The 115343-nt window shown below is 60.2% G+C and carries 105 protein-coding genes and 2 pseudogenes (2 of these 107 cut by a window edge); 59 read left to right on the top strand and 48 right to left on the bottom strand.

Annotated features, from left to right (window positions below; genetic code table 11):
• Both BLL42_RS16295 and BLL42_RS16290 read left to right on the top strand, forming a co-directional pair.
• A protein-coding gene (locus tag BLL42_RS16295; protein WP_071553026.1) for a hypothetical protein crosses the window boundary here: on the top strand, window positions 1–62 show its 3' end. It extends 325 nt beyond the left edge of the window; 62 of the gene's 387 nt are visible here — the last part of the coding sequence; the start codon falls outside the window, past its left edge; it ends in the stop codon at window positions 60–62.
• 863 nt (window positions 63–925) lie between these two features.
• Complete coding sequence (locus tag BLL42_RS16290) at window positions 926–1228, top strand: hypothetical protein (RefSeq protein WP_071553025.1); 303 nt, start codon at window positions 926–928, stop codon at window positions 1226–1228.
• Between the two features lie 54 nt (window positions 1229–1282).
• Here the strand turns inward: BLL42_RS16290 and gbcB are convergent, their stop codons facing one another.
• Window positions 1283–2383: a glycine betaine monooxygenase reductase subunit gene (gene gbcB, locus BLL42_RS16285; protein WP_071553024.1), complete on the bottom strand. Its 1101-nt coding sequence runs from the start codon at window positions 2381–2383 to the stop codon at window positions 1283–1285.
• Between the two features lie 282 nt (window positions 2384–2665).
• Here gbcB and gbca point away from each other — a divergent pair, with 282 nt between their 5' ends.
• Entirely contained in the window at window positions 2666–3961 is a 1296-nt protein-coding gene (gene gbca, locus BLL42_RS16280) for a glycine betaine monooxygenase oxygenase subunit (RefSeq protein ID WP_071553023.1), read from the top strand.
• A gap of 777 nt (window positions 3962–4738) precedes the next feature.
• Here gbca and BLL42_RS16275 read toward each other — a convergent pair.
• The 7 genes from BLL42_RS16275 to BLL42_RS16245 all read right to left on the bottom strand — a co-directional run bounded on the left by BLL42_RS16275 (window position 4739) and on the right by BLL42_RS16245 (window position 13232).
• Window positions 4739–5305: a GNAT family N-acetyltransferase gene (locus tag BLL42_RS16275; protein WP_071553022.1), complete on the bottom strand. Its 567-nt coding sequence runs from the start codon at window positions 5303–5305 to the stop codon at window positions 4739–4741.
• A gap of 83 nt (window positions 5306–5388) precedes the next feature.
• On the bottom strand, window positions 5389–6159 hold the full coding sequence (gene etfB, locus BLL42_RS16270) for an electron transfer flavoprotein subunit beta (protein WP_071553021.1): 771 nt from the start codon (window positions 6157–6159) through the stop codon (window positions 5389–5391).
• Window positions 6160–6174: 15 nt separating this feature from the next.
• Complete coding sequence (gene etfA, locus BLL42_RS16265) at window positions 6175–7395, bottom strand: electron transfer flavoprotein subunit alpha (RefSeq protein WP_071553020.1); 1221 nt, start codon at window positions 7393–7395, stop codon at window positions 6175–6177.
• The gene (dgcB, locus tag BLL42_RS16260) at window positions 7395–9344 is read right to left on the bottom strand and encodes a dimethylglycine demethylation protein DgcB (protein ID WP_071553019.1); all 1950 of its coding nucleotides are present in this window, start codon (window positions 9342–9344) and stop codon (window positions 7395–7397) included. The genes etfA and dgcB overlap by 1 nt, the downstream gene beginning before the upstream one ends.
• A gap of 140 nt (window positions 9345–9484) precedes the next feature.
• The gene (gene dgcA / locus BLL42_RS16255; protein WP_071553018.1) at window positions 9485–11545 is read right to left on the bottom strand and encodes a dimethylglycine demethylation protein DgcA; all 2061 of its coding nucleotides are present in this window, start codon (window positions 11543–11545) and stop codon (window positions 9485–9487) included.
• Between the two features lie 15 nt (window positions 11546–11560).
• Window positions 11561–12091 (bottom strand): DUF5943 domain-containing protein, encoded by a 531-nt coding sequence (locus BLL42_RS16250; RefSeq protein WP_027606002.1) that lies wholly within the window; start codon window positions 12089–12091, stop codon window positions 11561–11563.
• Between the two features lie 163 nt (window positions 12092–12254).
• Window positions 12255–13232: a dipeptidase gene (locus BLL42_RS16245; protein ID WP_071553017.1), complete on the bottom strand. Its 978-nt coding sequence runs from the start codon at window positions 13230–13232 to the stop codon at window positions 12255–12257.
• 237 nt (window positions 13233–13469) lie between these two features.
• Here BLL42_RS16245 and BLL42_RS16235 point away from each other — a divergent pair, with 237 nt between their 5' ends.
• The gene (locus BLL42_RS16235) at window positions 13470–13871 is read left to right on the top strand and encodes a lysozyme inhibitor LprI family protein (RefSeq protein ID WP_071553015.1); all 402 of its coding nucleotides are present in this window, start codon (window positions 13470–13472) and stop codon (window positions 13869–13871) included.
• 4 nt (window positions 13872–13875) lie between these two features.
• On the opposite strand, the gene BLL42_RS16230 is transcribed toward BLL42_RS16235, so the two are convergent.
• Both BLL42_RS16230 and BLL42_RS16225 read right to left on the bottom strand, forming a co-directional pair.
• Window positions 13876–15114, bottom strand: coding sequence for a type II toxin-antitoxin system HipA family toxin (locus BLL42_RS16230; protein WP_071553014.1), 1239 nt, complete (start codon window positions 15112–15114; stop codon window positions 13876–13878).
• Complete coding sequence (locus BLL42_RS16225; RefSeq protein ID WP_071553013.1) at window positions 15111–15407, bottom strand: helix-turn-helix domain-containing protein; 297 nt, start codon at window positions 15405–15407, stop codon at window positions 15111–15113. The genes BLL42_RS16230 and BLL42_RS16225 overlap by 4 nt, the downstream gene beginning before the upstream one ends.
• A gap of 268 nt (window positions 15408–15675) precedes the next feature.
• Between BLL42_RS16225 and BLL42_RS16220 the strand changes: the two genes are divergently transcribed.
• On the top strand, window positions 15676–16095 hold the full coding sequence (locus BLL42_RS16220) for a DUF3010 family protein (protein WP_071553012.1): 420 nt from the start codon (window positions 15676–15678) through the stop codon (window positions 16093–16095).
• A 13-nt stretch (window positions 16096–16108) separates the two neighbouring features.
• Here BLL42_RS16220 and BLL42_RS16215 read toward each other — a convergent pair whose 3' ends face one another.
• Together BLL42_RS16215 and BLL42_RS16210 are read right to left on the bottom strand one after the other, a co-directional pair.
• On the bottom strand, window positions 16109–17290 hold the full coding sequence (locus BLL42_RS16215) for an AAA family ATPase (RefSeq protein WP_071553011.1): 1182 nt from the start codon (window positions 17288–17290) through the stop codon (window positions 16109–16111).
• A gap of 68 nt (window positions 17291–17358) precedes the next feature.
• Entirely contained in the window at window positions 17359–18318 is a 960-nt protein-coding gene (locus tag BLL42_RS16210; protein WP_071555774.1) for a GlxA family transcriptional regulator, read from the bottom strand.
• Window positions 18319–18512: 194 nt separating this feature from the next.
• On the opposite strand from BLL42_RS16210, the gene choX reads away from it, so the two are divergent.
• The 6 genes from choX (at window position 18513) to BLL42_RS16175 (ending at window position 24004) form a co-directional block, all read left to right on the top strand.
• Window positions 18513–19457 carry a choline ABC transporter substrate-binding protein gene (gene choX / locus BLL42_RS16205; protein ID WP_071553010.1) on the top strand — a complete coding sequence of 315 codons (945 nt, stop codon included), beginning with the start codon at window positions 18513–18515 and terminating at the stop codon, window positions 19455–19457.
• A gap of 118 nt (window positions 19458–19575) precedes the next feature.
• The gene (cdhC, locus tag BLL42_RS16200; RefSeq protein WP_071553009.1) at window positions 19576–20463 is read left to right on the top strand and encodes a 3-dehydrocarnitine:acetyl-CoA trimethylamine transferase CdhC; all 888 of its coding nucleotides are present in this window, start codon (window positions 19576–19578) and stop codon (window positions 20461–20463) included.
• A gap of 125 nt (window positions 20464–20588) precedes the next feature.
• Window positions 20589–21554, top strand: a complete 966-nt coding sequence (locus tag BLL42_RS16195; RefSeq protein ID WP_071553008.1) for an L-carnitine dehydrogenase — start codon at window positions 20589–20591, stop codon at window positions 21552–21554.
• A 187-nt stretch (window positions 21555–21741) separates the two neighbouring features.
• A complete protein-coding gene (locus BLL42_RS16190; RefSeq protein WP_071553007.1) occupies window positions 21742–22218 on the top strand; it encodes a thioesterase family protein in 477 nt (158 codons plus the stop codon).
• Window positions 22219–22237: 19 nt separating this feature from the next.
• On the top strand, window positions 22238–23401 hold the full coding sequence (locus BLL42_RS16185) for a gamma-butyrobetaine dioxygenase (RefSeq protein ID WP_071553006.1): 1164 nt from the start codon (window positions 22238–22240) through the stop codon (window positions 23399–23401).
• A 339-nt stretch (window positions 23402–23740) separates the two neighbouring features.
• The gene (locus BLL42_RS16175; RefSeq protein ID WP_071553004.1) at window positions 23741–24004 is read left to right on the top strand and encodes a hypothetical protein; all 264 of its coding nucleotides are present in this window, start codon (window positions 23741–23743) and stop codon (window positions 24002–24004) included.
• A 115-nt stretch (window positions 24005–24119) separates the two neighbouring features.
• Here the strand turns inward: BLL42_RS16175 and gbdR are convergent, their stop codons facing one another.
• Window positions 24120–25223: a choline metabolism transcriptional regulator GbdR gene (gbdR, locus tag BLL42_RS16170; protein WP_071553003.1), complete on the bottom strand. Its 1104-nt coding sequence runs from the start codon at window positions 25221–25223 to the stop codon at window positions 24120–24122.
• Window positions 25224–25670: 447 nt separating this feature from the next.
• Window positions 25671–27047 carry an L-serine ammonia-lyase gene (locus BLL42_RS16165; protein WP_071553002.1) on the bottom strand — a complete coding sequence of 459 codons (1377 nt, stop codon included), beginning with the start codon at window positions 27045–27047 and terminating at the stop codon, window positions 25671–25673.
• A gap of 430 nt (window positions 27048–27477) precedes the next feature.
• On the opposite strand from BLL42_RS16165, the gene BLL42_RS16160 reads away from it, so the two are divergent.
• From BLL42_RS16160 to choV, 3 genes are all read left to right on the top strand, one after another.
• Window positions 27478–28428, top strand: coding sequence for a choline ABC transporter substrate-binding protein (locus BLL42_RS16160; protein ID WP_071553001.1), 951 nt, complete (start codon window positions 27478–27480; stop codon window positions 28426–28428).
• Between the two features lie 65 nt (window positions 28429–28493).
• A complete protein-coding gene (gene choW / locus BLL42_RS16155) occupies window positions 28494–29339 on the top strand; it encodes a choline ABC transporter permease subunit (RefSeq protein ID WP_071553000.1) in 846 nt (281 codons plus the stop codon).
• The gene (gene choV / locus BLL42_RS16150) at window positions 29336–30514 is read left to right on the top strand and encodes a choline ABC transporter ATP-binding protein (RefSeq protein ID WP_071552999.1); all 1179 of its coding nucleotides are present in this window, start codon (window positions 29336–29338) and stop codon (window positions 30512–30514) included. The genes choW and choV overlap by 4 nt, the downstream gene beginning before the upstream one ends.
• 173 nt (window positions 30515–30687) lie before the next feature.
• Here the strand turns inward: choV and BLL42_RS16145 are convergent, their stop codons facing one another.
• Window positions 30688–32628, bottom strand: a complete 1941-nt coding sequence (locus tag BLL42_RS16145) for a BCCT family transporter (RefSeq protein ID WP_236721999.1) — start codon at window positions 32626–32628, stop codon at window positions 30688–30690.
• Window positions 32629–33108: 480 nt separating this feature from the next.
• Between BLL42_RS16145 and betI the strand changes: the two genes are divergently transcribed.
• The 10 genes from betI (at window position 33109) to yccS (ending at window position 47614) form a co-directional block, all read left to right on the top strand.
• Window positions 33109–33702 (top strand): transcriptional regulator BetI, encoded by a 594-nt coding sequence (gene betI, locus BLL42_RS16140; RefSeq protein ID WP_071552997.1) that lies wholly within the window; start codon window positions 33109–33111, stop codon window positions 33700–33702.
• 108 nt (window positions 33703–33810) lie between these two features.
• Entirely contained in the window at window positions 33811–35283 is a 1473-nt protein-coding gene (gene betB, locus BLL42_RS16135) for a betaine-aldehyde dehydrogenase (RefSeq protein ID WP_071552996.1), read from the top strand.
• 153 nt (window positions 35284–35436) lie between these two features.
• Window positions 35437–37140 (top strand): choline dehydrogenase, encoded by a 1704-nt coding sequence (gene betA, locus BLL42_RS16130; protein ID WP_071552995.1) that lies wholly within the window; start codon window positions 35437–35439, stop codon window positions 37138–37140.
• Window positions 37141–37419: 279 nt separating this feature from the next.
• Entirely contained in the window at window positions 37420–38115 is a 696-nt protein-coding gene (locus tag BLL42_RS16125) for an RraA family protein (protein ID WP_071552994.1), read from the top strand.
• A gap of 61 nt (window positions 38116–38176) precedes the next feature.
• The gene (locus tag BLL42_RS16120) at window positions 38177–39619 is read left to right on the top strand and encodes a TldD/PmbA family protein (protein WP_071552993.1); all 1443 of its coding nucleotides are present in this window, start codon (window positions 38177–38179) and stop codon (window positions 39617–39619) included.
• Complete coding sequence (locus tag BLL42_RS16115) at window positions 39619–40956, top strand: TldD/PmbA family protein (protein WP_071552992.1); 1338 nt, start codon at window positions 39619–39621, stop codon at window positions 40954–40956. Before BLL42_RS16120 ends, BLL42_RS16115 begins: the two co-directional genes overlap by 1 nt.
• Before the next feature lie 124 nt (window positions 40957–41080).
• The gene (mdtD, locus tag BLL42_RS16110; protein WP_071552991.1) at window positions 41081–42508 is read left to right on the top strand and encodes a multidrug transporter subunit MdtD; all 1428 of its coding nucleotides are present in this window, start codon (window positions 41081–41083) and stop codon (window positions 42506–42508) included.
• Window positions 42509–42701: 193 nt separating this feature from the next.
• Window positions 42702–44039 (top strand): ATP-dependent RNA helicase DbpA, encoded by a 1338-nt coding sequence (dbpA, locus tag BLL42_RS16105; RefSeq protein WP_236721998.1) that lies wholly within the window; start codon window positions 42702–42704, stop codon window positions 44037–44039.
• 48 nt (window positions 44040–44087) lie between these two features.
• Window positions 44088–45266: a BaiN/RdsA family NAD(P)/FAD-dependent oxidoreductase gene (locus BLL42_RS16100; protein ID WP_071552990.1), complete on the top strand. Its 1179-nt coding sequence runs from the start codon at window positions 44088–44090 to the stop codon at window positions 45264–45266.
• A 164-nt stretch (window positions 45267–45430) separates the two neighbouring features.
• Window positions 45431–47614: a YccS family putative transporter gene (gene yccS / locus BLL42_RS16095; RefSeq protein WP_071552989.1), complete on the top strand. Its 2184-nt coding sequence runs from the start codon at window positions 45431–45433 to the stop codon at window positions 47612–47614.
• A gap of 72 nt (window positions 47615–47686) precedes the next feature.
• Here the strand turns inward: yccS and BLL42_RS16090 are convergent, their stop codons facing one another.
• A complete protein-coding gene (locus tag BLL42_RS16090; RefSeq protein ID WP_071552988.1) occupies window positions 47687–48424 on the bottom strand; it encodes a substrate-binding periplasmic protein in 738 nt (245 codons plus the stop codon).
• 266 nt (window positions 48425–48690) lie between these two features.
• Here BLL42_RS16090 and BLL42_RS16085 point away from each other — a divergent pair, with 266 nt between their 5' ends.
• The gene (locus BLL42_RS16085; RefSeq protein ID WP_071552987.1) at window positions 48691–49143 is read left to right on the top strand and encodes a GNAT family N-acetyltransferase; all 453 of its coding nucleotides are present in this window, start codon (window positions 48691–48693) and stop codon (window positions 49141–49143) included.
• Between the two features lie 60 nt (window positions 49144–49203).
• Here BLL42_RS16085 and BLL42_RS16080 read toward each other — a convergent pair whose 3' ends face one another.
• From BLL42_RS16080 to pilG, 11 genes and pseudogenes are all read right to left on the bottom strand, one after another.
• Window positions 49204–49494 (bottom strand): winged helix-turn-helix domain-containing protein, encoded by a 291-nt coding sequence (locus BLL42_RS16080; RefSeq protein ID WP_071552986.1) that lies wholly within the window; start codon window positions 49492–49494, stop codon window positions 49204–49206.
• A 96-nt stretch (window positions 49495–49590) separates the two neighbouring features.
• Window positions 49591–50082, bottom strand: a complete 492-nt coding sequence (locus BLL42_RS16075) for a M48 metallopeptidase family protein (protein ID WP_071552985.1) — start codon at window positions 50080–50082, stop codon at window positions 49591–49593.
• Window positions 50083–50124: 42 nt separating this feature from the next.
• Window positions 50125–52248, bottom strand: coding sequence for a putative bifunctional diguanylate cyclase/phosphodiesterase (locus tag BLL42_RS16070; RefSeq protein ID WP_071552984.1), 2124 nt, complete (start codon window positions 52246–52248; stop codon window positions 50125–50127).
• A gap of 314 nt (window positions 52249–52562) precedes the next feature.
• The gene (trhA, locus tag BLL42_RS16065; protein WP_071552983.1) at window positions 52563–53180 is read right to left on the bottom strand and encodes a PAQR family membrane homeostasis protein TrhA; all 618 of its coding nucleotides are present in this window, start codon (window positions 53178–53180) and stop codon (window positions 52563–52565) included.
• Window positions 53181–53314: 134 nt separating this feature from the next.
• On the bottom strand, window positions 53315–53776 hold the full coding sequence (locus tag BLL42_RS16060) for a chemotaxis protein CheW (protein WP_071552982.1): 462 nt from the start codon (window positions 53774–53776) through the stop codon (window positions 53315–53317).
• Window positions 53769–59194, bottom strand: a pseudogene (locus BLL42_RS16055) (hybrid sensor histidine kinase/response regulator); the annotation flags it as partial. The pseudogene BLL42_RS16055 and the gene BLL42_RS16060, both read right to left, overlap by 8 nt.
• Window positions 59195–59452: 258 nt before the next feature.
• Window positions 59453–59614 (bottom strand): annotated as a pseudogene (locus BLL42_RS31075) (Hpt domain-containing protein); the annotation flags it as partial.
• Between the two features lie 128 nt (window positions 59615–59742).
• Window positions 59743–61803: a methyl-accepting chemotaxis protein gene (locus BLL42_RS16050; RefSeq protein WP_071552981.1), complete on the bottom strand. Its 2061-nt coding sequence runs from the start codon at window positions 61801–61803 to the stop codon at window positions 59743–59745.
• Between the two features lie 186 nt (window positions 61804–61989).
• Window positions 61990–62529, bottom strand: a complete 540-nt coding sequence (locus BLL42_RS16045) for a chemotaxis protein CheW (RefSeq protein ID WP_071552980.1) — start codon at window positions 62527–62529, stop codon at window positions 61990–61992.
• Window positions 62530–62539: 10 nt separating this feature from the next.
• On the bottom strand, window positions 62540–62905 hold the full coding sequence (gene pilH / locus BLL42_RS16040) for a twitching motility response regulator PilH (protein WP_071552979.1): 366 nt from the start codon (window positions 62903–62905) through the stop codon (window positions 62540–62542).
• A gap of 57 nt (window positions 62906–62962) precedes the next feature.
• Window positions 62963–63367 (bottom strand): twitching motility response regulator PilG, encoded by a 405-nt coding sequence (gene pilG / locus BLL42_RS16035; protein WP_071552978.1) that lies wholly within the window; start codon window positions 63365–63367, stop codon window positions 62963–62965.
• A gap of 240 nt (window positions 63368–63607) precedes the next feature.
• Here pilG and gshB point away from each other — a divergent pair, with 240 nt between their 5' ends.
• From gshB to BLL42_RS16000, 7 genes are all read left to right on the top strand, one after another.
• Window positions 63608–64561 (top strand): glutathione synthase, encoded by a 954-nt coding sequence (gene gshB, locus BLL42_RS16030; RefSeq protein ID WP_071552977.1) that lies wholly within the window; start codon window positions 63608–63610, stop codon window positions 64559–64561.
• Between the two features lie 77 nt (window positions 64562–64638).
• On the top strand, window positions 64639–65538 hold the full coding sequence (locus BLL42_RS16025; RefSeq protein ID WP_071552976.1) for an energy transducer TonB: 900 nt from the start codon (window positions 64639–64641) through the stop codon (window positions 65536–65538).
• 220 nt (window positions 65539–65758) lie between these two features.
• Entirely contained in the window at window positions 65759–66328 is a 570-nt protein-coding gene (locus BLL42_RS16020; RefSeq protein ID WP_071552975.1) for a YqgE/AlgH family protein, read from the top strand.
• A complete protein-coding gene (gene ruvX / locus BLL42_RS16015) occupies window positions 66328–66765 on the top strand; it encodes a Holliday junction resolvase RuvX (RefSeq protein ID WP_007897947.1) in 438 nt (145 codons plus the stop codon). The genes BLL42_RS16020 and ruvX overlap by 1 nt, the downstream gene beginning before the upstream one ends.
• 81 nt (window positions 66766–66846) lie before the next feature.
• Window positions 66847–67353, top strand: coding sequence for a bifunctional pyr operon transcriptional regulator/uracil phosphoribosyltransferase PyrR (gene pyrR, locus BLL42_RS16010; RefSeq protein WP_071552974.1), 507 nt, complete (start codon window positions 66847–66849; stop codon window positions 67351–67353).
• A 26-nt stretch (window positions 67354–67379) separates the two neighbouring features.
• A complete protein-coding gene (locus BLL42_RS16005) occupies window positions 67380–68384 on the top strand; it encodes an aspartate carbamoyltransferase catalytic subunit (RefSeq protein ID WP_071552973.1) in 1005 nt (334 codons plus the stop codon).
• Window positions 68381–69652: a dihydroorotase gene (locus BLL42_RS16000; RefSeq protein ID WP_071552972.1), complete on the top strand. Its 1272-nt coding sequence runs from the start codon at window positions 68381–68383 to the stop codon at window positions 69650–69652. Before BLL42_RS16005 ends, BLL42_RS16000 begins: the two co-directional genes overlap by 4 nt.
• Window positions 69653–69712: 60 nt before the next feature.
• On the opposite strand, the gene BLL42_RS15995 is transcribed toward BLL42_RS16000, so the two are convergent.
• Window positions 69713–70132, bottom strand: a complete 420-nt coding sequence (locus BLL42_RS15995) for an NINE protein (protein ID WP_071552971.1) — start codon at window positions 70130–70132, stop codon at window positions 69713–69715.
• 251 nt (window positions 70133–70383) lie between these two features.
• On the opposite strand from BLL42_RS15995, the gene BLL42_RS15990 reads away from it, so the two are divergent.
• The gene (locus tag BLL42_RS15990; RefSeq protein ID WP_071552970.1) at window positions 70384–71007 is read left to right on the top strand and encodes a C40 family peptidase; all 624 of its coding nucleotides are present in this window, start codon (window positions 70384–70386) and stop codon (window positions 71005–71007) included.
• A gap of 127 nt (window positions 71008–71134) precedes the next feature.
• Here the strand turns inward: BLL42_RS15990 and BLL42_RS15985 are convergent, their stop codons facing one another.
• The gene (locus BLL42_RS15985) at window positions 71135–72169 is read right to left on the bottom strand and encodes a type IV pilus twitching motility protein PilT (protein ID WP_071552969.1); all 1035 of its coding nucleotides are present in this window, start codon (window positions 72167–72169) and stop codon (window positions 71135–71137) included.
• Window positions 72170–72365: 196 nt separating this feature from the next.
• Here BLL42_RS15985 and BLL42_RS15980 point away from each other — a divergent pair, with 196 nt between their 5' ends.
• From BLL42_RS15980 to BLL42_RS15935, 10 genes are all read left to right on the top strand, one after another.
• Window positions 72366–73052 carry a YggS family pyridoxal phosphate-dependent enzyme gene (locus BLL42_RS15980; protein ID WP_071552968.1) on the top strand — a complete coding sequence of 229 codons (687 nt, stop codon included), beginning with the start codon at window positions 72366–72368 and terminating at the stop codon, window positions 73050–73052.
• A gap of 49 nt (window positions 73053–73101) precedes the next feature.
• Entirely contained in the window at window positions 73102–73920 is an 819-nt protein-coding gene (gene proC, locus BLL42_RS15975; RefSeq protein WP_071552967.1) for a pyrroline-5-carboxylate reductase, read from the top strand.
• A gap of 10 nt (window positions 73921–73930) precedes the next feature.
• Window positions 73931–74521: a YggT family protein gene (locus BLL42_RS15970; RefSeq protein WP_071552966.1), complete on the top strand. Its 591-nt coding sequence runs from the start codon at window positions 73931–73933 to the stop codon at window positions 74519–74521.
• 15 nt (window positions 74522–74536) lie between these two features.
• Window positions 74537–74833: a DUF167 domain-containing protein gene (locus BLL42_RS15965; RefSeq protein ID WP_071552965.1), complete on the top strand. Its 297-nt coding sequence runs from the start codon at window positions 74537–74539 to the stop codon at window positions 74831–74833.
• Between the two features lie 181 nt (window positions 74834–75014).
• Window positions 75015–76154 carry a homoserine O-succinyltransferase MetX gene (gene metX, locus BLL42_RS15960; RefSeq protein WP_071552964.1) on the top strand — a complete coding sequence of 380 codons (1140 nt, stop codon included), beginning with the start codon at window positions 75015–75017 and terminating at the stop codon, window positions 76152–76154.
• A 7-nt stretch (window positions 76155–76161) separates the two neighbouring features.
• Window positions 76162–76782 (top strand): methionine biosynthesis protein MetW, encoded by a 621-nt coding sequence (gene metW / locus BLL42_RS15955; RefSeq protein WP_071552963.1) that lies wholly within the window; start codon window positions 76162–76164, stop codon window positions 76780–76782.
• 24 nt (window positions 76783–76806) lie between these two features.
• Window positions 76807–77241, top strand: a complete 435-nt coding sequence (locus tag BLL42_RS15950) for a DUF4426 domain-containing protein (RefSeq protein ID WP_071552962.1) — start codon at window positions 76807–76809, stop codon at window positions 77239–77241.
• Entirely contained in the window at window positions 77238–77834 is a 597-nt protein-coding gene (gene rdgB / locus BLL42_RS15945) for an RdgB/HAM1 family non-canonical purine NTP pyrophosphatase (RefSeq protein ID WP_071552961.1), read from the top strand. The genes BLL42_RS15950 and rdgB overlap by 4 nt, the downstream gene beginning before the upstream one ends.
• Entirely contained in the window at window positions 77831–79033 is a 1203-nt protein-coding gene (hemW, locus tag BLL42_RS15940) for a radical SAM family heme chaperone HemW (protein WP_071552960.1), read from the top strand. The genes rdgB and hemW overlap by 4 nt, the downstream gene beginning before the upstream one ends.
• A gap of 24 nt (window positions 79034–79057) precedes the next feature.
• A complete protein-coding gene (locus BLL42_RS15935; protein WP_071552959.1) occupies window positions 79058–79381 on the top strand; it encodes a DUF3392 domain-containing protein in 324 nt (107 codons plus the stop codon).
• Window positions 79382–79513: 132 nt separating this feature from the next.
• Here the strand turns inward: BLL42_RS15935 and trmB are convergent, their stop codons facing one another.
• The 4 genes from trmB to BLL42_RS15915 form a co-directional block, all read right to left on the bottom strand.
• Window positions 79514–80239 (bottom strand): tRNA (guanosine(46)-N7)-methyltransferase TrmB, encoded by a 726-nt coding sequence (trmB, locus tag BLL42_RS15930; RefSeq protein ID WP_071552958.1) that lies wholly within the window; start codon window positions 80237–80239, stop codon window positions 79514–79516.
• A gap of 9 nt (window positions 80240–80248) precedes the next feature.
• Window positions 80249–81043: a thiazole synthase gene (locus tag BLL42_RS15925; protein ID WP_071552957.1), complete on the bottom strand. Its 795-nt coding sequence runs from the start codon at window positions 81041–81043 to the stop codon at window positions 80249–80251.
• Between the two features lie 66 nt (window positions 81044–81109).
• Window positions 81110–81310, bottom strand: a complete 201-nt coding sequence (thiS, locus tag BLL42_RS15920) for a sulfur carrier protein ThiS (RefSeq protein ID WP_167368541.1) — start codon at window positions 81308–81310, stop codon at window positions 81110–81112.
• 169 nt (window positions 81311–81479) lie between these two features.
• Window positions 81480–81851 carry a DUF423 domain-containing protein gene (locus BLL42_RS15915; protein WP_071552956.1) on the bottom strand — a complete coding sequence of 124 codons (372 nt, stop codon included), beginning with the start codon at window positions 81849–81851 and terminating at the stop codon, window positions 81480–81482.
• A 74-nt stretch (window positions 81852–81925) separates the two neighbouring features.
• Between BLL42_RS15915 and mtgA the strand changes: the two genes are divergently transcribed.
• Window positions 81926–82648, top strand: a complete 723-nt coding sequence (mtgA, locus tag BLL42_RS15910; protein ID WP_071552955.1) for a monofunctional biosynthetic peptidoglycan transglycosylase — start codon at window positions 81926–81928, stop codon at window positions 82646–82648.
• A gap of 148 nt (window positions 82649–82796) precedes the next feature.
• Here the strand turns inward: mtgA and rpoH are convergent, their stop codons facing one another.
• From rpoH to ftsY, 4 genes are all read right to left on the bottom strand, one after another.
• Window positions 82797–83651 (bottom strand): RNA polymerase sigma factor RpoH, encoded by an 855-nt coding sequence (gene rpoH, locus BLL42_RS15905; protein ID WP_019694095.1) that lies wholly within the window; start codon window positions 83649–83651, stop codon window positions 82797–82799.
• 112 nt (window positions 83652–83763) lie between these two features.
• Window positions 83764–84786: a permease-like cell division protein FtsX gene (gene ftsX, locus BLL42_RS15900; protein WP_071552954.1), complete on the bottom strand. Its 1023-nt coding sequence runs from the start codon at window positions 84784–84786 to the stop codon at window positions 83764–83766.
• Window positions 84783–85454 carry a cell division ATP-binding protein FtsE gene (gene ftsE, locus BLL42_RS15895; protein ID WP_019694097.1) on the bottom strand — a complete coding sequence of 224 codons (672 nt, stop codon included), beginning with the start codon at window positions 85452–85454 and terminating at the stop codon, window positions 84783–84785. Before ftsE ends, ftsX begins: the two co-directional genes overlap by 4 nt.
• Window positions 85451–86992, bottom strand: a complete 1542-nt coding sequence (ftsY, locus tag BLL42_RS15890; RefSeq protein ID WP_071552953.1) for a signal recognition particle-docking protein FtsY — start codon at window positions 86990–86992, stop codon at window positions 85451–85453. Before ftsY ends, ftsE begins: the two co-directional genes overlap by 4 nt.
• Window positions 86993–87336: 344 nt before the next feature.
• On the opposite strand from ftsY, the gene BLL42_RS15880 reads away from it, so the two are divergent.
• The 4 genes from BLL42_RS15880 to BLL42_RS15865 all read left to right on the top strand — a co-directional run bounded on the left by BLL42_RS15880 (window position 87337) and on the right by BLL42_RS15865 (window position 91869).
• Window positions 87337–88698, top strand: coding sequence for a M16 family metallopeptidase (locus BLL42_RS15880; protein ID WP_071552952.1), 1362 nt, complete (start codon window positions 87337–87339; stop codon window positions 88696–88698).
• Window positions 88691–90181 (top strand): M16 family metallopeptidase, encoded by a 1491-nt coding sequence (locus BLL42_RS15875; protein ID WP_071552951.1) that lies wholly within the window; start codon window positions 88691–88693, stop codon window positions 90179–90181. Before BLL42_RS15880 ends, BLL42_RS15875 begins: the two co-directional genes overlap by 8 nt.
• The gene (gene rsmD / locus BLL42_RS15870) at window positions 90181–90798 is read left to right on the top strand and encodes a 16S rRNA (guanine(966)-N(2))-methyltransferase RsmD (RefSeq protein WP_071552950.1); all 618 of its coding nucleotides are present in this window, start codon (window positions 90181–90183) and stop codon (window positions 90796–90798) included. Before BLL42_RS15875 ends, rsmD begins: the two co-directional genes overlap by 1 nt.
• A 72-nt stretch (window positions 90799–90870) precedes the next feature.
• Window positions 90871–91869 (top strand): hydrolase, encoded by a 999-nt coding sequence (locus tag BLL42_RS15865; protein WP_071552949.1) that lies wholly within the window; start codon window positions 90871–90873, stop codon window positions 91867–91869.
• 2 nt (window positions 91870–91871) lie between these two features.
• Here BLL42_RS15865 and BLL42_RS15860 read toward each other — a convergent pair whose 3' ends face one another.
• Together BLL42_RS15860 and BLL42_RS15855 are read right to left on the bottom strand one after the other, a co-directional pair.
• Window positions 91872–92726, bottom strand: coding sequence for a sulfurtransferase (locus BLL42_RS15860; protein WP_071552948.1), 855 nt, complete (start codon window positions 92724–92726; stop codon window positions 91872–91874).
• A gap of 98 nt (window positions 92727–92824) precedes the next feature.
• A complete protein-coding gene (locus tag BLL42_RS15855; protein ID WP_071552947.1) occupies window positions 92825–93496 on the bottom strand; it encodes a TetR/AcrR family transcriptional regulator in 672 nt (223 codons plus the stop codon).
• A 146-nt stretch (window positions 93497–93642) separates the two neighbouring features.
• On the opposite strand from BLL42_RS15855, the gene BLL42_RS15850 reads away from it, so the two are divergent.
• From BLL42_RS15850 to BLL42_RS15830, 5 genes are all read left to right on the top strand, one after another.
• Window positions 93643–95073 carry a coniferyl aldehyde dehydrogenase gene (locus BLL42_RS15850; protein ID WP_071552946.1) on the top strand — a complete coding sequence of 477 codons (1431 nt, stop codon included), beginning with the start codon at window positions 93643–93645 and terminating at the stop codon, window positions 95071–95073.
• Window positions 95074–95099: 26 nt separating this feature from the next.
• Window positions 95100–95645, top strand: a complete 546-nt coding sequence (locus tag BLL42_RS15845) for a twin-arginine translocation pathway signal protein (protein ID WP_071552945.1) — start codon at window positions 95100–95102, stop codon at window positions 95643–95645.
• 159 nt (window positions 95646–95804) lie between these two features.
• Entirely contained in the window at window positions 95805–97400 is a 1596-nt protein-coding gene (locus BLL42_RS15840) for a GMC family oxidoreductase (RefSeq protein ID WP_071552944.1), read from the top strand.
• A gap of 115 nt (window positions 97401–97515) precedes the next feature.
• Entirely contained in the window at window positions 97516–97995 is a 480-nt protein-coding gene (gene coaD / locus BLL42_RS15835) for a pantetheine-phosphate adenylyltransferase (RefSeq protein WP_071552943.1), read from the top strand.
• A 138-nt stretch (window positions 97996–98133) separates the two neighbouring features.
• Window positions 98134–98385: a YfhL family 4Fe-4S dicluster ferredoxin gene (locus tag BLL42_RS15830; protein ID WP_008150569.1), complete on the top strand. Its 252-nt coding sequence runs from the start codon at window positions 98134–98136 to the stop codon at window positions 98383–98385.
• Window positions 98386–98477: 92 nt separating this feature from the next.
• Here BLL42_RS15830 and BLL42_RS15825 read toward each other — a convergent pair whose 3' ends face one another.
• From BLL42_RS15825 to BLL42_RS15815, 3 genes are read right to left on the bottom strand one after another with little or no spacing between them, the layout of a single operon-like run.
• A complete protein-coding gene (locus BLL42_RS15825) occupies window positions 98478–98801 on the bottom strand; it encodes a multidrug transporter (RefSeq protein ID WP_071552942.1) in 324 nt (107 codons plus the stop codon).
• Window positions 98802–98855: 54 nt separating this feature from the next.
• Window positions 98856–99668, bottom strand: coding sequence for a bifunctional DNA-formamidopyrimidine glycosylase/DNA-(apurinic or apyrimidinic site) lyase (gene mutM / locus BLL42_RS15820; protein WP_071552941.1), 813 nt, complete (start codon window positions 99666–99668; stop codon window positions 98856–98858).
• A 30-nt stretch (window positions 99669–99698) separates the two neighbouring features.
• Window positions 99699–100514: an HDOD domain-containing protein gene (locus BLL42_RS15815; protein WP_174553361.1), complete on the bottom strand. Its 816-nt coding sequence runs from the start codon at window positions 100512–100514 to the stop codon at window positions 99699–99701.
• 201 nt (window positions 100515–100715) lie between these two features.
• On the opposite strand from BLL42_RS15815, the gene BLL42_RS15810 reads away from it, so the two are divergent.
• The 4 genes from BLL42_RS15810 to BLL42_RS15795 all read left to right on the top strand — a co-directional run bounded on the left by BLL42_RS15810 (window position 100716) and on the right by BLL42_RS15795 (window position 106954).
• Window positions 100716–101912 carry a class I SAM-dependent rRNA methyltransferase gene (locus BLL42_RS15810; RefSeq protein WP_071552939.1) on the top strand — a complete coding sequence of 399 codons (1197 nt, stop codon included), beginning with the start codon at window positions 100716–100718 and terminating at the stop codon, window positions 101910–101912.
• Window positions 101913–102045: 133 nt separating this feature from the next.
• Complete coding sequence (locus tag BLL42_RS15805; protein WP_071552938.1) at window positions 102046–103239, top strand: MFS transporter; 1194 nt, start codon at window positions 102046–102048, stop codon at window positions 103237–103239.
• A gap of 258 nt (window positions 103240–103497) precedes the next feature.
• Window positions 103498–105339, top strand: coding sequence for a dihydroxy-acid dehydratase (gene ilvD / locus BLL42_RS15800; protein WP_071552937.1), 1842 nt, complete (start codon window positions 103498–103500; stop codon window positions 105337–105339).
• A gap of 223 nt (window positions 105340–105562) precedes the next feature.
• A complete protein-coding gene (locus tag BLL42_RS15795) occupies window positions 105563–106954 on the top strand; it encodes an L-cystine transporter (protein ID WP_071552936.1) in 1392 nt (463 codons plus the stop codon).
• Between the two features lie 103 nt (window positions 106955–107057).
• On the opposite strand, the gene BLL42_RS15790 is transcribed toward BLL42_RS15795, so the two are convergent.
• Window positions 107058–107570, bottom strand: a complete 513-nt coding sequence (locus BLL42_RS15790; RefSeq protein WP_071552935.1) for a dihydrofolate reductase — start codon at window positions 107568–107570, stop codon at window positions 107058–107060.
• A gap of 85 nt (window positions 107571–107655) precedes the next feature.
• Between BLL42_RS15790 and BLL42_RS15785 the strand changes: the two genes are divergently transcribed.
• Together BLL42_RS15785 and BLL42_RS15780 are read left to right on the top strand one after the other, a co-directional pair.
• Complete coding sequence (locus tag BLL42_RS15785) at window positions 107656–109026, top strand: DUF2868 domain-containing protein (RefSeq protein ID WP_071552934.1); 1371 nt, start codon at window positions 107656–107658, stop codon at window positions 109024–109026.
• Window positions 109019–110404: a GTPase/DUF3482 domain-containing protein gene (locus BLL42_RS15780; RefSeq protein WP_071552933.1), complete on the top strand. Its 1386-nt coding sequence runs from the start codon at window positions 109019–109021 to the stop codon at window positions 110402–110404. Before BLL42_RS15785 ends, BLL42_RS15780 begins: the two co-directional genes overlap by 8 nt.
• Before the next feature lie 186 nt (window positions 110405–110590).
• On the opposite strand, the gene BLL42_RS15775 is transcribed toward BLL42_RS15780, so the two are convergent.
• From BLL42_RS15775 to BLL42_RS15755, 5 genes are all read right to left on the bottom strand, one after another.
• A complete protein-coding gene (locus tag BLL42_RS15775) occupies window positions 110591–111148 on the bottom strand; it encodes a phosphonate degradation HD-domain oxygenase (RefSeq protein ID WP_071552932.1) in 558 nt (185 codons plus the stop codon).
• Entirely contained in the window at window positions 111148–112281 is a 1134-nt protein-coding gene (locus BLL42_RS15770) for a TIGR03364 family FAD-dependent oxidoreductase (protein WP_071552931.1), read from the bottom strand. Before BLL42_RS15770 ends, BLL42_RS15775 begins: the two co-directional genes overlap by 1 nt.
• Window positions 112282–112397: 116 nt before the next feature.
• Window positions 112398–113423, bottom strand: a complete 1026-nt coding sequence (locus tag BLL42_RS15765) for a putative 2-aminoethylphosphonate ABC transporter substrate-binding protein (protein ID WP_071552930.1) — start codon at window positions 113421–113423, stop codon at window positions 112398–112400.
• 55 nt (window positions 113424–113478) lie between these two features.
• The gene (locus BLL42_RS15760) at window positions 113479–115203 is read right to left on the bottom strand and encodes a putative 2-aminoethylphosphonate ABC transporter permease subunit (protein WP_071552929.1); all 1725 of its coding nucleotides are present in this window, start codon (window positions 115201–115203) and stop codon (window positions 113479–113481) included.
• On the bottom strand, window positions 115203–115343 hold the final stretch of the coding sequence (locus tag BLL42_RS15755; protein ID WP_071552928.1) for a putative 2-aminoethylphosphonate ABC transporter ATP-binding protein. It continues 936 nt past the right edge of the window; 141 of the gene's 1077 nt are visible here — the last part of the coding sequence; its start codon lies off the right edge, out of view; its stop codon occupies window positions 115203–115205. The genes BLL42_RS15760 and BLL42_RS15755 overlap by 1 nt, the downstream gene beginning before the upstream one ends.

Genomic DNA, 115343 nt, shown 5'->3' with positions numbered 1-115343 from the left:
CTTGGGGTTTCCTATTCGTAATGTTTGGGCTGGCAGCAGCAACCAAGCTAGGCCTTATCTAAACGAACACCAGGTCTCGTATAGCGTCAGATACGATTGACGGGCGTCATGGAGTAAATGGTTAAATGACGAAATCAAAAACAAAGAAACGCATCAGGTATCACACATCAAATAAAACCCAAACACCAAAAATCAAACAAGAACCCCCTTTCCGCTTAGACAAAAGCCCGACCGATATACATCTCGAGATACATTACCACTCAAACTACAAACAATATTGGTTCTGATATTCAGCACTACAGCCTTGACCTTCATCGCGATATCAGCCCATTCAATTTATCACCAACACATCGTGTTCCCCTACATTGGTCGGGGCCGAGTTGCATGGTACGAATTCAACGGAATGGCAGTAACCATCCCCGTATCGGTTCTGCTTTTGTTCTCAACAGGCTTGCTGGCAACAGCTATAGTAACTGCCAATTACAACAAGCGCTTCAACTCAAAACCCTACAAGAAAATAATAATGTATAGCCTCTGCATTGGATTCTTTATATACCTACACTCCCTTTTTTTCGGGCACAAGGTTAATTAAAAATTTCCCCATCCTCGCTGCGGCCCAACCCCACAACTTTCCAAGACCTTTCCGACAACGTACCCTGTTGCCGCGTCTCAGCGTCGCTCCTATAGTTTGAGCTCGCGGCAAATACCGCGAACGACCTTGGCCGGTCGAACAATGATCACGCTTCAGCGTCAAAAACACCGTTACAGACGCTTTTTTTATGTCTGCAACATCGTGTTATGGCAGCTGTGTGCGGGACACCTTCGGGTGTGCCGGTGTGGTCGTTGCCGGTCGGCCAACCCTCGCACAGCTGCCACCTCCCTCGTTTGGCCGCGAATGGTGGAAGCTCAACAATGAGTAAAAACCATGAACGACCAAGTCATGCCTCGCTACCTCCCCGTCGATACCTACGACGCGGCAAACCCCGTGCTTTTCATCAACACCCACAAAGAACTCAGCGACCTGGCCGCCTGCGCCGCGCACCGTTTCACCGTGGTCCGCGACCTGATGGACACCCTGACCAGTCTGTCCCTCAAGGGCATTTCCGATTGCGACCTGACCCGCGTCACCCGTGGCGTGCATTTACTCACCCGTGAAGGTTGCGCGGTGCTGGAGGTGATTCAGCTGCGGGTGGAGCAGATGGAGGCGGGGTTTAAAGCCAAGGCCTAGGGGCGGCTGGCGGCTACAGGAAGCCCGGTCCTTTGGTAACCGGGCTTCTCACACTCAAAACTCGATCCGCACATCCCCCTTCGGCACGCTGCAGCACGACAGGATGTAGCCTTCGGCTTCGTCTTCTTCGGTGATCCCGCCGTTGTGCTCCATGTCGACCTCGCCACCCAGCTTCATCACCTTGCACGTCCCGCAGATTCCCATGCCGCAGGCTTTCGGAATCAACAGGCCAAGCTTGGCGGCGGCGGCGTGGACGGTTTCGCCCGGCGCCACGCGGATGCTTTTGCCGGAGGCGGTGAATTCCACCTGATGGAGATCCGCCACGTCGATTTGCGGGGCGTCGGCCGCTTGTTCGGCATGTTCCACGGCGTCGGCGCGGGCCTCGGGCGGCGTCGCACCGAAGGACTCTTCGTGGTAGCGCGACATGTCGAAGCCAGCGCCTTCCAGCAGCCGCTTGACCGCGTTCATATACGGCGTCGGGCCGCAGCAGAACACTTCACGTTCAAGGAAATCCGGCGCCATCAGTTCAAGCATTTTGTGGTTCAGGTAACCGCGATAACCGGCCCAGGGTTCACCCATACCATGCTTCTCGCAGATCAGGTGCAGGCTGAAGTTGTCGATCCGCGACGCCATGTGCTCCAGCTCGCGGTGATAGATGATGTCTTTCGGCGAGCGGGCGCTGTGGATAAACACCATGTCGACGTTGCCGTTGGTGTCGTAGAACCAGCGAGCCATGGACATCACCGGCGTGATCCCGACGCCACCGCTGAGATAGAGCACTTTCGGCGCCGTGAAATCCATCGCGTTGAACAGCCCGACCGGCCCGTGTACCGCCAGCTCCTGACCTTCGTGCAGGGTGTCGTGCAGCCAGTTGGAGACCTTGCCGCCCGGCACGCGCTTGATGGTCACCGAAAAGCTGTAAGGCACCGACGGCGAACTGGAAATGGTGTACGAGCGCATGATTGGCACGCCGTCGATTTCCAGCTCCAGGGTGACGAACTGCCCCGGCTTGAAGAAGAACATGATCGGCTGGTCGGCCATGAAGCAGAAAGTCCGCACGTCCCAGGTTTCCTGGATGACTTTGACGCAACGGACAATGTGCCGACCATTGGCCCAGGTCTGGGTGGTTACCGGATTCAGGAAACTATTGGACATGCTGATCTCCACGGCCGACTGTCGGCCTCATGTTGCCGATTCTGCTCAAGGCGTGCAGTGGTCACTTACCTATCTACGACATTCACGTACTTATCGCGACCAGCCCCCAACCACCGGGGGTTGCGCGTCGGGAACAGAGTGGGCCATGTCGCTCGTGGATAAGGTTCTGACGGGCGCCGGCCCCACACTCGCTCCACACAAAGACAGATTTTTTACACCTTGCGTAGCAGACCTGATTAGCCACTTTCGCCGGCCACACAGATGGCCATGAGGACTTAAACGATGGACGTCACCACTACCCTGAGCTTGGGCGATCCACTGGAACCCGCACGCAAGGCCACCGCGCAGATGCTGCAAGAGCGCGAGCGTACATTCTCGCTGCCGCAGCCGTTCTACTCCGATGAGCGGTTGTTTGATATCGACATGCAGGAGATCTTCCAGAAAGAGTGGTTGATCGCCGGCATGACCTGCGAAATCCCGACCAAGGGCAACTACCTGACCCTGCAGATCGGCAAGAATCCGATCATCGTGATTCGCGGCGCCGAAGGCGTGGTTCATGCCTTCCATAACGTCTGCCGCCACCGTGGTTCGCGTCTGTGCACCAGCGATAAAGGCAAAGTCGCCAAGCTGGTCTGCCACTACCACCAGTGGACCTATGAGCTGGACGGTCGCCTGCTGTTCGCCGGCACCGAGATGGGCGACGACTTCGACATGAAGCAGTACGGTCTCAAGCCGGTGAACGTGAAGACCGCCGGTGGCTACATTTTCGTCAGCCTCGCGGAAAACCCGCCAGCCATCGATGACTTCCTGTCGACACTGAACCATTACATGGAACCGTACGACATGGAAAACACCAAGGTGGCGGTGCAAACCACCCTGGTGGAACAGGCCAACTGGAAATTGGTAATGGAAAACAACCGCGAGTGCTACCACTGCAACGCGTCGCACCCGGCACTGCTGAAAACCCTGCTGGAATGGGACGACGTTACCGACCCGCGCGCCGACCAGGCGTTCAAGGACCACGTGGCCGACTCTGCCGCCTCCTGGGAAGCCGAGAAGATTCCTTACGCTCACGCCAGCTTCGGCCTGCGCAACCGCATCGTGCGCATGCCGCTGCTCAAAGGCACTGTGTCGATGACCCTGGACGGCAAGCAAGCGTGCAAGAAACTCATGGGCCGGATCCAGAACCCGGACCTGGGCTCGATGCGCATCCTGCACCTGCCGCACTCGTGGAACCACTGCATGGGCGATCACATCATTGTGTTCACCGTGTGGCCGATCAGCGCGCAGGAAACCATGGTCACCACCAAATGGCTGGTGCACAAGGACGCTGTCGAAGGCGTGGATTACGACGTCGACCGCATGCGTGAGGTCTGGGATTCCACCAACAACGAGGACCGTCGTCTGGCCGAAGAAAACCAGCGCGGGATCAACTCCACCGCCTACCAGCCAGGCCCGTATTCCAAGACTTACGAGTTCGGCGTGGTGAACTTTGTGGATTGGTACAGCGAGCGTCTGCTGAGCAACCTCGGTGCAGAGCCTGCGCCTTACCTCAAGGGCGTGCCGGTTCACGGTTAAGATCCAAAAGATCAAAAGATCGCAGCCTGCGGCAGCTCCTACGGAATCACACGATCCCTGTAGGAGCTGCCGCAGGCTGCGATCTTTTTTTGCCCCCTAAAGAACTGTACGAAATATGATCTATTGCGTTCCAGCCTATAAGGAACGTGGCGTGCAGCCTTCAGCGAACAAGTTATCCACACCTCCACCCACAGCAAATGGGGACAAGTGTGAATTCTCGACAAGCCTTTTCCACAGAAACTGAAGAAAATCCGTGACTTATCTAGAATAAGGGTTTTCGGCAGCGATTGAGCGTTTTTTGATCACAAGCCTGTAAGCCATGGTTTGTATGGCTCGTAGCGGATCGCGAACACCTTATCCACAGAAGCGCCAACAGACTTTGGGGGCAACTCCACAACACCTACCCTGCTTTGTGGAAAACCGCGCCCAGGCTGCATATTTCACGGGTTTGAGTGACCGGAAAAGGGTAAAAACCGGTATTTGGTTATTTATTGATCAGAAGCTTGAAAGCCACGATCTGTATGGCTTACAGCGGAGAGCGAACATCTTATCCACAGAAGCGCCAACAGAGATTGGGGGCAAGTCGTGAACCAGCGATTCCCTTATCCACTGGAAAAAGCTCGAAAAAACGGGGAGTTAGGCTGGTCGTTTTTCGTACAAAGGCTTACAGGGCTTGATGTGCATGGGGTGTAGCGAGGGGTGAACATGTTATCCACAGAAGCGCTAACAGGGATTGTGGGTAACCGCAGCGTGAACGCCCCTTGAACGGTTGATGCCTTAAGGCCGATACATCAAATAGGCTTCACCCGTGACCCGGATCATCGGGTGGGGTGTGATCGGGCAGGTATCGACGACACGGAAGCCATGTCGCTCATAAAACCGACGGGCGCCGGTGTTCGCCGCATAGTCGATCAGGCTCAAGCCGTTGAGCCCCAGCTGGTTGGCACGGTCGTAAGCGTAGGCGAGGAATTGTTGGCCCAAGCCCTGATTGCGCCAGCCCTCATGCAGCGCCAGGCTCGAAATATAGAGGGTGTCGGGGATTTCCATCCTGGCATACGGCGCCAGGACCGGATCGGTGACGGGAGCTGCCAGCGGATCGTAGCGCATCACGTAGCTGTGCAGCATGCCGATGACCTTTCCCTCTGTCTGCGCGATCACGCAGTTTTGATAAGAGAAATCCACATCTTCACGGGCGTAGCGACTGGCACCGACATCCAGCAGGTCCTGGCCGGGCTGCGCCAGTTGGCTCCAGATGTAATCCGCGGCACCTTCTGATGAAATCTGAAACAAGCGAGCAATCTCCCGCGCATCCGCGCGCAGGGCCGAACGAAATTCAACTGCCATTATTTTTCCTTGCGGGAGCGAACCTGCTCGCGAAAATTTATGTAGGAGCTGCCGCAGGCTGCGGCAGCTCCTACAAAAAAGGGTTAGCGAACCACGCCTTCTTCAATCAGCAACTTGAGAATCACCTCTGCACCGGCCTCGGCACTCAGCCCTTTGAGCACCTGCCCACCGCCACCGCTGGCCTTGGCCGTGGCGGCTTTCATCCGGTCGGCGCCGCTCTTGGCCTTGATCACCTTCAGGCGTTTTGGTCGTGGCTTGGCCGGCTGCAACGTCGCAACCGCGAGCAGTTCATCGTCGATAATCTCAACGTCTTCCACCTGCAGCACTCCGCGACGGGCCGGACCGAAAGCGCTTTGCCGAGGCTTGGGCGCCGCGTTATCCACCGTGGCGAGAAACGGCAGGCGCACTTTCAAGCGTCGACGCTGGCCACGGGGCAAGGCTTGCAGCACCAGGGCCGAATGGCCGTCGATGGACTCGACCTGCGCCAGCCCGACCACCAGCGGCCAGCCGAGGCTTTCCGCCAGCAGGAACGGCAACATGCCCGAGCCTTCACCGGTTTCCGCCTGACTGCCGGTCAGCACCACCTGCGCCCCGGCATCGCGCAAATAAGCGGTCAATGCTGGCAGCGCATCGGCGCCTTGGGGTTGCTCGAGCACGTGCAGCTGTTCCAGGCCCATGCCCAGATAAGCGCGCAGCGCGGGCTCCTCGACGTCACCGGCGTGCAGCACTTGCAGGTTACCGCCTGCCAGTTGCAGACCGAGTTCAACCGCCCGCGCATCCTGTTCGGCGCGGCGTGGCCGGCCCGAGGTCGGGTGGGCGCCGATGGACACCAGGCTGATGACATTCGTACTCATAACCCTTTCCTTCTCTTAAGCCGCATCGCGCTTGGCGTCGTTGCGGTAAGCCTCTACCGCCGCGATCAAGGCCTGAAGAATCTCCGCGCTTTCACCAATCACCGACAGGTCGGCGCGCTTGATCATGTCGCAACCCGGGTCGAGGTTGATTGCCACCACCTTGTCGCAGGCACCGATGCCTTGCAGGTGCTGGATCGCCCCGGAAATCCCCACCGCCACGTAGACCCGCGCCGTAACCCAGGTGCCGCTGGCGCCGACCTGACGGTCGCGGGCCATGAAACCGTCGTCCACCGCGACCCGCGATGCACCTTCGGTAGCGCCCAAAGCCACCGCCGTCCTGTGGAAAAGATTCCAGTCCTTGACCCCGTTGCCGCCCGAGAAAATGAACTCGGCCTCGGCCATCGGAATCGCGGCCGGATCGACCGCCACCGCGCCGAGGTCCTCGATCCGCGACAGGCTGCGCACAATCGCTGTGGATAACTCCACCGGCAACGCTTCGTGACGGGTTTCACTGACCGGCTCGGCGCATTCCACCGCCGCCAGAATCAAGCGTGCGACCGGGCGCGACAGGTCTTGCAGACCGGCACCGGCGCGGCCGATGCATTCTTGATCCTTGACCTGCCAGACCCGCGTGGCCGGGCGCTCACCGAGTGCGGCGGCAAAGCGCCGACCCAGTTCACCGCCACCGCTGCGGCTGTCCGGCAGCAGCCAGTGGCGTGGATTGAACTGGTTATCCACAGCCCGCAGCCCCTGCACCCGTTGTTCCGGTGCATAACCGTTGAATGCTTCGCCATCGAGCACCAGCAAGCGGTCGACGCCCGCGGTGGCGAACGCGTTTTCCTTGTGTTCGCCAAAGACCACCGCCAGCACCGCACCCTCTCTACCCGCAAGCTGATGAGCCAGGCCCAGCAGGTCGCGGTCGTGACTGCTCAAACGACCGCCGACCATGTCCGGCACCACGCTGATGTAGAACGCTGGTTGTACCACCTGATGCAGCGGCAATTGCACTTCAACCGCCGCCGTACGCTTGGTCGCCCCACCCTGCTGCGCACCACTGCGATCAATCCGCTTGATGCCATTGGGGCCGATGAATCCGATGCCGTGGGGATTCTTGCGAATGATCCCGTTGGGACCCATCCAGCTGTGTTCCACCGGCTGCATGGCGGCGTGCAGCGGATGCAGACGGTTGCGGGCGATCCATTCAGCGCGCGGATCGCGGCGGATAATGTCGCTCATCAGTGGGCCTCCGCAGGTTGACGTTTAGTCGGTGCCGGCGACTTGTTCGGTGCCGCGTCTTCGAGCAACGCATCGGCCACCAGTTCGGCGATGTCCTTGATCAGCGGCCGTGGTTCGACCACGCCTTCGAGCATCGCGGTGCACTGTGGACAACCCACGGCCACCAGTTCGGCACCGGTTTCGCGGATGTCGTCCATGCGCATGTCGGGGATCCGTTGCTTGCCCGGAATGTCGGTGATCGGCGCACCGCCGCCACCGCCGCAGCAGCGCGAGCGGAAACCGGAACGTTGCATTTCCTTGACCTCGATCCCCAACGCACGCAGCACCTGACGCGGCGCCTCGTATTCGCCGTTGTAACGGCCGAGGTAGCACGGGTCGTGATACGTCACGCTGTTGCCTTTGTGCTGACCCAGATTGAGTGCGCCAGCGTCGATGATTTCCGCCATGTAGGTGCTGTGGTGCTGCACCCGGTAGTTGCCATCGAAGGCACCGTATTCGTTCTTCAGCACGTGAAAACTGTGCGGATCGCAGGTGACGATGCGGTTGAAGCTGTACTTGGCCAGGGTCTGGATGTTGCGTTTGGCCAACAGCTGGAAGGTCGCTTCGTCGCCCAGACGGCGGGCCACATCGCCGCTGTCACGCTCTTCAAGGCCGAGCACGGCAAAGTCGACTTTCGCGGCTTTCAGCACTTTGACGAAGGCGCGCAAGGTGCGCTGGTTGCGCATGTCGAAAGCACCGTCGCCCACCCAGAACAGCACGTCGGTGGATTTCTTCTCGCTGAGCAGCGTCAGGTTCAGGTCCGCCGCCCAGTTCATCCGCCCGCCCGGCGCGAAACCGCCCGGGTTGTCGGTGGCAATCAGGTTTTCCAGGACTTCGGCGCCCTTGTTCGGCGTCGCGCCTTTCTCCAGGGTCAGGTGACGGCGCATGTCGACGATGGCGTCAACGTGCTCGATCATCATCGGGCATTCTTCAACGCACGCGCGGCAGGTGGTGCAAGACCAGAGGGTTTCAGCGTCGACCAGACCGTTGACGATCGGCTGATGCGGATTGCCGGCGTGTTCACCGATGGCCTTACCTGGATAAGGACTGCCCGCGAACTTGGCGTCGGTGCCACCGGCCAGGCCGACGACCATGTCCTGAATCAGTTTTTTCGGGTTCAGCGGCTGACCCGCGGCGAATGCCGGGCACGCGGCTTCGCATTTACCGCACTGCACGCAGGCGTCAAAGCCCAGCAGTTGGTTCCAGGTAAAATCCTTGGGCTTTTCCACGCCCAAGGGGGCTTGCGGGTCGTTCAGGTCAAGCGGTTTAAGACCCGTAGAACGACCACCACCAAAACGTTCGGCGCGACGGTGCCAGGCCAGGTGCAAGGCACCGGCGAAGGCGTGCTTCATCGGCCCGCCCCAGGTCATGCCGAAGAACAATTCAGAGACGCCCCACAGCACGCCAACACCGAGGATCGCCGCCAACAGCCAACCGCCGAAGTTTTCCGGAAGGATGCCCGCCACCGGCAAGGTCACCAGGAAGAACGACGCCGAGAAGGCCAGCAAGCTTTTCGGCAGGCGCATCCACGGACCTTTGGATAAACGGGCCGGCGGGTTGCGCCGACGCAGGTAAACAAAGATCGCGCCGACGAACATCACTGCCGTCATCAACAACAGTGCATAACCGAGGAAGCGGTTGTGCAGGCCAAACCCGTGAACCAGAATCGCCAGCACGATGGACGCCACCGCACCACCCGCCGTGGCGACGTGGGTATTGGCGATGTATTTGTCCCGCGCCACCACGTGGTGCAGATCGACCATGTAGCGTTTGGGCATGGCCAGCAGGCCGCCGATCAGATCGACCTTGGACGCACGGCCCCGGCGCCACATAGCCACCCGCCGCAACGCGCCCAGGACAGCCAGGCCCAGGGCAGCAAACAGCAGGATGGGAAGAAGGGTGTTTAACATGGTGAAGCTCCCGCCAGTACATCTTGGAGAACGCGGTCGGCGTAGGAGCTGCCGCAGGCTGCGATCTTTTGATCTTGATCTTAAAAAGCAACGTCAAAAGATCGCAGCCTGCGGCAGCTCCTACAGGGGGTTAGCCCGGTTTAGAAATCCTTGCACAGCCGCAGTGCGTCGTAGATCGCCGCGTGCGTGTTGCGCTGGGCCACGCAGTCACCAATGCGGAACAGCAAGTAGCCGTCACCCGGCTGGCTCAACGATGGCTGAGGCTTGATCGCGAACAGGGCTTCGATGTCCATCTGGCCTTTGTTACGCGAACCTTCCTTCAGCGCGTAGTAGATTTCTTCGTCCGGCCGCACGCCGTTCTCGACCACGACCTGGTCGACCACCCGCTCCTCTTTGGCACCGGTGTATTCGTTCTCCAGAACGGCAACCAGCTTGTCGCCTTCGCGGTAGACCTTCTCCAGCATCATGTCGCCGGTCATGATCACTTCTTTCGGGTACATGCTGCGGTAGTAAGTCGGGAACGACGTACCGCCGATGGCCACACCCGGTTTGATGTCGTCGGTGACGATCTCGACCTGGCTGCCCTTGTCGGCGAGGAAGTCTGCCGTCGACATCCCGGTGAACTCGCAAATGGTGTCGTAGACCAGCACGTTCTTGCCAGGCAGCACCTTGCCGTCAAGGATGTCCCAACTGCTGACCACCAGGCCTTCCGCCGCGCCCCAGTGTTCGTTCTGCTCCAGGAACGGATGACCGCCGACAGCCAGTACCACCACATCCGGACGCAGGTCGAGAATGGTCGCCGCATCCGCCGCAACGCCCAGGCGCAGGTCGACTTTCAAACGTGCCAGTTCCAGCTGGAACCAACGGGTGATACCGGCGATCTGGTCCCGTTGCGGGGCTTTCGAGGCGGTCGTGATCTGCCCGCCAATGAATTCTTTCTTCTCGAACAGGGTCACGTCGTGGCCACGTTCGGCCGCTACACGTGCGGCTTCCATCCCGGCAGGGCCGGCACCGACCACCACGACTTTGCGTTTCACACCGGTCGATTTTTCGATGATGTGCGGCACGCCCATGTATTCACGGGAGGTCGCGGCGTTCTGGATGCACAGTACATCCAGCCCCTGGTACTGACGGTCGATGCAGTAGTTGGCACCGACGCATTGTTTGATCTGGTCGACCTGGCCCATTTTGATCTTGGCAATCAGGTGCGGGTCGGCGATGTGGGCGCGGGTCATGCCGACCATGTCGACGTAACCGCCTTCCAGAATACGCGTGGCCTGGTTCGGGTCCTTGATGTTCTGCGCGTGCAACACCGGGGCCTTGACCACTTCCTTGATACCGGCCGCCAAGTGCAGGAACGGCTCCGGTGGATAACTCATGTTGGGGATAACGTTGGCCAGGGTGTTGTGGGTATCGCACCCCGAGCCCACGACGCCGATGAAGTCGATCATGCCGGTGTCGTCGTAGTACTTGGCAATCTGCTTCATGTCCTCATGGCTCAGGCCATCAGGGTGGAATTCGTCACCGCAGATACGGATGCCGACGCAGAAGTCCGGACCGACTTCCTTGCGCACAGCCTTGATCACTTCCAGGCCGAAACGCATGCGGTTCTCGAAGCTGCCGCCCCATTCGTCGGTACGCTTGTTGACGCGCGGGCTCCAGAACTGGTCGATCATGTGCTGGTGCACGGCCGACAGCTCAACGCCGTCCAGGCCACCGGCCTTGGCACGTGCGGCTGCGCTGGCGTAGTTGCCGATCACCCGCCAGATTTCTTCCGGCTCGATGGTTTTGCAGGTCGCGCGGTGCACCGGTTCACGGATGCCCGACGGCGACAGCAGGGTCGGCCAATGCTCGCCGTCCCAACGCGAACGACGGCCCATGTGGGTAATCTGAATCATGATCTTGGCGCCATGCTTGTGCATGGCATCGGCCAGGTTCTGGAAGTGCGGAATGATCCGGTCATCGGCCAGGTTGACCGACTTCCACCAGCCTTGCGGGCTGTCGATGGCCACGCTGGAGGAGCCGCCGCAAATCGCCAGGCCGATCCCGCCCTTGGCTTTCTCTTCGTAGTACTTCACGTACCGATCGGTGGTCATCCCGCCGTCGGTGGCGTAAACCTCGGCGTGCGCGGTGCTGAGCACGCGGTTGCGGATGGTCAGTTTGCCGATTTGAATCGGCTGGAACATTGCTTCGAAAGCCATGGCAGGATCCTCGACTTACAACGGCTTGACGGTGAACAAGCCGTCGTCGTGGCCTTCTTCGGAGCCACCGTAAACCTGTTCGGCGACGGTGCGAATCTGGCTGCCGCGCGCTTGCAGAATCTGGTCCATGGCACCGGCAAACCAACCGGTGAACATGTAGTCGACCTTGCGTCCGACCTTGCCGTAGACGTAGACGAACGCCGAGTGCTCGAGCTTGACGCTGGCGGTGCCTTTGTCGAGGTCGATGTCCTGGATCTTGAACAGGCCCCAGCCGCGTTGCGACAAGCGCTTCATGTAGTGCTCGAACACCGCAACGCCTTCCAGGCCATGGCATTCAGCTTCCTTTTCACACCAGTGCCAGGCGGATTTGTAGCCGGCCTTGTAGAGAATTTCGGCGTAGGCCTCGGCGCCCAGCACTTCCTCGATGCCCATGTGGTTGTTGACGAAGAAATGACGCGGCACGTACAGCATCGGCAGGGCGTCAGAGGTCCAGACACCGGTTTCGCTGTCGACTTCGATTGGCAATTGCGGGGCGATCTTGGCCATGAATAAAACTCCAGAATTCGATGTATTGAGGCGATATGTAGCAGCTGCCGAGCCTGCGAGGCTGCGTTGGGCTGCGAAGCGGCCCCCTAGGGCGGTCCTGCGGACCGCAACGCAGCCTCGCAGGCTCGGCAGCTGCTACAACGAAAGTTGTTTGAAAGTGGCGTTACTCGCCCCAAACATCCTTGAGGACGTTGACCCAGTTTTCGCCCATGATCTTGCGCACTACGCGCTCGGAATGGCCGCGCTTGAGCAGCGTCTCGGTCAGGTTCGGGAACTCGCCCACGGTGCGGATACCCAGTGGGTTGATGATCTTGCCGAAGCTGGTCAGACGACGGGCGTAGCCCTTGTCGTGGGTCAGCATTTCGAAGAAGTCCTGGCCATGCCCCTGGGTGAAGTCGGTGCCAATACCGATCGCGTCTTCACCGACAATGTTCATGGTGTATTCGATGGCTTCGGCGTAGTCGTCGATCGTCGAATCAATGCCCTTGGCAAGGAACGGCGCGAACATGGTCACACCGACAAAACCGCCGTGGTCGGCAATGAACTTCAGTTCTTCATCGGACTTGTTGCGCGGGTGCTCTTTGAGGCCCGACGGCAGGCAGTGGGAGTAGCACACCGGCTTTTTCGATTCGAGGATGACTTCTTCGGAGGTCTTGGAGCCGACGTGGGACAGGTCGCACATGATGCCGACGCGGTTCATTTCTGCGACGATTTCACGACCAAAACCGGACAGGCCGCCATCACGTTCGTAGCAGCCGGTGCCTACCAGGTTCTGGGTGTTGTAGCACATCTGTACCACGCCAACCCCGAGCTGCTTGAAGATCTCGACATAGCCGAGCTGGTCCTCAAAAGCATGGGCGTTCTGGAAGCCGAAGATGATCCCGGTCTTGCCCTGCTCTTTGGCGAGACGGATGTCGGCAGTGGTCTTGACCGGAATCACCAGGTCGCTGTTCTCACGGATCAGCTTCTGGCTGGCGGCAATGTTGTTGATGGTTGCCTGGAACCCCTCCCACACCGAAACGGTGCAGTTGGCCGCGGTCAAACCGCCCTTGCGCATGTCTTCAAACAGCTCGCGGTTCCACTTGGCAATGATCAACCCGTCGATAACGATGCTGTCGGCGTGCAATTCGGCTGGGCTCATCAGGCAGTCCCCTATTAGCGATTCATGCGCCGAATCGTCTGCCGGCGCTTTGGGGTCAGCATATGCTTGAGGGACGGGGCAGCCGGGTGCAAAAACGACAGGGGAATTGCCGAAAGCGTCAATACGCGACAAAGGGCCTCACTGCAGGCTGTTTGCCTAGCTGTTCTTTCCCCGGCGCTTGGGCCAGAATTCGCCGCATCACTGGATGCTTCACTGGAATAAAAGGGCGGCGACGCAATGAAATCGATCTTCCTGGCTTTGGCACTGATAGCGACCGGCGCACAGGCGGCTGAAGAAGCCGACAACAACCCGTGCGATGCAGTCGAAAACGACGTCCAGACCCTGGAATGCTCGACCTATAGCAAGAACACCGCCGAACAACTGCTCAAGGACAATTTCCAGGGGTTACTGGAGCGGATGAAAACCCAATACGCGAACAACAAGGCACAGTTGGCAGACATCACCGGCAAACTCCAGACCGCCGAGCAGCTCTGGATGAAGTCGCGCGATGCCGATTGCGCGATTGCAGCGTTCCCCGCAGCGGTGGGCAGCAAGACCTACACCATGGACCTGAACGATTGTCTGGCGAGCAAGAGCGACGAACGGTCGGAGTTTTTGGAGTCGATCGGGCAGGAGTAAGGCCCTAGAACGCGCTCCATACCGACTCGAGCGCCGTCAGCAGTTTCCGGCTTTGCGCCTTGTCGACATCCAGCTCGGCGCAACTGACAGTCCAGGCGGCAAAGGCATCCAGCGTCTGCTCGATGTAATGCGCAGGTTTGAGGAAACTGAAGGCCTTGCAGACCTCAACGATTGCCTTGCGCGAGGGGTTGCCTCGACCTGCAAATGCCGTGGTGTGTTCATTGCCTCGCCCGCCCGTACTGGAAAACGTCAGATCGTAGGCCGGTGCCATTTTCCACCCGGCCAGCCCACCAAAGAACGAGAAGTTTTTAGCGTGGTCGTCACGATTGTGGGCCAGCGCGTTGAAGACCATCAATCTGGCCATTTTCTCGACCTCGACCGCATCCTTGGTCATCGCCCAGGTCGCCCGCAGCAAATCCGCGTAATCAAGGCTGGGCGCACGAAAGTCTGCGTACAGAATGGCCGACGCAGTCAGCATGTGGCGCTTGGCATCTGATTCACGGTCAAAACGTTTGGTCGCGAAAAACCGCTCGATACCCTTGGCGGTTTCGACTTCAAACAGCTCCGATTCGGATATCTCGACGCCTGCTTTGCGCGCCATCAGCGCATACACCTGTTCGATGGCACCGCTGTCCCGGTGTTCGTCTTCGTTGCGGAACTTGATCAGCCAATGCTCGTATCCCTCGGGCATTTGACCGAATGACGACACTGCACGACGCTTGTCCGCAGACAACCCGATGACCGCCTTGGGTCGTGCGCCACCAGGTGAACCGCCGGCCAGACGCAAGGACGTGATGACCTCGTCAGTGCTGCCGGACAGTATCGTCTGCGATGCTTCATAGAGGGCCGCCAGATCGAGGTCTTCTGTACTCTCTATCGTTTCGAACATCGGCACGTATTCCAGCGCTCCCATACTCCGATTACCCATATAAGCCAGACGATCCAGCGGTCCGATGGCGCTGCGCTCAACGCTCAACTCGCTTCGGAAGAAGCGATCCATCAGCAGCAATCCCCAGCCATCCGGCAACGAATCGCTAAAGGCACCATGCAAGCCGCTGAACAACAGCAGGTCGGCCGCCCTCTGGGGATTGACCGAGAAGTCCATGTGAAACGGCGCAAGGTTGAACCCACTCGCCAACCAGCCCGGGTCATAGGAGAAAAACAGGCCCTGGCGAGGAATCGCGACCAGCTCGCCGACTCTTGCCCCCTGAAGCCTGACGCTGAGTGCGGTGACAGATTTCATGGTCGACCTCGAGATCTGCCGTAGTTTTTAAGCTCCTGAAGACTCAGGGACGGCGGCGACATGAACAGACCGGTCAGGGGCTCTTCCACCCCAAGGCAAATAGCGATCAATAACAAACCGTCGAGGGAAATCTTCCCGGTGGTTTCAAAGCGTTTGATATTCGACTCAGGCACGCCTGATTTCAAGGCGAGTGCTCGACGTGAAAAATTCTTGCTCAGCCTTAGCCTCTTGGCGTTTTCGGCGATCTGCAACGCGATCTCGCCAGGCGAGTAAAGGACATGAGTAAGCGCCATGATTCGACCTCAGAGTGAATGCTGGCAAGTGTAGCAGTGGGATGGAGTGATAAAAAATAATGGACAACATATAGCCAAAAAATGCTTATCAACCTGATTAACGGACAATATATTGTCTTTTATACAGATAACCCTCTATCCCTGTGATCTCACTGGATCTCCAGCCGAAAGGGACTCATCCAACCATCATCAGCCCATCAGCTTTGACCGTTTGCGTCAGGTGCGCGACCATCGCCCGCCACTCAACGCATCCCTCCCAGGCGAATCCATGAAAATCTGCGGCATCGAAATCAAAGGCAGCGAGGCGATCATCGCCGTCGCCTCCCTCGACAATCAGACGTTGACTCACGTCGCACTGAACACCAAAAAGATCGCCCTCGACGACGATGACGAAGCCGCCAACGTCAAAGCCTTCGCCATGCAAGTCAGTGCGTTTGTTCGTGACAACGGCATCGAGCGCATCGCAATCAAGAAACGCAGCAAAAAAGGCGAGTTCGCGGGTGGCCCGACCACTTTCAAGATCGAAGGGGTTTTCCAGTTGCTGGACAACTGCGAAGTGACGCTGCTGTCACCGCAGACCATCAATGCGCAGAACAAGAAGCACGACTTTGCACTGCCAGCGACGCTGAACAAGTATCAGCATGAGGCGTACAAAGCAGCATGCTCGTGGTTGATGAAGCGGGGTTGATGAAGCAGTAGGCTTACTGAGCCTTCTGGGCACGATAGTGCTTGAGCCAGTCGGCAAACGACTTGTCCTCAAGCGCGTAAGCACCGCGATTCGATTTCCAGACCAGTTCCTTTTCACGCAGGGCATCGATGCACGCCTGAATGGTCTGGGTGCCCGGCACCACGTCACTGCCCATCGTTTCCAGCGCTTTTGCCACCGCCACCAACGTTGCGTCGGTGAAGGGTGCAAAAGGTTCGTTGCTCTGCGAGCGTTCGACCATGACTTGCAGAACTGCACGCTGTGCAACGGTCAAGGCGTTCCAGGCACTTTCAAACTCAGTCCACACACCGGCACGCAACAGCTCGGCGCTGCTTCGTAGCAATTGGCTCAGATTGCTTGCTTCGCCCAGCTCCAGGGCCACCTCACCAATGATGGTCCGGAGCATTTCAGGACGGCGCCCCACTAATTCGAAAGCCTCGTCGATGTCTTCGGCGACAAACTGGTTGGTCTGCGCCAAGTGGGCGTTCAAATGGACGGTGTAGGCTTGGGTGAACGCTTTGCTCAACAGTGGGAATGGCGTAATGCTGGAACCGTAGAAAGGCTGGTTTCGGCTCAGCACAAGGTGAGCCAGTTTGTCCCGATTGGAACCAGTGAACACCAGACGCAAACCACTGGAATCTCCCTCACGCCCTTGATTCAGCTGGTCCCGAGCCGCCTTGAGAGCGAACATGGCGTTCACCCCCGCCTCAGTGCTCAACGCATGCTGGGCTTCGTCGATCACCAGTACAACCGTCTTGCCAGCTGCGTTGTGCAGCAATTCCAGAGCTTGAGTCAGCGTCGCGCCTTCGGGCAATTGTGGCTTGCTGAAGTCCCAGGACAACGTACGCAGGAAACTGAGTTTCTCGACGCCCATCGACTTGGCCAGTTTTCGAATACCCTTCTCATACGGCACCAATGCCCCCGCAATGGCGGCGGCGATCAGGTCAGCAGGATCTTTTTCCCGGTGAGCCCAGAGATCAACGTAGACAACCAACCAACCTCGGGACTCACATTCCGGTATCAGGTCTTCGCGCAGGAAAGTACTTTTCCCGGTACGCCGTGGCGCGGCCAGGAACAGGCCAGAGGTGTAATCCTGAATTCCGCCCCCCATCAAACCATCGGCAATATTTTGAGCCAGGCTGGGGCGACGGAACACAAAACCGGTGCTTTTCGACATGGCTTTATACTCAATTATTGAAACAACTATAATTTATAGTCGCTAGTATAATTAACTATAAATACCTGTCAAACCACCTCCCGCCCATCCCCCAACCGCCGCCGATCCTCCCGTGGACATCGCGTAAATCGCGCCCGATAACTGCGAGTGAAATATGACGGCGACTCAAACCCGCAGGCGATGCTCACTTCCAGCACGCTCATGTCGGTCTGGCGCAGCAGCTGCCGGGCTTTCTCCAGCCTTAACCCCAGGTAGAAATTGCTCGGCGTGTCGCTGAGGTACAAGCGGAACAGGCGCTCAAGCTGACGTCGCGTCACCTTGATCGAATCCGCCAGCTCCAGAGTACTGAGCGGCGGTTCGCTGTGCTGTTCCATTTCACCAATCACCTGCACCAGTTTCTTGTTGCTGATGCCATAGCGCGTGGCGATCTGCATGCGTTGGTGGTCTTTGCGCGGGCGAATGCGCCCGAGCACAAACTGTTCGCTGACCTGAACCGCCAACTCGGCGCCGTGAGCCTGGGCGATCAGGTCGAGCATCAGGTCGATGGACGCTGTGCCACCCGCCGAGGTGATGCGGCGACGGTCGATTTCGAACAGCTCCTGGGTCACGCTGAGCTGTGGATAAGACTCCTTGAAAGCGTCGATGGCTTCCCAGTGCAAGGTCACGCGGTGGCCGTCAAGCAGCCCCGCTTCGGCGAGGACAAAACTACCGGTGTCGATGCCGCCGAGGGTCACGCCGTCGTGATCGAGACGGCGCAGCCAGTGCGCAAGTAGCGGGTTGACGAACTTCAGCGGTTCGAACCCCGCGACCACCAGCAAGGTCGCACCCTTTTTCAGCGGTTCCAGCGCCGCATCGGCGTTGAGCGACATGCCGTTGCTCGCCAATACCGGGCCGCCGTCGGCGCTCAGCACATGCCAGCGGTATAGCTCGCCGCGAAAGCGATTGGCCACCCGAAGCGGTTCGATCGCCGAGATGAAACCGATCGCCGAGAAACCCGGCATCAACAGAAAGTAGAAATCCTGGGACATGGAACGCACTCGGATGGCGGGCAGCGTGTGGACGTTCATACGCCACTTGCAAGCGACAGACAAGCGCACAGGTCGCTGCAGTGCAAGAGCGGGTCGCCACTGTGCGTTTCCCCCCCTGTTCAGCTGCGTAACGTGACATCACCGGCACGCTGAGATGCCGGACCCCACAATAACGACCTGCCGAGGATCCCACCATGAAACGACTGATCAGCAGCTGCGTTCTCGCACTCAGTGGTACCGCTTTCTTGAGTTCCGGCGCTATGGCTGCCGACCCCGCCGCGTGCCAGAACGTACGCATGGGTGTGGTGAACTGGACCGACGTGATCGCCACCAGCGCCATGACCCAGGTTCTGCTCGATGGCCTCGGCTACAAGACCAAACAAACCAGTGCGTCCCAGCAAATTATCTTCGCCGGCATCCGCGACCAGCGCCTGGACATGTTCCTCGGCTACTGGAACCCGTTGATGACCCAGACCATCACCCCGTTCGTCGCCGGCAAGCAAGTCACCGTCCTCGGTGAGCCGAGCCTCAAAGATGCCCGCGCCACCCTGGCTGTGCCGACTTACCTGGCCGATAAGGGCCTGAAAACCTTCGCCGACATCGCCAAGTTTGAAAAAGAACTGGGCGGCAAGATCTACGGCATCGAACCCGGCTCGGGCGCCAACACCCAGATCAAGGAAATGATCACCAAGAACCAATTCGGCCTAGGCAAATTCCAACTGGTCGAATCCAGTGAAGCCGGCATGCTCGCGGCAGTGGATCGCGCCGTACGACGCAACGAAGCCGTGGTGTTCTTCGGCTGGGCGCCGCACCCGATGAACGTCAACGTGAAAATGACCTACCTCACCGGTAGCCAGGACGCCCTGGGCCCGAACGAAGGCTCGGCCACCGTCTGGACCGTGACCGCCCCGAACTACGCCAGCCAGTGCCCGAACGTCAGTCGCTTGCTCAGTAACCTGACCTTCACCGCCGAAGACGAGAGCCGGATGATGCAACCGTTGCTCGATCACAAGGACGCCTTCGAATCGGCCAAGCAATGGCTCAAGGATCACCCGCAAGACAAGCAGCGCTGGCTTGAAGGCGTGACCACGTTCGACGGCAAACCGGCTGCCGAGAACCTGCAACTGACCGGTAAATAACACCGAAATGAACACCCTCTTCGCAGCCGGTTTCGGCTGCGAGCGGGATCGCTACGCCCCAAAACCGCGCCCAGAAAATACTACGCCCAGAAAATCAGGCCTGAAGGAAAACCCCACCATGAATCACGACGTCATCATCACCTGCGCACTCACCGGTGCTGGCGACACGACCGCCAAGAGCCCACACGTGCCGGTCACCCCAAAACAGATCGCCGCCGCCGCAGTGGAAGCCGCCAAAGCCGGGGCCACCGTGGTCCACTGCCACGTACGCAACCCGGAAACCGGCAAGTTCAGCCGCGATGTAGCGCTGTACCGTGAAGTGATGGAGCGTATTCGCGAAGCAGACGTCGACATCATCGTCAACCTGACCGCCGGCATGGGTGGCGACCTGGAAATCGGCGCCGGCGAGAACCCGATGGAGTTCGGCCCGAACACCGACCTGGTCGGCCCACTGACCCGTCTAGCCCATGTCGAAGCGCTGCTGCCGGAAATCTGCACACTCGATTGCGGCACCCTGAACTTCGGCGACGGCGACACCATTTACGTTTCCACCCCGGCCCAACTGCGTGCTGGCGCGAAGCGAATTCAGGAGTTAGGCGTAAAAGCCGAGCTGGAAATCTTCGACACCGGTCACCTGTGGTTCGCCAAACAGCTGATCAAGGAAGGCCTGCTTGACGACCCGCTATTCCAGCTGTGCCTGGGCATCCCTTGGGGCGCACCGGCTGACACCACCACCATGAAAGCCATGGTCGACAACCTGCCGGCCAATGCGGTCTGGGCCGGTTTCGGCATTGGCCGCATGCAAATGCCGATGGCAGCCCAGGCCGTGTTGCTGGGCGGCAACGTGCGGGTCGGACTGGAAGACAACATTTGGCTGGATCGCGGCGTATTGGCGACCAACGGCCAACTGGTCGAACGCGCCAGCGAAATCCTCAGCCGCCTCGGCGCCCGCGTTCTGACCCCAGCCGAAGGCCGGGCGAAGATGGGTCTGACCAAGCGCGGTTAATTGACCACCTCCCCGTAGGAGCTGCCGCAGGCTGCGATCTTTTGATGTTGCTCTTGAAAACAAGAAAAAAGATCGCAGCCTGCGGCAGCTCCTACGGGGATCACCGAATTCTTTAGGAAGTGACCATGAGCTTTATCACCGAGATCAAAACGTTCGCCGCGCTGGGCAGTGGTGTCATCGGTAGCGGTTGGGTATCCCGCGCCCTCGCCCATGGCCTTGATGTGGTGGCCTGGGACCCGGCGCCCGGTGCCGAAGCCGCTCTGCGCAAACGTGTCGCCAATGCCTGGGGCGCGCTGGAAAAACAGGGCCTGGCGCCCGGCGCATCACAGGATCGTCTGCGCTTTGTCGCCACTATCGAAGAATGCGTGCGTGATGCCGACTTCATCCAGGAAAGCGCCCCGGAACGCCTTGAACTGAAACTCGAACTGCACAGCAAAATCAGCGCGGCGGCCAAGCCCAATGCACTGATCGGCTCCAGCACCTCGGGCCTGTTGCCGAGCGAGTTCTACGAGGGCTCGACCCACCCGGAACGTTGCGTGGTCGGCCATCCGTTCAACCCGGTTTATCTGTTGCCACTGGTGGAAGTGGTCGGCGGCAAGAACACAGCGCCAGAAGCGGTGCAGGCGGCCATGAAAGTTTACGAATCGCTGGGCATGCGCCCGCTGCATGTCCGCAAGGAAGTACCGGGTTTTATCGCTGACCGTCTGCTCGAAGCGCTATGGCGCGAGGCACTGCACCTGGTCAACGACGGCGTGGCAACCACCGGCGAAATCGACGATGCCATTCGTTTTGGCGCCGGGCTGCGCTGGTCGTTCATGGGCACTTTCCTGACCTATACCCTGGCCGGCGGCGATGCCGGCATGCGGCACTTCATGGCGCAATTCGGTCCGGCACTGCAACTGCCATGGACTTACCTGCCAGCACCGGAACTGACCGACAAGCTGATCGACGACGTGGTCGATGGCACCAGCGATCAACTGGGCAATCACAGCATTTCGGCGCTGGAACGCTATCGTGATGATTGCTTGCTGGCAGTGCTTGAGGCGGTGAAGACCACCAAGGCCAAACATGGCATGAGCTTCAGCGAGTAATTTTTGGCTGACGCGCCCTACGTAGCAGTTGCCGAAGGCTACGTTCGGCCGCGCAGCGGTCGCAAACCGCCATAACGCGATTCCGAGCAAAGATTGAGTCGCATGAACTGCGACCGCTGCGCGGCCGAACGCAGGCTACGCCAGCTGCTACGGGATCACCGTCCACCAAACTGCCGGAACTGACATCATGCCCGCACTAACCACGTACACAACCGCCATCATCCCCGACTGGGTCGACTACAACGGTCATCTGCGCGATGCGTTTTACCTGCTGATCTTCAGCTACGCCACCGATTCGTTGATGGATCAACTGGGCATGGACAGCAACCACCGCGAAGCCAGTGGCAACTCGCTGTTCACCCTCGAACTGCACCTCAACTACCTGCACGAAGTGAAGCTCGGCACCGAGGTCGAGGTGCATACCCAGATCATCGGTCACGACCGTAAACGCCTGCACCTCTATCACAGTCTGCACCGGGTCGGCGACGCACAGGAACTGGCGGGTAACGAACAAATGCTGCTGCACGTCGACCTTGCGGGACCGCGTTCGGCACCGTTCAGCGAACCGGTACTGAACAAACTGCTGGCCATGACCGCACTGCAATCGGACCTGCCCACACCTGCCTACATCGGCCGAGTGATCGCACTGCCGCCGGAAAAATAACAATCAAGAAGGAGCCCGCATGAACACCGCCGCCGCTGTTGCCGACTTCCGCAGTTACCCCTTGATCAGCGCATTGACCACCGTGCAATCCTTGGCAGATCGCGTGCTGGTGAAGTGGGCCGATGGCCGGGTCAGCCCCTTTCATCATCAATGGCTGCGCGACAACTGTCCGTGCCCGGTTTGCGTGTATACCGTGACCCGCGAACAGGTGCTGGAAATCGTCGATGTCGCTGAAGATCTGAGCCCCGCCGTAACCCAAGTGGATGCGCTGGGCTGTCTGTCTATCGCTTGGCTGGACGGCCATACCAGCCGCTTCGATCCCGGCTGGTTGCGCGCTCACGCCTATGACGATGAATCGCGCATCGAACGCCGCGCCGGCAAACCGAAAAGCCAGCGGTGGAACAGCCAACTGACGCTGCCGGTGTTCGAGTATCAGGCGGTAATGGACGATCCCAACGTCCTGCTGCAATGGCTTCTGGCACTGCGCGATATCGGCCTGACCCAGGTCCGCGGCATCCCTACCGAACCCGGCTCGCTGACGTCCATCGCCAAGCGGATTTCGTTTATTCGCGAGAGCAATTTCGGCGTGTTGTTCAACGTGCAATCCAAGGCCGACGCTGACAGCAACGCTTACACCGCGTTTAACCTGCCACTGCACAGCGATCTACCCACACGCGAGTTGCAACCGGGGCTGCAATTTCTGCATTGCCTGGTCAATGACGCAGACGGTGGCGAAAGCATTTTTGTCGACGGTTTTGCCATTGCCGACGCCTTGCGCCAGGAAGACCCCGAAGCCTTCCGCGCGCTGTGCGAGATCCCCGTGGAGTTTCGCAACAAGGACCGCCACAGCGACTACCGCTGCCTGGCACCGATCATCGCCCTCGATGCGCTGGGGCAGGTGTCGGAAATCCGCATGGCGAACTTCCTGCGGGGGCCGTTCGATGCATCGGTCGAGCAGATGCCCAAGTTGTATCGGGCCTATCGACGGTTTATCGCCATGACCCGCGAAACGTGTTTCCGGCACATGACCCGGCTCAACCCCGGTGAAATGTGGTGCTTCGACAACCGCCGAACCCTCCACGCCCGTAACGCCTTCGACCCCGCCAGCGGCGCCCGGCATTTCCAGGGCTGCTACATCGATCGCGATGAGTTGTTGTCGCGCATTTTGGTGTTGCAACGCTAAGTCAAAAGATCGCAGCCTTCGCCAGCTCCTACGCCGAACGCATCCCCCCGTAGGAGCTGGCGCAGCCTGCGATCTTTTGCTCTTCAACAGGCAAAAAAAGCCCCGATCAAGCCGTGACAGGATCGAGGCAGGATGTACTGTTGAGGAGCCGTTGCGCGAGGGTGACCAAACCTTCGTGACGCCAGCTGAACCCAGTGTGCCCACTCCTTCCTCCCGCAAGTTAGTCGAAAACGACCTGTTCATAGGTATTGCGGCCATTGCGACAAATCGTCCTTGCCCCCACCCATCGCCCCTACCAGAATCGAGCCACGACACCGTTCCCTGAAGAAGGATTGCGTCATGATGCACGCTGATTTGATTGACCAGGAAGACCTGCTGGGCCAGCTCAAGGCGCTTGGGTTTGAAGTCCCGAGTGGCGCCACTGCAGAGCTGGCCTGTGAGTGCGCGGTACGCGGTTTGAACGATGTGCGGGCCATGACCCTGAGGACCATGGTCAAGCAGATGTACACCAGTAGCGCGACGATTCTGCCGGCTGTGCGCCAGGCGATCGACAAGCAACTGCTTCCAGCGTTGGCGCAATACCAGCAGACCCGCATCGCCTGATAGCAAAACAAAAGATCGCAGCCTGCGGCAGCTCCTACAGAATCTGCGTATACCCGTGACATTCACGAACATACGCAACCTTCGTAGGAGCTGCCGCAGGCTGCGATCTTTTCTGTTACAGCCTTACGCTGGCAAACGTCGATTCGTTACGCGCCTGACTCAGCGCCGACATCGGTCCGGACAGCGGCGCCAGCACCAGTGCTTGCGGGATTGGCATCATTGCCACCTGTTGGGTGGTGTTGGAACCGACGCGCTCGTCACGCGGTGGAATGCCGAAATATTCGCGGTAGCACTTGGAGAAGTGCGGGGTCGACACGAAGCCGCAGACCGAGGCCACTTCGATGATCGACATCGGCGTTTGCTTGAGCAATTGCCGAGCGCGGATCAGCCGCAGCTTGAGGTAGTAACGCGACGGCGAGCAGTGCAGGTATTTCTGGAACAGCCGCTCCAGCTGACGACGTGACACGGCGACGTACACCGCCAGTTCATCAAGGTCGATCGGTTCTTCAAGGTTGGCTTCCATCAGCGCGACGATTTCCTGCAACTTCGGCTGATTGGTGCCCAGCATGTGCTTGAGCGGCACGCGTTGGTGATCCTGTTCGTTACGGATGCGCTCATAGACAAACATTTCCGAGATCGCTGCCGACAGTTCACGGCCGTGATCGCGGCTGATCAGGTGCAGCATCATGTCCAGTGGCGCGGTGCCGCCGGAGCTGGTGAAACGGTTACGGTCGAGGGTGAACAAGCGAGTGCTCATGGCCACACGCGGGAAAGCTTCCTGCATCGACGCCAGACATTCCCAGTGCACGCTGCAATCGAAACCGTCCAGCAGACCTGCGCAGGCCAGGGCCCAACTGCCGGTGCAGACGGCGCCAAGACGACGCGACTGGCGGGCCTGGCTTTGCAGCCACGACACGTGCTCACGGGTCACCGTGCGTTGAATACCGATACCACCGCAGACAATGACGGTGTCCAGGGCCGGGGCTTTGTGCATGGAGGCGTCGGGGGTGATTTGCAGACCGTCACTGGCCCAGACCTGGCCGCCGTCAACGGTGAGGGTGCTCCAGCGATACAGCTCGCGACCGGACAATTGGTTGGCCATGCGCAGGGGTTCTACTGCGGAGGCCAGAGAAATCAGCGTGAAATTGTCCAGCAGCAAAAAGCCGATGGATTGAGGCGCACGGTTCTGGGGTTGGGCCCCGGAGTTGAACGACGTCATCGCGGTATCTCCTCACACAAAGCGGGTGATGGCCTCAGGCGGAGGCTCTTGTTATGGCCATCGTTCTCGTGTCGTGAGACGGGGCTTTGTTATGACAGAGCAATTGCCATGCCTAAAGTTGAATGAGCATTCAATAACTCCTGAAAACGACGTCGCGGTGTGTCTATATGTGTCTACAGGGCTCAGTCGACGAGTAAGGGGGTATCAGGCTGGCAGGCGCCCTGCCCCGCAGGGTGTGAGCACATCGGTAGCACTTGTGGGAAGCACATTAAACAGGGCCAGGAAAGAGTGTCACCCCAAGCACAGGTGACGAGTGGTCGGAGCCCTGGATGACGTCCGACCGCTGGGGATTTTTGTTGTCTGATTGCGACGCGCTAAAAGGTGACGCGTTTTCGATCCGGTGTTCACTTAGCGCGCAGTTTTGACTGGTCCGCCCTCATCGCGGTCTTAGCATTCCACCGCGCTGACCGCCAACCCACCGCGCGATGTCTCTTTATATTTGTCGTGCATGTCAGCGCCGGTATCGCGCATGGTGCGGATCACCCGGTCCAGCGAGATGAAGTGCTGACCGTCACCGCGCAAGGCCATTTGCGCCGCATTGATCGCCTTCACCGCGGCAATTGCGTTGCGCTCGATGCACGGCACCTGCACCAGCCCGCCGACCGGGTCGCACGTCAGACCAAGGTTGTGCTCCAGGCCGATTTCCGCCGCGTTGCAGAGTTGCTCCGGCGTGGCACCCAGAATCTCCGCCAAGCCGGCCGCCGCCATCGCGCAGGCCGAACCGACTTCGCCCTGGCAGCCGACTTCAGCGCCGGAAATCGAGGCGTTCTTTTTACACAGGATCCCGACCGCTGCCGCACCGAGGAAATAGTCGACGACGTTAGCGTCCGTCACCACCTCGCTGAACTTCATGAAGTAGTGCAACACCGCCGGGATGATCCCCGCCGCGCCGTTGGTCGGGGCCGTGACCATCCGCCCACCGGCAGCATTTTCTTCGTTGACCGCGAGGGCGAACAGGTTGACCCACTCCATGGCGCTCAAGGTCGAACCGATCACGTTGGGCTTGTTCAGCTCTTGCAGGCTGCGATGCAACCTGGCAGCACGACGGCGCACGTTCAGACCGCCAGGCAGGATGCCTTCGTGCTTGAGGCCGTGCTCGACGCAGTCCTGCATGGCGCGCCAGAGTGTCATCAGGCCGCTGCGGATTTCCTCTTCTGAACGCCAGACCTTTTCGTTCGCCATCATCAACTCGGCGACACGCAGGTTGTGCTTCTGACACAGGGCAAGCAGCTCCGCGGCGCTGGAAAAATCGTAAGGCAATACGCTGCGATCCAGATCGACCACGCCGCTTGAAGCCTGTGCCTCATCGACGACAAAACCACCGCCGACTGAATAGTAGGTGTCGCGATGCAACTCGCCGTGTTCACCTTCAGCCACCAGGGTCATCGCATTGGGATGGAATGGCAGGTTCTCATCAATCAGGCGCATGTCCCGCGCCCAGATGAAGGGCACCGGCAAGCGACCGTCGAGCAACAGTGTGTGGGTTTCACGCAAGGTGTCGATGCGAATGCCGATTTGCGACGGGTCGATCGCGTCCGGCCATTCGCCCATCAAGCCCATGATCACCGCGTTGTCACTGCCGTGACCGATACCGGTGGCCGACAAGGAGCCGAACAGCTGGACTTCGATCCTGTGCACCTGTTCCAGCAGCACCTTCCCGCGCAACGACTCGACGAACAACGCCGCGGCGCGCATGGGCCCGACGGTGTGCGAGCTGGAGGGGCCAATGCCGATTTTGAACAGGTCGAAAACACTGATAGCCATGACGTGCGAGACTCCTCGATGAGCAGATTCCAGGCGTCAAGGCACCCGGTGACGGAGCTGCTACGCTCAAGCTGCAATCCGCCGAGATAGCCGCATCATCAGGCTTTTGTAATGTCGCTCGACGTCTCACACCGACGCACCCATGCCCACCAGCGCCGCAGGCCGCAGACGTTACGTTTTGGCCGTTTTTTTGCGGCTCAGAGGACTAAAAAGCGCTGAATAAAGCTGTAAACGACCTCACCGACACTGGATGCGACCATCCCTGTACTGGATACGACGCACCCTGTAGGCGTCAGAAATCCACTGGTCCATGATCAGTCTCGACTCGATTGCACGGCGCCGTGGTAGAGCAGTCTCCACACGCCCACCAACCGCAACACTCATAAGTGCGGTCAGAACACCGCCAAAAAAAACACTCAGGAGTCCACCCATGAAAATAGGTTCCCCGTCGTTGTTGTTGGCCGCCATGCTGAGTCTGCCGCTTGTGGCTCATGCCACAGAACCGGCACAGTGCAGCACCGTAAACTTCTCCGATGTCGGCTGGACCGACATCACCGCCACAACGGCGACCACCAGCGTCGTGCTCGACGCCTTGGGCTACAAGACCAAGACCACCATGATTTCCGTGCCGGTGACCTACAAGTCCCTGGCCGACGGCAAGAACATGGACGTGTTTCTCGGTAACTGGATGCCCACCATGGAAAACGACATCAAGGCTTACCGCGATGCCGGCACCGTGGAAACCGTGCGCACCAACCTCAAAGGCGCCAAGTACACCCTGGCGGTGCCACAAGCGCTTTACGACAAAGGGCTGCATGACTTCAAAGACATTGCCAAGTTCAAGAAAGAGCTGGACGGCAAGATCTATGGCATCGAGCCGGGTAACGACGGCAACCGTCTGATCCAGAGTATGATCGACAAGAACGCCTTCGGCCTCAAAGACGCTGGTTTCAAAGTGGTCGAGTCCAGTGAAGCGGGCATGCTCTCGCAAGTCGACCGCGCCCAGAAGCGCGATACCGCGGTGGTGTTCCTGGGCTGGGCACCGCACCCGATGAACAAGCGCTTCAAGATTGAGTACCTGACCGGTGGCGACGACTATTTCGGCCCGGATTTCGGTGCGGCCACCGTCCTGACCAACACCCGCAAGGGCTACAGCCAGGAATGCAGCAACGTTGGCCAATTGCTGAAAAACCTGGAGTTCACCGTGGACATGGAAAGCTCGCTGATGGGCAACATCCTGGACGACAAGATGAAGCCTGAAGCGGCCGCCAAGGCCTGGCTGAAAAAGAATCCACAGGTACTCGATACCTGGCTCGCTGGCGTGACCACCATTGACGGTAAACCAGGCCTGGACGCCGTGAAAGCCAAGCTTGCACAGTAATTGTTGACGCCGGGCGAGTTCGCTCGCCCGGGCTGTTTTTTCCTTGCATGCGGACGTTCACTACCATGCTGATTGATCAGAAAATCCCTTTAGGCCAGTACATCGCTGCCTTCGTTGAATGGTTGACGCAACACGGCGCCAGCACATTCGATGCGATCGCCACGACACTGGAAACGATGATCCACGGCGTGACGTTTGCGCTGACCTGGTTCAACCCGCTGGCATTGATCGGCCTGATCGCCTTGCTGGCTCACTTCATTCAACGCAAATGGGGCCTGACCGTTTTCGTCATCGCCTCCTTCCTGCTGATCCTCAATCTGGGCTACTGGCAGGAAACCATGGAAACCCTCGCCCAGGTGCTGTTCGCCACCTTCGTCTGCGTGATCATAGGCGTGCCGTTGGGCATCGTCGCCGCGCACAAACCGATGTTCTACACGCTGATGCGTCCGGTGCTCGATCTGATGCAGACCGTACCGACGTTCGTGTACCTCATTCCTACCCTGACCCTGTTCGGTCTCGGTGTAGTCCCGGGTCTGATTTCAACGGTAGTGTTCGCGATTGCCGCGCCTATCCGCCTGACCTACCTGGGTATCCGCGATGTGCCGCAAGAACTGATGGACGCCGGCAAGGCCTTTGGCTGCTCGCGCCGTCAGCTGCTCTCTCGCATTGAGCTGCCCCACGCGATGCCGAGCATCGCGGCCGGTATCACCCAGTGCATCATGCTGTCGTTGTCGATGGTGGTGATCGCGGCACTGGTGGGCGCCGATGGCCTGGGCAAACCCGTGGTCAACGCACTGAACACTGCCGATATCGCCCTGGGCTTCGAAGCCGGGTTGGCGATCGTACTGCTGGCGATCATGCTCGACCGTATCTGCAAACAACCCGACGCCAAAGTAGGGGGTGACGCATGAGCATCATTCGCTTCGATCAGGTCGACGTGATCTTCTCCAAAGACCCGCGTGAAGCCCTGAAATTGCTCGACCAAGGCATGACCCGCGACCAGATCCTGAAAAAAACCGGGCAAATCGTTGGCGTTGAAAAAGCCAGCCTGGACATCGAGAAAGGCGAAATCTGTGTGCTGATGGGCCTCTCTGGCTCCGGCAAATCCAGCCTGCTGCGCTGCATCAACGGCTTGAACACGGTCAGCCGTGGCAAGCTGTTCGTCGAGCATGAAGGTCGACAGATCGACATTGCTTCCTGCACCCCGGCCGAACTGAAAATGATGCGCACCAAGCGCATCGCCATGGTGTTCCAGAAGTTCGCCCTGATGCCTTGGCTGACGGTGCGCGAAAACATCAGCTTCGGCCTCGAGATGCAGGGTCGTCCGGAGAAGGAACGTCGCCAGTTGGTCGACGAAAAGCTCGAACTGGTGGGCCTGACCCAATGGCGTAACAAGAAGCCCGACGAACTCTCCGGCGGCATGCAGCAACGTGTGGGCCTGGCCCGTGCGCTGGCGATGGACGCCGACATTCTGCTGATGGACGAACCCTTCTCGGCACTTGATCCGCTGATTCGCCAAGGCCTGCAAGACGAACTGCTGGAACTGCAACGCAAGCTGCACAAGACCATCGTGTTCGTGAGCCACGACCTCGATGAAGCGCTGAAACTCGGCAGCCGTATCGCAATCATGAAAGACGGCCGGATCATCCAGTACAGCAAGCCGGAAGAAATCGTCCTCAACCCGGCCGATGACTACGTGCGGACCTTCGTGGCACACACCAACCCGCTGAACGTGCTCTGCGGTCGCAGCCTGATGCGCACGCTGGACAACTGCAAACGCATCAACGGCTCGGTATGCCTGGATCCGGGCGGCGACTCGTGGCTGGACCTGGCCGAAGGCAACACCATCAAAGGCGCACGCCAGAACGGCGCGAGCCTGGACCTGCAGAACTGGGTACCGGGGCAAGCAGTGGAAGGCCTGGGCCGTCGACCCACGCTGGTGGACTCGAACATCGGCATGCGCGACGCGTTGCAGATTCGTTATCAGACCGGCAACAAACTGGTGCTGCATGACAACAATCATGTGGTGGGGATTCTCGGCGACAGCGAGCTGTACCACGCGCTGCTTGGCAAGAACCTGGGGTAAGGCAGCAGACACAAAAACGCCGCGAGGATCGCGGCGTTTTTGTTGGGTCAGTAGATCAAAAGATCGCAGCCTACGGCAGCTCCTACAGGAAATGCGTTCGGCGTAGGAGCTGCCGCAGGCTGCGATCTTTTAGGCACGACGCGGTGCAACTGATGCACCGCGTCACTTAAGTCTTAGCTATACACCCGGCCCAGGAGCTGCCGATGGCTTTCAAACTGATCGAGCACATCACGGGTGATCTGATCCTGAGTGAAACCCATCAAGTCGTACTCCTGACTGCCGTTGTGCAGGTACACCTCGGCGCGGTAGTAACGCGTGCGCGCTTCATCCGGGCTCGGCGACTCGCTCGGCGCCGCCAGATAGCCGTCCAGGCTCACTTCGTAGACAAAAGGGTTGCCCTCTTCCATCTCGATCCGCACACCCATGCAACGCTTGGCTTTACCCAGCAACGTCTGCACGTCCAGACCCTGAGTGCGCAATTGCGCCGCCGCATCGTCCAGCGCCGGGCTGACTTGCTTGTCCATGAAGCGCTGAACGATCGACTGGCTCGGTTGCAGGTCCAACTGAGTCAAACGCTCGCTGAAACCACGACGACCACGCGCCGCCAGCTCGGCCTGTTCCTGCTCGATCTGCACGTCCTGACGCATGGCCTTGTGCAAGCCGAACATGAAGAACACCAGCACCACCGAGAACGGCAGGCCGGCCAGCACCACCATGGTTTGCATGGCTTCGAAGTTACCGGCGAACAGCAAGCCAATGGTCACCAGCGTGATCACCGCCGACCAGAAGATCCGCAGCCAGTGCGGGGCGTCTTCGTCGACGTTGCCGCCCTTGCAGGACAGGTTCGCCATCATCACCGCGCCAGAGTCGGCCGGGGTCAGGAACAACACGAAACCGACAAAGATCGACACGCCGATCACGATCTTCGACGCAGGATAATGCTCAAGCAACTGATAGATCGCCATCGACGGCTGTTCCAGCGCCGTCTTCCCGAGCTCCACCGCCCCATGGTTCATCACCAGATCCAGTGCCGAATTACCGAAGATCGACAGCCAGGCCAAGGTGAAACCCAGCGGAATCAGCAGCACGCCGGCCACCAGTTCACGCACGGTACGACCGCGAGAAATACGCGCGATGAACATGCCGACGAATGGGGCCCAGGAAATCCACCAGGCCCAGTAGAACAACGTCCACAGGCCCAACCAGCGCTCGGATTTGGCGTTGTCGGCTTCGTATACATAAAGGTCGAAGGTTTTCAGCACCACACCGTTCAGGTAGTCGCCGATGTTCTGCACGAAGCCGTTGAGCAGGTGCAGGGTCGGGCCGAACAGCAGGACGAAAATCAGCAGGCCGCTGAACAACACGATGTTCAGGTTGGACAGACGGCGGATGCCGTTTTCCACACCCGACACCGCAGCAATGGTTGCCACGGTGCTCATCACGATGATCACGATCAGCAGGTTGGTGTTGCTGTGCTCCATGCCGAACAGGTTCTCGAGACCCGACGACACTTGCAGCGAACCAATCCCCAGGTTAGTCACCAGACCCAGCAGCGTCACGAACATGCCAAAGCCGTCCACCGCATGACCGGCCGCGCCTTTGACCCAACGCTCGCCCACCAGCGGATACAGCGCCGAACGCAACGCCAGCGGCTGGTTATGACGGTATGCAAAGTACGCCACGGCCAAACCGACCAAAGCGTAGATCGCCCAGCCATGCAGGCCCCAATGCAGGAACGTCAGCTGCACCGCCTGACGCGCTGCCAGGTTACTGCCGGCCACGCCTTCCGGCGGATTGAAGTAGTGATCCAAAGGCTCGGAAGCACCGAAGTACAGCAGCGAGATGCCGATACCGGACGAGAACAGCATCCCCGCCCAGGCGCCATAGCTGAAGTCCGGGGTATCGTCCTTGCTGCCCAGTTTGAGCTTGCCGTAGGACGAAAACGCCAGGCCGACGACGAAGACCAGATAGGCGGCGATCACCACCATGTAGTACCAACCGAAGCTGCGCGACAACCAGGCCTGAGCGATCCCCAGCATTCTCCCGGCTTCTTGCGGCGCGGCAATGAGGATGGCGGTCAGCAGCAGGATCAATGCGGTCGAGGTGTAGAACACCCAACCGTTGACCGTCACCTTATCGGGTGGGGTCTTTATAAGAGAGGCAGAACTCATTGCACAGATGCTCCAGGCAGTGCGAGAGAAAGACACAAGGCAAAGCAGTACCCGACCAATCGGTTAGTTGGCAGCCGATCAGCGGGTGATATAAAGACACCCCGAAAAAAGCCCGAAACCGCAGCAGCAGCGTTGAAAACCGACCTCGATGATCGCGCGCGTACATGACGCAGCGCATGACCCTGAGCGTCTTGCCCATTCAACACGTCCATTGAAATCGGTTCGCAGCATGCCCCGCGTGGGTTTCGAGCATTTTCGGATGTCGTTTTTCCGCCAACCACATGTAGGAAAAACCTGTAGGCAGCGACGATTTGTCGCAGATCTTATTCTTTGTTGATTGAACGTTCAATCAAAACAAAATAGACTGGCCCTCAATCCGGTAGCCGTTTTTCGTCCACCGGAAGGCCTAAGGAGATGTGCAAGATGCCCAAGGTCGGTATGCAACCCATCCGCCGTCAGCAGTTGATCGAAGCCACATTGCAGGCCGTCGATCAGGTCGGAATGGGGGACGCCAGCATTGCGCTGATCGCCCGTTTGGCCGGTGTCTCGAATGGCATCATCAGTCACTATTTTCAGGACAAGAATGGCCTGATCGCCGCCACGATGCGGCATCTGATGAACGTCCTCAGCGAGAACGTCACCGCGCGCCGCCAGGCGCTGGGAGATGACAGCCCACGGGCTCATCTTCAGGTGATCATCGAAGGCAACTTCGACGCCAGCCAGGTCAATGGCCCGGCAATGAAAACCTGGTTGGCCTTCTGGGCAACCAGCATGCACCAACCGTCGTTACACAGGTTGCAGCGGATCAACGATCACCGCCTGTATTCCAACCTGTGCTGCGAGTTCCGCCGAATGCTGCCGCTTGATCAAGCACGCAGCGCAGCACGCGGACTGGCAGCCCTGATTGACGGTTTGTGGTTGCGCGGCGCGCTGTCGGGAGACGCTTTCGACACCGAGCAGGCGCAACGGATCGCTTACGAATATATGGATTTCCAACTGGCTAAGCAGGAGCGCTAGAGCACACATAAAACGCTCAGCCCCTGAACGGCTACTGATCAGCGTCGCCCAGGCTTTACGGCACGCCCAGTGGCTAACGCCAATAACCAATGCACTTGCGAGGACTCTATGGCCCGTTTCGAACTGCAAAAACTTTACATCGACGGCGGTTACTCCGACGCCAGCGGCGACGCCACCTTCGAAGCCATCAACCCGGCCAACGGTGAAGTTCTCGCCACAGTGCAACGTGCAACCTTCGCCGACGTCGAACGCGCTGTCGTCAGCGCCGAAAAGGGCCAGAAGATCTGGGCTGCAATGACGGCCATGGAGCGTTCGCGCATCCTGCGCCGTGCCGTTGATATCCTGCGCGAGCGCAACGATGAACTGGCCGCGCTGGAAACCCTGGACACCGGCAAGGCGTACTCCGAAACCCGCTACGTCGACATCGTCACCGGCGCTGACGTGCTGGAATACTACGCAGGCCTGGTACCCGCCATTGAAGGCGAGCAAATCCCGCTGCGCACCACTTCGTTCGTTTACACCCGTCGCGAGCCACTGGGCATCGTGGCCGGTATCGGCGCGTGGAACTACCCGATCCAGATCGCGCTGTGGAAATCCGCTCCCGCCCTGGCGGCCGGTAACGCGATGATCTTCAAGCCAAGCGAAGTCACTTCCCTGACCACCCTGAAACTGGCTGAGATCTACACCGAAGCGGGCCTGCCAGCGGGCGTGTTCAACGTTCTGACCGGCAGCGGCCGTGAAGTCGGCACCTGGCTGACCGAGCACCCACGCATCGAAAAAATCTCCTTCACCGGCGGCACCGACACCGGCAAGAAGGTCATGGCCAGCGCTTCTGGCTCGTCCTTGAAAGACGTGACCATGGAACTGGGCGGCAAATCCCCGCTGATCATTTTCGACGACGCCGACCTCGATCGCGCCGCCGACACCGCCATGATGGCCAACTTCTACAGCTCCGGTCAGGTCTGCACCAACGGCACTCGCGTGTTCGTACCGAGTCACCTGAAAGCCGCTTTTGAAGCCAAGATCGTGGAACGCGTTGCCCGTATCCGCGTCGGCAACCCGGAAGACGAAAACACCAACTTCGGCCCACTGGTCAGCTTCGCACACATGGAAAGCGTGCTGGGCTACATCGCCAAGGGTAAAGAAGAAGGCGCTCGCCTGCTGTGCGGCGGTGATCGTCTGACCGAAGGCGAATTCGCTAAAGGCGCCTTCGTGGCACCGACCGTGTTCACCGACTGCACCGACGACATGACCATCGTTCGTGAAGAAATCTTTGGCCCGGTGATGAGCATCCTCACCTATGAAACCGAAGAAGAAGTGATCCGCCGCGCCAACGACACCGAGTTCGGCCTGGCCGCTGGCGTCGTCACCAAGGACCTGAACCGCGCTCACCGCGTGATTCATCAACTGGAAGCCGGTATCTGCTGGATCAACGCCTGGGGCGAGTCCGACGCCAAGATGCCGGTCGGCGGCTACAAGCAGTCGGGTGTCGGTCGTGAGAACGGCATCAGCTCGCTGAACAACTTCACCCGCATCAAATCGGTACAGGTCGAGCTGGGCGATTACGCCTCGGTTTTCTAAAGCGCACCTGCACAACCCGTAGCAGCTGCCGAGGCACGAGGCTGCGTTGGGCTGCGAAGCGGCCCCCAAGGGCGGCCCTTCGGACCGCAACGCAGCCTCGTGCCTCGGCAGCTGCTACGGGTGACCTGACCACATTTCAAGAGGGTGCATTCAATGTCCCAGGAATACGACTACATCATCATCGGGGCCGGCTCTGCCGGTAACACCCTGGCGACCCGTCTGACTGAAGACGAAGGCGTCACCGTTCTGCTGCTCGAAGCCGGCGGCCCGGACTACCGTTTCGACTTCCGCACGCAAATGCCTGCTGCACTGGCGTTCCCGCTGCAAGGCCGTCGCTACAACTGGGCCTACGAGACTGATCCAGAGCCACACATGGACGGCCGCCGGATGGAATGCGGTCGCGGCAAGGGCCTGGGCGGCTCTTCGCTGATCAACGGCATGTGCTACATCCGCGGTAACGCCATGGACTACGACGGCTGGGCGAAAAACCCTGGCCTGGAAGACTGGACCTACCTGGACTGCTTGCCCTATTTCAGAAAAGCTGAAACCCGTGACATCGGCGCGAACGACTACCACGGCGGCGAAGGCCCGGTCAGCGTGACCACGCCTAAAGCCGGCAACAACCCGCTGTTCCACGCGATGGTTGAAGCAGGCGTACAGGCCGGTTACCCGCGTACCGAGGACCTGAACGGCTACCAGCAGGAAGGTTTCGGCCCGATGGACCGTACCGTAACGCCTAAAGGCCGTCGCTCCAGCACCGCGCGCGGTTACCTGGACACCGCCAAAAAGCGTTCGACCCTGAACATCGTCACCCACGCCCTGACCGACAAGATTCTGTTCGAAGGCAAGCGTGCGGTTGGCGTGCGTTACCTGGTGGGCAGCGCCGAAGAGCGTGTTGAAGCCCGTGCCCGTAAGGAAGTGCTGTTGTGCAGCGGCGCGATCGCTTCGCCGCAAATCCTGCAACGCTCCGGCGTTGGCCCGGCCAAGCTGCTCGAAAGCCTGGACATTCCCGTGGTTCACGACCTGCCAGGCGTCGGCGAAAACCTGCAGGACCACCTGGAACTGTACCTGCAATACGCGTGCACCCAGCCGGTTTCGCTGTACCCGTCGCTGATTTGGTACAACCAGCCGGCCATTGGCGCCGAATGGATGTTCAACGGCACCGGTATCGGCGCCAGCAACCAGTTCGAAGCCGGCGGTTTTATCCGTACGCGTCCGGATTTCGAATGGCCGAACATTCAGTACCACTTCCTGCCGGTGGCGATTAACTACAACGGCAGCAACGGTGTGAAAGAGCACGGTTTCCAGGCACACATGGGTTCCATGCGTTCGCCAAGCCGTGGCCGCATCCAGGTTAAATCCAAGGATCCGCGCCAGTACCCGAGCATCCTGTTCAACTATATGGCCACCGAGCAAGACTGGCAGGAATTTCGCGATGGCATCCGCCTGACCCGTGAAATCATGCAACAGCCGGCACTCGACGCGTTCCGTGGTCGCGAGCTGAGCCCGGGCATTGAAGTGCAAACCGACGAGCAACTGGACACGTTCATCCGTGAACACGCCGAAACCGCGTTCCACCCGTCCTGCTCGTGCAAGATGGGCACCGATGACATGGCGGTGGTCGATGGCCAGGGTCGCGTCCACGGGATGCAAGGTCTGCGCGTGGTCGATGCCTCGATCATGCCGCTGATCACCACCGGTAACCTGAACGCGCCAACGATCATGATGGCCGAGAAAATCGCCGACAAGATCCGTGGTCGTCAGCCACTGCCTCGCAGCAAGGCCAAGTACTACGTCGCGGGCGACGCCCCGGTACGTGGCAAGCCTCTGCGTGAAGTGGCTCCTACCGCGCAGTAACCGTTACACCGCGGTGCTGCGCCTGTTCCTGCCCCCATAGGAGCTGGCGCAGCCTGCGATCCTTTGATCTTGATCTACTCCTGTCGGCGCTCCATGCACCGCCAAGATCGCAGCCTGCGGCAGCTCCTACAAGCCGTGTCCAACCGACATGCACCTGATGCCCCACCGTTTCACCCTTGATCCCACCCCCCGCGCAGGCCTAATCTAGTCACCGCGCAAACGTTTCACCCCCCGCCCCATCGACAAGCCGCCACCTCTGGCTGGCCACGAGGCTTACTCATGTTTGATGTCGTGTCTTCGAGCAAATGGCCCACCGGCTACCTGATCAATCCAAACGTAGAACCCCTCGATCCGAAATGGCTTCAGGCATTCAGCAAGATCCCCGCCGCGGCTGTCAGCGATTGCCTGGGCCGCAACGTGGGTGGTCTGGGTTTGAAAGCCTTCCACGGCAATGCGCCGATGCTCGGCAGTGCGCTGACGGTTCGCGTGCGTCCCGGCGACAACCTGATGATCCTCAAAGCCATGCAGATGGCCCGCCCGGGCGATGTGCTGGTGATCGACGGCAGTGCCGACCTGACCCGCGCCGTGTTCGGCGGCATCATGCGCGCCATGGCCCTCAAGGCCGGGATCGTCGGCGTGGTGATCAACGGCGCCCTGCGCGACCTCGACGAGTGGCAAACCGGTGAACTGCCGGCCTACGCCATCGGCGGCGTACACCGTGGCCCGAGCACCGACGGTGGCGGCGAAATCAACGTGCCGATTTCCTGCGCCGGCATGCTGGTTGCCCCCGGTGACTTGATGATTGGCGACGGTGACGGTGTGGTGGCTGCATCGCGCAGCGAACTGCCGGAGCTGCTGGTACGTTGCCACGACCTGCTCGCGCGGGAAAAGGCTACGCTTGCGGCTATCGAAGCCGGAACACTGGACCCGGATCGTTTCGACGCCATCCTGCGCGCCAAGGGTTGCCCGGTCTAAACGGCCCTTACAAAAGCGAAAGCAGCCTCAAGGTCGCCGCCATTCACAAGGAGGTCCCCGCATGTTTGATTTCCACCCCCAGCTCAAGCAGCGTTTCGCTGCCCTGCGCACCGGCGCTGAATTTTTTTCGCTGCGCTATGTGCGCGAGTCGGGCCAGTACCTGTCGGTACGCAAAAATGTTGCCGAGCCTCCAAGCCTGAGCCGTGACGAAGGCGCGATGCTGACCGCACGGGTCAATGGCGTCGAAGCCTACGCCGCGACCAATGATCTGTCGCAATCGGGCCTGCAAGCCGCCCTCGACCGCGCCGAACAACAGGCCCGTTCGATGGCCGCCCACGCCCTGCTCGACCTGCGTCAGCAAACTGTTTCCAGCGCGCGCGCCGATTACCTGTCTCCGAATCTGGAACAACCCTTCCCGTCCCTCAGCGATTGCTACCAACTGCTCGGTGCCGAATCCGCTGCCGTGCCGAAGGACGAGCGGCTGGTGAACTGGCAGGTCAGTATCGGCATGACTCACGTCGAACAGATCTACCTCAACAGCGCCGGCGCCGAACTGCGCCAGGCGCAACGTTTTGTTTATCCTGGGCTGGACGTCACCGCCTACAACGGCAACGACAGCCAGACCCGCAGCCTGGGCCGCGAGAACTTCGGCCAGCAAGGCGGCGCGGACGTGATCAGCCGTTGCGGCCTGATCGGCGCCGGCCCGCAAGTCGCCGATCAGGCACTGCAATTGCTACTGGCACCGAACACCCCGCAAGGCAAACGCGACCTGCTGCTGATGCCCGACCAAATGATGCTGCAGATCCATGAGTCCATCGGCCATCCTCTGGAACTGGACCGCATCCTCGGCGACGAGCGCAATTACGCCGGCACCAGCTTCGTCAAAACCAGCGATTTCGGCAGCCTGCAATACGGCTCGAAACTGCTCAACGTGACCTTCGACCCGGACATTCCCGAGCAGCTCGCCAGCTACGGCCATGACGACGACGGCACGGCGGCGAGCAAACAATTCCTGATCCGCGAAGGCTTGCTGATCCGTCCACTGGGCGGCGCGCTGTCGCAATTTCGCGCAGGTCTCGACGGCGTCGCCAATAGCCGCGCCTGTGGCTGGAACCGTCCACCCATCGACCGCATGGCCAACCTCAACATCGAACCTGGCGACCAGCCGCTCGAACAACTGATCAGCGGCATCGAACACGGTGTGCTGATGTCGACTAACCGCTCATGGTCAATTGACGATGCGCGGAATAAATTCCAGTTTGGCTGCGAGTGGGCTCAGTTGATCGAAAACGGCGAGCTCAAAGGCGTGGTGAAGAACCCGAATTATCGGGGCATCTCCGCACAGTTCTGGCGCAACCTCAGCGCCGTTGGCGACGTCAGCACCTTCAAGGTGCTGGGCACGCCGAACTGCGGCAAGGGCGAACCGAACCAGGTAATCCGCGTCGGCCATGCCTCGCCGGCCTGCGTGTTCAGCAACATTGATGTGTTTGGAGGAGACGCCTGATGAGTACGGCTTTGAGTCAGGTCGAGCAATTCAAGGGACTGGTGGCATGGTTGCGCAGTGCGGTGCCCGAGCCTGAACAATTCACCTTGAGCTACGCCGCCGAATCGTCGGCGTTTGTGCGCTTCAACCACGCCAAGGTGCGCCAGGCTGGCCAGGTTCAGCAGGCCAGCCTGGGTTTCAAACTGATCAATGACGGTCGGCATGCGGACCTGAGCATCACCCTCGCCGGTGATCCAGAGGTCGACCTTCAGCGCCTGGCCGAAGGTCTGCAACAGCTGCGCGAAACTCTGCCGTTGTTGCCGCAGGATCCGTATCTGCTGCTCAACCACACAGGCTGGCAGAGCAAGAATGTGCAGGATCATCCGCTGCCGGACACCGAGCAGGTGGTCGCCGAAATCGCCCGCGCCGCCGAAGGGCTCGATCTGGTCGGCTTCTACGCCGCCGGGCCTATCAGCCAGGGATTCGCCAGTTCGTTCGGCGCCTTTGGCTGGCATCAGGCCAACAGCTTCAACTTCGATTTCAGCCTGTTCCACGCCAACGGCCAAGCGGTGAAAGCCAGCTACGCCGGGCACGACTGGAACAGCGAAGGTTTCGCCAAACGCTTCCAGCAGGCCCGCGAGCAGCTGGAGTTCTTGGGGCGGCCACTGCGCACGTTGGCGCCGGGTCAGTACCGCGCCTATCTGGCGCCGGCAGCGCTGGAGGAAATCGTCGGCATGCTCTGCTGGGGAGGCTTCTCTGCCCAGTCGATTGCCAGCAAAAGCAGCCCGCTGCAAAAACTCTACGCTGGCGATAACACGTTCAGCCCATGGCTCTCACTGGATGAAAAAGTCAGTGGTTCCCTGAGCCCGGCGTTTTCCGGCGAGGGCTATCCGCGCAGCGATCTCGGGTTGATCGTTGCCGGCAAGGCTGGCGAGCGGCTGGTAGGGTCACGCAGCGCTGCCGAATACGGCCTGACCGCCAACGGCGCCAGTGGTGGTGAGGCGCCAACTGCCTTGAACATGGCTGCGGGCACATTGCCTGAAGCCGAGATTCTCAAGCAGCTCGGTACTGGTTTGTACATCAGCAATCTGTGGTACCTGAACTACTCGGACCAGCCGGCCGCGCGCTTGACCGGCATGACCCGCTTCGCGACCTTCTGGGTCGAGAACGGCGAGATTCAGGCGCCGGTCAGCACCATGCGCTTCGATGACAGCGCCTACAGCCTGCTCGGTTCGCAGCTGGAAGCGCTGACCCGTGAGCGCGAGCTGATTCTGTCGGCCAGCACCTACAGCCAACGGGCGACGGCTTCGGCGTTGTTGCCGGGAGCGCTGGTCAGCAGATTGACCCTGACCTTGTGACGGCGCAAAAGATCGCAGCCTGCGGCAGCTCCTACAGGTGTATGCGTTCGGCGTAGGAGCTGCCGCAGGCTGCGATCTTTTCGGGCACACACAATTCAACAAACACACTCTCACACGAGGTCCCATGCCCAACCGTCCGGCTCTTGACGCAATCACCGCCCGTTGGGTCCCCTGGGTGGTGGCGATTGCGTTCTTCATGCAGTCCCTCGACGGGACCATCCTCAACACCGCCCTGCCCGCCATGGCCCTCGATCTGGCAGAAGACCCACTGCGCATGCAGGGCGTGGTCATCGCCTACATGCTCACGGTCGCCTTGCTGATTCCGGCGTCGGGCTGGGTCGCCGACCGCTTCGGCACCCGGAAAATCTTCTTCGGCGCGATCCTCTTGTTCAGCCTCGGCTCCTTGCTCTGTGCACTCTCCAGCACCTTGACCATGCTGGTCGGCGCCCGGGTGATTCAGGGGCTGGGCGGCGCATTGATGTTGCCGGTCGGGCGATTGGTGGTGCTGCGCGCTTATCCGCGTTCGGAACTGGTGCGAATCATGGGTTTCATCACCATTCCCGGCCTGCTCGGGCCGCTGATCGGCCCGACCATGGGCGGCTGGATGGTGCAATACCTGACCTGGCACTGGATTTTCCTGATCAACCTGCCGGTCGGGCTGGTCGGTTGCTACGCCGTCTGGAAGTTCATCCCGGACCTGCGTGGCGCTGAGCGCACCCGCTTCGATGGCTTGGGTTTCCTGCTGTTCGGCGCGGCGATGGTGCTGATCACCATTGCCATGGAAGGTCTGGGCGAGCTGCACCTGCCGCACTTGCGAGTGATGTTGCTGTTGTTCGGCGGCATGGCGTGCCTGGCGGCTTATTGGCTGCGGGCCGGACACATCGACAATCCGTTGTTCGCGCCGGCACTGTTCAAGACCCGGACCTTTGCCGTGGGGATTCTCGGCAACCTGTTCGCCCGACTCGGCAGCGGCGCCCTGCCGTTTCTGGTGCCGTTGCTGCTACAGGTTGCATTGGGCTACTCGCCGTCCCAGGCGGGGATGAGCATGTTGCCGCTGGCCGCGGCGGCGATGTTTGCCAAGTCAGTCGCCCGACCACTGATCGAACGCCTGGGCTACCGCATTGTGCTCACCGGCAACACTCTGGCACTGGGGTTGATGCTGACGAGCATGGGCCTGGTCAGCGAACAAACGCCTTATTGGCTGCTGCTGGTGCAACTGGCGATACTCGGCGCGATCAACTCCTTGCAGTTCACGGCGATGAACACCGTGACCCTGATCGACCTCGACGACGCCAGCGCCAGCAGCGGCAACAGCCTGCTGTCAGTGGTCGCGCAGTTGTCGCTGAGTCTGGGCGTTGCCTGCGCTGGCGCCCTGCTTGGCGGCTTCACGGCAGAGGCCGGTAATGACGGTGTCGACACGGTACTGGGCGCGTTTCAGCTGACCTTCGTCACAGTCGGAATCATGGCAATGCTCGCCGCGACGATTTTTTCTCAGCTCTCTCCAAAGGATGGCCGACGAATGGTCAGCCGCGAGCACGATATAGAGCACTGACCTGTAGCAGCTGTCGAGGCACGAGGCTGCGTTGCGTGTCCGCAGGACCGCCTTCGGGGGCTGCTACGACTATTCGTCCAGAATTTGCAGGTGGAGAGCGTGGGACTGGTACACTGCGCGACATTTTGTTTTGCAGGCCAGTCCCGTGACCACCATCGCCACCGCTTTTAATACTTTGCCGCTGTCCGCCGCCATGCTGGCTAACCTCGACTCCCTCGGTTATGCCCAGATGACGCCGATCCAGGCGCAAAGCTTGCCGGTGATCCTCAAGGGGATGGACCTGATCGCCCAGGCCAAGACCGGCAGCGGCAAAACCGCCGCCTTCGGTATCGGCCTGCTGAACCCGATCAATCCGCGTTTCTTCGGCTGCCAGGCGTTGGTCATTTGCCCGACCCGTGAGCTGGCTGACCAGGTCGCCAAGGAAATCCGTCGTCTGGCCCGCGCCGAAGACAACATCAAGGTGCTGACCCTGTGTGGCGGCGTCTCGTTCGGTCCGCAGATTGGCTCGCTGGAACACGGTGCACACATCATCGTCGGCACCCCGGGACGCATCCAGCAACACCTGCGCAAGGGTTCGCTGGTGCTCCATGGCCTGAACACGCTGATCCTCGACGAAGCCGACCGCATGCTGGACATGGGTTTCTACGACTCCATCGAAGAAATCATCGCCCAGTGCCCGGAGCGTCGCCAGACCCTGCTGTTCTCCGCCACTTATCCGGTGGGCATCAAGCAGCTGGCGTCGAAGTTCATGCGTAACCCGCAGCAAGTGAAGGCCGAGGCGTTCCACGACGACACGCAGATCGAGCAGCGTTTCTACGAGATTTCGCCGGAAGAGCGCATGGAGGCGGTGGTCAAAGTCCTCGCGCATTTCCGTCCGCAATCCACGGTCGCTTTCTGCTTCACCAAGCAGCAAGTGCAGGAAACCGTCGACCACCTGACTGCCAAAGGCATCTCGGCCGTTGGCCTGCACGGTGACCTGGAACAGCGTGATCGCGACCAGGTCCTGGCAATGTTCGCCAACCGCAGTACCTCGGTATTGGTCGCCACCGATGTCGCCGCCCGCGGTCTGGACATCGATGCGCTGGACATGGTGGTCAACGTCGAACTGGCCCGCGACTCGGAAATCCACATCCACCGCGTTGGCCGTACCGGTCGTGCCGGTGAGAAAGGCATCGCCATCAGCCTGGTAGCGCCGTCCGAAGCCCATCGCGCCCAAGCCATCGAGCAACTGCAGAAGTCGCCGCTGAGCTGGGATCAACTGGACAACCTGACCTCCCAGGGCGGTGTCCCACTGCTGCCGGCCATGAGCACTTTGTGCATCGGCGCCGGCCGTAAAGACAAGGTTCGCCCAGGCGACATCCTTGGCGCACTGACCGGCGATGCCGGTGTTCCTGGCGCCCAGGTCGGCAAGATTGCGATCTTCGATTACCAGGCCTACGTCGCCGTGGAACGCGGGATCGCCAAGCAAGCCTTGCAGCGTCTGAACGACGGCAAGATCAAAGGCCGCTCGCTGCGCGTACGGATTTTGTAAGCAACACCACATATCCAACGTACGGGCTGTTTATTTGAGGACACCGTTTTGCGCTCTACCGAAGTCGTGATCATTGGCGCTGGCGCCGCTGGGTTGATGTGTGCGCTGACCGCCGCCGGGCGCGGGCGCAAGGTGATGCTGCTCGACCACGCGAACAAGGCCGGCAAGAAAATCCTCATGTCCGGTGGTGGACGTTGCAATTTCACCAACATGTACACCGAGCCGAGCAATTTTCTCTCGCAAAATGCGCATTTCTGCAAATCCGCGCTGGCGCGCTACACCCAATGGGATTTCATCGGGATGGTGGCCAAACACGGCGTGCCGTACCACGAGAAAAAACTTGGCCAGCTGTTCTGCGATAACAAATCCAGTGACATCCTCGGCATGCTCCTCGACGAGTGCGATCAGGTCGGCGTCAACCTGCACCTCGACACGTCGATCCAGCAGATCGAGAAACTCGAAAGCGGTTACCTGCTGGAAACCACATTGGGCCAGCTGACCTGCGAATCGCTGGTGATCGCCACCGGCGGCCTGTCGATCCCGACCCTGGGCGCCACCGGTTTCGGTTATCAAGTGGCCAAGCAGTTCGGCCACCAGTTGCTGCCCACCCGCGCCGGTCTGGTGCCGTTCACCATCACCGACCAACTCAAAGAACTGTGCACCGAGCTCTCCGGTACGTCGGTGGATTGCCTGGTGAGCTGCAACGATCAGAGCTTTCGCGAGAACATCCTGTTCACCCACCGTGGCCTCAGCGGCCCGGCTATTTTGCAGATTTCGTCGTTCTGGCAATCCGGTGACGCCGTCGAAATCAATCTGATGCCAGACCACGACGTGCCGAACTGGCTGCAACAGCAGCAAGCCGAACGGCCGAACAGCGAGCTGAAAACCCTGCTGGGCGAAATCTTCACCAAGAAGATGGCCAACCTGCTGGCCGACAACTGGTTCGTCTCCAAGCCGATGAAGCAGTACACCCACGCCGAGCTGGCCGATATCGCCACAAAACTGGCGAGCTGGACACTGGTCCCGGCCGGCACCGAAGGCTATCGCACTGCCGAAGTGACACTCGGCGGCGTCGACACCCATGAAGTCTCGTCCAAAACCATGGAATCGCTGAAAAGCCCTGGCCTGTACTTCATCGGAGAAGTGCTGGACGTCACCGGGCACCTGGGCGGCTTCAACTTCCAATGGGCTTGGGCGTCGGGTTACGCGGCGGCGCAGTACGCCTGACACAGAACCCCTACGGGGCGTGTTTCAACACCGTAACGTGGTGTTCCCACGGGCCATGATCCAGGGAAGGAACAGTTTTTGCTGTCAGATGTGATCGGCGCCATTGCGTCGTCGTCATTACTGGCTCAATTTAGCTGCATTGCCCCGGAAGGCCTCCGCACTTCATGCCATCGACCTCGTTTCGTCAGTCTCTGCGTCGCCTTTGGGCGTTGGATAAATTCAGCTACAGCGTGCGGGTGTTCATCGCCCTGACCGGCACCATGGCGCTGTGTTGGTATCAAAATGAAATGGGCCTGCTGATCCCGCTGTTCCTGGGGATTATCGCCAGCGCCCTGGCTGAAACCGACGACAGCTGGCAGGGCCGTCTCAATGCGTTGGCCGTGACGCTGGTGTGTTTCAGCGTTGCCGCGTGCTCGGTCGAGCTGCTATTCCCCTACCCGTACATCTTCGTGTTCGCCCTGGCACTGGCCAGTTTCGGCCTGACCATGCTTGGCGCCCTGGGCGAACGCTATGGCGCGATTGCCTCGGCGACGTTGATTCTGTCGGTGTACACCATGATCGGTGTCGACCAACGCGGCGGCGCGGTCACCGATTTCTGGCATGAACCGGTGTTGCTGGTGGCCGGCGCCGCCTGGTATGGCTTGCTCTCGGTGCTGTGGCAGGCGCTGTTTTCCAACCAGCCGGTGCAACAGAGCCTGGCGCGTTTGTTTCGCGAGCTGGGGTTTTACCTGAAGCTCAAATCATCGCTGTTCGAGCCGATCCGTCAGATGGACGTCGAAGCCCGGCGGCTGGAACTGGCGCAGCAAAATGGCCGAGTGGTCGCGGCGCTCAACGCCGCCAAGGAAATCATCCTGCACCGTGTCGGCAACGGGCGGCCGGGGTCGAAAGTCAGCCGCTACCTGAAGCTGTATTTCCTCGCCCAGGACATCCACGAACGCGCCAGCTCTTCGCACTATCCGTACAACGCTTTGGCCGAAGCCTTTTTCCACAGCGACGTGCTGTTCCGCTGCCAACGCCTGCTGCGCCAGCAAGGCAAAGCCTGCCGGGCATTGGCCGAGTCGATCCAGATGCGCCAGCCGTTCGTCTACGACCACAGCTTTGCCGAAGCCTTGAGCGACCTGCACGCCTCCCTCGAACACCTGCGCATCCAGAGCAACCCGGCCTGGCGCGGCTTGCTGCGCTCATTGCGCGCACTGGCAGCCAACCTCGGCACCCTTGACCGCTTGCTCAGCGACGCGAGTAACCCCGACAGCCTGGCCGACGCCACCGACAGCAGCCTGCTCGACCGCTCACCGCGCAACCTCAAGGACGTCTGGACGCGCCTGCGCACGCAGCTGACGCCGACCTCGTTGCTGTTTCGGCATGCCCTGCGCTTGCCCCTGGCCCTGACCATCGGCTACGGCATGGTGCACTTGATCCACCCATCGCAAGGCTACTGGATCATCCTCACCACGCTGTTTGTCTGCCAACCGAACTACGGCGCCACGCGGCGCAAACTCGGTCAGCGGATCCTTGGCACCGCGATTGGTTTGACCCTGGCCTGGGCGTTGTTCGATCTGTTCCCCAACCCGCTGGTGCAATCGTGTTTCGCGATTGCCGCCGGGGTGGTGTTCTTTATCAACCGCACCACCCGCTACACCCTGGCGACAGCAGCGATCACCTTGATGATTTTGTTCTGCTTCAACCAGGTCGGCGACGGTTACGGACTGTTCCTGCCAAGGCTGCTCGACACCTTGCTCGGCGGCCTGATTGCAGGGCTGGCGGTGCTTCTGTTCCTGCCAGACTGGCAAGGTCGACGGCTGAACAAAGTGCTGGCCAACACCCTGACCTGCAACAGTATTTACCTGCGGCAGATCATGCAGCAATACGCCGCCGGCAAACGTGATGACCTGGCCTATCGGCTGGCTCGACGCAATGCCCACAATGCCGATGCAGCGCTGTCGACCACCTTGGCCAACATGCTCATGGAGCCAGGGCATTTCCGTAAGGAAGCCGACGTCGGCTTCCGTTTCCTGGTGCTTTCCCACACCTTGCTCAGCTACCTCTCGGGCCTCGGCGCACACCGCGAAATCCAGCTGCCCGCTGACGTTCGCGAACAGTTGATCAACGGGGCCGGGGTCAGCCTCGCGGCCAGCATCGACGAAATCGCCCAGGGGCTGGAGAGCAAACTGCCGATTGCGATTCAGAGCGACGAAGAAGAAGCCCTGGCCGCCGGGCTCGAACACATGCCCGACGAGATCGACGAAGGTCAGCGTCTGGTGCAAACCCAACTGGCGTTGATCTGCCGGCAATTGGGACCGTTGCGGACGTTGGCGGCGCATTTGATCAAGGATACGAGCGAGGAGTGAGATCTGTGGTGAGATCGTCTGCGATCGTTCCCACGCAGACGGTTCGACGTGGGAACGATCAAATTCGGGTCTTCACATCCCATGCTGCTTGAGCAGTTGCTCATAGCTGCCATCCGCCTTCATCGCTGCAATTTCGCGGTCGAAACCGGCGACAATCTTTTCATGGTCGGGGTTCTTCAGGCTGACCAGAATATGCAGGCTGTTTTCGCTCAGAGGATTGGGCAGGAACTCCACGGCATTGCGCACCCTGGATGATTCGCGCGCCAGGTAATAGCGGGCGACGTATTCATCTTCCAGGGTCAGCTTCACCCGGTCAGCAGCGAGCATGCGCACCGCCATGGCGAAGTTGTGCACTTGGACTTTCTGCAAGGCCACGTCACTGTCAAACGCAGGCGAATAGGCATAGCCGCGCACCACGGCAATCGGATAAGTGTGCAGTTGCTGCAAATTGTTGTATTCGATCGGCGTGTCTTTACGCTTGATGAAACGTATCCGGTTGAGCAGATACTCGCTGGAAAACTGCCCGATGTGGGTGCGTTCTTCGTTGTACCAGGCATTGACCAGCACGTCGTAACGCCCTTCGCCCACCCCCAGCAAGGCCCTGGCCCAAGGCACCTGCTCGAAATCACTGGCATAACCCGCCCGCGCCAGCGCGGTACTGACGATGTCTGTCGCCAGCCCGCCATTGACCAGCGTGGCATCGGTAAATGGTGGCCAGACATCGGCCACCAGCCGCAGTTTTTCTGCTGTGGCGGTCTGGCTCAGCAACAGCAATCCAATCAAAGCAACGGCTAGATGCAATCGCGGCATGCTAAAAAATCCTTAGCGGGCGGACAGCCCAGCGTGTTTTTAGCCAAAAACTCGAAGGCCGGTGTGCCGAATCGCAGCCACAACCCCGGCCCTAACAGTAGTTCATTGAAGCCAGAACCAACTGCTAAAAATCAGATTACACAAAGAAGACAACGCCGCGAGAAATGAATGATGGCATTACGGCCTTTGTCACAGATATTTATGCCGCAAGACATCCCGCGACGGGACGCTTAGTATCGGAGCGACGTTGTTCAAGGAATGTGAAGATGACAATTGATTGGGTCTGCAAACACCACAGCGATCTGGGTAAAGAGCAGCTATACGCCATTTTGCAGTTGCGCACTGAGGTGTTCGTCGTTGAACAGAAATGCGCCTATCAGGAAGTCGATGGGCTGGACCTGGACGGCGACACCTGCCATTTGATGGCCTGGGACGGTGATCGGCTGGTGGCTTACCTGCGTTTGCTCGACCCGATTTCACAGGGCGGTGACGTGGTCATCGGCCGAGTGGTGATTGCACCTCATGCACGGGGCCAGGGCCTGGGTCATGAACTGATGGAGCACGCACTCAAACAGGCCGAGAAGTATTGGCCAGACCTACCGATCTATCTGTCGGCCCAGGCGCATTTGCAGGGGTATTACGGGCGCTACGGGTTTGTCGTGGTGGGCGAGGAATATCTGGAAGATGACATTCCGCATATCGGGATGCGCCGTCCCTAGTGATCGTTCCCACGCAGAGTGAGGGAACGATCAACACAGGAGCGTGGGAACGATCAGGTTTCAGGGGTATTCCAGCACTGCTTTGATCTGCTGCAAATGCTGCTCGATCCAGCGTGGATCAATCGCTCCCCACTCGCGAATCCGATAGCGCCCGGCATGGTTGCGCGCGCCCTCTTCCTGCTCGAATTCACACACAATATCCAAATCCGCCAACGCGGCGATAGTGTCCTGGGCAGTACGCCGCGGCATACCGGTGACCTCAGTCAGCGCCGGGACGCTGCTGGCCAGCCCGCTGTCGATCAGGTACGCCACGTACAACCGACGGTAGAAGCTGCTCTTGGTCTTGCTCACGTCCGCTCCTTTATTATTTTAGAAGATCGCAGCCTTCGGCAGCTCCTACACGCATGCCTATGTAGGAGCTGCCGTAGGCTGCGATCTTTTGATCTGTTATTGCATATCCCGCCACGTCAGGTACACCCGCAAGTCGAACTCCAGCTGGTGATACCCCGGCAGCATATGCTCGCACAGCTTATAGAAAGCCTTGTTGTGATCGGACTCTTTGAAATGCGCCAACTCGTGCACCACGATCATTTTCAGGAACTGCGGTGCGGCGTCCTTGAACAACGACGCAATGCGAATTTCTTTCTTGGCCTTGAGCTTGCCGCCCTGCACCCGCGAGATTGCGGTGTGCAGGCCGAGGGCACGGTGGGTCAGGTCGAGGCGGTTGTCGAACAGCACTTTGTCGATGGCCGGCGCATTGCGCAGGTATTCCTGTTTCAACTCCAGCGTGTAGCTGTACAGCGCCTTGTCATTCTGCACCGCGTGTTTGTCCGGGTAACGTTGGCTCAGGTAGTCGCCCAGCCGATCCTGATCGATCAACTGGCGCACTTGCTCTTGCAAGGCAGCGGGATAAGCCTGGAGGTACTTGAGCGCGGTCATGGGCCAACAACAGAGAGACGAAAGGCCGCCAGTGTAGCGAATTCAGACGGTCAGCGCGCTCCAGTCAAACGGCTGCGCAAAGCCACCGGCGTCGTCGGCCATCAGCGGCCTGGCCACCAGGAAACCTTGCACATACTGGCACCCGTTGGCCTCAAGCCATTGATACTGCGCAACGGTCTCCACACCTTCGGCGATCACCAACATCCCGAATTGCTTGCACAACTCGATGACACTGCGAGCCAGCGCCGCATCCCGGGGCGAGTCCGGTATCCGGGCAATCAGGTGCCGGTCGAGCTTGAGCGTGTCCAACTCCAGATCGCGTAAATGGGCCAACGAGCACACCCCCGAACCAAAGTCATCCAACGCCACCCGCACCCCGAGGTTACGCAACAGACGCAGCTGTTTGCGAGACTCATCAACATTTTGTATCAAGGCGTCTTCGGTGATTTCAACTTCCAGCTGCGAAGGCTGCAACTCATGGCGCTCCAGCACCTGACGCAACTCGGTGACCAGGTTCGTCATGCCGAACTGAGTGCTGCTCAAGCTCACACCGAGCACCAGATCCTCGGCAAACAGGATTTCCCAGGCCTTTCGCTGCCGGGCGCCGCGATGGTAAATCCAGCTGCCGAGACGACTGATCAGCCGCGCCTCTTCCAGCAGCGGCAAAAACAGCCCCGGCGGCACATCGCCGACACTCGGATGCTGCCAGCGCAGCAACGCTTCAAACCCGCGAATGCGACCGTCGGCAATTGCCACCTGGGGTTGATACACCAGGTTGAAATCCTTGTTTTCGATGGCCGTGCGCACGCTTTCTTCAAGCATCAGCCGCGAGCGCGCGCGACCGTTCATTTCATGGTCGTAGAAGCGATACTGCTGACGCCCTGCGCGCTTGGCCTCGTACATCGCGATGTCTGAGGCGCGCAACAAGCCGTCAAGGTTGGAACCACAATCGGGATAGGTCGCAATGCCGATGCTCGCACCGAGCACCACATCCAGCCCTTCAATTTGCTGACAGATCGAGATTCGCTCGATGAGCTTCTCGGCAATCTTCGCTGCTTGCTCGGGAAACTCCAGATCGAGCAACGCTGTGAACTCATCACCGCCCATGCGCGCCAGAATATCGAACGGCCGCAGGCAGGCTTTCAACTGCTCGGACACCCAACGCAGCACCCGGTCACCCGCATCGTGGCCCAGGGAATCGTTGACCCGTTTGAAGCCATCAAGGTCCAGGTACAACAAGACCCACGTACCGTCGGAACGCTCACCCCGCAGCAGCAGGTTTTCGACAGTCTGGTAGAAACCACGGCGATTGAGCAGCCCGGTCAGCGGGTCTGTGACGGCCTGGAACTCCAGCTGTTGATGCAGATGGCGCACCACTGACATGTCGAGTACGGTCACCACCATGGCCTGCTGTTCGGACGGCAATGGCGCACAGGACAGCGCCACCGGCACTTGCTGACCAGGCGCGGTGCGCAGGATTGCATCGTGCACGCGCCAGGTCTCACCCCGTTGATAACCGGCATAAATATCAGAGTCGACCCACACCGGCACATGCGGTTTTTGCAGGAAGTCCACAAACTCCGCACCTTGTAATTCGCTCACTGTCGCATTGAGCAGACGAGACATGGCCGGGTTGGCGAAGCGGATCACGCCGTCATCGCCCACCACCAATATCCCTTCGGCGGCGTTATCCAGCACCGAAGCATTGAAGGCGCGCGCGGTTTCCAGATCATGGCTCAACCGCTGCAAGGCCCGGCGATTGCGCTGGTGTTCAAGCAGGGCCTGGACTTTGGGTTTGAGGATTTGCGGATCAAACGGTTTGAACAGGTAATCCACCGCGCCACTGGCATAGCCCTTGATCACCGCATCCTGAGACTGTTCATTGGCGGTCAGGAAAATGATCGGGGTCAAACACGTACGCTGGCTACCGCGCATCAAACGCGCCACTTCAAAACCGTCCATCCCTGGCATCTGCACATCGAGCAGCACCAGGTCGATTTCATGTTCGAGTAACAGACTCAAGGCCTCAAAGCCGGAAGCCGCGGTCATCACCTGCCAGTCCTGGCGCTGTAACAACGCACGCATGCTGATCAGGTTTTCAGGGTAATCATCCACGATTAGAAGAACTGAGCTGCCTTCACCTGGCTTGGGTTGCGCGCATTCCATGCTGCTTCTCTTGTTGTGACGTCAGGCCGGTACCGTCGAAAAAAAACGGTCAATTACTGCAACTTCACTCTAGACCGGGATCTGCAAAAGCAGTAGGTGTCATCGCGCCATCACCGAGCCAAAGCCTCAGACTCCGACTAACGGTCAGCTCCAGAGGCACCGAGAACGGGAAAGGCAGTAATTCGACAGAGCGTTGACGCCAATCATTCGCCGTACGGGCTGCGCGTCGACCGTTGAAAAGATCGCAGCCTTCGGCAGCTCCTACAGGGATCATCTCAATCCGTAGGAGCTGCCGAAGGCGGCGATCTGTTGCTTCACACGACGTAAAACAGGATCGCCACGAAGTGCAGCAAACTGCCGGCGATGACGAACAGGTGCCAGATGCCGTGGGCGTGGCGCAGTCGACTGTCGAGGGCGAAGAAGATGATCCCGACGGTATAAAACACCCCGCCCGCCGCCAGCCAGGCGAAACCGACGGTGCCCAACGCCGCCAGCAGCGGCTTGACCGCCACCAGCACGATCCAGCCCATCACCGCGTAGATCACGATCGACAAAATCCGCGCCTCGGAGCGCGGTTTGATCTCTTGCAGCATGCCGATCACCGCCAGTCCCCAGACGATCCCAAACAGCGTCCAGCCCCACGGTCCACGCAGGGTCACCAGACAAAACGGCGTGTAACTGCCGGCAATCAGCAGGTAGATCGACAGGTGATCGACCTTCTGCATGATCACCTTCGCCCGCCCGCGCACGCTGTGATAAATCGTCGAAACGCTGTACAGCACCAACAAGGTAAACCCGTAAATCGCCACACTGACGATCTTCCAGGGGCTGCCGTCCAGGCTGGCAATCACCAGCAACCAGACCGCCCCGACGCACGCCGCAATCGCCCCGAACAAATGGCTCCAGGCGTTGAATCTCTCTCCGTGATACATGTGTCTCCAACCTCAAAATCACTGCAACATCGCGCAAGGCTCAGGCTTGTAGCGTGAAAGCGCAATGTTTCAAATCAAATGTCAGCGCTATTGTTGGATCGTTCCCACGCTGCGTGGGAACGATCATCATCAACTCACTGCGGAACCAACCCCGCCCCCACCAACAACTCTTCCAGCGCCAGCATATCCGGGACCTTTGCCACGTGTTCGGCGACCTGTACCGCGGCGTGCTCCAGCGAGCACAGCGGCACGTCGACGTAGCTCAACTGGCTGTCGAGTTTGTAGGAGCGTGGAATCCCTTGCACCAGCAAGGCGATGAATTTGAGGTGCGGGCGTCCGCCGAGGGCGTTGAGGACGACGATACGTGCACGGTCGCCGATCACGGTATTGTTTCCGCAGGCCGATTCGAAGCTCAACAGTGGGATTTGCCGGTCACGCCAGGTCACCAGGCCCAGATACCAGGGCGGCGAATCGAGGTCAAAGGCACCGGGCTGATAGTCAATCAACTCGGCGACGGCGACATTGGGCAGGATCAGGTTGCGATCGGCCAGGGGCAGCAGCAACCCGGTAAGGTTGCTGGTACGGTGCTCAAGCATGGGTTTTGCTCCACAAGGCGATGCTTTCGAGCAACACCGATTCCTGGTACGGCTTGCCAAGGTAGTCGTTGACGCCGATAGCCATCGCCCGGTCGCGGTGTTTCTGGCCGGTGCGCGAGGTGATCATGATGATCGGCAGGTGCTGCAAACGTGGATCATTGCGCACCTGCATGGCCACTTCAAAACCATCCATGCGTGGCATTTCAATGTCCAGCAGCATCAGGTCGGGCATGTGTTCTTCGAGCAACAGCATGGCGTCGACACCGTCCTTGGCGGTCAGCACGTTCATGCCGTGGCGTTCGAGCAGGCGACTGGTGACCTTGCGCACGGTGACCGAGTCGTCGACCACCAGGACCAGCATCGAACGCTGCGGCTCGGTCTCCGTGGCCGGCTCCTGAATAACGCGCTGCGGCGACACATGCGTCTGCATGGCGCGGATATGCGTCAGCAGGTCGAGAATCAGCACCACCCGACCATCGCCAAGAATGGTCGCGCCGGACAATCCCTGCACCGCCGCGAACTGCGGGCCGAGACTTTTCACCACGATTTCCCGGGTACCGGTCGTCGCATCGACCTGTACCGCGATGCGTCGCTCGTTGCACTGCACCAGCAACACTGGCAACGGCAGGCTCTGGCCCAGCAGTTTCGGGCGGACGCTGGTCTTCAGCAGTTCGCCGAGGTAGCACAGTTCATAACGTTGCCCGGCGTATTCGTACAACGGCGGATCGAGCTGGTAATAGCCGTCCAGCTCAAAGGGCAGCACGCACACGATACCTTCGATGGTGTTCAGCGGGATCGCGTATTGATCCTCGGCACACTGCACCATCAACGCCCGGTTGACCGACACGGTGAACGGCAGCCGAATGCGGAAGTGCACGCCCTGTCCCCGTGTCGAGTCGATGACCATCGAGCCACCGAGTTGCCGCACTTCTTCATGAACCACGTCCATGCCGACGCCACGCCCGGAGATCTGGGTGATTTTCTCGGCAGTGGAAAACCCCGGCTGCAGAATGAACTGCAACACGTCGCGATCGCTCATGTCACTGTTGGGGTCGAGCAAGCCGCGCTTGATCGCCTTGCGCCGCACCGCGTCCAGCGGCACGCCGGCACCGTCGTCGCGGATGTCGAAAATGATGTCGCCGCCCTCACGGGACAGGTCCAGGGTGATTCGGCCCTGCTCGGGTTTGCCGGCCGCACGGCGTGCTTCGGCAGACTCCAGACCATGGTCGACAGCATTGCGCAGCATGTGTTCGAGCGGCGCCGCCATGCGCTCCAGTACATTGCGGTCCATCTCGCCTTCAGCGTTCCCGACCATGAACTCGACGTCCTTGCCCAACTCGCTGGAGACCTGACGAACGATACGCTTCAAGCGCGGCAGCATCCGCTCGAATGGCACCATGCGTGTGCGCATCAGGCCTTCTTGCAGCTCGGTGTTAATCCGACCTTGTTGTTGCAGCAGGTTCTCTGCGTCGTGGTTGCGTCGATCGAGGGTTTCCTTGAGGTCGAGCAAGTCGGAGGCCGACTCGAACAATGCCCGCGACAACTGCTGCAACTGCGAGTGACGATCCATTTCCAGCGGATCGAACTCTTCGTAGCCCAAACGTTCGGCCTCAACCTGCTGCCGGCTGAGAATCCGCCCCTGGGTTTCGGTGTCGAGCCGGCGTAGCTGATCGCGCATGCGCTCGATGGTGGTTTCCATCTCGCTCAGGGCGACCTGCGCATCGTTGACTTGCTGCTCGATGCGACCCCGGAAGATCGAGGTTTCGCCGGCCAGGTTGACCAGATCGTCAAGCAGCTCGGCCGACACCTTGACCATATCGGCGCCAGCATCAGGTTGCAGCGCTGCGGCCTCAGGCTTACCCACCGGTGCGACTTCAATCACCGGAGCCGGCGTCGGGGCCTTGTCAGCCGTTGGGTGAGTGAAGGCCTTGATCGCTTCGATCAGGCTATCAGCCGGGAGCACCGGCTGGCCGGCGCGGGTCGCATCGAGCATCTGCGCCAACCGGTCATGGCTGCGTTGCAACAGATCGAACAGCGCCGGCGTGGCGTGCAGCACGCCAGTCGACAACCCTTCGTAAAGAAACTCCAGCTCATGGGCCAAGTCGCCAATCGGGGCGATTTCAACCATCCGCGCACCACCCTTGAGGGTGTGCAGGTCGCGCAGCAGGGTTTCCATTTCCTGACGGCTCTGCGGGTCCGCCTGCCAGCGCGACAGCGCCGCACCCGAGCTGTCGATGATGTCGAAACCTTCCTCGAGGAAGATCTCCAGCAGTTCTGGATCGTTGCTCGCCGAATCATTCTCGGTCGCCACTTCGACCCCTTCGGCCGTGCTGCCAGCGCGTTGTCGAAACTGCTGAATTGCCTCGATCAGCACACTCGGATCGCTCAGCGGCTGATGGTTTTGCAACTGTCCGAGCATTACCGCGAGGCGGTCGTGGCTTTGTTGCAGCAATATCCCAAGCGCTTGCGAATGACTGAAGCGCCGGTCGACCAGACCTTCATAAAGACTTTCAAGTTCGTGGCCCAGATCGCCGACCGGTCCAACCTCGGCCATCCGCGCCCCCCCTTGAGGGTATGCAAGTCGCGCTGCAACGACGGCAGCGGCGCGGCGTTCTCTGGGTCATTGAGCCAACGCTGCAAGGCCTGTCCGGCGCTTTCGAGGATATCCACCGCTTCTTCGAGAAAGATCGAAACGATTTCATCGTCAATCGTCAACGCCTGCGCCTGTGTCTGCGCCAACTCGGTAGTGGCGCTGCCCAGTTCGGTGATGCTTAGGGTGCGACTGCCATCACTGCGAATCAGGCCCATGGCCGACGGATCAAGGCCTTCGTTGAGCAGGTCACGCAGAGCGCGCACCCGCGCTGGCTGCGAGCCGACTTCCTGGCCGGCAGCCAGTTCGTCGAGCATGTTGATCAGCGCTTCGTGAGCACATTGTGCTTCGTGGAAGAACCGTTCGTTGACCGCCAGACTGCTTTCCTCCACCGCACCATAGAGGTCGAGCAAGGCTTCACACAACTCATCCACCGGGTGCAAGTCGGCCAGGTGCGCGTTTTCCCCCAGGGTCGTCAGTTCATCCAGCAGCGCACTGAGCTCCTGGCGCTCGCCGGGGTGCTGCTGCCAGCGCCGCAACAGGCTTTCGGCGTCCAGCAGAATGTCCATGCCCTGCTCGAGGAAGTTGTTGATCAATTGCGGATCACGCTTGATCCGCAGTCCCGTGTTCGGCGTATTGAGGATGGCGTCCAGGCGCTCGGCAAGCAGCGCCTGAGTGCGTTCGATCAAGTCTTCGGCGCCGCTGATGGGGGTCAGCGGATCACTGTTCAGTTGCTTCAAGCCACGACGCAACAGGTCGCCGGCTTCGAGCAGCAGTTCGACTTCGTCCAGGTCCAGCGCAATCTGGTGCGCCTTGTACTCGCGGGCCAGGTGGTCGAGCGGCGCCGCCAGTTCGGCAATCGGCAACACACCCGCCATCGAAGCACTGCCCTTGAGGGTATGCAGTGCGCGCTGCAATTCATCGCTGGCCTGTAACGGCAGGTGTTCAGCGGCCTGATCGAGAAAACGGTTGAGGCTGCCGAGGTGGGTTTCAGCTTCGTTGCGGAAGATTTCCAGCAACTGTGGATCGAGTGCCGCGATAGCCTGCTGCGCCGCGTCCGGCAAGGTTTCATCGCCCTTTGCCAGCGCATGGGCGCGAGCGGCCAGGCGGTCGACATCTTCGCGCTGACGTTGGGTGTTGCCGGCGAACTCGGCGATCAGTTCAGGGAGCAGTTGCAGCACATCATCCAGCAGTTGATGAACCTTTTGACCCGGTTCAACACTGCGCTCCAGCACCCGGTTGAGCAGATTCTCCAGCGCCCATGCCAGCTCGCCCAGCACCAGTGCGCGAACCATTCGTCCGCTGCCTTTCAAGGTGTGGAAAGCGCGGCGCAACTCGCTCAGGACAGAGGCGCTGTCGGGGCTGGCCGCCCAGCGCGGCAAGTATTCACGGAGGATTTCAAGGACTTCTTCGGTCTCCTCGAGAAAGACTTCTCGCAACTCATCATCCACCGGTTCTTCATCGGCCGGTGGCGGCAGCAGACTGCCCGGCGTGATCAGCGCGGGCGGGTTGACGGCGCAGGTCGGGCTGGCCAACACCTCTGCCAGCGACGGGGCGATCTGCGGGTTGTCCAGCGCCGGCAAATCCTGCATCACGAATGCCAAGCCTGGGCTCAGCACGCCTTCGAGCACCGGTACAGACACATCGCCGGGGAAGTAACCCAGTGCTGCCAGGCTTTGCTCGGCCACATCGAGGATCTTTTCGCCGGGCGCCTCGGGGTCTTCGCTCAAACGCTCCAGGTAATACTCGATGCTGGTAATGGCGTCGGCCAACGTGTCGAGTTGCGGCCAATCGGGACGTGTCTGGTCCATCAGCAGATGCTCGCGAATGAAACCGTTGCAGGCCTCCAGCAAGCTCGCTGCACGGCTCAACGGAATCATCGCCAACGCGCCACGCACCTGGGTCAGCACCGCCGGAAGCGGCTGCAAGGCTTGACGATCCCAATCGCTGTCGATGTAGTCGACGATCATGTCCTTGGCCTGTTGCAGGCAGATTCGCGCTTCCTTGATGACAATCTGGTGGATCTGCGTCAGGTCGGTGGTCGGCAACCGGCTCTCTTCGCGGTTTTCCTCAACGGTGCCGACCATTCCAGCCAGTGTCGCCTCGACGTAAAGCAGGGCACCGGCGACATCCATCAGGATCGCGTCGTTCGGCTCGCGTTGGCCTTGGGCAAGGCTCAGGACCACCGCCAATTGATCGATGATCACCTTGCGCGGTTGACCGAAGCCGAGCACCGCCAGGGTGTCGGCGATTTGCCGCAGCGGCGCCAGCAGGCTGTCGAGGTCCGAGACATGTTGACGGTCGCTGCGCACGAACAGGTCGAGGCGCTCCTTGACCCGCACCAGTTCTTCGCAGAGCGCGGCCAGCACCGAACGCATCGCGTCGCGATCCGGGCCGGCCAGACGGGCGCGCTCTTCATCGACCATTGCACTGTCGGGCAACGCGTCGTCCAGCGCATAACGCTCTTTCATGGCTTGCATCTGCGCAGTGGGATGGTGTGCCTTGGCAATGTAGAACAGCAGGCTTTTGAGCAGCTCAGGCGGTGCCGGCTGATTGATTTGCGACATGCCGTGTTCAAGCAGGCGCCTGAGCTCCTTGTCAGCGTCCTTGAACAGGCTACGCAGCGCCGGACTGTTGGCGATACTGCCACTGAGCATGCCTTCGACCAGCGCCGAAGCAACTTGCCACAACGGCCCCAATGGCGCGCCGTCGCACAGCGCTTCGAGGTGTGCAAAGACCTTGGCCAGATAGCCGAGATGGGTTGTGTCGTCCTGTTCGCGAAGCAACCCTACCAACCCCATCTGCAACATTTGCCGCAATTTGCGCAGCACATTCGGCAGCTCGGCGGGCTCAAGCATCGTCAAGGTGTCTTCGTCCAACGCGGGCAGCACCTGCCACTGTGGGCTGAACAGACTGGTTTCCGACAACAGGCTTTCGCCACGGGCGCTGCGCAGGTCGTTGATCAGCGGCAAGACCACCAACGGCAAGTCACGGCGGGCGCTGTGCACGCGATCGAGGTAAATCGGCAGTTGGCCGAGGGCTTGTTGCAGCAGGCGAATGGCTTCATCGCGGTGGCTGACGCGGTTTTGCTGCAACGCCGTCGCGAGCTGCTCCATCTCTTCGGCGAGCAACGCCGCGCCGTAGAATTCGACCATCTGCAAACTGCCGTGAACCTGATGAATCCCGGCCAGGCACTCCGCGATCGCGTGCGCCGTCAGCGGCTCTTCGACCCGGTTGTCGAGGGCCATGCTTTCAAGGGCAATAAACGCCTGCTTCAACGTTTCGGCAATTTCGCCCTTGACCCATTCGAGGGCCACATAGTCGTGCCGATCACCCATAACCACTCCCATCAAAATGCTTTTCCAGCTGGCATCGCTCAAGCCTTGTCGGCGCTGCGTTCAGGCACGGCCGGCAGGGTGAAACCAGACACCGAACGTCGCAGCTGGCTGGCCATCTTCGCCAGGTTTCCGATGCTCTCGGCGGTGGCCGTGGAGCCGGACGAGGTCTGCGTGGTGATCTGCTGGATCACGTTCATCGTCAAGGATATCTGCCCCGCCGAAGACGTCTGTTGCTGCGCTGCGTTGGAAATACTCTGGATCAACGCTGCGAGCGTTTTCGACACACCTTCGATTTCTTCCAGGGCCACTCCCGCATCCTGCGCCAGTCGCGCGCCGCGCACCACTTCGGTGGTGGTCTGCTCCATGGAAATCACCGCTTCATTGGTGTCAGTCTGGATCGCCCGCACCAGGGTTTCAATTTGCCGGGTGGCCGCCGACGAACGCTCCGCCAGCCGCTGGACTTCATCGGCAACCACGGCAAAACCGCGCCCGGCGTCACCGGCCATGGAGGCCTGGATCGCGGCGTTCAGCGCGAGAATATTGGTCTGGTCGGCAATGTCGTCGATCAGGCTGACGATGTCGCCAATTTCCTGGGACGACTCGCCCAGACGCTTGATCCGCTTGGCCGTGTCCTGGATCTGCTCGCGGATGTTGTCCATGCCGTGAATGGTGTTGTGCACCACCTCGTTGCCCTTGTTGGCGATTTCCACCGAGCGCTCGGCAACTGCGGACGACTCGGCAGCATTGGCCGAGACCTGATCGATGGACTGGGCCATTTCGTTGATCGCCGTCGAGGCTTCGGAAATCTGCTGCGCCTGATGCTCCGAGGCCTGGGCCAGGTGCATCGCGGTCGCCTGGGTTTCCTGCACCGCGGCAGCGACCTGGCCGGCGGTCAGGTTGATGGTCGCGACCAGATCGCGCAGTTGATCGACCGAGTAATTGATCGAGTCGGCGATGGTCCCGGTGAAGTCTTCGGTCACCGATGCCGTGACCGTCAAGTCGCCATCGGCGAGGTCTTCGATCTCGTCGAGCAACCGCATGATCGCATTCTGGTTACGTTCGTTCTTCTCGGCAGTTTCCCGCAACTGGCGATTGGTTTCACGGACCATCACCAGGCCAATCAGGATGATTGAAGTCAGGGCCAGCAAGCCCAGCACGTAACCGCCGATGGTATCGGTCGAACGCCCGCCCACCATGTTTTCGAAACCGTTGGCCAAGTGCGAAGCTTCATCGAGCAAGGTCTGCGACAAGTTGAAGATGTTGCCCGCCGACTCGCGGACCTTGAACAGTTCAGGCGAGGTTTCGAGAATCTCGTCGACCGAGCCCGAAACGAATTCGAACAGCTCGGCAATCTCGGTCAGACGGGCACGCGCGTCCTGGTCTTCGACCTGGCTGATCTTCAGGGACGGATTGCCCTGGAGCATGCCGTTGAGCACCTGGCCAAAGCGCGCTGCATCACGGCCAAAGGCATCGGCAGCCTGTTGGGCATTTTCGTCGCCGGCGAGCACTGTGTTGACCGCGCCGAGGATCCGCTCGGCCAGCAACGACTGGCGCTGAGCCATGGCGACCTGAGTAGCAGGCGCGCCGCGCTGAAGCAGGATTTCGACGACTTTTTCGTACTCGACCTGCAACTGCGGCACGGTCTCGGCCAGGGTCGCGGCGACCTGATGCAGCGACAGCACCGTCTGTTCACTGGAAAGAATCGCGTCGGTGTTTTTCAACAAACGCTCCCAGTCCAGTTGCACCGCTTGCATTTCCGGGCGTACCGCATGGGGTGCTGGCGGCAGACCGGTGGTCGGGTCACCTTTCTTCAAGTAACCCCAACGTTGGGCGAAGTCGTTGCGCGAATCACTCAACAGCTTGAACGCCGCCGCTTTGCCGGCCGCCGCTTCAGTGGCGTTTTTGGCGATACGCTGGGACAGTACGCGCAGCTCTCCGGCGTGACCAATGTACTGCTTGTCGTAGGAGGCCTGGGTATTGAGGTAAGCGAAGTTGGCGAACAGCAACACGATGAACACGATCAGCGCGATGAACAGCACAATGATCTGCGAGCGACTGCGCGACCCTTCCGTAGCCTTGCCTGTATTAGCTTTTATCATCGATCCTCGCCTAAAAGATCGCGATCCGTAGCAGCTGGCGAAGCCTGCGTCCGGCCGCGAAGCGGTCGTAAACCCTGCCGACCCTATCAACCTGACAGACTACGGTGCCTGGTTTTGCGAGTGCTGCGCACTCGAACGCAGCCTTCGGCAGCTGCTACAGGGGTAGTGCCAACCAGTCCGTCGTGTTTACACCGCCACATCCATGAACCGTGGTGACTGCGCCAAGGCAAACGGGCTGAAGACCTGCCAGCGTTGCTCGCGCTCGAACTGTCCCTTTATGAAAGCACCCGCCGGGCCGTCCTGCGCGTCCAGTGACGCCGGCTCGAAACTGGCCTGATCAAAGTGCTGCATGCCCAGCACCTCATCGACCATCAACCCGACAAACACCTCTTTATACTCAACGACCAATACGCGCCGCTGTTTGCGCAGCGCAGACAACTCAACCCCGAGGAAACCGCACAGATCCATGACCGGCAACAGTCGCCCGCGCAGGTTGGCCACGCCCCTGACCCACGGCTTGACCCCCGGCAGCTGAGTCAAACGCGGCTCGTGCAACACCTCGCTGACCTCGCCCATCGGCGCCACGTACCAGCGCTCGCCAAGGCGAAAGCCGATTCCGCTCCAGCCGTGGTTGCGGGTTTGCTGCGAAGGCAGATCCGCCGCCAGCAGACGGCAGCGCTGATCGATCTGCAGCAACAGTTCGAAGGCAGTCAGAGACTCGGCCATGGGTCGGCCGTCAACCCGCCAGCACGTTGTTCAGGGTCTTGATCAGGGTCTCTTCGTCGACCGGCTTGGTGAGGTAGTCCCTGGCGCCTTGGCGGGTGCCCCAGACCTTGTCGGTTTCCTGATCCTTGGTGGTGATGATGATCACCGGGATGTGCCCGGTTTCCGGGTCTTTGGTCAGTTGGCGGGTAGCCTGGAAACCATTGAGGCCGGGCATGACGATATCCATCAGCACCGCGTCGGGTTTTTCCTGACGGGCCAGTGCCACGCCGTCTGCGCCGTTTTCGGCTTTCAACACTTCGTGACCGTGCTTTTCCAGCATGCCGGTCAGTTTGTACATTTCGGTCGGCGAATCATCGACGATCAGAATACGTGCCATGGTCTTCCCCATTCTTATAGACGCCGGGCCCGTTGGCCGAGCGTCACTGTGCGTGTCCTACTGCGGCGAAACAACGGCAAAGCCCGGTACATGGGCCTGGATCGCGTTCAGCAGTTCTTCCTTGCTGAAAGGTTTGGTCAAAAACTGGTCAGAGCCGACGATGCGCCCCTTGGCCTTGTCGAACAACCCGTCCTTGGACGACAGCATAATCACTGGCGTGGACTTGAACGCACTGTTGTTCTTGATTAACGCGCAGGTCTGATAACCATCCAGACGCGGCATCATGATGTCGACAAAGATGATGCCGGGGTGATTGTCGGCAATCTTGGCCAGGGCATCGAAACCATCGATGGCGGTGATCACCTCACAGCCCACGTTCTTCAACAGCGTTTCGGCAGTGCGGCGAATCGTTTTCGAGTCGTCGATCACCATGACCTTCAAGGCGCTGGATTGCTGTTCCATATCTGCTCTACCGTCGCCTTTGCGAATCATTTTGTCCGTTCGCGGGTTACCGAGGGCTCGAAACCCTTGATACTCAAGGGCCAACAGCCTTTTTAGCACAGTCTCCAAATCCAATCTATCGAGCAACCTTCGAGGTGGTTTTTCCTTGACCGGGAACACACTCAGCGCCACTCTGACGCCACTTTTTCACGCCATTTTTTACCCCTGGAAAGGGGCCATCCAAATTTCGAGGAAACCCCAATGAGCATTCGCGTCGGGATTGTCATGGACCCTATTGCCAGCATTTCCTATAAAAAGGATAGCTCGCTGGCCATGCTGCTGGCGGCCCAGGCACGCGGCTGGACGTTGTTCTATATGGAACAGCGCGATCTGTACCAGGCCGAAGGTGAAGCCCGGGCGCGCATGCGTCCTTTGAAAGTCTTCGCCAACCCGGAAAAATGGTTTGAGCTGGAAGCCGAAACCGACGCACTGCTGAGCGATCTGGACGTGATCCTGATGCGCAAGGATCCACCGTTCGACATGGAATTCGTCTACTCCACCTACCTGCTGGAGCAAGCCGAGCGCGCGGGCGTGCTGGTGGTCAACAAGCCGCAGAGCCTGCGCGACTGCAATGAAAAACTGTTCGCCACGCTGTTTCCGCAGTGCACGCCGCCGACCATCGTCAGCCGTCGCCCGGACGTACTGCGTGAATTCGCCGACCACCACGGCGACGTGATACTCAAACCGCTGGACGGCATGGGCGGCGCGTCGATCTTCCGCCACACCAAAGGCCATCCGAACCTCTCGGTCATCCTCGAAACCCTGACGCTGCACGGCAAACAGCAAATCATGGCCCAGGGTTACCTGCCGGCGATCAAGGACGGCGACAAGCGCATCCTGATGATCGACGGCGAGCCGGTGGATTACTGCCTGGCGCGGATTCCGGCCGCGGGCGAAACCCGTGGCAACCTGGCGGCCGGCGGCCGTGGCGAAGCGCGCCCGCTGACCGACAAGGACCGCTGGATCGCCGCACAGGTCGGCCCGACCCTGCGTGAAAAGGGCTTGCTGTTCGTCGGCCTCGACGTGATCGGTGAACACCTGACCGAAATCAATGTCACCAGCCCGACCTGCATCCGCGAGATCGACAACGCTTTTGGCACGAACATCGGCGAAATGCTGATGGCTGCCATCGATCAGAAGCTTAAAGCCAGGTGATATAGAACAAACAAGCAAGTACCAACATTGCGTTATCATGCGCGGCCTGTGAAAAACGCGATGTTGGTTTTCTTGTCATGACACTTCCGTCCGATCTGCCTCCCGAACTCGCCCACCGTGGCGTGCGCCCGGCCGATCGCCTCGGCTTTACCCTGTTTCTCGCGGCACTGATTCACCTGGCCTTGCTGTTGGGCGTCGGGTTCACCTTTGTCGAACCCAAGCAGATCAGCAGAACCCTGGAAATCACCCTCGCCACCTTCAAAAGCGAAAAAAAGCCTGCAAAAGCCGACTTCCTCGCTCAGGAAAACCAGCAAGGCAGCGGCACCCTGGATAAAAAAGCGATCCCCAAGACCACCGAGGTCGCGCCCTTCCAGGACAACAAGGTTCAAAAAGTCTCGCCCCCTCCTTCGGTCAAACCTCAGGTAGAGGACGTTGCGCCGAAAGCCGCCGTGACCACCGTCGCACCCGCGCCAAAGAAAGCCGCGACCAGGAAACAAGAGGTCAAAGCCGAGCCGACGCCCAAGGCCGCGACTCCGACATTCGACAGCTCACAGCTGTCCAGCGACATCGCCAGCCTGGAAGCGGAACTTGCCAACGAACAACAGCTGTATGCCAAGCGCCCGCGCATCCACCGCCTGAGCGCCGCCTCGACCATGCGCGACAAGGGCGCCTGGTATAAGGACGACTGGCGTAAGAAGGTCGAGCGTATCGGCAACCTGAATTACCCGGAAGAAGCCCGGCGCAAGCAGATCTACGGCAACTTGCGGCTGATGGTCTCGATCAATCGCGACGGTTCGCTGTATGAGGTGCTGGTGCTGGAATCCTCCGGCCAACCGCTGCTGGATCAGGCGGCGCAGCGCATCGTCCGCCTGGCCGCACCGTTTGCACCGTTTACCGGCGATCTGTCGGATATCGACCGACTGGAAATCATCCGTACGTGGAAGTTTGCGCGCGGGGACAGACTCTCCAGTAATTAGAAGCTGCGCACGCTTTCGTAGCAGCTGGCGAAGCCTGCGTTCGGCTGCGAAGCAGTCGTAAAGGCCATACCTCATTTATTCAGGATGACCCCAATGGCCGGTTTTGCGAGGACTCCGTCCTCGAACGCAGGCTTCGCCAGCTGCTACGGGGTGTCGCGACAACCATTTCCTGCGCATCCCCAGCTTGTCAGTTTGCCCCTCCAACGCCACACTAGCGCCTATGAAGAACGTCATCCCCAGCTACCTCAAGCATCAATTCCTGATCGCCATGCCTCACATGGCCGACCCGAATTTTGCGCACACCTTGACCTACATCGTCGAGCACACGGCCAATGGTGCCATGGGGTTGGTCATCAACCGCCCGCAAGACCTGAGCCTGGCGGACATTCTCGAGCAATTGCGCCCCGACATCGAACCGCAGCCGCTGTGCCAGCACGTGCCGATTTTTACCGGTGGCCCGGTGCAGACTGATCGCGGTTTTGTCCTGCACCCGATCGGCTCGACGTATCAGGCAACCGTCGAACTGGATGGCCTGGCGCTGTCCACGTCCCAGGACGTGCTGTTTGCCATCGCGGATGGCGTTGGCCCGACCAAAAGCCTGATCGCCCTCGGTTACGCCGGCTGGGAAGCCGGGCAACTGGAGGCCGAACTGGCCGACAATGCCTGGCTGACCTGCCCGTTCGATGCCGACATCCTGTTCAACACCAGCAGCGAATTGCGCCTGGAAGCGGCCGCCAAGCGCCTGGGCATCAACCTCAGCCTGCTGACCAGCCAGGCGGGACACGCCTGATGGCCCTGCGTCTGATTCTGGGTTTTGACTACGGCACCAAACAGATCGGCGTGGCGGTCGGCCAGGTGATTACCGGCCAGGCTCGCGAGCTCTGCACCTTGAAGGCGCAAAACGGCATTCCTGACTGGAATCAGGTCGAAGCCCTGATCAAGGAATGGAAACCCGACGCTGTAGTGGTCGGTTTGCCGCTGAACATGGACGGCACGCCCAGTGATATGTGCTTGCGGGCCGAGAAATTCGCCCGCCGCCTGAATGGCCGCTACAACCTGCCCTTCTATACCCACGATGAACGCCTGACCACCTTTGAAGCCAAAGGCGAACGCCTGGTTCGTGGCGGGCAGAAAGGCAGTTACCGCGACAACCCGGTCGACGCCATCGCCGCCGCGCTGCTGCTGCAAGGCTGGCTCGATGAAAACACTGCACTGTTCGAATCCTGAAGAGGCGCCGCAGCGTCTCTCTTAGCTACAACCCGAGCCGCACTGTGCACGCAGCGTGCTCGGGCCCATGAAGGAGCAACCATGAGCCTGCCCAATCCCGCCGAACTGATCAGCCAGATGGCGACCCGCCTTGACGCCTATCTGGCCAAACGGGGCATCAGCGAACCGCGCTACATCGGCATTCGTACCGGTGGCGTGTGGGTCGCTCAGGCCTTGCTCGAAGAACTTGGCAGCAATTCGCCACTGGGCACACTGGATGTTTCCTTCTACCGCGACGACTTCAGCCAGAGCGGCCTGCACCCACAGGTGCGCCCCTCAGCGTTGCCGTTCGAAATCGAAGGCCAGCACCTGGTGCTTATCGACGACGTGCTGATGAGCGGTCGGACCATCCGCGCCGCCATGAACGAACTCTTCGATTACGGCCGCCCGGCCAGCGTCACCTTGGTGTGCCTGCTCGATCTGGATGCCGGCGAACTGCCAATCCGTCCGAACGTGGTCGGCGCCACCCTGTCGCTGGCGGCCCACGAACGGGTCAAGTTAACCGGTCCTGACCCGCTGCAACTCGAACTGCAAGACCTCGCCCTTTAATTCGCCCTTTTAAAGAGTCCATTGCGATGACGCCTCTAGACACCAAGCGCCCGCTGCAGCTCAATGATCAGGGCCAGCTGCGCCACTTCCTCTCACTCGACGGTCTGCGCCGCGAGTTGTTAACGGAAATCCTCGACACCGCCGACTCGTTCCTTGAAGTCGGTGCCCGGGCGGTAAAGAAAGTCCCGCTGCTGCGCGGCAAGACCGTGTGCAACGTATTCTTCGAAAACTCCACCCGCACCCGCACCACCTTCGAACTGGCGGCCCAGCGACTGTCGGCGGACGTGATCACCCTGAACGTGTCCACGTCGTCTGCGAGCAAAGGCGAAACCCTGCTCGACACCCTGCGCAACCTTGAAGCCATGGCCGCCGACATGTTCGTCGTGCGTCACGGCGACTCTGGCGCTGCGCACTTCATCGCCGAACATGTGTGCCCGCAGGTGGCAATCATCAACGGTGGTGACGGCCGTCACGCCCACCCGACCCAGGGCATGCTCGACATGCTGACCATCCGTCGGCACAAAGGCAGCTTTGAAAACCTTTCCGTGGCCATCGTCGGCGACATCCTGCACTCGCGGGTTGCACGCTCGAACATGCTCGCGCTGAAAACCCTCGGTTGCCCGGACATCCGCGTGATCGCGCCGAAAACCCTGCTGCCGATCGGAATCGAGCAGTACGGCGTGAAGGTCTACACCGACATGACCGAAGGCCTGAAGGACGTCGACGTAGTGATCATGCTGCGCCTGCAGCGTGAACGCATGACTGGCGGCCTGCTGCCGAGCGAAGGCGAGTTCTATCGCTTGTTCGGCCTGACCACCGCACGCCTGGCCGGCGCCAAACCGGATGCCATCGTCATGCATCCGGGCCCAATCAACCGGGGCGTCGAGATTGAATCGGCGGTGGCCGACGGTCCGCACTCGGTGATTCTCAATCAGGTGACCTACGGGATCGCCATTCGTATGGCCGTGTTGTCCATGGCCATGAGCGGGCAGACTGCCCAGCGCCAATTCGAGCAGGAGAACGCCCAGTGAAGCTCAGCATTCTCGGCGCCCGCGTCATCGATCCAAGCAGCGGCCTGGATCAAGTCACCGATATCCACATCGAAGCCTGCAAGATCGTCGCCATTGGTGCCGCTCCAGCCGGTTTCATCGCCGTCGACACCATCGAGGCCAAAGGCCTGGTGGTCGCTCCCGGCCTCGTCGACCTGAACGTCGCCCTGCGCGAACCGGGTTACAGCCGCAAAGGCACGATTGCCAGCGAAACCCGCGCCGCTGCCGCTGGCGGCGTCACCAGCCTGTGCTGCCCGCCACGGACCAAGCCGGTGCTGGACACCTCGGCCGTGGCCGAGCTGATCCTCGACCGCGCCCGCGAGGCCGGTAATGCCAAGGTCTTCCCGATTGGCGCCCTGAGCAAAGGCCTGGACGGCGAACAGCTGGCCGAGCTGATCGCCCTGCGCGATGCCGGTTGCATTGCTTTCGGCAACGGTCTGGAGAGTTTCCGCAACACCCGTACCCTGTGCCGGGCGCTGGAATACGCGGCAACATTCGACCTGACAGTGATCTTCCATTCGCAGGATCATGACCTGGCCGAAGGTGGCCTGGCTCACGAAGGTCCGACCGCGAGCTTCCTCGGTTTGCCGGGGATTCCCGAAACGGCTGAAACCGTGGCCCTGGCCCGTGACCTGCTGCTGGTCGAGCAGACCGGCGTGCGCGCGCACTTCAGCCAGCTCACCAGCGCCCGTGGCGTGGCATTGATCGCTCAGGCTCAGGCCCGTGGCCTGCCGGTGACGGCCGATGTGGCGCTGTATCAACTGATCCTCACCGACGAGGCGCTGATCGACTTCAACAGCCTGTATCACGTCCAGCCGCCACTGCGTACCCGCGCTGACCGCGATGGCCTGCGTGCCGCCGTGAAGTCCGGGGTGGTTCAAGCCATCTCCAGTCATCATCAGCCTCACGAGCGCGACGCCAAGCTGGCACCGTTCGGCGCGACCGAGCCGGGCATCAGCAGCGTTGAACTGCTACTGCCGCTGGCCTTGACGCTGGTGGAAGACGGCTTGCTCGATCTGCCGACACTGCTGGCACGCCTGAGTGCCGGCCCGGCCGACGCCCTGCGCCTGCCAGTGGGCAAGCTGGCGGTGGGCGCTCCAGCGGATCTGGTGGTGTTCGATCCAGCCGCGTCCACCGTGGCCGGTGAACACTGGCTGTCGAAGGGCGAAAACTGCCCGTTCCTCGGCCATAGCCTGCCGGGCGTAGTGCGCTACACCCTGGTGGACGGACGGATCAGTCACCAGGCGTAAAACACGAAAAGATCGCAGCCTCTGTAGGAGCTGCCGCAGGCTGCGATCTTTTGACCTTGCTTAACGGCTCTGCGCGTTGCGCACGGAAATCTGGTCATTCAACGTCCAGAAGTCATACAGCACCCCCAGAAAGAACAACCCGCCGGTCACCAGGTACAGCAGGCCCGTCAGCCACTTGCCTTGGTACATGCGGTGCAGACCGAACACACCCAGGAAGGTCAGCAGGATCCAGGCAACGTTGTACTCGATAGGGCCGGCGGTAAAACGCAGGTCCGCTTCACGGTCCATGGACGGGATCAGGAAGGCGTCGATCAACCAGCCAATGCCCAACAACCCGAAGGTGAAAAACCAGATCGTTCCGGTGACCGGTTTGCCGTAATAGAAGCGGTGAGCCCCGGTAAAACCGAAAATCCACAGCAGGTAACCGATCACCTTGCTGTGAGTGTCCTGGCGTGAAACATCCTGACGATAGGTGTTCATGGGTTCCCTCATTTGCCTCGATAGATAAATATTCTTGAATTCTTTGTGACTTTTTTACAGGCGACCGACATGTGGCAAATGTTACCTTGTCTCCCGTCAAAGCCTTGTAACACCTGACTTCTGTCCGACAGTTGCGTCCATTTACCGCATCTTTAGTTCCGTTGCCCTCCAGGTTGAATCGACCAACGGCCTCGGAAAGGACAAAAAAGCTGTTATAAAGTTGCGCGCTTCCCCATATAGAGCCTTGCCTAATGCGTCCATTTTTCAAGACATGGCTAACCATTTGCCTATTAATGCCACTGGCCGCCCACGCCACCAATCGTGAGCAACGTCTTCCGAACGTGAATGGTTACACCCCTAAATCTCATGTTTCTGCCGTTACCAGCAAAAACAAGCATGGTGTAAAAGGTCTGACTCACCTGAGCAAGGCCGACAGCAAACTGGTCCCGCCGATGGGGGCCAAACAAAGCAGCAATGTACTGAGCCGTGCGGTAAACGTGCTCGGCACTCCTTATCGTTGGGGCGGCAGTAGCCCAAGTAAAGGGTTCGATTGCAGCGGGCTGGTGAAATACGCTTTCAATGGCGTGGGTGCCGCTGATCTGCCACGCACCTCCAACGCCATGGCCGCCGGTCACGGACAGAAAGTCGAGCGCAAGGACTTGAAGCCGGGCGACCTGATTTTCTTCAATATCAAGAGTCGCAAGGTCAACCACGTCGCCATTTACCTGGGCAACGACCGCTTCATCCACGCACCGCGTCGTGGCAAGTCGGTGACCATCGACACCCTGAAGAAACCGTACTGGGAAAGCCACTACGTGGTTGCCAAGCGGGTTCAAACGAAAGAATCGAAAACCCTGCGTATCGCTCAGCGCTGATCCGACACAAGATCAAAAGATCGCAGCCTCCGGCAGCTCCTACGGAATATGAAATCCGCGTAGGAGCTGCCGGAGGTTCGGGCCGCGTTCGGACGATCTTTTTGTTTTGGGCCCGAAACCTCAGAAATCAGAAATTATCCGGTGAACGCGCCTTCTCCCGCGCATGCTCGCGACTGATCAGGCCTTTGCTCACCAGATCCTTCAAGCACATATCCAGCGTCTGCATCCCCAGCGAAGCCCCGGTCTGAATCGACGAATACATCTGTGCAATCTTGTCTTCGCGAATCAGGTTACGGATCGCCGAGGTGCCAAGCATGATTTCATGGGCCGCCACCCGGCCACCGCCGACTTTCTTGATGAGGCTCTGGGATATCACTGCCTGCAATGACTCAGAGAGCATCGAACGCACAATCGACTTCTCGTCACCCGGAAATACGTCCACTACTCGATCAATGGTTTTCGCTGCCGAGTTGGTGTGCAGGGTGCCGAATACCAGGTGTCCGGTCTCGGCCGCCGTCAGCGCCAGGCGGATGGTCTCCAGATCGCGCATCTCCCCCACCAGAATCACGTCCGGATCTTCGCGCAATGCCGAACGCAGTGCGGTGGCGAAACTGCGCGTATCGCGGTGTACTTCACGTTGATTGATCAGGCATTTGCGTGATTCATGGAGGAATTCGATGGGGTCTTCGATGGTGAGGATATGGTGATGCCGGTGGTTGTTGAGGTAGTCGATCATCGCCGCCTGGGTGGTCGACTTACCGGAACCGGTGGGCCCGGTGACCAATACCAGCCCACGAGGGACATCGGTAATACGGCGAAACACATCCCCCATGCCCAACTCTTCCATGCTGAGGATTTTCGAGGGAATGGTCCGGAACACCGCGCCCGGGCCGCGATACTGATTGAACGCATTGACCCGAAAGCGCGCCACACCCGGCGCGTCGAAGGAAAAGTCGGTCTCCAGCGCCTGCTCGAACTCCACCCGCTGCCTGTCGTTCATGATCGCGTAGATCAGCTCGCGCACCTGCTTGTCATCCAGTGCCGGCAGGTTGATTCGCCGCACATCGCCATCCACCCGGATCATCGGCGGCAGTCCCGCAGACAGGTGCAAGTCGGAAGCCCCTTGTTTGGCGCTGAAAGCCAGCAGCTCAGTGATATCCATAGCACTCCCCAATTCCAGTAGAATGCCGCGAACCTCAGACTGCCGGCGGCAAGTATCCCGGCCTGAAAAGTCGCCGAGCGATGATCAGGCAAGGCAAAAGTCGAGGAAGAAGCGGAGTTGACGTCAGTCAATGAGCATTCTGAGTCGACTTTTAACGCGGCATGATCGAGCGCAGGCACTTTTAAGGTGGGATTGAATGTTCACGATAGCAGACAACATAGCCTTGGTTCAGATACGCATCCGCGCAGCGGAGCTGGCCGCGCAACGTGCCGAACACAGCGTCCAACTGCTGGCGGTGAGCAAGACCAAGCCCAGCGATGCCGTGCGTGAAGCCTACGCCGCCGGCGTGCACGACTTTGGTGAGAACTATCTGCAGGAGGCCTTGGGCAAACAGCTCGAGTTGGCCGACCTGCCCTTGATCTGGCACTTCATCGGCCCCATTCAATCGAACAAGACGCGCGCTATCGCCGAGAACTTTGCCTGGGTGCATTCCGTGGATCGCTTGAAAATCGCACAACGCCTGTCCGAACAACGTCCAGCCGAACTGCCCCCCCTGAACATCTGTATTCAGGTCAATGTCAGCGGTGAAGCCAGCAAATCCGGCTGCACCCCGGCCGATCTACTCGCGCTGGCCAATGCCATCAGCGCGTTGCCGCGGTTGAAACTGCGCGGATTGATGGCAATCCCGGAACCGACTGAAGATCGCGCCGCTCAGGACGCAGCCTTTGCGACCGTGCAAACGCTACAAGCCAGCCTGAACCTGCCACTCGACACACTTTCCATGGGCATGAGCCATGACCTTGAGTCGGCCATCGCCATGGGCGCCACTTGGGTGCGCATCGGCACAGCCCTGTTCGGCGCCCGCGCCCCTGGTCATCAATAGCCGGCCAGCCTTGAACAATGGCCCACACCCCTCTCTATAAGGACCTGACATGAGCAAGACACGTATTGCCTTTATCGGTGCCGGCAACATGGCCGCCAGCCTGATCGGCGGCCTGCGCGCCAAAGGTCTGGACGCTGCGCAGATCCGCGCCAGCGACCCGGGCGCTGAAGCCCGCGCACGGATAACCGCCGAACACGGCATCGAAACATTCGCCGACAACGCCGACGCCGTTCAAGGCGCAGACGTGGTCGTACTGGCGGTCAAACCCCAGGCGATGAAAGCCGTGTGTGAAGCACTGCGTCCAAGCCTTGCACCGAATCAACTGGTGGTGTCGATTGCGGCCGGGATCACCTGCGCCAGCATGAACAACTGGCTCGGCGCTCAGCCGATCGTGCGTTGCATGCCGAACACCCCGGCGCTAGTGCGTCAGGGTGTAAGCGGTTTGTACGCCACAGCCCAAGTGACTGCCGAACAGCGTCAGCAGGCCCAAGAGCTGCTGTCAGCGGTCGGCATTGCCCTGTGGCTGAACGAAGAGCAGCAACTGGACGCGGTCACCGCCGTGTCTGGCTCGGGCCCTGCGTACTTCTTCCTGCTGATCGAAGCCATGACCGCCGCTGGCGAGAAGCTTGGTCTGCCTCGGGAGATTGCAGCCCAGCTGACTCTGCAAACCGCGCTGGGCGCCGCACACATGGCGGTCGCCAGTGATGTCGACGCCGCCGAGTTACGCCGTCGCGTGACCTCGCCAGCAGGCACCACCGAAGCCGCCATCAAAACCTTCCAGGCCGGTGGCTTCGAAGCCCTGGTCGAAAAAGCATTGGGTGCCGCCGCACACCGCTCGGCCGAGATGGCCGAACAATTGGGTCAATAAGGAGCCATACATGATTGGATTGAACACTGCAGCGGTGTACGTGCTGCAAACCCTTGGCAGCCTGTACCTGCTGATCGTGTTGCTGCGCTTTGTGCTGCAACTGGTGCGCGCCAACTTCTACAACCCGCTCTGCCAATTCGCCGTGCGCGCCACTCAACCGCTGCTCAAGCCTCTGCGCCGGATCATTCCGAGCCTGTTCGGCCTGGACATGTCGTCACTGCTGCTGGCGATTCTCGTGCAACTGGCGTTGATGGCCCTGACCCTGCTGCTGACCTACGGCACCACCGGTAACCCGCTGCAACTGCTGATCTGGTCGATCATCGGCGTGACCGCGCTGTTCCTGAAGATCTTCTTCTTCGCCCTGATCATCAGCGTGATCCTCTCCTGGGTCGCCCCGGGCAGCCATAACCCGGGGGCCGAGCTGGTCAACCAGATCTGCGAGCCGGCCCTGGCGCCGTTCCGCAAGATCCTGCCAAGCATGGGCGGCCTGGATATCTCGCCGATCCTCGCGTTCATGGTGCTCAAGCTGCTGGACATGCTGGTGATCAACAACCTCGCCGCCATGACCATGATGCCGGAAATCCTGCGTCTGCTGATCTGATCCCGGTCTTTCTGAATGAGTTGGTTTCGCTGGGACGGGGATGACCTGATCCTCGAATGTCACCTGCAACCTGCGGCCCGCAGCGATGAATTCGCCGGGCTGCACGGTGATCGCTTGAAAATCCGCCTGACCGCCCCACCCGTCGAAGGCAAGGCCAACGCCTGCCTGATGGCGTTTCTGGCCAAGGCGTTTGGCGTATCCAAGAGCCAGGTGAGCCTGATCAGCGGGGAACTGAACCGGCAGAAGCGGGTTCGGATCAATGCACCCAAAAAGCTCCCCGATTTGCCCGAGTTAATGCGACTGCCTGGCTGACCGTGTCATCGTTCATCGCGAGCAAGCTCGCTCCCACAGGGGAATGCATTCCAATGTGGGAGCGAGCTTGCTCGCGAATGGCGCACCTTGGTCTAGCTGAATGAAATGAGGCCCGCCCTTTGCTTGCTGCTAACCACAGCGGTCTTTAGACTTACGCCTCATTTCAACGAGAGCAGGGTCGATGCCAACTGCCTTTCCCGCCGATTCTGTTGGTCTGGTGACGCCGCAAGTGGCGCACTTCAGCGAGCCACTGGCCCTTGCCTGCGGCCGCTCATTGCCAGCTTATGACCTGATCTATGAAACCTACGGCACGCTGAACGCCACGGCGAGCAACGCCGTGCTGATCTGTCATGCCTTGTCCGGTCACCATCATGCCGCCGGTTTTCACAGTACCGAAGACCGTAAACCCGGTTGGTGGGACAGCTGCATCGGCCCGGGCAAACCGATCGACACCAACAGGTTCTTCGTCGTCAGCCTGAACAACCTCGGCGGCTGTAACGGCTCCACCGGCCCGAGCAGCATCAACCCGGACACCGGCAAGCCGTTCGGCGCCGAATTCCCGGTGCTGACCGTGGAAGATTGGGTTCACAGTCAGGCGCGTCTGGCGGACCGGATCGGCATCAACCAGTGGGCCGCCGTGATCGGCGGAAGCCTGGGCGGCATGCAAGCGATGCAGTGGAGCATCACTTACCCTGACCGCATCCGTCACTGCCTGGCCATTGCTTCGGCGCCGAAACTCTCGGCGCAGAACATCGCCTTCAACGAAGTGGCGCGTCAGGCGATCCTCACCGATCCGGAGTTCCATGGCGGCTCGTTCCAGGAACAGGGCGTGATCCCCAAGCGCGGGCTGATGCTGGCGCGGATGGTCGGGCACATCACCTACCTGTCGGACGATTCCATGGGCGAGAAATTCGGCCGTGGCCTGAAGAGTGAAAAGCTCAACTACGACTTCCACAGTGTCGAGTTTCAGGTCGAGAGCTACCTGCGTTATCAGGGCGAAGAGTTTTCCGGGCGTTTCGACGCCAACACCTACCTGCTGATGACCAAAGCGCTGGACTACTTCGATCCGGCGGCGAACTTCGACGATAACCTGGCAAAAACCTTCGCCGGCGCCAAAGCCAAGTTCTGCGTGATGTCCTTCACCACCGACTGGCGCTTCTCCCCCGCTCGCTCGCGGGAACTGGTGGACGCACTGATGGCTGCCAAGAAAGACGTTTGCTACCTGGAGATCGATGCTCCGCAAGGCCACGACGCCTTCCTGATTCCGATCCCGCGTTACTTGCAGGCGTTCAGTAATTACATGAACCGTATATCGCTTTGAGGAAGACATGAGAGCCGATCTGGAAATCATCCAGGAATGGATCCCCGCCGGCAGCCGCGTGCTCGACCTCGGTTGCGGTGACGGCGAGCTGCTGACCTGGCTGCGCGACAACAAGCAAGTGACCGGCTACGGTCTGGAAAACGATGCGGACAACATCGCCGAATGCGTGGCCAAGGGCATTAACGTCATTGAGCAGGACCTGGACAAGGGCCTGGGCAACTTTGCCAGCAACAGTTTCGACATCGTGGTGATGACCCAGGCCCTGCAGGCCGTGCATTACCCGGACAAGATCCTCGACGAAATGCTGCGGGTCGGTCGTCAGTGCATCATCACCTTCCCCAACTTCGGTCACTGGCGCTGCCGCTGGTACCTGGCGAGCAAGGGCCGGATGCCGGTTTCGGAGTTTTTGCCATACACCTGGTACAACACGCCGAACATCCACTTCTGCACGTTTGAAGACTTTGAAGCCCTGTGCCGCGAACGTGAAGCCAAGGTCATCGATCGGCTTGCCGTCGATCAACAACACCGACACGGGTGGGCCAGTAAGCTATGGCCTAATCTATTAGGTGAGATTGGCATCTACCGCGTCAGCAGTCCTGGTCTGCAGGATCACCAGGTAGCGGTTTAACGAGGTTTTTCGAGGAGAGCGATCATGGGTCGTCTAGCCCTGCTTCTATTAACAGCCTGCCTGAGCGTCAGCATCATGGCCGCCGAAGCCATCAAAGGCGAGCGCCAGGAAACCTTCGGTGACATGACGGTGCACTACAACACCTTCAATTCCACCTACCTGCAACCGGACATCGCCAAAGCGGCAGAGCTGGTCCGCAGCAAGAATCAGGGCGTGATCAATGTATCGATCATCAAGGGCGACAAACCCGTGATAGCCCAGGTCAGTGGCACGGTAAAAGACCTGACCAGTAAAAGCGTCCCGCTGAAGTTCAAACAAATCACCGAAACAGGTGCGGTCTACTACATCGCCCAGTTCCCGGTGGATCAGCAGGAAGTCCGCACCTTCGAAATCAATGTGCAAACCGGCGACAAAATCAACACCATCAATTTCAACCAAGAGCTCTTCCCCGGCGAATGATCAACTTCACGCAACTCGTATTGGCCAGCCATAACGCCGGCAAACTCAAAGAACTCCAGGCCATGCTCGGCGAATCGGTGCACCTGCGCTCGATTGGCGAGTTCAGCAGCGTCGAGCCTGAAGAAACCGGCCTGTCGTTCGTCGAAAACGCCATCCTCAAAGCCCGTAATGCTGCGCGTATCTCCGGTTTGCCAGCGCTGGCCGATGATTCGGGGCTGGCGGTAGACTTCCTCGGCGGTGCGCCAGGCATCTATTCGGCGCGCTATGCCGACGGCCAGGGCGACGCGGCGAACAACGCCAAGCTGCTCGAGGTGCTAAAAGACGTACCTGAAGCCGAACGCGGTGCGCAGTTTGTGTGCGTGCTGGCGCTGGTACGCCACGCCGATGATCCGCTGCCGATTCTCTGCGAAGGTCTGTGGCACGGGCGCATCCTGACCGAAGCCAGCGGTGAGCACGGTTTTGGCTACGATCCGCTGTTCTGGGTGCCGGAGCGCAACTGCTCCAGTGCAGAATTGAGCCCGGCCGAGAAAAACCTTCTCAGCCACCGCGCCCGTGCAATGGATTTGCTGCGCCAACGTTTGAGCCTGAAATGACCCACGATTCATCGGCGTCGCCGCTGATCTTCGGTGGCGCGCAATCGCCCCGCGCGGCCCTGCCTCAGTTGCCGCCGCTGGCCTTGTACATCCACATTCCGTGGTGTGTGCGCAAATGCCCTTATTGCGACTTCAACTCCCACACTGCCAGCCCTGTGCTGCCGGAAGAAGAGTATGTGGACGCCCTGCTGGCCGACCTCGATCAAGACCTGCACGCGGTTTACGGCCGCGAGCTGAGCTCGATTTTTTTCGGCGGCGGCACGCCAAGCCTGTTCAGCGCGCAAGCGTTGGGCCGCCTGCTCAAAGGCGTGGAACAGCGAATCCCGTTTGCCAGCGACATCGAGATCACCCTGGAAGCCAACCCCGGGACCTTCGAGCAGGAGAAATTCGTCGCGTACCGCGCCTTGGGCATCAATCGCCTGTCGATCGGCATCCAGAGCTTCCAGCAAGAGAAACTCATGGCCCTGGGCCGGATCCACAACGGCGATGAAGCGATTCGCGCCGCTGGCATGGCCCGCCAGGCCGGGTTCGACAACTTCAACCTGGACCTGATGCACGGCTTGCCCGATCAGTCCCTGGACGATGCGCTGGACGATCTGCGTCAGGCCATCGCACTGAAGCCGACTCACTTGTCCTGGTATCAGCTGACGCTGGAGCCGAACACAGTGTTCTGGAATCAACCGCCGACGCTGCCGGAAGACGACACCCTGTGGGACATTCAAGAGGCCGGTCAGGCGCTGTTGGCCGAACACGGTTACGCCCAATACGAAGTGTCGGCGTATGCCCAACCCGGTCGTCCGGCGCGGCACAACCTCAATTACTGGAGCTTCGGAGACTTCATCGGCATCGGTGCCGGGGCCCACGGTAAGCTCAGCCATCCGGACGGACGCATTGTCCGCACCTGGAAGACTCGCCTGCCGAAGGACTACCTCAACCCGGCAAAAAGCTTTCAGGCGGGTGAAAAAGCCCTGACCAACGAAGAGCTGCCGTTCGAGTTCCTGATGAATGCCCTGCGCTTGACCGAGGGTGTCGAGGCGCGCCTGTATCCAGAGCGCACTGGCCTGACACTGGAAAGCCTTGCCGAAGGCCGTCGCGAGGCCGAACAAAGTGGCTTGTTGCAGGTCGAACCGTCACGTCTGGTGGCAACGATGCGCGGACAATTATTCCTCAATGACTTGCTGCAGAATTTTCTGAGCTAATTTTTCTGATCAAAGGGAAATCGAATGGATTTGGTACTGGATCTGCTTGCCACCGTGTCCCGCTGGAGCCGTAGCAACCTGTCGGAAATCGCCCTGGCGCTGGTGGGCTGCCTGCTGGTGCTGTTTGGCGCCGATATCAAAGGCTGGGTCGATCAACGCCTGGGCAGTATCGCGGGCGCCTTGCGCGTCCCGTTGATGGCCCTGCTGTGCATGATCGGCAGCGGCGCCGCACTGATCTACGCCACGCCGTGGATTGTTCGCGGCCTGAGCCAGTTCAACAACTACAGTCTGGCGCCGGTGTTGCTGGTGGTGCTGGTGTTGATTGGGGTCGTCGCAGACCGCCGCTGATTCCGAGCCACACACAAAACAAATGTGGGAGCGGGCTTGCTCGCGAAGAGGCCGTAACATTCAACATATCTGTTGACTGTTACACCGCCTTCGCGAGCAAGCCCGCTCCCACATTGGGTATAGCGTTATGGCTTAGGACTGTTTTTCGAACTTTAAATCCCACACGCCATGCCCAAGACGTTCGCCGCGGCGTTCGAACTTGGTGATCGGGCGCTCGGCCGGACGCGGCACGCACTTGCCGTCTTCGGCGAGGTTGCGGTAGCCCGGCGCGACGTTCATCACTTCCAGCATGTACTCGGCATACGGTTCCCAATCGGTGGCCATGTGCAGCACACCGCCGACTTTCAACTTGCTGCGCACCAGTTCAGCGAACGACGCCTGGACGATACGACGCTTGTGGTGACGGCTCTTGTGCCACGGGTCCGGGAAAAACAGCATCAGACGATCGAGGCTGTTATCGGCCACGCAACGGTTGAGCACTTCGATCGCGTCGCAATCGTAAACCCGCAGGTTAGTCAGGCCTTGAGTCAGCACGCCGTTAAGCAGCGCGCCGACACCTGGGCGGTGCACTTCAACGCCAATGAAATCCTGATCCGGCGAGGCCGCGGCCATTTCCAGCAGCGAATGGCCCATGCCGAAACCGATTTCCAGCGAGCGTGGTGCCGAGCGACCAAACACCTGGTCGAAGTCCACCGGCGCGTCGGCCAGCGGCAGGACGAACAACGGCGTGCCCTGCTCCAGGCCCTTTTGCTGGCCTTCGGTCATGCGCCCGGCGCGCATCACGAAACTCTTGATACGGCGGTGTTGGCGCTCTTCGCCTGCTTCCGTCTGGGTAGGCGTGTCGTTCGATTCAGTCATCAATGGCTCTTACTTGATCAGACCATCCAGCGGCGAGGAAGCGCTGGCATAGAGTTTTTTCGGCATGCGCCCGGCGAGGTACGCCAGACGACCTGCCACAATGGCGTGTTTCATGGCTTCAGCCATCATGATCGGCTGCTGGGCGTGGGCGATGGCAGAGTTCATCAGCACCGCTTCGCAACCCAGTTCCATGGCGATGGTCGCATCGGAAGCCGTACCGACACCGGCATCCACCAGCACCGGCACCTTGGCTTCTTCGAGGATGATCTGCAGGTTGTACGGGTTGCAGATCCCCAGGCCAGTGCCGATCAGGCCAGCCAACGGCATGACCGCGATGCAACCCATTTCCGCCAGTTGGCGCGCGATGATCGGGTCATCACTGGTGTAAACCATCACGTCGAAACCTTCCTTGACCAGCACTTCGGCGGCCTTGAGGGTTTCGATCACGTTGGGGAACAGGGTTTTCTGGTCCGCCAGCACTTCCAGCTTCACCAGGTTATGGCCGTCGAGCAGCTCACGGGCCAGGCGGCAGGTGCGCACGGCTTCAACCGCGTCATAGCAACCGGCGGTGTTCGGCAGGATGGTGTAGCGATCCGGCGGCAAGATATCGAGCAGGTTCGGCTCACCCGGATTCTGGCCGATGTTGGTCCGGCGCACGGCGACGGTGACAATCTCGGCGCCCGAGGCTTCGATGGCCAGGCGGGTTTCTTCCATGTCACGGTACTTGCCGGTACCTACCAGCAAACGCGACTGGTAAGTACGACCGGCCAGGATGAAAGGCTTATCGCTGCGAAGGTTGCTCATCGGAAATCCTCTGTTGGGGTGAGGTTCTGCAGAATGCGTGTGGGCGCGGGAATCGCCTGCGGGCTACTAGCCGCCACCGATGGCGTGAACCACTTCGACTGAATCACCTTCAGTGAGCGTGGTTTCTGCGTGCTGGCTGCGCGGGACGATATCCAGATTGAGTTCGACCGCCACCCGGCGTCCGGTCAGTTCCAGACGGGTCAGCAGGGCCGCAACGGTTTCACCGTCGGGCAGTTCAAGGGATTCGCCGTTCAACTGAATGCGCATGCCGGATGCCGCCATCATTTTTAGGGGCCAGCATTCTAGCCCGATCAGTCAGGCCGACCCAAGCCATTCGTCTTGAAACCAGATTCTGTAGGAGCTGCCGAAGGCTGCGATCTGTTGATGTTCAAAGAGCAAGATCAAAAGATCGCAGCCTTCGGCAGCTCCTACAAGGTCAGCTAAGGCGCCAGGCGGCGATCCCCAGGCACAGCCAGCCCACGAGGAACGCCAGACCGCCGAACGGCGTAACGATGCCAAGCTTGCTGACACCGGTCAGGGTCAGCAGGTACAGGCTGCCGGAAAACAACAGGATTCCAATGGCAAATGATACGCCGGCCCAGGTGATCAAACGCCCGGGAATCTGCGCGACCAGCAGTGCTACGCCCAGCAGTGCCAGGGTGTGCACCAACTGGTAGGTGACGCCAGTGTGGAAAATCGCCAGGTATTCGGCACTCAGACGATCTTTCAGGCCATGAGCGGCAAACGCGCCCAGGCCCACACCGGTGAAACCGAAGAAAGCGGCCAGCATCAGAAAGCCACGCAGCATGGGGAACTCCAGTCAGAATCATTCAATAAGGTCTGTATAATGGCCCGCTCGACGGGTTCGGCCAAGCCATCTCTATGCTGCGTTTATTGTTCCGCTGCTTCACAAAAGCCCTGCTCTGGTTCGCGGGCGGCAGCGTGTTGCTGGTGCTGGTGTTTCGCGTCGTTCCGCCTCCGGGGACGGCGCTGATGGTCGAGCGCAAGATCGAATCCTGGGTCGATGGCGAGCCTATCGACCTGCAACGCGACTGGCAGCCGTGGGAGAACATCTCCGATGACCTGAAGGTCGCGGTGATGGCCGGCGAAGACCAGAAATTCCCCGAGCACTGGGGTTTTGACTTCGGCGCGATTCAGGCCGCGCTGGCCCACAACGAACTCGGCGGCTCGATCCGTGGTGCCAGCACCCTGAGCCAGCAAGTCTCGAAGAACCTGTTCCTGTGGTCCGGTCGCAGCTGGCTGCGCAAAGGGCTGGAAGCCTGGTTTACCGGACTGATCGAAGTGTTCTGGCCCAAGCAGCGGATTCTTGAGGTATACCTCAACAGCGTGGAATGGGATGACGGCGTATTTGGCGCCGAAGCGGCTGCCCGGCATCACTTTGGCGTGAGTGCCCGGTCGCTGAGCCGTCAGCAAGCCAGTTTGCTGGCCGCAGTACTGCCAAACCCGCGGGTCTGGAGCGCCAGTCATCCAACCAGCTATGTTGCAAGACGGGCGGGCTGGATTCGGCAGCAGATGAGTCAGTTGGGCGGGGATAGCTACCTGACAGGGCTCAATGATTCGCGCCGGGCACCGTGGACCCAGTGATTTAACACGGCGAAAAGATCGCAGCCTGCGGCAGCTCTACAGGGGTTCACATATTCCGGTGTAGGAGCTGCCGCAGGCTGCGATCTTTTGATCTCCAAACAAAAACGCCCCGATCAATGATCGGGGCGTTTTTTTATTGCGTTGCCGCTTAAGCAGCAATCGACAGCTTGAGCTTGTTCATCGCGCTCTTCTCGAGCTGACGAATACGCTCGGCCGACACGTTGTACTTCTGCGCCAGGTCGTGCAGCGTGGCTTTTTCTTCTGCCAGCCAACGCTGGTAGAGGATATCGCGACTACGGTCGTCCAGCACTTCCAGCGCTTCGTGCAGGTTGTGGGTGGAGTTGTCTGTCCAATCGGCATCTTCCAGTTGACGGGCCGGATCGTACCGGTGGTCTTCCAGATAGTTGGCCGGCGACTGGAAAGCGCTGTCGTCGTCCGCTTCGGCGGCCGGGTCGAAGGCCATGTCGTGGCCGGTCAGGCGGCTTTCCATCTCGCGCACTTCCCGCGGCTCTACGCCGAGGCTTTCAGCCACGCGATGGACTTCCTCGTTGTTCAGCCACGCCAGACGTTTTTTCTGGCTACGCAGGTTGAAGAACAGTTTGCGCTGGGCCTTGGTCGTGGCGACCTTGACGATGCGCCAGTTGCGCAGGATGAATTCGTGGATTTCAGCCTTGATCCAGTGCACCGCAAAGGACACCAGACGCACGCCCATTTCCGGGTTGAAACGCTTGACCGCTTTCATCAGGCCAACGTTGCCTTCCTGAATCAGGTCAGCCTGGGCCAGGCCGTAGCCGGAATAGCTACGGGCAATATGTACAACAAAACGCAGGTGGGCGAGCACCATCTGCCGAGCCGCCCCCAAATCCTGCTCATAGTAGAGACTCTCGGCCAGTTCACGCTCCTGCTCCGGTGTCAGCAATGGAATGCTGTTCACCGTGTGCACATAAGCCTCCAGGTTTGCGCCTGGGACCAGAGCATAAGCAGGTTGCAAAGAAGTGGTCATACGAAAAAACCTCCGACTCACATAACTTGTGCAGTTCAGCACTGCGAAAATTGACCGGAAACCGAAGAACAAGTTCCCCTACACGCTGAAAGGTCATACAAGCAAAAAGACGCTACTTCGGTGCGAGCTCTCTCAAATGGCGCGCTACCGCAATCCAGGCACCGATATACCCCAACAGCACCGCGCCTAGCAAGAGTGACAGACCATCGGCTACCGGCACCCCGGCCAACGCGAAATTACTGCCATACAAGCCGGCCAGCCCAACCACTGCGTCATTCAGCCAGTTCAGGCCGAACGCCAGGACACCCCAGGAAAGAATCCCCGCACCGAAGCCATAAAGCGCACCCATGTACAGAAAAGGCCTACGTACATAGCTGTCAGTGCCGCCGACGAGTTTAATCACTTCTATCTCTGTGCGGCGGTTTTCAATATGAAGACGAATGGTATTGCCTATCACCAAAAGTAATGCAGACACCAAAAGCACCGTCAGACCGAAGACAAACCGCTCGCCCAGCTTGAGGATGGCCGCCAAACGCTCGACCCAGACTAGATCAAGTTGCGCCTGTTGTACCTTCGGCAATTCGGAAAGTTTTTGTCTTAATGCTTCAAGGGTCGCCTTGTCGACTTCGTTCGGAGTGACCAGCACCACGCCAGGCAACGGGTTCTGCGGAAGCTCCTTGAGCGCCTCACCCAGACCGGACTGCTGCTGGAACTCTTCCAGCGCCTGTTCGCGACTGATGTATTCGGCATCGGCTACACCCGGCAGGCCTTTGATCTGCTCGCGCAGTTGCTCGCCTTCGTTGGCGCTGGCATCGATCTGCAGGTACAGCGATATCTGCGCCGCACGCTGCCAGGAACCGCCCAGACGTTCGACGTTGTTCAGCAGCAACGACAAGCCCATCGGCAAACTCAGGGCAACCGCCATCACCAGGCAGGTGAAAAAGCTGCCGATCGGCTGCTTGCCCAGACGCCGCAGGCTGTCCAGCAAACTGGCGCGATGGCTTTCGATCCAGGCGTGCAGCAAGGTGCTGAAGTCCGGGCCGTCGTCTTCGTCGCGTTTTTTCTTCTGTGGTTGCGGATCGGCAGCCTTCGGGGCTACGCGCTCGGAAACCTTCGGACTGCGTGTTGCACTCATACCCCGGCCTCCCCGTCGCCGATCAATCGGCCACGCTGCAAGGTCAGCATGCGATGGCGCATGCGGGCGATCAGCGCCAAATCGTGACTGGCGATCAGTACGCTGGTGCCCAGACGGTTGATGTCTTCAAAGACGCCCATGATTTCTGCCGCCAGACGCGGGTCGAGGTTACCGGTCGGTTCGTCTGCCAGCAGCAAGGCCGGGCGATGGACGATGGCGCGGGCAATGCCGACGCGCTGTTGCTGACCGGTGGACAGGTCGCCCGGGTAGAGATCGGTCTTGTCCGAGAGCGCCACACGCTCCAGAGCCGAATCCACTCGCTTGGCAATTTCAGCCTTGGACAAGCCGAGAATCTGCAACGGCAAGGCGACGTTGTTGAACACGGTGCGGTCGAACAGCAACTGGTGGTTCTGGAACACCACACCAATCTGCCGACGCAGGTACGGAATCTGTGCGTTGCTGATGGTGGCCAGGTCCTGCCCGGCCAGCAGCAGTTTGCCGGTGGTCGGACGCTCCATGGCCAGCAACAGCCGCAGCAAGGTACTTTTACCGGCGCCAGAGTGGCCGGTGACAAACAAGAACTCGCCCCGACGGACTCGAAAGCTCAGCTCATGCAAGCCGACGTGACCGTTCGGATAGCGCTTACCGACCTGTTCGAAACGAATCATGAACGCTCCCGCTCGGCAAACAGTGCCTGGACAAAGGGTTCTGCTTCAAAGGTACGCAAGTCATCAATGCCTTCACCGACACCGATGTAGCGAATTGGCAGACCAAACTGCTTGGCCAGGGCGAAAATCACCCCGCCCTTGGCCGTGCCATCGAGCTTGGTCAGGGCCAGGCCGGTCAGTTCGACCGTCTGGTTGAATTGTTTGGCCTGGTTGATGGCGTTCTGGCCAGTACCGGCGTCGAGCACCAACAGCACCTCATGCGGCGCATCGGCGTCGAGTTTGCTGATCACCCGGCGAACCTTTTTCAGCTCTTCCATCAGGTTGTCTTTGGTGTGCAGGCGACCGGCGGTGTCGGCGATCAGCACGTCAATCCCACGGGCCTTGGCGGCTTGTACCGCATCGAAGATAACCGAAGCCGAGTCGGCGCCGGTGTGCTGAGCGATCACCGGGATCTTGTTGCGCTCGCCCCAGACCTGCAATTGCTCGACCGCCGCGGCACGGAAGGTGTCACCCGCCGCGAGCATGACTTTCTTGCCTTCAAGTTGCAGCTTCTTCGCCAATTTACCGATGGTGGTGGTTTTGCCGGCGCCGTTGACGCCGACCACCAGAATCACGAACGGCTTGTTCTGCGAGGTGATTTTCAGCGGCTGCTCGACAGGCTTGAGCATGCTGGCAAGCTCGGCCTGCAAGGATTTGTACAGCGCATCGGCGTCGGCCAGTTGTTTGCGCGCGACCTTCTGGGTCAGGCTCTGGATGATCACCGACGTGGCTTCAACGCCGACGTCAGCGGTCAACAGGCGGGTTTCGATGTCTTCGAGCAGTTCGTCGTCGATCAGTTTTTTGCCGAGGAACAGGCTGGCCATGCCCTCGCCGATGCTGGCGCTGGTTTTCGACAGACCTTGCTTGAGGCGCGCGAAGAAGCCGGCTTTGGTTTCTTCGGTGCGAACCGGTTCGGCTTCCACCGGAGCCGTAACCGGAACGACCGGAGCTGGTGGCGTTACCGGTGCCGCTACGACTACCGGTGCCGGCGTTGGGACGGGTACCGGGGCAGGCTGTGGCGCAGGTTCTGGCACAACAAATGCCGCAATCACCGGTTCAGGCAGATCAGGCTCATCAACGATCAGCTGTTCAGCCGCCGGTTCGATGACGGGGACCGGCTCGACGACCAGCAGCTCGACGGCTTGCTGGACCACCGTCGGCGCAGGAATCGGTGGTGTGACATGCGGCGCCAGTTCGTCTTCAACCAGAGCCACCGGCTCTTCTGCCACCGGCAACGTCAACCACGGTGTGTGCGCGACTTCTGCCACTGGCGCAGGCTGTGGCTCGACCACCGGTTGCAGCACGGACTCGGCTATCGGCGAGACCACGGGGGCCGGCGCAACGGGCGCAGCTTCTATTACCGGCTCAGGCGCAATCTCGGAAAGTGGCTGTGGCTGTTCGACGACGGGTTCCTGCGGTTTTTTGCGCAGCCATCCGAACAGGCTTTTCTTCTCGCCAGCCGCAGCTGGGGTCTTCTTGTCGTCGTTGGAACCAAACATGGAGGACGGCTATCTCACGGTAGCGACGCGCCAATGGCGCCTCGGCAAATAAATATTCGATGCAGAACAGACTGCGTTTCACCCAGCTTGTTCGCGCGCAACATTTTGTCGAAGTGCTCAACAGCACCTCAAAAGTCGACTAATACAAAAGACTGGAACGGCATCGTCGGCGAAAACGCGGAGTTTAGCTGATAAACCCAAAGCTTCTTCCGCAAACCCATACAGCCTGCTGACCGATCAAAGGCCTGATAGGCGTGGCCGCCAGTAAAACGGATCAGTATCCTAGCACCCTCTAGCCCGCCGACGCTAAGACCACGCGGGCAGCCCAACAGGTTTAAAAACGAATGAATGCTCTAGCCCGCCGCGCTGCTGGCCTGCTGCTCAGCACAGTTTGTCTGCCCCTTTCAGCTTTGGCTGCCGACCCTCAACCGACCCACGAATTCACCCTCGACAATGGCCTCAAGGTCGTCGTGCGCGAAGACCATCGGGCGCCCGTGGTGGTTTCCCAGATCTGGTACAAGGTTGGCTCCAGCTACGAAACCCCGGGCCAGACCGGTTTGTCTCACGCCCTGGAACACATGATGTTCAAGGGCAGCGAGAAAGTTGGCCCCGGTGAAGCGTCGTTGATCCTGCGCGACCTCGGCGCCGAAGAGAACGCCTTCACCAGCGACGACTACACCGCGTATTACCAGGTGCTGGCCCGTGATCGCCTGGGCGTGGCCTTTGAGCTTGAAGCCGACCGCATGGCCAACCTGCGCCTGCCGGCCGACGAGTTCAGCCGCGAGATCGAAGTGATCAAGGAAGAGCGCCGCATGCGCACCGACGACAAGCCGATGGCCAAGGCTTACGAGCGCTTCAAGGCCATGGCCTACCCGGCCAGCGGTTATCACACGCCGACCATCGGCTGGATGGCTGACCTGGACCGCATGAAGGTCGAAGAGCTGCGCCACTGGTACACGTCCTGGTATGTGCCGAACAATGCCACGCTGGTGGTGGTCGGTGACGTAACCCCGGACGAAGTCAAAGCCCTGGCTCAGCGCTACTTCGGGCCGATCCCGAAGCGCGACGTGCCGCCGGCGAAGATTCCGCTGGAACTGGCCGAACCTGGCGAGCGCCAGATCACCCTGCATGTACAGACCCAACTGCCGAGCCTGATGCTGGCCTTCAACGTGCCGAGCATCGCCACTGCGCAAGACAAGCGCTCGGTCAATGCCCTGCGGTTGATTGCGGCGTTGCTTGATGGCGGTTACAGCGCGCGTATTCCGGCACAACTGGAGCGCGGCGAAGAGCTGATCTCCGGCGGTGCGTCGAGCTACGACGCCTACAGCCGCGGTGACAGCCTGTTTACCTTGTCGGCGACGCCGAACACCCAGAAACACAAAACCATGGCCCAGGCCGAAGCCGGTCTGTGGAAACTGCTCGAACAGCTGAAAACCACTGCCCCGTCGGCTGACGAAGTTGAACGGGTGCGCGCTCAAGTGATTGCCGGTCTGGTCTATGAGCGTGACTCGATCACCAGTCAGGCCTCTGCCATTGGTCAGCTGGAAAGCGTCGGTCTGTCGTGGAAGTTGATGGACACCGAACTCGCCGAGCTGCAAAGCGTGACCCCGGAAGATATCCAGAAAGCTGCCCGCACCTATTTCACTCGCGAACGTCTCAGCGTTGCGCATGTACTGCCACTGCCCGAGGAAGCCGCTCATGAGTGAGAGTAAAAAACCACGCCTGGCCCTGATCGGCCTGGTACTCGTCGCGCTGGTCGGCTCGCTCGGTTTTTACTTCAGCCGTTCGACCGAGACCAACGCCAGCGAAGCCCTCGATCAGGCCAAGGTCAGCAAAAAGCTGCAATCACTGACCGAACTCGACGGTAAAGCGCCGAGCCACCGCACGCTGGACGTGCAAACCTGGAAAACCGCTGAAGGCGCCAAGGTGCTGTTCGTCGCCGCCCCCGAGCTGCCGATGTTCGACATGCGCCTGATCTTCGCCGCCGGCAGCAGCCAGGACGGCGACAAACCAGGTCTTGCCGTGCTGACCAACGCCATGCTCAACGAAGGCATCGCCGGCAAAGATGTCGGCAAGATCGCTGAAGGTTTCGAAGGCCTGGGCGCAAGCTTCGGCAACGGTGCCTACAAAGACATGGCCGTCGCCTCGTTGCGCAGCCTGAGCGATGTGGATAAACGCACACCTGCCCTGAAGCTGTTCGCTGACGTCGTTGGCAAGCCGACATTCCCGGCCGACTCGCTGGCGCGAATCAAGAACCAGCTGCTCGCCGGTTTTGAGTACCAGAAGCAGAACCCCGGCAAACTGGCGAGCCTGGAGCTGATAAACCGCCTGTATGGCAACCACCCTTACGCGCACTCAAGCGACGGCAACGCGCAAAGTGTCCCGCCGATTACCGTGGCGCAATTGCGGGCCTTCCACGAGAAAGCCTACGCCGCAGGCAACGTAGTGATTGCACTGGTGGGTGACTTGTCGCGCAGTGAAGCCGAAGCGATTGCCGCACAGATGTCCGTCGCACTGCCAAAAGGCCCGGCGCTGGCGAAAATCGAACAACCGGTTGAACCAAAAGCCAGCACCGGTCACATCGAGTTTCCGTCCAAGCAAACCAACCTGATGCTTGCGCAATTGGGCATCGACCGTGACGATCCGGACTACGCGGCCGTCTCCTTGGGCAACCAGATCCTCGGTGGCGGTGGCTTCGGCACCCGACTGATGAGCGAAGTGCGGGAAAAACGCGGCCTGACCTATGGCGTCTACTCGGGCTTCACGCCGATGCAGGTCCGTGGTCCGTTCATGATCAACCTGCAAACCCGCGCCGAAATGAGCGAAGGCACGCTCAAACTGGTGCAGGACGTGCTCGCCGACTACCTTAAAACCGGCCCGACCCAGAAAGAGCTCGACGACGCCAAGCGTGAACTGGCCGGCAGCTTCCCGCTGTCCACTGCCAGCAACGCCGATATCGTCGGCCAACTGGGCGCCATGGGTTTCTATGACTTGCCGCTGAGCTACCTCGAAGACTTCATGCAGCAGTCCCAGAGCCTGACCGTCGAGCAAGTCACCGCGGCAATGAACAAACACCTGAGCACGGACAAAATGGTCATCGTTTCTGCTGGCCCGACCGTGCCGCAAAAGCCGTTACCGGCCCCAACTGACAAACCTTCCGAGCAGCCGCTCGGGGTTCCGGAGCATTAATGGCCAGCCCATCGCGTCCTAAAAAACCCGTTCACAACGTCCACAACGGTGTGAACCAATTGCGCATCATCGGCGGCGAATGGCGTAGCCGTCGCCTGAGCTTCCCTGACGCTCCGGGCCTGCGTCCGACGCCCGACCGCGTGCGTGAAACCCTGTTCAATTGGCTCGCGCCGTACGTTGCCGGGGCCAAAGTGCTCGACCCGTTTGCCGGCAGCGGCGCGCTGTTCCTTGAAGCGCTGTCCCGTGGCGCCGCCATGGGCCAGGCGCTGGACGCCAGCAGCCTGGCGGTTTCCAGCCTGAAAGAGCATTTGGGAACGCTGCGCTGCACCGTTGGCCAGGTGCAGACCGCCGACGCCTTGCGTTACCTGGAAACCCAGCCAGCGATCGCCTACGACCTGGTATTCCTCGATCCGCCGTTCAACCAGAACCTGTTGCCCGCCGTTTGTACACTGCTTGAAGAGCGCCAATGGCTGGCCGACGACGCATGGATCTACACTGAAAGTGAAACCGCGCCATCGACCCTCGGTCTGCCAGGGGGCTGGCGCCTGCACCGGGAGCAAAAATCCGGGCGGGTCTACTACGCGTTGTGGCACCGTACGGCAGAGATCGCCGGTTAATCCACCGGCCTGAACAAGGTGTGTTCCTGGGGTCTCCCGCCCCAGGCACGCACCGCTGCATCGAGAATTACCGTGCCTACACCGCCAGATCGTTTCACCCCCGCCTTCGGCCTCGGCAACCCGCACCTGCAAACCTTGTGGGGGCCACTGTGGCGCACTACCACGCACCTGGATCGACAACGCGAACGCCTGTGGCTCGACGATGGTGACTTCCTCGACCTCGACTGGCACGGGCCGCACATCGCCGATGCACCCTTGGTGCTGGTGCTGCACGGTTTAACCGGTTCTTCAAACTCACCCTATGTCGCCGGCCTGCAAAAAGCCCTGTCCAGCCAAGGCTGGGCCAGTGTGGCGTTGAACTGGCGCGGCTGTTCGGGTGAACCGAATCTGTTGCCGCGCAGCTATCACTCCGGCGCCAGCGAAGACCTTGCGGCGGCGATCAACCACCTCCGAGCCACTCGACCCTCGGCGCCGCTGTACGCGGTCGGCTATTCGCTGGGGGGCAACGTGCTGCTCAAACACCTGGGGGAAACCGGCAGCGGCAGTCAGTTGCAGGGCGCTGTGGCGGTTTCGGTGCCCTTTCGCCTGGACCAGTGCGCCGACCGCATCGGCCAAGGCTTTTCCAGGCTCTATCAAGCGCACTTCATGCGCGAGATGCTCGCTTACATCAAGAACAAGCAGCAGAAATTTCTGCACGACGGCCACCACGAGGGTCTGGAAACCCTGGCCAAACTCGGATCACTGGAAAACATGCGCACTTTCTGGGATTTCGATGGCCGGGTGACCGCACCGCTGAACGGATTCAGGGATGCGCAGGATTACTATCGCCGCGCCTCCAGCCGCTATTTTCTCGGTGAAATCCGCACGCCGACGCTGATCATTCACGCGGCAGACGATCCGTTCGTGTTTCTCCACAGCTTGCCGCAAACCAGCGAATTGTCAGACAGCACGCAGTTCGAATTACAGGCCAAGGGCGGGCATGTCGGCTTTGTCGACGGCACATTCCGCACCCCCGGCTACTACCTGGAACGGCGCATCCCGTATTGGCTGGCCAACGCAGGTCCCGAATAAGGTTAATCGCCGGTGGCAATCTTGCGCGTCGGATCGGTAATCCATTCGCTCCACGACCCGGCATACAGCGAGCCCAATGGATAACCGGCCAGGCACAACGCAAACAGGTTATGACACGCGGTCACGCCCGAGCCGCAATACGCCACCAGCTCGGTCGGCGAACGATCACCCAGTTTCGCGGCAAAGCGCTGCTTGAGCTGATCAGCGGGAAGGAAACGCCCGTCCACGCCCAGGTTGTCCGTGAAGGCTGCGCATTGCGCGCCAGGAATGTGCCCGGCGACTGGGTCAATCGGCTCGACCTCGCCACGAAAACGCGGTAGGCCCCGGGCGTCGAGCAAGGTCATCGCCGGTTGGCCGAGGCGTTGCTGCAGTTCCTCGGCACTCACTGACAAAGTGTGGTCGGGCGCACCGGTGAAGGACCCACGGGTGATTGCCGGTGCATCCAGGCTCAGCGGTAAACCCACCGCGTGCCAGGCCTTGAGGCCACCGTCGAGAATGAACACGCCATCGCGTTTGCCCAGCCACGCCAGCAACCACCAGGCTCGCGCGGCATACATGCCGGGACCGTCGTCATACAAAACGATTTCGCTGTCGTTGCTGATGCCCCAATCCTGCAAGCGCTGAATCAAGTGGTGCGGCGTCGGCAATGGATGGCGACCGGTGACACCCTTGACCACTGGCCCGCTGAGGTCACGTTCCAGATCAGCAAACGAGGCCGCGGCGATATGCCCTTCGGCATAGCTGCGCTGGCCGTAATCAGGGTCTTCAAGGGCAAAACGACAATCCAGAATCACCCACCCGGCCTGATTCTTTTTCTGGTCCAGGGCGTTCGGGCTGATCAGTTGCGCAATGGGCATAGCGGGCTCCTGTGGTGAGGGGGTGTTCTCAATTAGTTTCCACTCCGCGCCGGGTTGTGGAAACTAATTGAGAACACCCCCTATGTCTTTGCTCGATCCTACTGCACTTCTTCCAGCGCCTGGGCCAACGGCACGTAAAACTCCTCGAACAAGGCATTGACCGCCTCGCGGGCTTGCTCCGTGACAAATCCTGCTTCCAGCACCAGCACCTGATACACGCCACGTTTAATGGCTTGCTCGCTGAGATGGTTGGAATTTTCCCGTGTGGTACACAGAAAACGCACCCAGGACGTGAGGATGATCCAGGCATTGAGCGTCAGGGATTCGATCTGGACCTCGTCCATGCACAGGATGCCGGCGTCGACGAAGCCTGCGTAAATCGCCGTGCCCTGGATCAGGCAACGTTGGGAAAAACGCCGGTAGCGGGCAGCCAGCTCCACATCGTTGTCGAGCAAGTGCTCGAGGTCACGGTGCAAAAACCGATACCGCCACATGGCAGACAATAGTTCCTTCAAGTAGAAGCGCTTGTCTTCAACGGTCGCGGCACGGCCCTGGGGTGGCCGCAGGAAGCTCTCTACCAAGGCTTCGTACTCACTGAACAACACGGCAATGATCGCCTGCTTGTTGGGGAAGTGGTAGTACAGGTTGCCCGGAGAAATTTCCATGTGCGCGGCGATATGGTTGGTGCTGATACTGCGTTCGCCTTGCTGATTGAACAGCTCCAGGCTGTTCTGCACGATGCGCTCGCTGGTTTTTATTCGTGGGGCCATGGCTTGAGCTTTAATTCAGAGTGCGTTGCCGGGCATCTTACGACCTATCCGCCGGCGGATAAATCATCGCCTCCCGAGGATGTCATTTGACTTTCTAGAGCATAGACTCTAAAAACTTCCTCATTCTAAAAAAAACCGGAGCTACCATGCCCGCCGACATTGCCTACCTGCAAAACTCCCAGCAGCCATTGAGTGAGCTCCACGATCTGTTTGCCGCCCAGCGTCAGGCCTATGCGGCCCACCCAATGCCGCCGGCTGCGCAACGCCAGCAATGGCTCAAGGCATTGCGTGATCTGTTGAGTGACGAGCGTCAGGCCTTGATCGACGCGATCAGTCAGGATTTCAGCAACCGCAGCGCCGATGAAACCCTGCTCGCCGAGCTGATGCCGAGCCTGCACGGCATTCAATACGCCAGCAAACACCTCAAAGGCTGGATGAAAGCGTCCCCACGCAAGGTAGGCATGGCCTTTCAGCCAGCGGCGGCGAAGGTGGTTTATCAGCCGCTGGGCGTGGTCGGGGTCATCGTGCCGTGGAACTACCCGCTGTACCTGGCTATCGGCCCGTTGGTCGGCGCGTTGTCGGCGGGCAACCGGGTGATGCTCAAGCTCAGCGAATCCACGCCGGCCACTGGGCAACTGCTCAAAACGTTGCTGGCCAAAGTGTTCCCCGAAGACCTGGTGTGCGTGGTGTTGGGCGAAGCCGAGGTCGGCATGGCCTTTTCCAAACTGCCCTTCGATCACCTGCTGTTCACCGGCGCGACCAGCATCGGCAAACAGGTAATGCGTGCGGCGGCAGAGAACCTGACGCCAGTGACACTGGAGTTAGGTGGCAAGTCTCCGGCAATCGTTTCCCACGATGTACCGCTCAAGGACGCCGCCGAACGCATTGCCTTCGGTAAAACCCTGAACGCCGGACAAACCTGTGTCGCACCGGACTACGTCCTGGTGCCGGAAGAGCGGATCGGCGCCTTCGTCGAAGCCTATCGTCAGGCGGTTCGCGGGTTTTATCCGACACTCGCGGACAACCCGGACTACACCGCCATCATCAATGAGCGCCAACTGGCGCGGCTGCACAGCTACCTCAGCGACGCCACCAGCAAGGGCGCGCTGCTGATCCCGATGTTCGAACAGGATCAGGGTCGGCGCATGAGCCACAGCCTGCTGCTGAATGTCAGCGACGAGATGATCGTGATGCAGGACGAAATCTTCGGTCCGGTGCTGCCGATCGTGCCCTACAAAAATCTGGACCAGGCATTTGCCTACATCAACCAACGGCCACGTCCGCTGGCACTGTATTTCTTCGGCTACAACAAGGCCGAACAAAACCGCGTCCTCAACGAAACCCATTCCGGCGGCGTGTGCCTGAACGACACCTTGCTGCACGTCGCGCAAGACGACATGCCTTTTGGCGGTATCGGCGCTTCAGGCATGGGCCATTACCACGGCCATGAAGGTTTCCTGACGTTCAGCAAAGCCAAAGGCGTGCTGATCAAGCAGCGCTTTAACGCAGCGAAGCTGATTTATCCGCCTTACGGCAAGTCGATCCAGAAGCTGATCCAGAAGCTGTTCATCCGCTGACACCTCATGACTGGGTAATAACAATAATGAACCCAAGCCTGTCCGAATCCCCCGCGCTGTCACGGCGCGGCCTGCTCAAATTCAGTCTCTGCGCCACGGCCTTCCTGACCACGGTCGGCCTCGGTGCCAGCCTCAGCGGATGCTCGGCCAGCAGCCCGGCCAGCGGTTTCGCCATTCTGCGCAGCAGTGACCTGCCGTTTCTGCGCGCGCTGATCCCGGTGATGCTCGACGGTGCCGTGGCCGTCGAGAAACTCCCGGCCGCCGTCGAAGGCACCCTGCAATCACTGGATCACGACCTCAATCACTTGTCGCCGGAAATGCTCAAGCTGACCCAACAACTGTTCGACGTGCTCGGCATGACCGTCACTCGCGGGCCACTGACGGGCATCTGGGGCAACTGGGAAAACGCCAGCGGCGATGACATCCGCCAATTCCTCCAGCGCTGGCAAAACAGCTCACTGAGCCTGTTGCGCATGGGCCACAGCTCGATCCTGCAACTGGTGATGATGGCCTGGTACAAACGCGCCGAATCATGGGCACATTGCGGGTATCCGGGACCGCCGACCGTTTGAGACCGTCGCGACTGCCTGTAGGCGCTGCCGCAGGCTGCGATCTTTTGATCTTGATTCTGTGATACCTGAAAAATCGCCAAAAGATCGCAGCCTACGGCAGCTCCTACGATGAAGAGATCCGCCTCACCACACTATTCATAATAAAAAGAGAACCCAAAGATGCCCGTACCCGATCCGTTCCGCGAAGGCCTGGCCCGAGGCTGGAAAACCTACAACGGCTCGCAACTGGCCAATGATCTGACGCTGGAAGCCGACATTGCGATCATCGGCAGTGGCGCTGGCGGCGGCACCACCGCCGAAATTCTCAGCGCTGCCGGCTACAAGGTGCTGCTGATCGAAGAAGGCCCGCTCAAGACCAGCAGCGACTTCAAGATGCTTGAAGACCAGGCCTATTCCAGCCTTTATCAGGAAGGCATCGGCCGCATGAGCAAGGACGGCGCGATCACCATCCTGCAGGGCCGCGCAGTCGGCGGCACGACGCTGGTCAACTGGACCTCAAGTTTTCGCACCCCCGAACCGACCCTCGAACATTGGGCCAGGGAACACGACGTCAAGGGCCACAGCCCGGCGGAAATGGCGCCCTGGTTCGAAAAAATGGAGCAGCGCCTCGGCGTCGCCCCGTGGAGGGTACCGCCGAACGCCAACAACGACGTCATCAAAAAAGGCTGTGAACAGCTCGGCTACAGCTGGCATGTGATCCCGCGCAACGTGCGTGGTTGCTGGAACCTCGGCTACTGCGGCATGGGCTGCCCGACCAACGCCAAGCAATCGATGATGGTCACCACCATTCCCGCGACCCTGGAAAAAGGCGGCGAGCTGCTCTATCTGGCCCGCGCCGAACAACTGCTGATCAAGGATGACACCGTCACTGGCCTGCACTGCGTGGCAATGGATGAGCGCTGCGTGGCGCCGACCGGGCGCAGCATCACCGTCAAGGCGCGGCATTACGTGCTGGCCGGCGGTGGCATCAACAGCCCGGCATTATTGCTGCGCTCCAAAGCCCCGGACCCCCATGAACGTCTTGGCAAGCGGACCTTTTTGCACTTGGTGAACATGTCCGCCGGACTGTTCGACGAAGTGATCAACCCGTTCTACGGTGCGCCGCAATCGATTTACTCCGATCACTTTCAATGGCAGGACGGCACCACCGGAAAAATGTCCTACAAGCTTGAAGTACCGCCGCTACACCCTGCGTTGGCAGCGACCTTGCTCGGTGGCGTTGGCAAGGAGAGCGCCCAACACATGCAGCAACTGCCGCATACCCACGCAATGCTGGCGCTGCTGCGTGACGGTTTTCACCCGGACAGCCCCGGCGGCAGCGTCGAGTTGCGCGGCGATGGCTCACCGGTGCTCGACTATCAGGTCTCAGCCTATGCCTGGGAGGGGTTACGCCGGGCGTTTCATAGCATGGCCGAGATTCAGTTCGCCGGCGGCGCCAACGCGGTCATGCCGATGCACGCCGATGCGCACTACGTGAAAACCCTCGCCGAGGCACGCGCCTTGATCGACGGCCTGAGCCTTGAGCTGTACCGCACGCGACTGGGCAGCGCTCATGTGATGGGCGGATGCGCCATGGGTGAAGACCCGAAAAGCGCCGTCACTGACAGTCTTGGCCGTCATCATCAGCTGAGTAATCTATCGATCCATGATGGTTCGCTGTTCCCCACCAGCATTGGTGCCAACCCGCAATTATCGGTCTATGGATTGACCGCGCAACTGGCGACAGCGCTGGCGATGCGTTTAAAAACAGCATGAAAAAACGCATAATTCGCACCGTCTATAGTGCTTTCTTACCCCAAAGGCGACTTGGCCGACCGGGAAGGCTGCGATACCATCCGATTCCCCAACGGATTCCCGCCAGGACGACGCGATGAACCGAGTGTTGTACCCAGGTACCTTCGACCCTATTACCAAGGGCCATGGCGATCTGGTCGAACGCGCCTCGCGCCTGTTCGATCATGTGATCATCGCCGTCGCCGCCAGCCCGAAGAAAAACCCGCTTTTCCCCCTGGAACAGCGTGTGGAGCTGGCCCGCGAGGTCACTAAACATTTGCCGAACGTCGAAGTCGTCGGTTTTTCGACGCTGCTGGCGCATTTCGCCAAAGAGCAGAATGCCAACGTGTTCCTGCGTGGCCTGCGTGCGGTGTCGGACTTCGAATACGAATTCCAGCTGGCCAACATGAACCGCCAGTTGGCCCCGGATGTGGAAAGCCTGTTTCTTACCCCGTCCGAGCGTTATTCGTTCATTTCTTCGACACTGGTCCGTGAAATTGCAGCCCTGGGCGGCGATATCACCAAGTTCGTCCATCCAATCGTGGCCGATGCTCTGACCCTGCGCTTCAAAAAGTAGGCGCTGCCGCAGGTTCGGGCCGCGTTCGGACGATCACTTGCAGTCCATCGCACCCGCGTGCACTGCGCGCGCCAATGCGGCACAATTGTAAGCATTAGTTTTCAGATGCCTGGGCAGACCACCCCGGCAGGAGTCCCAATGTCCCTGATCATCACCGACGATTGCATCAACTGCGACGTCTGCGAACCCGAGTGCCCGAACGCCGCCATCTCCCAGGGCGAAGAGATCTATGTGATCGACCCGAATCTCTGCACCCAGTGCGTCGGCCACTACGACGAGCCACAGTGCCAGCAGGTTTGCCCGGTGGATTGCATTCCACTGGACGAAGCGCATCCCGAGACTGAAGAGCAGTTGATGGAGAAATACCGCAAGCTGACCGGCAAGGCCTAAAAAGATCGTCCGAACGCGGCCCGAACCTGCGGCAGCTCCTACACCGATCCTCGTAGGAGCTGCCGCAGGCTGCGATCTTTTGATTTTGCCCCTCAATTCTGCTGTTCAAACCCTTCCCCGATACACCCCAGGCAACGGACGAACGCCGCTTTCGCCGGATCGACCACCAGCGCCTGCCCCGCATCGCCGACCCCGCCGCCTAGCGCGGTAAACGGCAAGGACACGATAAACACCCCCGCACCGATCACCGTCGCCGCCACCAGCAACGGGCGGGCAATCAGCAGATCACCAATCATCGCGTAGGCCGGTGGATTGTGGATGCTGTAATTCGGATCGCCGCTGCCGCCGTCAGACGCCTGGGCAGATAAGCCGATGCTCAACAGCAGCGCGGCAGCAAGGGTTCGAATCAAGGTCATGGCACGGTCCTTCGGCTAGGCAGTCAGACCACTAACTATAGACCGTAGGAATTCTCAGCTCTGACAACGTGGGCAAAAGACGCTGGCACGCTGCCCAAGGCGAACTTCCCGCAACTCAGTGCCACAGACCTTGCACGGTTCACCGCCACGGCCGTACACGAACAGCTCTTGCTGGAAGTAGCCCGGCTGGCCGTCACCGCCAATAAAGTCGCGCAAGGTGGTGCCGCCGCGCTCGATAGCGGCGGCCAGAATGCGTTTGATCTCGATCGCCAGCTTCAGATAGCGCGCCCGGGAAATTCCCTTGGCCTCGCGGCGCGGGTCGATCCCGGCCGCAAACAGCGCTTCGGTCGCATAAATGTTGCCAACCCCTACCACCACGGCGTTGTCCATGATGAACGGCTTGACTGCCATCGAACGCCCGCGTGACAGCTGGAACAGCCGCTCGCCATCGAACAGATCAGTCAGCGGCTCCGGCCCCAGACGAGCCAGCAGCTCGTGATTCAGCGGATCGAGGCTCCAGAGCATCGCGCCAAAACGTCGCGGATCGGTGTATCGCAGGGCCAGTCCGGACTCGAGTTCGATGTCCACATGCTCATGCTTGGCCGCTGGCAAGCCGACTTCCACCAGACGTAAATTCCCCGACATGCCCAAATGGCTGATCAAAGTGCCAACTTCGGCGTTGATCAGCAAATACTTGGCACGTCGCTCCACCAACACGATGCGCTGCCCGGACAGCCGCACATCAAGGTCCTCGGGGATCGGCCAGCGCAGACGCCGATCACGCACAATCACGCGACTGACACGCTGGCCTTCCAGGAACGGCGCAATGCCGCGGCGGGTGGTTTCGACTTCTGGCAGTTCAGGCATGGTGTTCTCGGATCAGGCGAAACCCGACACTCAATGGTGAGCGCCGAGCTCGCGGATCGTCTGTTTGAGGTTTTCGAAGTCGTAGTCCGAGAGGCCGACATAATCGAGCACCAGGTGTCCGACGCTGTTCCACTCGAGATCGTCGGTCTGATTGCCCAGCACCCGATACGACGCGCAGATGTGTTCGGCCATCTTCAGGATCGCCAGCAAGTTTTTCAACTGGCTGTTGCGCGATGATTCGTCGCTGAAAATCGCCAGTGCATTGTGATGATTGGCGATAGCGTTGGTCACATGCTCCGGCAGGCGCCAGGACTTCGCGGTGTAGTATCCGACCACGGCGTGGTTGGTGTTGAGTTTTCGGTTCTCGGTATCAACCACCCGACACTCGGCGCTGGCACTGGCGTAGGCCTCTTCCAGCACCGACATATAGTTGGGGAAGCGCTTGAGCATCAACGGCACGCCACAATCGTGGAACAGACCCAATGCATAAGCCTCGTCCACCGCCTGCGAACCAATGCGCTTGGCCAGACTCAGGCTGGTCATCGCCACGTCCTGGGCGGTGTCCCAGAATCGGTTCAGGGTGACGATGGTCTCGTCATTCATCTCGCCCTTGATCGACTGTGCGTTGATCAGGTTGATGACCGAGCGACTGCCCAGCAGGTTTACCGCGCGCTGGATCGAGGCGATCTTGTTGCTCAGCCCGTAATACGGCGAATTGACGATCTTTAACAAGGCGCCAGAGAGGCCCGGGTCTTGGGAGATCAACTTCGCGATCACTTCCAGGTCCGGGTCCGGCATGTACTGCTCCATCTGCAAATCCACCATGATTTGCGGCTGAGGCGGCACGCTGATGCCTTGCAGGGCCTGTTGAATCTGTTCGGAAGATAGCTCTTGGGACATAAGTACTCACTCTGGGCAAGTAAGCGATTCTAGCGGAAAAAATCCGCCGCATGGACGGTCTGTCCGACGCAACGCCCAGAAACAACCGAGCTGCGCGCCCCCATCTAGCGCTATAATCCCGCTCTTTTTTTCACCTGGAGCGACGTCATGTCCCTGCCAAGCCTGCGCCTCAAAGCCAACGCCGACCGTCGCCTGCGGAACGGTCACCTGTGGGTCTACAGCAACGAAATCGACGTAGCCGCCACCCCACTGCACGGCTTCAAGGCTGGCGATCAAGCGATTCTCGAAGCTGCCGGTGGCAAGCCGCTGGGCATCGTCGCCATGAGCCCGAACAACCTGATCTGCGCTCGTCTGCTGTCGCGCGACGTCAAGTTGCCGCTCGACAAGTCGCTGCTGGTGCACCGCCTCAATGTTGCGCTGTCCCTGCGCGAGCGCCTGTTCGACAAGCCATTCTACCGCCTGGTCTACGGCGACTCCGACCTGCTGCCGGGCCTGGTAGTCGACCGTTTCGGTGACATCCTGGTGGTGCAGATCGCTTCGGCGACCATGGAAGCCCATAAAGAAGACGTGATCGCCGCACTGACCCAAGTGCTCAAGCCAAGCGGCATTCTGTTCAAGAATGACTCCGCGGCCCGTGACGCCGAAGGCCTCAACCGCTACGTTGAAACCGTATTCGGCCTGGTGCCGGAGTGGGTAGCACTGGAAGAGAACGGCGTGAAATTCGAAGCGCCAGTCATCCAGGGACAGAAAACCGGCTGGTTCTACGACCACCGCATGAACCGCGCGCGTCTGGCACCTTATGCCAAGGGCAAACGCGTACTCGACCTGTACAGCTACATCGGTGGCTGGGGCGTGCAAGCTGCCGCTTTCGGCGCCAGTGAAGTGTTCTGCGTCGACGCTTCGGCCTTCGCCCTCGATGGCGTCGAGCGCAACGCCGCGCTGAACGGTTTCGCCGACAAAATGACCTGCATTGAAGGCGATGTGTTCGAAGCGCTGAAAGAACTGAAAGCCAGCGAAGAACGCTTCGACGTGATCGTGGCCGACCCGCCAGCGTTCATCAAACGCAAGAAAGACATGAAGAACGGCGAAGGCGCCTACCGTCGCCTGAACGAGCAAGCCATGCGCCTGCTCAGCAAGGACGGCATCCTGGTCAGCGCTTCGTGCTCGATGCACCTGCCCGAAGACGATCTGCAGAACATCCTGCTGACCAGCGCCCGTCACCTGGACCGCAACATCCAGCTGCTGGAACGTGGCAGTCAGGGTCCGGATCACCCGGTGCACCCGGCGATCCCTGAAACCCGCTACATCAAGAGCATCACCTGCCGACTGCTGCCTAACAGCTGATCGCGCCCTGCTTGTAGGAGCGAGCCTGCTCGCTCCTACAACAGTTTCAGAATAGTCCCGCACCAGCCGCATTGACTTGCCCCATCATCAATTCAATCCTCGTCTCCCCCTCACGGATCGAGAGCGTTGCTTGATGACTTACATCACACACTCCCAAGAAAAGTCCTCCATCATCCTGCTGCTGATGACCGTGACGCTGCTGGCGGTCTTCCCTCTCGACGTGCTCCTCCCCTCTTTTCCTGCCCTCTCTGACCACTTCCGTACCTCGACCTCCGATATCGCCCTGTCCGTCAGCATCTTTGCCATCGGTCTGGCATTTTCGCTGCTGCTGATTGGGCCATTGTCCGACATGTTCGGCCGCAAGAAGCTGCTGTTGGGTGGAATTGCACTGGCCGCGGTGGGTGCAACGGGTTGTCTGTTGGCCAGCGACTATGTCTGGTTCCTGGGCTTTCGTGTTGTTCAGGCAATGGGCTGCGGGGCGTTTGCCTTGTCTCAGGCGCTGCTCCAGGACCTGTTCGCCGGCCGGGAGCTGGAGCGCCTGCGGATCTGGATGGCGACTGCCGGCGGGTTCTTCATTTCCTGTTCGCCACTGATGGGCACCTGGCTGCAGTTGTATCTAGGCGGGCGGGGCAGTTTTTATGCATTCATCACCTTGTCGATTATTGTAGGGCTCAGATCCTGGTTCCTGCTCAAGGAAACTAGCAGCAGCCCGTTGCCCAGGCGATTTTTCGCTGCCTATTGGTTGCTCTGTTCCGACATTCATTTTATCGGTTACTGGCTCATTTCCGCGCTGGCCTTCGCCTGCCATTTCTCGTTTATCGTGATTTCACCGATCGTTTTCATGGAACACCTGAACCTTTCGACTTACCAGTTCGCCTGGGCGCTGTCCCTGTATGGCGCGGCCTATGTCGTCGGCGGGATTATTGCCAGCATCTTGCACCGCCGGCTGGAAGGCGACACGCAGATCATCATCGGCCTGGGTGTGATCGCGCTGTCGGGGCTGGGAATGCTGTGGTTGGTCTGGCTGTTCGGCCTGTCCGTCGCCACGGTCCTGATCCCCATGCTTATCTGCACCGCCGGCACCACCATCTGCCGACCCATCGCCAATTCCAGGGCGATGAGCCTCTACCCACAACACGCCGGCACCGCTACCTCTGCCGGCAGCCTGTTGATTTTTATGTGTGGGGGCCTGATCAGCGCAGTGATCAATTTCGCGTCCGAAGGACTGACCACGGCTCTGTCCTTGTGTTTCTTGACCTTGAGTGCCGCGGGTCTTGGCTTGAATGCGTTGATTACACGCCGGCATCAGGCACTGACTAGCGGCTGACACCTGCCAGTTATCATCCCGCACGTCTCGCCAGCCCTGGTTCAACGTTTCCCGCCATTCCTTCCTGACGCCAGCGGTGTAGAATCGAACGATTCATCGCCAGTCATCCCCCGGCGGGTTTATGAGCTCAGGCTGAGGCGCGCGGCGATCCCGCAAAGTCATCAGCATCTTCCGGGCACACGGTTATTGCTGTGTGTCAGCGAGGTCAATAGAAGCTCACTCCCCTTTTGATACCTGATTTTCCGCCCGGAGTGCTCCATGCCTGATTACCGCTCGAAAACATCCACCCACGGCCGCAACATGGCCGGCGCCCGCGCACTGTGGCGCGCCACGGGGATGAAAGATGACGACTTCAAAAAGCCGATCATCGCCATTGCGAACTCGTTCACCCAATTCGTACCGGGCCACGTCCACCTCAAGGACCTCGGCCAACTGGTTGCCCGCGAGATCGAACGCGCTGGCGGCGTCGCTAAAGAATTCAACACCATTGCAGTCGATGACGGCATCGCCATGGGCCATGACGGCATGCTCTATTCGCTGCCAAGCCGCGAGATCATCGCCGACTCCGTCGAGTACATGGTCAACGCCCACTGCGCCGACGCCATCGTGTGCATCTCCAACTGCGACAAGATCACCCCTGGCATGCTGATGGCCGCCCTGCGCCTGAACATCCCGGTGATCTTCGTCTCTGGTGGCCCGATGGAAGCCGGCAAGACCAAACTCGCCAGCCATGGCCTCGACCTGGTCGACGCCATGGTAATCGCCGCCGACTCCAGCGCATCTGACGAGAAAGTCGCCGAGTACGAGCGCAGCGCCTGCCCGACCTGCGGTTCGTGCTCCGGCATGTTCACCGCCAACTCGATGAACTGCCTGACCGAAGCCCTCGGTCTGGCACTGCCAGGCAACGGTTCGACACTGGCCACCCACAGCGACCGCGAGCAGTTGTTCCTGCAGGCCGGCCGCACCATCGTCGAACTGTGCAAACGCTACTACGGCGAGAACGATGAGTCGGTGTTGCCACGCAACATCGCCAACTTCAAGGCGTTCGAAAACGCCATGACGCTGGACATCGCCATGGGCGGTTCGACCAACACCATCCTGCACTTGCTGGCTGCCGCCCAGGAAGCCGAGATCGATTTCGACCTGCGCGACATCGACCGTCTTTCGCGCCACGTTCCGCAACTGTGCAAAGTCGCGCCGAACATCCAGAAGTACCACATGGAAGACGTGCACCGCGCCGGCGGGATCTTCAGCATCCTTGGTTCCCTGGCCCGTGGCGGCCTGCTCCACACCGACCTGCCGACCGTGCACAGCAAAACCATGGCCGAAGGCATTGCCAAGTGGGACATCACCCAGACCACCGACGAAGCGGTTCACCACTTCTTCAAGGCCGGTCCGGCGGGCATCCCGACCCAAACTGCGTTCAGCCAGTCAACCCGCTGGGAAACTCTGGACGACGACCGTGAAAACGGCTGCATCCGCAGTGTCGAACACGCTTACTCGCAAGAAGGTGGCCTGGCCGTGCTGTACGGCAACATCGCCCTGGACGGCTGCGTGGTGAAAACCGCAGGTGTCGACGAGTCGATTCACGTCTTCGAAGGTAACGCAAAAATCTTCGAGAGCCAGGACAGCGCCGTACGCGGCATCCTTGCCGATGAAGTGAAAGAAGGCGATATCGTCATCATTCGCTACGAAGGTCCGAAAGGCGGTCCGGGCATGCAGGAAATGCTCTACCCGACGTCCTACCTGAAATCCAAAGGTCTGGGCAAAGCCTGCGCCTTGCTCACCGACGGTCGTTTCTCCGGCGGCACCTCGGGCCTGTCCATCGGCCACGCTTCGCCAGAAGCCGCTGCCGGCGGCGCAATCGGTCTGGTGCAGGACGGCGACAAGGTGCTGATCGACATTCCGAACCGCTCGATCAACTTGTTGGTCAGCGATGAAGAACTGGCTGCGCGCCGCGTCGAACAAGACAAGAAAGGCTGGAAGCCGGTTGAAGTGCGTCCACGTAAAGTGACCACCGCACTGAAAGCCTATGCCTTGCTGGCCACCAGTGCCGACAAGGGCGCTGTACGCAATAAGGCGATGCTCGACGGGCTGTAATACTTACCCGTTGAACACAAAAATGCCCCGCCAAGTGCGGGGCATTTTCGTTTCCGCGCTCCCGCGTGGGAATACCTCAAGTGACGCGGAACGTCACGGCCTTATTCCAAAAATCACAGTTGCCATGCGCTTTTGATATTAATTCATTAGATATCAAGCTGTTAGGCTTGCCGGTTCGCAATCGCCCCGGAACGCGATTGGCACACGTCTTTTTGGAGCCTCAATGAATCTGCCGCTGATCCTCAATCTGCTGGTGTTCCTCGCCTTGTTGTTCGGCCTGGCACAAACCCGTCACACCACCTGGAGCCTGGCCAAAAAAGTCCTGGTCGCGCTGGTGCTGGGCGTGGTGTTCGGTGTTGCCCTGCACGCTATTTACGGTGCCGGCAGCCCAGTGCTGAAGACCTCGATCGGCTGGTTCGATCTGGTCGGCAACGGTTATGTGCAATTGCTGCAAATGATCGTGATCCCGCTGGTGTTCGCCTCGATCCTCAGCGCCGTCGCCCGTTTGCACAATGCGTCTTCGCTGGGCAAGATCAGCTTCCTGACCATCGGCACCCTGTTGTTCACCACCGCCATTGCGGCGCTGATCGGCATCGGCCTGACCAACCTGTTCGGCCTGACTGCCGAAGGTCTGGTGGCCGGCACCCAGGAAATGGCTCGCCTGCAAACCATTCAAACCGACTACGCGGGCAAGGTCGCTGACCTGAATGTCCCGCAGTTGCTGTTGTCGTTCATCCCGCAGAACCCGTTCGCCGATCTGGCCCGGGCCAAGCCGACCTCGATCATCAGCGTGGTGATCTTCGCCGCATTCCTCGGGGTCGCGGCGCTGCAACTGCTCAAGGATGACGTCGAAAAAGGTCAGAAAGTGATCAACGCCATCGACACCCTGCAAGCCTGGGTGATGCGTCTGGTACGTCTGGTGATGAAACTGACCCCTTACGGCGTATTGGCGCTGATGACCAAAGTGGTTGCCGGTTCCAACCTGCAAGACATCATCAAACTCGGCAGTTTTGTGGTGGTCTCGTACATCGGCCTGGGCCTGATGTTCGTGGTTCACGGCCTGCTGGTGTCGCTGGCCGGGATCAACCCGCTGCGTTTCTTCCGTAAAGTCTGGCCGGTGTTGACCTTCGCCTTCACCAGCCGCTCCAGCGCCGCGAGCATTCCGCTGAGCATCGAAGCGCAAACCCGTCGTCTGGGCATTCCGCAGTCGATCGCCAGCTTCGCCGCCTCGTTTGGCGCGACCATTGGCCAGAACGGTTGTGCCGGTCTTTACCCTGCGATGTTGGCGGTCATGGTTGCACCGACCGTGGGCATCAATCCGCTGGACCCGCTGTGGATCGCAACCTTGGTAGCGATTGTGACCTTGAGTTCGGCCGGGGTTGCCGGTGTCGGAGGTGGCGCCACGTTCGCCGCGCTGATCGTGCTGCCGGCCATGGGCTTGCCAGTGTCACTGGTGGCTCTGCTGATCTCGGTTGAACCGCTGATCGACATGGGCCGCACCGCATTGAACGTCAGTGGCTCAATGACCGCCAGTGCAATCACCAGCCAGATCATGCAACAGACCGACAAAGAGCTGCTGGATGCGGATGAGCATGAGGAGTTGGCGCAGGCGTAGGCTGCGATCTTTTAGCGACTACAAAGATCAAAAGATCGCAGGCTTCGCCAGCGCCTACACGGTTCGACGTAGATTCCGTAGGAGCTGCCGCAGGCTGCGATCTTTAAGCTTTTTCCCAGACTTCGAAGCTGTACGCCGGCTTATCACCTTCAGCCGGATTCGGAACATTCGACACCAGCTTCCACTGGTTCAAATCAAACTCCGGAAACCACGCATCACCCTCGGGGCTCAGCGCCACGCGGGTCAGGTACAGCCGATCGGCCTGTGCCAGGCCTTGCGCATACAACTGCGCGCCGCCAATCAGCATCAACTCATCGACGCCCTGCTCCAGCGCCCATTCCTGCGCCCGAACCACCGCGGCTTCCAGCGACGGATAGACTTGCGCACCTTCAAGTTGCAGGCCGGCCTGACGGCTGACAACGATGTTCAGCCGGCCAGGCAGCGGACGCCCCAGGGAATCCCAGGTCTTGCGACCCATGATGATCGGCTTGCCCAGCGTGGTGGCCTTGAAGTATTTGAAATCCCCCGGCAAGTGCCAGGGCATGCTGTTGTCGACGCCGATCACACGGTTTTCACCGAGGGCTGCGATCAGGCTGAGGGGGAGAGTTTTTTTCATGTCGCCGAGGATACCAGAGCCTCGCTTACCCCGATAAGCGCCACAGCGGTTATGCTCAGCGTTCATTTGAGCGACGGGACGACGCGTGACTGAACTGAAAACACTCTGGCTGACTGAAACCATCCGCCTGCGCGAGGAACACGCAGGCGCTTTGGAAGACCAGGAAGCCAACCGTCTGGCCCGTAGCGCGGGCGGCGACTTGCCGACCCGCATTGAGGCACGCGCCCTGTGGCTGGCCGAACGTGATGGGCTGACCGGCGCGCTGCGCCATTGGCTGCAAGGTGCGCGACTGGCGCTGATCGTACTGGCCGTGCTGGCGACTGTCAGCGGCGCCGGCCTGGCATTCGCCGCGTTGAGCGACGGCCAGGCACCGGTCAACGTGTTCTGGGCACTGGGCAGCTTGCTCGGATTGAACCTGATTCTGCTACTGAGCTGGACCTCGGGCCTGATATTCGCGGGTGATTACGGCGCCACGCTCGGGCGTTTGTGGTTGTGGCTCAGCGAGAAACTCGCCCGCGACGCCAAAGCCGCGCAACTGGCGCCGGCCCTACTGCTGTTATTGCAACGGCAGAAACTCAATCGCTGGGCGCTCGGCGTGCTGGTCAACGGCTTGTGGCTGCTGGCGATGCTCAGCGCCCTGGCGATTCTGCTGACGCTGATGGCAACCCGGCGCTACGGCTTCGTCTGGGAAACCACGATTCTCAGCGGCAACACGTTCGTGGTCATGACCCAGACTCTCGGCGCTCTGCCCGCACTGCTCGGCTTCAGCGTGCCGACCGTGGAGATGATCCGCGCCAGCGGCGACACCGCGCTGAACATCGAAAGCGCCCGGCAAGCCTGGGCCGCATGGCTGGTGGGGGTATTGCTGGTGTACGGCGTGTTGCCGCGCCTGCTGCTCGCGCTGTTCTGCCTGTGGCGCTGGAAAGTCGGGCGCGCAGCATTGCACTTGGACCTGAACCTGCCTGGCTACGCGCCGTTGCGCGAACAGCTGATGCCGAGCAGCGAACGCCTCGGCGTCAGCGATGCCGCGCCCGAGCGCCTGCATCAGGCCGAAGGCGGCGCCAACGCGCTGGACAGCGACGGTGCGTTGCTGGTGGCCATCGAACTGGATGACCAGCGTCCATGGCCGCCGCAACTGCCGAAGAACGTCAAAGACGCCGGCATCCTCGACAGCCGTGAGTCCCGCCAAAAGTTGCTGGAACAACTGACCCGTTTCCCGCCGGAACGCCTGGCCATTGCCTGCGACCCTCGGCGCTCGCCGGATCGCGGCAGCCTGGCGCTGATCGCCGAACTCGCCCGCAGCGCCAGCGCGACACGGATCTGGCTGCTGCAAGCGCCGCCCGGTCAGGCACTCGACGCCGAACGCCTCGGCGACTGGCACACCGCGCTGCAACAGTTGGAGTTGCCGTTCGCTGACTGCGCGCCGATGAACTGGCTGGAGTCCGGTCATGACTGATTCTGCAAGGAAGCCGCTGAAACTCGCCGTGGTCGGCCACACCAACGTCGGCAAAACCTCATTGCTGCGCACCCTGACCCGCGACGTCGGTTTCGGCGAAGTCTCCCATCGACCCAGCACCACCCGGCACGTCGAGGGCGCCCGGCTGTCTGTCGATGGCGAAGCGCTGCTTGAGCTCTACGACACGCCGGGGCTGGAAGACGCCATCGCCCTGCTGGATTACCTGGAGCGTCTGGAACGCCCCGGCGAACGCCTCGACGGCCCGGCACGATTGGTACGCTTCCTCGACGGCAGCGAGGCGCGTCAGCGTTTCGAGCAGGAGGCCAAGGTGCTGCGTCAACTGCTGGCGTCCGACGCCGGCCTGTATGTGATCGACGCCCGCGAGCCGGTGCTGGCCAAGTACCGCGATGAACTCGAAGTACTGGCCAGCTGCGGCAAACCGCTGCTGCCGGTGCTCAATTTCGTCAGCAGCGCCAATCATCGCGAGCCGGATTGGCGCGAAGCTCTGGCCCGTTTGGGGCTGCACGCGCTGGTGCGTTTCGACAGCGTGGCGCCGCCCGAAGATGGCGAGCGGCGGCTCTATGAAAGTCTCGCGCTGTTGATGGAAAGCGCACGCGGTCAGCTCGAACGATTGATCATCGACCAACAGGCCCAACGCGAAGCGCGCCAGCAAAGCGCAGCGCGTTTGATCGCCGAACTGCTGATCGATTGCGCCGCCTGTCGACGCAGCGTGGTCAGTGACGCCGCACAGGAACAGCAGGCCATCAGCGAACTGCGCAAAGCCGTTCGCCAGCGAGAGCAACGTTGCGTCGAGGCGCTGCTCAAGCTGTACGCCTTCCGCCCACAGGACGCCGCCGCCAGCGACTTGCCGCTGCTGGATGGCCGCTGGGGCGATGATTTGTTCAACCCCGAAACCCTCAAGCAATTAGGCGTGCGGGTCGGGAGCGGGATCGCCGCTGGCGCGGCGGCCGGTGCCGGCGTGGACTTGCTGGTGGGCGGCCTGACCCTCGGCGCGGCGGCACTGGCCGGGGCGATTGCCGGCGGCGCCCTGCAAACGGCACGCAGTTACGGCAACCGCTTGCTGGGCAAGATCAAAGGCCAGCGCGAGCTGACCGTCGACGACAGCGTGCTGCGTTTGTTGGCACTGCGTCAGCGGCAACTGGTACAGGCCATGAACCTGCGCGGACACGCGGCGATGGACAGCATTCAGGTCGCCACGCCACAAGACAAGAGCTGGCGTGAAGGCAAACTACCCGAGGCGCTGAGCAAGGCGCGTGCACATCCACAATGGTCTTCGCTCAATCCTCATGCCAGGTTGAGCCAGGCGGAACGCCAGGAACAGATTGAGGTGTTGGCTCAGAAGGTGATCGAGGCCTGAATCTCGAACGCCTGCACCGAGCCCGACTCCTGTAGCAGCTGCCGAGCCCGCGAGGCTGCGTCCGGCTGCGAAGCGGCCGTAAAATCAGGCAACGCGCTCTTTCAAGCAGACTGTGTACTCAGGATTTGCGAGGACTTCGTCCGAACGCGGCCCGCCTCGAACGCCGCCTCGCGGGCTCGGCAGCTGCTACGAACACAACAACCGCAACGCCTTCCCCTTCAAGACGTCGAGATCCAGAACCGGCACCCAGATCTCCTTCGCCTGCTCATCCCACTGGCGCATCCGCAGGCTGATCGCACACAACGGATCGCGTTCAAACGCCTGCGCCTCTTCAGCCGTCATCACTCCCCCCTGATACTCCAGCGTGCGCCGACTGGCCTCGCTCAAGCGCTCGTAGTAGCCCGGTTCGTTGAACGTCAGGTAGCGCTTGGCCTGAACGTGGTATTCCACCAACCGCGCCATGCGTTCGCCAAAGCCCAACCGGCGCAAGTAATCGGCGCCGAGGCGTTCATGGCTGACCACGCCAAAGCCGCCCATGTTTTCGGCATTCTCGGCGCAGAGATGCCCGATGTCATGGAAGAACGCAGCCAGCACCACTTCATCGTCGAAGCCTTCGGCAATGGCCAGTTCGGCGGCCTGGGACATGTGCTCGATCTGCGACACCGGTTCACCGATGTAGTCGCTGTCGCCGAAGCGCTCGTACCAGCCGAACACGTCGGCGATCACCTGTTCGTTGCGACCCATCAGTGTTCTCCCAGCAAGGTCCTGACGTTACGTTCAGCCATCGCCGGCCCGACGCTCATGCCGACGCCCGTGTGCATCAACGCGGCATGCACGCCCGGCGCGGCCTGCAGGAACGAAAACGGTGCGGGTCCACGCGCCCCATAAACACCCTGCCAGCGCTCGACCACCTGCACCTTGCAGCCAAGGGTCTGCTCGGCCAGTTCGATCAACCAGTTGTCGACCTGTTCCGCGTTGAAGGGTGAAGGGTCGCTGCCGTAGTCGTGGGAATCGCCAATGATCAGTTCACCCTGCGGCGTCGGGCTGATCAGCAGGTGAATGCCGTGTTCATGCAGATGGGGCGCCTCGCGCAGAATATGCGTTTGCACTGCCGCAGCTTCCGGCAAATCGGCGAAGGCGCCGTAGTGCACGCAGCTCAAACCGGTGAGCAGCGCATGTTGCAGATTGAGGTTGATCGGCGGCCGCGCGCGGAGCATTTGCAAACGGCAGACCTGCGGTTTGAGCGCAGCGATCGGCTCGGCCAGCAGGGTCTGATAATCGTGGCCGGAACAGACGATGATCTGCTCGCCGGTGAAGCTGCCGGCGGTGCTGTGCACGCGGCCGGGTTCGATGTCGCGTACCAGAGTGGAGAAGTGAAACTCCACGCCGAGGTCGCGGCGCAGGTAGTCGATCAACGCTGGAATCGCTTCGCGCGAATACAGTTGCTGGTCATCCAGGCCATGCAATGCCGCACGGTGATGACGGAACTGGCCGCCGTACACATCGCCCAATGCGGCGCCGCGCAACAGCTCGACGCGGTAACCGTGTTCGATAGCGCGGCCAGCACAGAAGGCTTCCAGCAGTTGCTCTTCCGCTTCGGTACGAGCAAATAAATACGAGCCGTTGCGCTTGATCTGCAAGCCTGCCCGTTGCGCCCATTGGCCCCAGATTTCGCGGCTGGCCTTGGCCAGTTCGAGCATCTGCCCCGGCGGTTGGCCGGTGACCAGCGCTTGACCAAAGTTGCGCACCGAGGCCCCCAACGGCGTGGCGCTGCGCTCGAAGACCTTGACCTTGAGCCCGCGCCTGGCCGCGGCGTAAGCGTGGGAAAGGCCGAGAATGCCGGCGCCGACGATTAGCATGTCGCTGTGGTGTGTCATGAAGTTTGTCCTGAATTCAGAACCGCTATCGCGAGCAAGCTCGCTCCCACAGGTTTTGCGCGGTCAATGTGGGAGCGAGCTTGCTCGCGATGTGGCCCTATCAGCCTACGAAGAAATTACTTGGCAACCACTTTCTCGGACTTGCCGTCATAACGCTTGCGCCATTCGGTGAGGATCTCGTCGCGGTTTTTCGAGGCCCAGGCGAAGTCGTTCTTGATCAGGCGTTGCTCGTAGTCGGCCGGCAATTCGGTCTGCGGCTTGGCGATACCAGGCTGGGCGAGGACCGCGAAGTTTTCCTTGTACAGCTCCATCGCCGCGGGACTTGCGGAGAAGTCGGCGAGTTTCTTCGCGGCGTCTTCATGCGGTGTGCCCTTGATCACGGCGGTGGCTTCGATTTCCCAGCCCAGGCCTTCTTTCGGCAGGATGATGTCCAGCGGTGCGCCCTGGCGCTTCAACTGCACGGCCGGGTATTCGAAGGAGATGCCGATCGGGAATTCGCCGGAAGCGGCCAGCTTGCACGGTTTGGAACCGGAGTGAACGTACTGGCCGATGTTCTGGTGCAGCGCGTCCATGTACTGCCAGCCCTGCTTCTCGCCGAAGGTTTGCAGCCAGGCGCTGACGTCGAGGAAACCGGTGCCGGACGACGCCGGGTTCGGCATGACGATCTTGCCTTTGTATTCAGGCTTGGTCAGGTCCTGCCAGCTCACCGGTTTGGTCAGGCCTTGTTTCTCGGCTTCGACCGTGTTGAAGCAAATGGTTGCCGCCCACACGTCCATGCCGACCCAGGCTGGCGGGTTGGCGGCGTCGCGGTAGTTGCCGCCGATCTTGCCCAGGTCTTTCGGCGCGTAGCTTTGCAGCATGCCTTGCTGATCGAGAATCGCCAGGCTGGACGCGGCCAGGCCCCAGACTGCGTCAGCCTGCGGGCGGGCTTTTTCGGCCAGCAGTTTGGCGGTGATGATCCCGGTGGAATCGCGCACCCACTTGATCTCGACGTCTGGATTGGCCTTTTCGAAAGCCTCTTTGTAGGACTTCAGTTGCTCGGCTTCCAGAGCGGTGTAAACCGTCAACTCGGTTTTCGCGGCAAACGCATTCAGGCTGAAAGCAGAGAGGACAGCAGCGGCAAGAGCCAGGGGCTTGAACATGGTGCGGCTCCTTTTAAGTGCGGATCAGAGTGCGGGGGTAAATGGGTGAGCGGGATCAGTTGCCGGGCGCGGTTTGCCGCCAGGCCTGGGAGCGGCGCAGCAAGCCGCGCGAAGTCCAGGCCAGGAGCAGGGAAACGCCCGCCGAGGTGAACAGAATCAGGGTCGACATGGCTGCCGCGCCGCCAACGTTGCCGGCGTCGTCCATGTTCAGCACCGCCACTGCGGCGAGGATCGTGTCGGGGCTGTAGAGGAAGATCGCCGCCGACACCGTGGTCATCGCCGAGACGAACAGGTAGCGCACAATGTCCAGCAACGCCGGCAGGCAGATCGGCACGGTGACGCGCAGGTAGTGGCGGTACAGCGGCGCCTTGAGCGACAGCGCGGCGGCTTCGAACTCGGCGTCAAGTTGACGCAGCGCGGTCGTGGCGGTCATTTGCGCGGTGGTCAGATAGTGCGCAATGGTGCAGACCACCAGCAGGGTCATGGTCCCGTAGAACACATGCAGCGGGTTGCCGCTCAGGTTGAAGAAAAACACGTAGCCCAGGCCCAGAACCAGACCCGGTACCGCCATCGGCACGAAGCTGAGCATCCGCAGCACCAGGTTCAAGCCGCGCTGACCACGGGTTTTCTCCATCAGATAGGCACCGGTAAAAATCAAACCGCTGCCGATCAACGCCGTGCACAAGGCCATCTTCACGCTGTTGCCATAAGCCAGCCAGCCGCCACCAGCAGTGTCGCCGAACTGGTAGTGATTGAGCGACAGCGACAGGTTGTACGGCCAGAATTTCACCAGCGACGAATACACCGCCATGCCGAACACCAACAGCAGCGCGGCGCAGATCAGCAACACGATGACCAGATAGCAACCGTCCCGCAGCCGCGACGGTGCCGGTTGAAAGACTTGCGCCCGACCGCTCATGGAATCGCCATGACGACGGCGCAACCAGGCGTCGACGCCGAAACTGAACAGTGCCGGCAGCAGCAGCACCATGCCGATCAGTGCACCGCGACCGAATTGCTGCTGGCCGACCACCGCTTTGTAGGCTTCCAGCGCCAGCACTTGATAGTCGCCACCGACCACCACCGGCACACCAAAATCGGTGATGGTCAGGGTGAACACCAGGCAGAACGCGGCGAACACCGCTTGCCGGGTCGCCGGCCAGGTGATGCTGCGAAAGGCCTTGGCGGGACTGGCGCCCATGCTCGACGCCGCATCGAACAAGCGCGCATCGGCCAGCGACAACGCCGACAGCAGGATCATCAAGGCGTGGGGGAAGGTGTAAATCACTTCACCGAGGACGATGCCCCAGAAGCCGTAGATGTTCTCAGGCAGCAGCCCGCGCAACAGGCCCTGGTTACCGAACAGGTACACGAGCGCAATGCCCGGCAGCATCGACGGTGCCATCAATGGCAGCAACGACATGCCGCGCCAGATCGCCTTGCCGGGAATCAGAGTGCGTTGCAGCGCGTAGGCAAACAGGTAGGCCAGCGGCACAACAATGGCCGCCACACTGAGGGAGACTTTCAGGCTATTGCCCAGCAACCAGTGGAAGTTGTCGCTGGTCAGCAGTTCGCGAGCCGCGACCAGACCACCGCCCTGCCCGGCGTCGCTGCTGAAGCCGCGCCAGAAGATCGCCAGCAGCGGCATCAATACCGCGACGCTGAGCAGGCACAGCAGCAGCACTTTGCCGCCGACCACGAACACCCGGTCGCCGATTTCGGCGCGGGAAGTCTGCCGAACCTGCTTGTGCGGTATCGGCAGCGCGATTTGCGCGCTCATCAGGCAAACACCTGCAAGCTGCGCGGCGGCAAGGCAACCATGATGTCCTGAGCACCGAGGCGCGGCATGGCTTCTGGCGCCAGTTCGGCGAGCAATGCATGCCCAGGGAGCTGGTTGAGTTCAAAGCTCATCCGGCAGCG

The sequence above is a fragment of the Pseudomonas frederiksbergensis genome, from assembly GCF_001874645.1.
GTDB lineage: Bacteria > Pseudomonadota > Gammaproteobacteria > Pseudomonadales > Pseudomonadaceae > Aquipseudomonas > Aquipseudomonas frederiksbergensis_B.
Note: the sequence above shows the minus strand (reverse complement) of the source record. Positions and strands in the feature narration are given on the sequence as shown.

Bases quoted from the DNA above. Each gene is read 5' to 3' on its own strand.
- BLL42_RS16290 (WP_071553025.1), top strand. From the start codon at position 926: ATGAACGACCAAGTCATGCCTCGCTACCTCCCCGTCGATACCTACGAC.
- gbcB (WP_071553024.1), bottom strand. From the start codon at position 2,383: ATGTCCAATAGTTTCCTGAATCCGGTAACCACCCAGACCTGGGCCAAT.
- gbca (WP_071553023.1), top strand. From the start codon at position 2,666: ATGGACGTCACCACTACCCTGAGCTTGGGCGATCCACTGGAACCCGCA.
- BLL42_RS16275 (WP_071553022.1), bottom strand. From the start codon at position 5,305: ATGGCAGTTGAATTTCGTTCGGCCCTGCGCGCGGATGCGCGGGAGATT.
- etfB (WP_071553021.1), bottom strand. From the start codon at position 6,159: ATGAGTACGAATGTCATCAGCCTGGTGTCCATCGGCGCCCACCCGACC.
- etfA (WP_071553020.1), bottom strand. From the start codon at position 7,395: ATGAGCGACATTATCCGCCGCGATCCGCGCGCTGAATGGATCGCCCGC.
- dgcB (WP_071553019.1), bottom strand. From the start codon at position 9,344: ATGTTAAACACCCTTCTTCCCATCCTGCTGTTTGCTGCCCTGGGCCTG.
- dgcA (WP_071553018.1), bottom strand. From the start codon at position 11,545: ATGGCTTTCGAAGCAATGTTCCAGCCGATTCAAATCGGCAAACTGACC.
- BLL42_RS16250 (WP_027606002.1), bottom strand. From the start codon at position 12,091: ATGGCCAAGATCGCCCCGCAATTGCCAATCGAAGTCGACAGCGAAACC.
- BLL42_RS16245 (WP_071553017.1), bottom strand. From the start codon at position 13,232: ATGAGCCCAGCCGAATTGCACGCCGACAGCATCGTTATCGACGGGTTG.
- BLL42_RS16235 (WP_071553015.1), top strand. From the start codon at position 13,470: ATGAAATCGATCTTCCTGGCTTTGGCACTGATAGCGACCGGCGCACAG.
- BLL42_RS16230 (WP_071553014.1), bottom strand. From the start codon at position 15,114: ATGAAATCTGTCACCGCACTCAGCGTCAGGCTTCAGGGGGCAAGAGTC.
- BLL42_RS16225 (WP_071553013.1), bottom strand. From the start codon at position 15,407: ATGGCGCTTACTCATGTCCTTTACTCGCCTGGCGAGATCGCGTTGCAG.
- BLL42_RS16220 (WP_071553012.1), top strand. From the start codon at position 15,676: ATGAAAATCTGCGGCATCGAAATCAAAGGCAGCGAGGCGATCATCGCC.
- BLL42_RS16215 (WP_071553011.1), bottom strand. From the start codon at position 17,290: ATGTCGAAAAGCACCGGTTTTGTGTTCCGTCGCCCCAGCCTGGCTCAA.
- BLL42_RS16210 (WP_071555774.1), bottom strand. From the start codon at position 18,318: ATGTCCCAGGATTTCTACTTTCTGTTGATGCCGGGTTTCTCGGCGATC.
- choX (WP_071553010.1), top strand. From the start codon at position 18,513: ATGAAACGACTGATCAGCAGCTGCGTTCTCGCACTCAGTGGTACCGCT.
- cdhC (WP_071553009.1), top strand. From the start codon at position 19,576: ATGAATCACGACGTCATCATCACCTGCGCACTCACCGGTGCTGGCGAC.
- BLL42_RS16195 (WP_071553008.1), top strand. From the start codon at position 20,589: ATGAGCTTTATCACCGAGATCAAAACGTTCGCCGCGCTGGGCAGTGGT.
- BLL42_RS16190 (WP_071553007.1), top strand. From the start codon at position 21,742: ATGCCCGCACTAACCACGTACACAACCGCCATCATCCCCGACTGGGTC.
- BLL42_RS16185 (WP_071553006.1), top strand. From the start codon at position 22,238: ATGAACACCGCCGCCGCTGTTGCCGACTTCCGCAGTTACCCCTTGATC.
- BLL42_RS16175 (WP_071553004.1), top strand. From the start codon at position 23,741: ATGATGCACGCTGATTTGATTGACCAGGAAGACCTGCTGGGCCAGCTC.
- gbdR (WP_071553003.1), bottom strand. From the start codon at position 25,223: ATGACGTCGTTCAACTCCGGGGCCCAACCCCAGAACCGTGCGCCTCAA.
- BLL42_RS16165 (WP_071553002.1), bottom strand. From the start codon at position 27,047: ATGGCTATCAGTGTTTTCGACCTGTTCAAAATCGGCATTGGCCCCTCC.
- BLL42_RS16160 (WP_071553001.1), top strand. From the start codon at position 27,478: ATGAAAATAGGTTCCCCGTCGTTGTTGTTGGCCGCCATGCTGAGTCTG.
- choW (WP_071553000.1), top strand. From the start codon at position 28,494: ATGCTGATTGATCAGAAAATCCCTTTAGGCCAGTACATCGCTGCCTTC.
- choV (WP_071552999.1), top strand. From the start codon at position 29,336: ATGAGCATCATTCGCTTCGATCAGGTCGACGTGATCTTCTCCAAAGAC.
- betI (WP_071552997.1), top strand. From the start codon at position 33,109: ATGCCCAAGGTCGGTATGCAACCCATCCGCCGTCAGCAGTTGATCGAA.
- betB (WP_071552996.1), top strand. From the start codon at position 33,811: ATGGCCCGTTTCGAACTGCAAAAACTTTACATCGACGGCGGTTACTCC.
- betA (WP_071552995.1), top strand. From the start codon at position 35,437: ATGTCCCAGGAATACGACTACATCATCATCGGGGCCGGCTCTGCCGGT.
- BLL42_RS16125 (WP_071552994.1), top strand. From the start codon at position 37,420: ATGTTTGATGTCGTGTCTTCGAGCAAATGGCCCACCGGCTACCTGATC.
- BLL42_RS16120 (WP_071552993.1), top strand. From the start codon at position 38,177: ATGTTTGATTTCCACCCCCAGCTCAAGCAGCGTTTCGCTGCCCTGCGC.
- BLL42_RS16115 (WP_071552992.1), top strand. From the start codon at position 39,619: ATGAGTACGGCTTTGAGTCAGGTCGAGCAATTCAAGGGACTGGTGGCA.
- mdtD (WP_071552991.1), top strand. From the start codon at position 41,081: ATGCCCAACCGTCCGGCTCTTGACGCAATCACCGCCCGTTGGGTCCCC.
- dbpA (WP_236721998.1), top strand. From the start codon at position 42,702: ATGCTGGCTAACCTCGACTCCCTCGGTTATGCCCAGATGACGCCGATC.
- yccS (WP_071552989.1), top strand. From the start codon at position 45,431: ATGCCATCGACCTCGTTTCGTCAGTCTCTGCGTCGCCTTTGGGCGTTG.
- BLL42_RS16090 (WP_071552988.1), bottom strand. From the start codon at position 48,424: ATGCCGCGATTGCATCTAGCCGTTGCTTTGATTGGATTGCTGTTGCTG.
- BLL42_RS16085 (WP_071552987.1), top strand. From the start codon at position 48,691: ATGACAATTGATTGGGTCTGCAAACACCACAGCGATCTGGGTAAAGAG.
- BLL42_RS16075 (WP_071552985.1), bottom strand. From the start codon at position 50,082: ATGACCGCGCTCAAGTACCTCCAGGCTTATCCCGCTGCCTTGCAAGAG.
- BLL42_RS16070 (WP_071552984.1), bottom strand. From the start codon at position 52,248: ATGGAATGCGCGCAACCCAAGCCAGGTGAAGGCAGCTCAGTTCTTCTA.
- trhA (WP_071552983.1), bottom strand. From the start codon at position 53,180: ATGTATCACGGAGAGAGATTCAACGCCTGGAGCCATTTGTTCGGGGCG.
- BLL42_RS16060 (WP_071552982.1), bottom strand. From the start codon at position 53,776: ATGCTTGAGCACCGTACCAGCAACCTTACCGGGTTGCTGCTGCCCCTG.
- BLL42_RS16050 (WP_071552981.1), bottom strand. From the start codon at position 61,803: ATGATAAAAGCTAATACAGGCAAGGCTACGGAAGGGTCGCGCAGTCGC.
- BLL42_RS16045 (WP_071552980.1), bottom strand. From the start codon at position 62,529: ATGGCCGAGTCTCTGACTGCCTTCGAACTGTTGCTGCAGATCGATCAG.
- pilH (WP_071552979.1), bottom strand. From the start codon at position 62,905: ATGGCACGTATTCTGATCGTCGATGATTCGCCGACCGAAATGTACAAA.
- pilG (WP_071552978.1), bottom strand. From the start codon at position 63,367: ATGGAACAGCAATCCAGCGCCTTGAAGGTCATGGTGATCGACGACTCG.
- gshB (WP_071552977.1), top strand. From the start codon at position 63,608: ATGAGCATTCGCGTCGGGATTGTCATGGACCCTATTGCCAGCATTTCC.
- BLL42_RS16025 (WP_071552976.1), top strand. From the start codon at position 64,639: ATGACACTTCCGTCCGATCTGCCTCCCGAACTCGCCCACCGTGGCGTG.
- BLL42_RS16020 (WP_071552975.1), top strand. From the start codon at position 65,759: ATGAAGAACGTCATCCCCAGCTACCTCAAGCATCAATTCCTGATCGCC.
- ruvX (WP_007897947.1), top strand. From the start codon at position 66,328: ATGGCCCTGCGTCTGATTCTGGGTTTTGACTACGGCACCAAACAGATC.
- pyrR (WP_071552974.1), top strand. From the start codon at position 66,847: ATGAGCCTGCCCAATCCCGCCGAACTGATCAGCCAGATGGCGACCCGC.
- BLL42_RS16005 (WP_071552973.1), top strand. From the start codon at position 67,380: ATGACGCCTCTAGACACCAAGCGCCCGCTGCAGCTCAATGATCAGGGC.
- BLL42_RS15995 (WP_071552971.1), bottom strand. From the start codon at position 70,132: ATGAACACCTATCGTCAGGATGTTTCACGCCAGGACACTCACAGCAAG.
- BLL42_RS15990 (WP_071552970.1), top strand. From the start codon at position 70,384: ATGCGTCCATTTTTCAAGACATGGCTAACCATTTGCCTATTAATGCCA.
- BLL42_RS15985 (WP_071552969.1), bottom strand. From the start codon at position 72,169: ATGGATATCACTGAGCTGCTGGCTTTCAGCGCCAAACAAGGGGCTTCC.
- BLL42_RS15980 (WP_071552968.1), top strand. From the start codon at position 72,366: ATGTTCACGATAGCAGACAACATAGCCTTGGTTCAGATACGCATCCGC.
- proC (WP_071552967.1), top strand. From the start codon at position 73,102: ATGAGCAAGACACGTATTGCCTTTATCGGTGCCGGCAACATGGCCGCC.
- BLL42_RS15970 (WP_071552966.1), top strand. From the start codon at position 73,931: ATGATTGGATTGAACACTGCAGCGGTGTACGTGCTGCAAACCCTTGGC.
- BLL42_RS15965 (WP_071552965.1), top strand. From the start codon at position 74,537: ATGAGTTGGTTTCGCTGGGACGGGGATGACCTGATCCTCGAATGTCAC.
- metX (WP_071552964.1), top strand. From the start codon at position 75,015: ATGCCAACTGCCTTTCCCGCCGATTCTGTTGGTCTGGTGACGCCGCAA.
- metW (WP_071552963.1), top strand. From the start codon at position 76,162: ATGAGAGCCGATCTGGAAATCATCCAGGAATGGATCCCCGCCGGCAGC.
- BLL42_RS15950 (WP_071552962.1), top strand. From the start codon at position 76,807: ATGGGTCGTCTAGCCCTGCTTCTATTAACAGCCTGCCTGAGCGTCAGC.
- rdgB (WP_071552961.1), top strand. From the start codon at position 77,238: ATGATCAACTTCACGCAACTCGTATTGGCCAGCCATAACGCCGGCAAA.
- hemW (WP_071552960.1), top strand. From the start codon at position 77,831: ATGACCCACGATTCATCGGCGTCGCCGCTGATCTTCGGTGGCGCGCAA.
- BLL42_RS15935 (WP_071552959.1), top strand. From the start codon at position 79,058: ATGGATTTGGTACTGGATCTGCTTGCCACCGTGTCCCGCTGGAGCCGT.
- trmB (WP_071552958.1), bottom strand. From the start codon at position 80,239: ATGACTGAATCGAACGACACGCCTACCCAGACGGAAGCAGGCGAAGAG.
- BLL42_RS15925 (WP_071552957.1), bottom strand. From the start codon at position 81,043: ATGAGCAACCTTCGCAGCGATAAGCCTTTCATCCTGGCCGGTCGTACT.
- thiS (WP_167368541.1), bottom strand. From the start codon at position 81,310: ATGCGCATTCAGTTGAACGGCGAATCCCTTGAACTGCCCGACGGTGAA.
- BLL42_RS15915 (WP_071552956.1), bottom strand. From the start codon at position 81,851: ATGCTGCGTGGCTTTCTGATGCTGGCCGCTTTCTTCGGTTTCACCGGT.
- mtgA (WP_071552955.1), top strand. From the start codon at position 81,926: ATGCTGCGTTTATTGTTCCGCTGCTTCACAAAAGCCCTGCTCTGGTTC.
- rpoH (WP_019694095.1), bottom strand. From the start codon at position 83,651: ATGACCACTTCTTTGCAACCTGCTTATGCTCTGGTCCCAGGCGCAAAC.
- ftsX (WP_071552954.1), bottom strand. From the start codon at position 84,786: ATGAGTGCAACACGCAGTCCGAAGGTTTCCGAGCGCGTAGCCCCGAAG.
- ftsE (WP_019694097.1), bottom strand. From the start codon at position 85,454: ATGATTCGTTTCGAACAGGTCGGTAAGCGCTATCCGAACGGTCACGTC.
- ftsY (WP_071552953.1), bottom strand. From the start codon at position 86,992: ATGTTTGGTTCCAACGACGACAAGAAGACCCCAGCTGCGGCTGGCGAG.
- BLL42_RS15880 (WP_071552952.1), top strand. From the start codon at position 87,337: ATGAATGCTCTAGCCCGCCGCGCTGCTGGCCTGCTGCTCAGCACAGTT.
- BLL42_RS15875 (WP_071552951.1), top strand. From the start codon at position 88,691: ATGAGTGAGAGTAAAAAACCACGCCTGGCCCTGATCGGCCTGGTACTC.
- rsmD (WP_071552950.1), top strand. From the start codon at position 90,181: ATGGCCAGCCCATCGCGTCCTAAAAAACCCGTTCACAACGTCCACAAC.
- BLL42_RS15860 (WP_071552948.1), bottom strand. From the start codon at position 92,726: ATGCCCATTGCGCAACTGATCAGCCCGAACGCCCTGGACCAGAAAAAG.
- BLL42_RS15855 (WP_071552947.1), bottom strand. From the start codon at position 93,496: ATGGCCCCACGAATAAAAACCAGCGAGCGCATCGTGCAGAACAGCCTG.
- BLL42_RS15850 (WP_071552946.1), top strand. From the start codon at position 93,643: ATGCCCGCCGACATTGCCTACCTGCAAAACTCCCAGCAGCCATTGAGT.
- BLL42_RS15845 (WP_071552945.1), top strand. From the start codon at position 95,100: ATGAACCCAAGCCTGTCCGAATCCCCCGCGCTGTCACGGCGCGGCCTG.
- BLL42_RS15840 (WP_071552944.1), top strand. From the start codon at position 95,805: ATGCCCGTACCCGATCCGTTCCGCGAAGGCCTGGCCCGAGGCTGGAAA.
- coaD (WP_071552943.1), top strand. From the start codon at position 97,516: ATGAACCGAGTGTTGTACCCAGGTACCTTCGACCCTATTACCAAGGGC.
- BLL42_RS15830 (WP_008150569.1), top strand. From the start codon at position 98,134: ATGTCCCTGATCATCACCGACGATTGCATCAACTGCGACGTCTGCGAA.
- BLL42_RS15825 (WP_071552942.1), bottom strand. From the start codon at position 98,801: ATGACCTTGATTCGAACCCTTGCTGCCGCGCTGCTGTTGAGCATCGGC.
- mutM (WP_071552941.1), bottom strand. From the start codon at position 99,668: ATGCCTGAACTGCCAGAAGTCGAAACCACCCGCCGCGGCATTGCGCCG.
- BLL42_RS15810 (WP_071552939.1), top strand. From the start codon at position 100,716: ATGTCCCTGCCAAGCCTGCGCCTCAAAGCCAACGCCGACCGTCGCCTG.
- BLL42_RS15805 (WP_071552938.1), top strand. From the start codon at position 102,046: ATGACTTACATCACACACTCCCAAGAAAAGTCCTCCATCATCCTGCTG.
- ilvD (WP_071552937.1), top strand. From the start codon at position 103,498: ATGCCTGATTACCGCTCGAAAACATCCACCCACGGCCGCAACATGGCC.
- BLL42_RS15795 (WP_071552936.1), top strand. From the start codon at position 105,563: ATGAATCTGCCGCTGATCCTCAATCTGCTGGTGTTCCTCGCCTTGTTG.
- BLL42_RS15790 (WP_071552935.1), bottom strand. From the start codon at position 107,570: ATGAAAAAAACTCTCCCCCTCAGCCTGATCGCAGCCCTCGGTGAAAAC.
- BLL42_RS15780 (WP_071552933.1), top strand. From the start codon at position 109,019: ATGACTGATTCTGCAAGGAAGCCGCTGAAACTCGCCGTGGTCGGCCAC.
- BLL42_RS15775 (WP_071552932.1), bottom strand. From the start codon at position 111,148: ATGGGTCGCAACGAACAGGTGATCGCCGACGTGTTCGGCTGGTACGAG.
- BLL42_RS15770 (WP_071552931.1), bottom strand. From the start codon at position 112,281: ATGACACACCACAGCGACATGCTAATCGTCGGCGCCGGCATTCTCGGC.
- BLL42_RS15765 (WP_071552930.1), bottom strand. From the start codon at position 113,423: ATGTTCAAGCCCCTGGCTCTTGCCGCTGCTGTCCTCTCTGCTTTCAGC.
- BLL42_RS15760 (WP_071552929.1), bottom strand. From the start codon at position 115,203: ATGAGCGCGCAAATCGCGCTGCCGATACCGCACAAGCAGGTTCGGCAG.